Source organism: Hydrogenibacillus sp. N12 (genome assembly GCF_019645935.1).
GTDB classification, from domain to species: Bacteria; Bacillota; Bacilli; order Thermicanales; family DSM-22653; genus Hydrogenibacillus; species Hydrogenibacillus schlegelii.
Genome location: NZ_CP080953.1, coordinates 1 through 113,634, shown reverse-complemented (window position 1 = coordinate 113,634; position 113,634 = coordinate 1). Strand labels below are relative to the sequence as shown.

General features: G+C 66.4%; 108 protein-coding genes, 6 tRNA genes, 3 rRNA genes, 1 pseudogene and 1 other annotated feature (1 of these 119 only partly in view). Of the genes and pseudogenes, 9 read left to right on the top strand and 109 right to left on the bottom strand.

The genetic code is table 11. The annotated features are described in order from the left end of the window. The 28 genes from rpoB to K2M58_RS00445 all read right to left on the bottom strand — a co-directional run. Positions 1 to 1,578: the start of a DNA-directed RNA polymerase subunit beta gene (gene rpoB / locus K2M58_RS00580; protein WP_220677880.1), read on the bottom strand. 1,959 nt of this gene lie to the left of the window's left edge; only the first 1,578 of its 3,537 coding nucleotides appear in the window; the start codon lies at positions 1,576 to 1,578; the stop codon falls past the left edge of the window. 164 nt (positions 1,579 to 1,742) lie between these two features. Further along, entirely contained in the window at positions 1,743 to 2,342 is a 600-nt protein-coding gene (locus tag K2M58_RS00575; RefSeq protein WP_220677879.1) for a class I SAM-dependent methyltransferase, read from the bottom strand. Between the two features lie 113 nt (positions 2,343 to 2,455). Next, positions 2,456 to 2,839: a 50S ribosomal protein L7/L12 gene (rplL, locus tag K2M58_RS00570; RefSeq protein WP_066200412.1), complete on the bottom strand. Its 384-nt coding sequence runs from the start codon at positions 2,837 to 2,839 to the stop codon at positions 2,456 to 2,458. Between the two features lie 18 nt (positions 2,840 to 2,857). Beyond that, positions 2,858 to 3,382: a 50S ribosomal protein L10 gene (gene rplJ, locus K2M58_RS00565; protein WP_220678736.1), complete on the bottom strand. Its 525-nt coding sequence runs from the start codon at positions 3,380 to 3,382 to the stop codon at positions 2,858 to 2,860. A gap of 40 nt (positions 3,383 to 3,422) precedes the next feature. Beyond that, positions 3,423 to 3,559, bottom strand: a sequence feature (ribosomal protein L10 leader region). Between the two features lie 57 nt (positions 3,560 to 3,616). Further along, entirely contained in the window at positions 3,617 to 4,306 is a 690-nt protein-coding gene (gene rplA, locus K2M58_RS00560; protein ID WP_220677878.1) for a 50S ribosomal protein L1, read from the bottom strand. A gap of 51 nt (positions 4,307 to 4,357) precedes the next feature. Further along, positions 4,358 to 4,783, bottom strand: a complete 426-nt coding sequence (gene rplK, locus K2M58_RS00555) for a 50S ribosomal protein L11 (protein ID WP_066200407.1) — start codon at positions 4,781 to 4,783, stop codon at positions 4,358 to 4,360. A gap of 86 nt (positions 4,784 to 4,869) precedes the next feature. Further along, positions 4,870 to 5,412, bottom strand: a complete 543-nt coding sequence (gene nusG, locus K2M58_RS00550; protein ID WP_220677877.1) for a transcription termination/antitermination protein NusG — start codon at positions 5,410 to 5,412, stop codon at positions 4,870 to 4,872. 54 nt (positions 5,413 to 5,466) lie between these two features. Next, a complete protein-coding gene (gene secE / locus K2M58_RS00545) occupies positions 5,467 to 5,679 on the bottom strand; it encodes a preprotein translocase subunit SecE (protein ID WP_066200403.1) in 213 nt (70 codons plus the stop codon). Between the two features lie 12 nt (positions 5,680 to 5,691). Then, positions 5,692 to 5,841: a 50S ribosomal protein L33 gene (rpmG, locus tag K2M58_RS00540; RefSeq protein ID WP_082718353.1), complete on the bottom strand. Its 150-nt coding sequence runs from the start codon at positions 5,839 to 5,841 to the stop codon at positions 5,692 to 5,694. A gap of 110 nt (positions 5,842 to 5,951) precedes the next feature. Then, positions 5,952 to 6,605, bottom strand: coding sequence for an RNA polymerase sporulation sigma factor SigH (gene sigH, locus K2M58_RS00535; RefSeq protein WP_245637661.1), 654 nt, complete (start codon positions 6,603 to 6,605; stop codon positions 5,952 to 5,954). A 61-nt stretch (positions 6,606 to 6,666) separates the two neighbouring features. Further along, entirely contained in the window at positions 6,667 to 7,188 is a 522-nt protein-coding gene (locus K2M58_RS00530) for an NYN domain-containing protein (protein WP_220677876.1), read from the bottom strand. Continuing rightward, positions 7,176 to 7,925 carry a 23S rRNA (guanosine(2251)-2'-O)-methyltransferase RlmB gene (rlmB, locus tag K2M58_RS00525; protein ID WP_220677875.1) on the bottom strand — a complete coding sequence of 250 codons (750 nt, stop codon included), beginning with the start codon at positions 7,923 to 7,925 and terminating at the stop codon, positions 7,176 to 7,178. Before rlmB ends, K2M58_RS00530 begins: the two co-directional genes overlap by 13 nt. 16 nt (positions 7,926 to 7,941) lie before the next feature. Further along, a complete protein-coding gene (gene cysS, locus K2M58_RS00520) occupies positions 7,942 to 9,339 on the bottom strand; it encodes a cysteine--tRNA ligase (protein ID WP_220677874.1) in 1,398 nt (465 codons plus the stop codon). Continuing rightward, the gene (gene cysE, locus K2M58_RS00515) at positions 9,312 to 10,064 is read right to left on the bottom strand and encodes a serine O-acetyltransferase (protein WP_220677873.1); all 753 of its coding nucleotides are present in this window, start codon (positions 10,062 to 10,064) and stop codon (positions 9,312 to 9,314) included. The genes cysS and cysE overlap by 28 nt, the downstream gene beginning before the upstream one ends. A 111-nt stretch (positions 10,065 to 10,175) precedes the next feature. Continuing rightward, positions 10,176 to 11,687 (bottom strand): glutamate--tRNA ligase, encoded by a 1,512-nt coding sequence (gltX, locus tag K2M58_RS00510; protein ID WP_220677872.1) that lies wholly within the window; start codon positions 11,685 to 11,687, stop codon positions 10,176 to 10,178. 13 nt (positions 11,688 to 11,700) lie between these two features. Further along, complete coding sequence (gene ispF / locus K2M58_RS00505; RefSeq protein WP_289628273.1) at positions 11,701 to 12,222, bottom strand: 2-C-methyl-D-erythritol 2,4-cyclodiphosphate synthase; 522 nt, start codon at positions 12,220 to 12,222, stop codon at positions 11,701 to 11,703. Continuing rightward, positions 12,222 to 12,923, bottom strand: coding sequence for a 2-C-methyl-D-erythritol 4-phosphate cytidylyltransferase (gene ispD, locus K2M58_RS00500; RefSeq protein WP_220677870.1), 702 nt, complete (start codon positions 12,921 to 12,923; stop codon positions 12,222 to 12,224). The genes ispF and ispD overlap by 1 nt, the downstream gene beginning before the upstream one ends. Positions 12,924 to 13,211: 288 nt before the next feature. Beyond that, positions 13,212 to 14,312 (bottom strand): PIN/TRAM domain-containing protein, encoded by a 1,101-nt coding sequence (locus K2M58_RS00495; RefSeq protein WP_220677869.1) that lies wholly within the window; start codon positions 14,310 to 14,312, stop codon positions 13,212 to 13,214. A gap of 52 nt (positions 14,313 to 14,364) precedes the next feature. After that, positions 14,365 to 14,868, bottom strand: a complete 504-nt coding sequence (locus K2M58_RS00490) for a CarD family transcriptional regulator (RefSeq protein ID WP_220677868.1) — start codon at positions 14,866 to 14,868, stop codon at positions 14,365 to 14,367. Between the two features lie 116 nt (positions 14,869 to 14,984). Next, positions 14,985 to 16,058, bottom strand: a complete 1,074-nt coding sequence (disA, locus tag K2M58_RS00485; RefSeq protein ID WP_220677867.1) for a DNA integrity scanning diadenylate cyclase DisA — start codon at positions 16,056 to 16,058, stop codon at positions 14,985 to 14,987. 4 nt (positions 16,059 to 16,062) lie between these two features. Next, on the bottom strand, positions 16,063 to 17,415 hold the full coding sequence (gene radA / locus K2M58_RS00480; protein ID WP_220677866.1) for a DNA repair protein RadA: 1,353 nt from the start codon (positions 17,413 to 17,415) through the stop codon (positions 16,063 to 16,065). Positions 17,416 to 17,493: 78 nt separating this feature from the next. After that, positions 17,494 to 19,938: an ATP-dependent Clp protease ATP-binding subunit gene (locus K2M58_RS00475; RefSeq protein WP_220677865.1), complete on the bottom strand. Its 2,445-nt coding sequence runs from the start codon at positions 19,936 to 19,938 to the stop codon at positions 17,494 to 17,496. A 244-nt stretch (positions 19,939 to 20,182) separates the two neighbouring features. Then, on the bottom strand, positions 20,183 to 21,238 hold the full coding sequence (locus K2M58_RS00470; protein ID WP_220678735.1) for a protein arginine kinase: 1,056 nt from the start codon (positions 21,236 to 21,238) through the stop codon (positions 20,183 to 20,185). A 10-nt stretch (positions 21,239 to 21,248) separates the two neighbouring features. Continuing rightward, complete coding sequence (locus K2M58_RS00465; RefSeq protein ID WP_220677864.1) at positions 21,249 to 21,764, bottom strand: UvrB/UvrC motif-containing protein; 516 nt, start codon at positions 21,762 to 21,764, stop codon at positions 21,249 to 21,251. Next, positions 21,754 to 22,227 (bottom strand): CtsR family transcriptional regulator, encoded by a 474-nt coding sequence (locus K2M58_RS00460; RefSeq protein ID WP_252393493.1) that lies wholly within the window; start codon positions 22,225 to 22,227, stop codon positions 21,754 to 21,756. Before K2M58_RS00460 ends, K2M58_RS00465 begins: the two co-directional genes overlap by 11 nt. Before the next feature lie 118 nt (positions 22,228 to 22,345). Further along, the gene (locus K2M58_RS00455) at positions 22,346 to 23,014 is read right to left on the bottom strand and encodes an HAD family hydrolase (RefSeq protein WP_220677862.1); all 669 of its coding nucleotides are present in this window, start codon (positions 23,012 to 23,014) and stop codon (positions 22,346 to 22,348) included. 175 nt (positions 23,015 to 23,189) lie between these two features. Then, the gene (locus tag K2M58_RS00450) at positions 23,190 to 23,780 is read right to left on the bottom strand and encodes a rhomboid family intramembrane serine protease (RefSeq protein WP_220677861.1); all 591 of its coding nucleotides are present in this window, start codon (positions 23,778 to 23,780) and stop codon (positions 23,190 to 23,192) included. Next, on the bottom strand, positions 23,777 to 24,175 hold the full coding sequence (locus tag K2M58_RS00445) for a GNAT family N-acetyltransferase (RefSeq protein WP_252393492.1): 399 nt from the start codon (positions 24,173 to 24,175) through the stop codon (positions 23,777 to 23,779). Before K2M58_RS00445 ends, K2M58_RS00450 begins: the two co-directional genes overlap by 4 nt. 54 nt (positions 24,176 to 24,229) lie before the next feature. Between K2M58_RS00445 and istA (K2M58_RS00440) the strand changes: the two genes are divergently transcribed. Together istA (K2M58_RS00440) and istB (K2M58_RS00435) are read left to right on the top strand one after the other, a co-directional pair. Further along, the gene (gene istA / locus K2M58_RS00440; RefSeq protein WP_252393391.1) at positions 24,230 to 25,507 is read left to right on the top strand and encodes an IS21 family transposase; all 1,278 of its coding nucleotides are present in this window, start codon (positions 24,230 to 24,232) and stop codon (positions 25,505 to 25,507) included. Then, a complete protein-coding gene (gene istB, locus K2M58_RS00435; RefSeq protein WP_220676869.1) occupies positions 25,504 to 26,289 on the top strand; it encodes an IS21-like element helper ATPase IstB in 786 nt (261 codons plus the stop codon). The genes istA (K2M58_RS00440) and istB (K2M58_RS00435) overlap by 4 nt, the downstream gene beginning before the upstream one ends. A 451-nt stretch (positions 26,290 to 26,740) precedes the next feature. Here the strand turns inward: istB (K2M58_RS00435) and K2M58_RS00430 are convergent. From K2M58_RS00430 to K2M58_RS00410, 5 genes are all read right to left on the bottom strand, one after another. Then, a 23S ribosomal RNA gene (locus K2M58_RS00430) occupies positions 26,741 to 29,656 on the bottom strand. 51 nt (positions 29,657 to 29,707) lie between these two features. Beyond that, positions 29,708 to 29,783: transfer RNA gene (locus tag K2M58_RS00425), tRNA-Ala, on the bottom strand. A gap of 4 nt (positions 29,784 to 29,787) precedes the next feature. Beyond that, positions 29,788 to 29,863, bottom strand: a tRNA-Ile gene (locus tag K2M58_RS00420). An 8-nt stretch (positions 29,864 to 29,871) separates the two neighbouring features. After that, positions 29,872 to 29,988, bottom strand: a 5S ribosomal RNA gene (gene rrf, locus K2M58_RS00415). Positions 29,989 to 30,047: 59 nt separating this feature from the next. Beyond that, a 16S ribosomal RNA gene (locus K2M58_RS00410) occupies positions 30,048 to 31,570 on the bottom strand. The 16S, 23S and 5S rRNA genes sit together here with 2 tRNA genes alongside, the layout of an rRNA operon. A 563-nt stretch (positions 31,571 to 32,133) precedes the next feature. Here K2M58_RS00410 and K2M58_RS00405 point away from each other — a divergent pair. Continuing rightward, complete coding sequence (locus tag K2M58_RS00405; protein ID WP_220677858.1) at positions 32,134 to 33,639, top strand: L,D-transpeptidase family protein; 1,506 nt, start codon at positions 32,134 to 32,136, stop codon at positions 33,637 to 33,639. Positions 33,640 to 33,713: 74 nt separating this feature from the next. Here the strand turns inward: K2M58_RS00405 and lysS are convergent, their stop codons facing one another. The 41 genes from lysS to metG form a co-directional block, all read right to left on the bottom strand. Further along, on the bottom strand, positions 33,714 to 35,216 hold the full coding sequence (lysS, locus tag K2M58_RS00400; protein ID WP_220678734.1) for a lysine--tRNA ligase: 1,503 nt from the start codon (positions 35,214 to 35,216) through the stop codon (positions 33,714 to 33,716). 28 nt (positions 35,217 to 35,244) lie between these two features. Next, positions 35,245 to 35,727, bottom strand: a complete 483-nt coding sequence (gene greA / locus K2M58_RS00395) for a transcription elongation factor GreA (protein ID WP_066201657.1) — start codon at positions 35,725 to 35,727, stop codon at positions 35,245 to 35,247. Between the two features lie 130 nt (positions 35,728 to 35,857). Continuing rightward, complete coding sequence (gene dusB, locus K2M58_RS00390; protein WP_220677857.1) at positions 35,858 to 36,865, bottom strand: tRNA dihydrouridine synthase DusB; 1,008 nt, start codon at positions 36,863 to 36,865, stop codon at positions 35,858 to 35,860. Continuing rightward, positions 36,856 to 37,353, bottom strand: coding sequence for a 2-amino-4-hydroxy-6-hydroxymethyldihydropteridine diphosphokinase (gene folK, locus K2M58_RS00385; protein ID WP_220677856.1), 498 nt, complete (start codon positions 37,351 to 37,353; stop codon positions 36,856 to 36,858). Before folK ends, dusB begins: the two co-directional genes overlap by 10 nt. Then, a complete protein-coding gene (folP, locus tag K2M58_RS00380; RefSeq protein ID WP_220678733.1) occupies positions 37,350 to 38,240 on the bottom strand; it encodes a dihydropteroate synthase in 891 nt (296 codons plus the stop codon). The genes folK and folP overlap by 4 nt, the downstream gene beginning before the upstream one ends. Continuing rightward, positions 38,240 to 39,154 carry an Hsp33 family molecular chaperone HslO gene (locus K2M58_RS00375; protein ID WP_220677855.1) on the bottom strand — a complete coding sequence of 305 codons (915 nt, stop codon included), beginning with the start codon at positions 39,152 to 39,154 and terminating at the stop codon, positions 38,240 to 38,242. The genes folP and K2M58_RS00375 overlap by 1 nt, the downstream gene beginning before the upstream one ends. 11 nt (positions 39,155 to 39,165) lie before the next feature. Then, positions 39,166 to 39,957, bottom strand: a complete 792-nt coding sequence (locus K2M58_RS00370) for a type III pantothenate kinase (protein WP_220677854.1) — start codon at positions 39,955 to 39,957, stop codon at positions 39,166 to 39,168. Positions 39,958 to 40,002: 45 nt separating this feature from the next. Then, on the bottom strand, positions 40,003 to 41,916 hold the full coding sequence (gene ftsH / locus K2M58_RS00365) for an ATP-dependent zinc metalloprotease FtsH (RefSeq protein WP_220677853.1): 1,914 nt from the start codon (positions 41,914 to 41,916) through the stop codon (positions 40,003 to 40,005). 64 nt (positions 41,917 to 41,980) lie between these two features. Then, positions 41,981 to 42,532 carry a hypoxanthine phosphoribosyltransferase gene (hpt, locus tag K2M58_RS00360; RefSeq protein WP_066201203.1) on the bottom strand — a complete coding sequence of 184 codons (552 nt, stop codon included), beginning with the start codon at positions 42,530 to 42,532 and terminating at the stop codon, positions 41,981 to 41,983. Continuing rightward, complete coding sequence (gene tilS / locus K2M58_RS00355; RefSeq protein ID WP_220677852.1) at positions 42,520 to 43,956, bottom strand: tRNA lysidine(34) synthetase TilS; 1,437 nt, start codon at positions 43,954 to 43,956, stop codon at positions 42,520 to 42,522. Before tilS ends, hpt begins: the two co-directional genes overlap by 13 nt. 45 nt (positions 43,957 to 44,001) lie before the next feature. After that, positions 44,002 to 46,410 (bottom strand): stage II sporulation protein E, encoded by a 2,409-nt coding sequence (spoIIE, locus tag K2M58_RS00350; protein ID WP_220677851.1) that lies wholly within the window; start codon positions 46,408 to 46,410, stop codon positions 44,002 to 44,004. A gap of 83 nt (positions 46,411 to 46,493) precedes the next feature. Beyond that, positions 46,494 to 47,525, bottom strand: a complete 1,032-nt coding sequence (trpS, locus tag K2M58_RS00345) for a tryptophan--tRNA ligase (protein WP_220678732.1) — start codon at positions 47,523 to 47,525, stop codon at positions 46,494 to 46,496. Positions 47,526 to 47,660: 135 nt separating this feature from the next. Continuing rightward, positions 47,661 to 48,053, bottom strand: coding sequence for a S1 RNA-binding domain-containing protein (locus tag K2M58_RS00340; protein WP_220677850.1), 393 nt, complete (start codon positions 48,051 to 48,053; stop codon positions 47,661 to 47,663). Between the two features lie 167 nt (positions 48,054 to 48,220). Next, positions 48,221 to 48,553, bottom strand: a complete 333-nt coding sequence (locus K2M58_RS00335; protein WP_066201215.1) for an FtsB family cell division protein — start codon at positions 48,551 to 48,553, stop codon at positions 48,221 to 48,223. 12 nt (positions 48,554 to 48,565) lie between these two features. Further along, entirely contained in the window at positions 48,566 to 49,090 is a 525-nt protein-coding gene (gene yabQ / locus K2M58_RS00330; RefSeq protein ID WP_220677849.1) for a spore cortex biosynthesis protein YabQ, read from the bottom strand. Beyond that, on the bottom strand, positions 49,087 to 49,359 hold the full coding sequence (locus K2M58_RS00325) for a YabP/YqfC family sporulation protein (RefSeq protein ID WP_220677848.1): 273 nt from the start codon (positions 49,357 to 49,359) through the stop codon (positions 49,087 to 49,089). The genes yabQ and K2M58_RS00325 overlap by 4 nt, the downstream gene beginning before the upstream one ends. A 107-nt stretch (positions 49,360 to 49,466) precedes the next feature. Further along, entirely contained in the window at positions 49,467 to 49,715 is a 249-nt protein-coding gene (locus K2M58_RS00320) for a S4 domain-containing protein (RefSeq protein ID WP_220677847.1), read from the bottom strand. Positions 49,716 to 49,804: 89 nt separating this feature from the next. Beyond that, positions 49,805 to 50,479: an ABC transporter ATP-binding protein gene (locus tag K2M58_RS00315; protein ID WP_220677846.1), complete on the bottom strand. Its 675-nt coding sequence runs from the start codon at positions 50,477 to 50,479 to the stop codon at positions 49,805 to 49,807. Further along, positions 50,476 to 51,672, bottom strand: coding sequence for an FtsX-like permease family protein (locus K2M58_RS00310; protein WP_220677845.1), 1,197 nt, complete (start codon positions 51,670 to 51,672; stop codon positions 50,476 to 50,478). Before K2M58_RS00310 ends, K2M58_RS00315 begins: the two co-directional genes overlap by 4 nt. Positions 51,673 to 51,723: 51 nt before the next feature. After that, complete coding sequence (locus K2M58_RS00305; protein WP_220677844.1) at positions 51,724 to 52,371, bottom strand: FixH family protein; 648 nt, start codon at positions 52,369 to 52,371, stop codon at positions 51,724 to 51,726. Positions 52,372 to 52,546: 175 nt separating this feature from the next. Then, complete coding sequence (locus K2M58_RS00300) at positions 52,547 to 52,822, bottom strand: HU family DNA-binding protein (RefSeq protein ID WP_220677843.1); 276 nt, start codon at positions 52,820 to 52,822, stop codon at positions 52,547 to 52,549. Between the two features lie 165 nt (positions 52,823 to 52,987). Then, complete coding sequence (gene spoVT / locus K2M58_RS00295; RefSeq protein WP_220677842.1) at positions 52,988 to 53,530, bottom strand: stage V sporulation protein T; 543 nt, start codon at positions 53,528 to 53,530, stop codon at positions 52,988 to 52,990. 98 nt (positions 53,531 to 53,628) lie between these two features. Beyond that, positions 53,629 to 54,660: a peptidylprolyl isomerase gene (locus K2M58_RS00290; RefSeq protein WP_220677841.1), complete on the bottom strand. Its 1,032-nt coding sequence runs from the start codon at positions 54,658 to 54,660 to the stop codon at positions 53,629 to 53,631. Then, positions 54,641 to 58,177: a transcription-repair coupling factor gene (gene mfd, locus K2M58_RS00285; protein WP_289628256.1), complete on the bottom strand. Its 3,537-nt coding sequence runs from the start codon at positions 58,175 to 58,177 to the stop codon at positions 54,641 to 54,643. The genes K2M58_RS00290 and mfd overlap by 20 nt, the downstream gene beginning before the upstream one ends. A 54-nt stretch (positions 58,178 to 58,231) precedes the next feature. Beyond that, positions 58,232 to 58,456 carry an anti-sigma-F factor Fin gene (locus K2M58_RS00280; RefSeq protein ID WP_066201250.1) on the bottom strand — a complete coding sequence of 75 codons (225 nt, stop codon included), beginning with the start codon at positions 58,454 to 58,456 and terminating at the stop codon, positions 58,232 to 58,234. 113 nt (positions 58,457 to 58,569) lie between these two features. After that, a complete protein-coding gene (gene pth, locus K2M58_RS00275) occupies positions 58,570 to 59,151 on the bottom strand; it encodes an aminoacyl-tRNA hydrolase (RefSeq protein WP_252393491.1) in 582 nt (193 codons plus the stop codon). A 15-nt stretch (positions 59,152 to 59,166) separates the two neighbouring features. Then, positions 59,167 to 60,114, bottom strand: a complete 948-nt coding sequence (locus K2M58_RS00270; protein ID WP_220677840.1) for a ribose-phosphate diphosphokinase — start codon at positions 60,112 to 60,114, stop codon at positions 59,167 to 59,169. Beyond that, on the bottom strand, positions 60,111 to 61,547 hold the full coding sequence (gene glmU, locus K2M58_RS00265; RefSeq protein WP_220677839.1) for a bifunctional UDP-N-acetylglucosamine diphosphorylase/glucosamine-1-phosphate N-acetyltransferase GlmU: 1,437 nt from the start codon (positions 61,545 to 61,547) through the stop codon (positions 60,111 to 60,113). Before glmU ends, K2M58_RS00270 begins: the two co-directional genes overlap by 4 nt. Positions 61,548 to 61,661: 114 nt before the next feature. Then, positions 61,662 to 61,988: a septation regulator SpoVG gene (gene spoVG, locus K2M58_RS00260; RefSeq protein ID WP_220677838.1), complete on the bottom strand. Its 327-nt coding sequence runs from the start codon at positions 61,986 to 61,988 to the stop codon at positions 61,662 to 61,664. A 106-nt stretch (positions 61,989 to 62,094) separates the two neighbouring features. Then, positions 62,095 to 62,472 (bottom strand): RidA family protein, encoded by a 378-nt coding sequence (locus tag K2M58_RS00255; protein WP_220677837.1) that lies wholly within the window; start codon positions 62,470 to 62,472, stop codon positions 62,095 to 62,097. Next, positions 62,459 to 63,406, bottom strand: coding sequence for a pur operon repressor (gene purR, locus K2M58_RS00250; protein WP_220678729.1), 948 nt, complete (start codon positions 63,404 to 63,406; stop codon positions 62,459 to 62,461). The genes K2M58_RS00255 and purR overlap by 14 nt, the downstream gene beginning before the upstream one ends. 13 nt (positions 63,407 to 63,419) lie before the next feature. After that, positions 63,420 to 64,319: a 4-(cytidine 5'-diphospho)-2-C-methyl-D-erythritol kinase gene (ispE, locus tag K2M58_RS00245; RefSeq protein ID WP_220677836.1), complete on the bottom strand. Its 900-nt coding sequence runs from the start codon at positions 64,317 to 64,319 to the stop codon at positions 63,420 to 63,422. Between the two features lie 126 nt (positions 64,320 to 64,445). Next, positions 64,446 to 64,640 carry a small, acid-soluble spore protein, alpha/beta type gene (locus K2M58_RS00240; RefSeq protein WP_220677835.1) on the bottom strand — a complete coding sequence of 65 codons (195 nt, stop codon included), beginning with the start codon at positions 64,638 to 64,640 and terminating at the stop codon, positions 64,446 to 64,448. A gap of 78 nt (positions 64,641 to 64,718) precedes the next feature. After that, the gene (locus tag K2M58_RS00235) at positions 64,719 to 64,997 is read right to left on the bottom strand and encodes a Veg family protein (RefSeq protein ID WP_220677834.1); all 279 of its coding nucleotides are present in this window, start codon (positions 64,995 to 64,997) and stop codon (positions 64,719 to 64,721) included. A gap of 90 nt (positions 64,998 to 65,087) precedes the next feature. Continuing rightward, on the bottom strand, positions 65,088 to 65,888 hold the full coding sequence (locus tag K2M58_RS00230; RefSeq protein WP_220677833.1) for a sporulation peptidase YabG: 801 nt from the start codon (positions 65,886 to 65,888) through the stop codon (positions 65,088 to 65,090). Between the two features lie 57 nt (positions 65,889 to 65,945). Further along, positions 65,946 to 66,419: a ribonuclease H-like YkuK family protein gene (locus tag K2M58_RS00225; RefSeq protein ID WP_220677832.1), complete on the bottom strand. Its 474-nt coding sequence runs from the start codon at positions 66,417 to 66,419 to the stop codon at positions 65,946 to 65,948. 4 nt (positions 66,420 to 66,423) lie between these two features. Next, the gene (gene rsmA / locus K2M58_RS00220) at positions 66,424 to 67,293 is read right to left on the bottom strand and encodes a 16S rRNA (adenine(1518)-N(6)/adenine(1519)-N(6))-dimethyltransferase RsmA (RefSeq protein ID WP_220677831.1); all 870 of its coding nucleotides are present in this window, start codon (positions 67,291 to 67,293) and stop codon (positions 66,424 to 66,426) included. Beyond that, entirely contained in the window at positions 67,290 to 67,904 is a 615-nt protein-coding gene (gene rnmV, locus K2M58_RS00215; RefSeq protein WP_220677830.1) for a ribonuclease M5, read from the bottom strand. Before rnmV ends, rsmA begins: the two co-directional genes overlap by 4 nt. A 92-nt stretch (positions 67,905 to 67,996) precedes the next feature. Continuing rightward, positions 67,997 to 69,097 (bottom strand): resuscitation-promoting factor, encoded by a 1,101-nt coding sequence (locus K2M58_RS00210; protein ID WP_220677829.1) that lies wholly within the window; start codon positions 69,095 to 69,097, stop codon positions 67,997 to 67,999. A gap of 9 nt (positions 69,098 to 69,106) precedes the next feature. Continuing rightward, positions 69,107 to 69,916 carry a TatD family hydrolase gene (locus tag K2M58_RS00205; RefSeq protein WP_220677828.1) on the bottom strand — a complete coding sequence of 270 codons (810 nt, stop codon included), beginning with the start codon at positions 69,914 to 69,916 and terminating at the stop codon, positions 69,107 to 69,109. Next, a complete protein-coding gene (gene metG / locus K2M58_RS00200) occupies positions 69,913 to 71,991 on the bottom strand; it encodes a methionine--tRNA ligase (protein ID WP_220677827.1) in 2,079 nt (692 codons plus the stop codon). Before metG ends, K2M58_RS00205 begins: the two co-directional genes overlap by 4 nt. 148 nt (positions 71,992 to 72,139) lie before the next feature. Between metG and K2M58_RS00195 the strand changes: the two genes are divergently transcribed. Continuing rightward, positions 72,140 to 72,421 carry an AbrB/MazE/SpoVT family DNA-binding domain-containing protein gene (locus K2M58_RS00195; protein ID WP_220677826.1) on the top strand — a complete coding sequence of 94 codons (282 nt, stop codon included), beginning with the start codon at positions 72,140 to 72,142 and terminating at the stop codon, positions 72,419 to 72,421. A gap of 211 nt (positions 72,422 to 72,632) precedes the next feature. On the opposite strand, the gene rsmI is transcribed toward K2M58_RS00195, so the two are convergent. From rsmI to K2M58_RS00130, 13 genes are all read right to left on the bottom strand, one after another. Next, positions 72,633 to 73,571 carry a 16S rRNA (cytidine(1402)-2'-O)-methyltransferase gene (rsmI, locus tag K2M58_RS00190; protein ID WP_220677825.1) on the bottom strand — a complete coding sequence of 313 codons (939 nt, stop codon included), beginning with the start codon at positions 73,569 to 73,571 and terminating at the stop codon, positions 72,633 to 72,635. After that, a complete protein-coding gene (locus K2M58_RS00185) occupies positions 73,564 to 74,340 on the bottom strand; it encodes a tRNA1(Val) (adenine(37)-N6)-methyltransferase (RefSeq protein WP_220677824.1) in 777 nt (258 codons plus the stop codon). The genes rsmI and K2M58_RS00185 overlap by 8 nt, the downstream gene beginning before the upstream one ends. Next, entirely contained in the window at positions 74,297 to 74,701 is a 405-nt protein-coding gene (locus tag K2M58_RS00180) for an initiation-control protein YabA (RefSeq protein ID WP_220677823.1), read from the bottom strand. The genes K2M58_RS00185 and K2M58_RS00180 overlap by 44 nt, the downstream gene beginning before the upstream one ends. 34 nt (positions 74,702 to 74,735) lie before the next feature. After that, the gene (locus tag K2M58_RS00175) at positions 74,736 to 75,551 is read right to left on the bottom strand and encodes a PSP1 domain-containing protein (protein WP_066201308.1); all 816 of its coding nucleotides are present in this window, start codon (positions 75,549 to 75,551) and stop codon (positions 74,736 to 74,738) included. 1 nt (position 75,552) lies between these two features. After that, entirely contained in the window at positions 75,553 to 76,479 is a 927-nt protein-coding gene (locus tag K2M58_RS00170) for a DNA polymerase III subunit (protein ID WP_220677822.1), read from the bottom strand. Beyond that, positions 76,454 to 76,783, bottom strand: coding sequence for a cyclic-di-AMP receptor (locus K2M58_RS00165; RefSeq protein ID WP_220677821.1), 330 nt, complete (start codon positions 76,781 to 76,783; stop codon positions 76,454 to 76,456). Before K2M58_RS00165 ends, K2M58_RS00170 begins: the two co-directional genes overlap by 26 nt. Positions 76,784 to 76,855: 72 nt before the next feature. After that, positions 76,856 to 78,328: an aminotransferase class I/II-fold pyridoxal phosphate-dependent enzyme gene (locus K2M58_RS00160; protein ID WP_220677820.1), complete on the bottom strand. Its 1,473-nt coding sequence runs from the start codon at positions 78,326 to 78,328 to the stop codon at positions 76,856 to 76,858. Beyond that, positions 78,321 to 78,917, bottom strand: a complete 597-nt coding sequence (gene recR, locus K2M58_RS00155) for a recombination mediator RecR (RefSeq protein ID WP_066201321.1) — start codon at positions 78,915 to 78,917, stop codon at positions 78,321 to 78,323. Before recR ends, K2M58_RS00160 begins: the two co-directional genes overlap by 8 nt. 13 nt (positions 78,918 to 78,930) lie before the next feature. Further along, complete coding sequence (locus K2M58_RS00150; RefSeq protein WP_220677819.1) at positions 78,931 to 79,239, bottom strand: YbaB/EbfC family nucleoid-associated protein; 309 nt, start codon at positions 79,237 to 79,239, stop codon at positions 78,931 to 78,933. A 50-nt stretch (positions 79,240 to 79,289) separates the two neighbouring features. After that, positions 79,290 to 81,008, bottom strand: a complete 1,719-nt coding sequence (dnaX, locus tag K2M58_RS00145; RefSeq protein ID WP_252393633.1) for a DNA polymerase III subunit gamma/tau — start codon at positions 81,006 to 81,008, stop codon at positions 79,290 to 79,292. A 74-nt stretch (positions 81,009 to 81,082) separates the two neighbouring features. Further along, positions 81,083 to 82,486: an ATP-binding protein gene (locus K2M58_RS00140; RefSeq protein ID WP_220677818.1), complete on the bottom strand. Its 1,404-nt coding sequence runs from the start codon at positions 82,484 to 82,486 to the stop codon at positions 81,083 to 81,085. Between the two features lie 191 nt (positions 82,487 to 82,677). Next, positions 82,678 to 82,768: transfer RNA gene (locus K2M58_RS00135), tRNA-Ser, on the bottom strand. Between the two features lie 652 nt (positions 82,769 to 83,420). Next, positions 83,421 to 84,017: a hypothetical protein gene (locus K2M58_RS00130; RefSeq protein ID WP_354667539.1), complete on the bottom strand. Its 597-nt coding sequence runs from the start codon at positions 84,015 to 84,017 to the stop codon at positions 83,421 to 83,423. Here K2M58_RS00130 and K2M58_RS12455 point away from each other — a divergent pair. Next, positions 83,916 to 84,125, top strand: a complete 210-nt coding sequence (locus K2M58_RS12455) for a hypothetical protein (RefSeq protein WP_252393489.1) — start codon at positions 83,916 to 83,918, stop codon at positions 84,123 to 84,125. The genes K2M58_RS00130 and K2M58_RS12455 overlap by 102 nt on opposite strands. A gap of 199 nt (positions 84,126 to 84,324) precedes the next feature. On the opposite strand, the gene K2M58_RS12910 is transcribed toward K2M58_RS12455, so the two are convergent. The 7 genes from K2M58_RS12910 to K2M58_RS00095 all read right to left on the bottom strand — a co-directional run bounded on the left by K2M58_RS12910 (position 84,325) and on the right by K2M58_RS00095 (position 90,771). Then, positions 84,325 to 84,669, bottom strand: a complete 345-nt coding sequence (locus K2M58_RS12910; RefSeq protein ID WP_354667523.1) for a GH25 family lysozyme — start codon at positions 84,667 to 84,669, stop codon at positions 84,325 to 84,327. 27 nt (positions 84,670 to 84,696) lie between these two features. Beyond that, complete coding sequence (locus K2M58_RS00120; protein WP_220677697.1) at positions 84,697 to 86,175, bottom strand: transposase; 1,479 nt, start codon at positions 86,173 to 86,175, stop codon at positions 84,697 to 84,699. A 342-nt stretch (positions 86,176 to 86,517) separates the two neighbouring features. Beyond that, complete coding sequence (locus K2M58_RS00115; protein ID WP_252393562.1) at positions 86,518 to 87,366, bottom strand: IS3 family transposase; 849 nt, start codon at positions 87,364 to 87,366, stop codon at positions 86,518 to 86,520. A 71-nt stretch (positions 87,367 to 87,437) separates the two neighbouring features. Continuing rightward, positions 87,438 to 89,129, bottom strand: coding sequence for a transposase (locus K2M58_RS00110; RefSeq protein WP_220677816.1), 1,692 nt, complete (start codon positions 89,127 to 89,129; stop codon positions 87,438 to 87,440). Positions 89,130 to 89,223: 94 nt separating this feature from the next. Next, positions 89,224 to 89,637, bottom strand: a complete 414-nt coding sequence (locus tag K2M58_RS00105; RefSeq protein ID WP_220677815.1) for a glycoside hydrolase family 25 protein — start codon at positions 89,635 to 89,637, stop codon at positions 89,224 to 89,226. A gap of 238 nt (positions 89,638 to 89,875) precedes the next feature. Continuing rightward, positions 89,876 to 90,364: a tRNA adenosine(34) deaminase TadA gene (gene tadA, locus K2M58_RS00100; RefSeq protein WP_289628286.1), complete on the bottom strand. Its 489-nt coding sequence runs from the start codon at positions 90,362 to 90,364 to the stop codon at positions 89,876 to 89,878. Between the two features lie 332 nt (positions 90,365 to 90,696). After that, positions 90,697 to 90,771: transfer RNA gene (locus K2M58_RS00095), tRNA-Gly, on the bottom strand. 450 nt (positions 90,772 to 91,221) lie between these two features. On the opposite strand from K2M58_RS00095, the gene K2M58_RS00090 reads away from it, so the two are divergent. Beyond that, positions 91,222 to 92,307: a hypothetical protein gene (locus tag K2M58_RS00090; protein WP_220677814.1), complete on the top strand. Its 1,086-nt coding sequence runs from the start codon at positions 91,222 to 91,224 to the stop codon at positions 92,305 to 92,307. A 100-nt stretch (positions 92,308 to 92,407) separates the two neighbouring features. Here the strand turns inward: K2M58_RS00090 and istB (K2M58_RS00085) are convergent, their stop codons facing one another. Both istB (K2M58_RS00085) and istA (K2M58_RS00080) read right to left on the bottom strand, forming a co-directional pair. Then, complete coding sequence (gene istB / locus K2M58_RS00085) at positions 92,408 to 93,193, bottom strand: IS21-like element helper ATPase IstB (RefSeq protein WP_220676869.1); 786 nt, start codon at positions 93,191 to 93,193, stop codon at positions 92,408 to 92,410. After that, positions 93,190 to 94,467 (bottom strand): IS21 family transposase, encoded by a 1,278-nt coding sequence (gene istA, locus K2M58_RS00080; RefSeq protein ID WP_252393391.1) that lies wholly within the window; start codon positions 94,465 to 94,467, stop codon positions 93,190 to 93,192. The genes istB (K2M58_RS00085) and istA (K2M58_RS00080) overlap by 4 nt, the downstream gene beginning before the upstream one ends. Positions 94,468 to 94,813: 346 nt before the next feature. Between istA (K2M58_RS00080) and K2M58_RS00075 the strand changes: the two genes are divergently transcribed. After that, positions 94,814 to 95,119: a hypothetical protein gene (locus K2M58_RS00075; RefSeq protein ID WP_220677813.1), complete on the top strand. Its 306-nt coding sequence runs from the start codon at positions 94,814 to 94,816 to the stop codon at positions 95,117 to 95,119. Between the two features lie 274 nt (positions 95,120 to 95,393). Here the strand turns inward: K2M58_RS00075 and K2M58_RS00070 are convergent. Then, a tRNA-Lys gene (locus K2M58_RS00070) sits at positions 95,394 to 95,469 on the bottom strand. Positions 95,470 to 95,699: 230 nt separating this feature from the next. Between K2M58_RS00070 and K2M58_RS00065 the strand changes: the two are divergent. After that, a pseudogene (locus tag K2M58_RS00065) lies at positions 95,700 to 96,590 on the top strand (phosphate ABC transporter substrate-binding protein); the annotation flags it as partial. Continuing rightward, positions 96,582 to 96,962 carry a copper amine oxidase N-terminal domain-containing protein gene (locus tag K2M58_RS12450; protein WP_252393632.1) on the top strand — a complete coding sequence of 127 codons (381 nt, stop codon included), beginning with the start codon at positions 96,582 to 96,584 and terminating at the stop codon, positions 96,960 to 96,962. The pseudogene K2M58_RS00065 and the gene K2M58_RS12450, both read left to right, overlap by 9 nt. 336 nt (positions 96,963 to 97,298) lie before the next feature. On the opposite strand, the gene K2M58_RS00060 is transcribed toward K2M58_RS12450, so the two are convergent. From K2M58_RS00060 to dnaA, 12 genes are all read right to left on the bottom strand, one after another. Continuing rightward, positions 97,299 to 97,375 (bottom strand) — tRNA-Arg (locus K2M58_RS00060). 128 nt (positions 97,376 to 97,503) lie between these two features. After that, on the bottom strand, positions 97,504 to 98,772 hold the full coding sequence (gene serS, locus K2M58_RS00055; protein ID WP_220677811.1) for a serine--tRNA ligase: 1,269 nt from the start codon (positions 98,770 to 98,772) through the stop codon (positions 97,504 to 97,506). A 143-nt stretch (positions 98,773 to 98,915) separates the two neighbouring features. Next, positions 98,916 to 99,662 carry a type 1 glutamine amidotransferase family protein gene (locus K2M58_RS00050; RefSeq protein ID WP_220677810.1) on the bottom strand — a complete coding sequence of 249 codons (747 nt, stop codon included), beginning with the start codon at positions 99,660 to 99,662 and terminating at the stop codon, positions 98,916 to 98,918. Positions 99,663 to 99,691: 29 nt separating this feature from the next. Then, positions 99,692 to 101,023 carry a D-alanyl-D-alanine carboxypeptidase family protein gene (locus K2M58_RS00045; RefSeq protein WP_220677809.1) on the bottom strand — a complete coding sequence of 444 codons (1,332 nt, stop codon included), beginning with the start codon at positions 101,021 to 101,023 and terminating at the stop codon, positions 99,692 to 99,694. Between the two features lie 102 nt (positions 101,024 to 101,125). Then, positions 101,126 to 102,583: an IMP dehydrogenase gene (gene guaB, locus K2M58_RS00040; RefSeq protein ID WP_220677808.1), complete on the bottom strand. Its 1,458-nt coding sequence runs from the start codon at positions 102,581 to 102,583 to the stop codon at positions 101,126 to 101,128. Between the two features lie 258 nt (positions 102,584 to 102,841). Continuing rightward, the gene (locus tag K2M58_RS00035; RefSeq protein ID WP_220677807.1) at positions 102,842 to 104,167 is read right to left on the bottom strand and encodes a putative glycoside hydrolase; all 1,326 of its coding nucleotides are present in this window, start codon (positions 104,165 to 104,167) and stop codon (positions 102,842 to 102,844) included. A 116-nt stretch (positions 104,168 to 104,283) separates the two neighbouring features. Next, entirely contained in the window at positions 104,284 to 105,411 is a 1,128-nt protein-coding gene (locus K2M58_RS00030) for an HD-GYP domain-containing protein (protein WP_220677806.1), read from the bottom strand. 21 nt (positions 105,412 to 105,432) lie between these two features. After that, positions 105,433 to 107,913, bottom strand: coding sequence for a DNA gyrase subunit A (gene gyrA, locus K2M58_RS00025; protein WP_220677805.1), 2,481 nt, complete (start codon positions 107,911 to 107,913; stop codon positions 105,433 to 105,435). Positions 107,914 to 107,934: 21 nt separating this feature from the next. After that, the gene (gene gyrB / locus K2M58_RS00020) at positions 107,935 to 109,854 is read right to left on the bottom strand and encodes a DNA topoisomerase (ATP-hydrolyzing) subunit B (RefSeq protein ID WP_220677804.1); all 1,920 of its coding nucleotides are present in this window, start codon (positions 109,852 to 109,854) and stop codon (positions 107,935 to 107,937) included. Next, a complete protein-coding gene (gene recF, locus K2M58_RS00015; RefSeq protein ID WP_220677803.1) occupies positions 109,851 to 111,014 on the bottom strand; it encodes a DNA replication/repair protein RecF in 1,164 nt (387 codons plus the stop codon). Before recF ends, gyrB begins: the two co-directional genes overlap by 4 nt. 13 nt (positions 111,015 to 111,027) lie before the next feature. After that, on the bottom strand, positions 111,028 to 112,152 hold the full coding sequence (gene dnaN, locus K2M58_RS00010; protein ID WP_220677802.1) for a DNA polymerase III subunit beta: 1,125 nt from the start codon (positions 112,150 to 112,152) through the stop codon (positions 111,028 to 111,030). 120 nt (positions 112,153 to 112,272) lie between these two features. Further along, positions 112,273 to 113,634, bottom strand: coding sequence for a chromosomal replication initiator protein DnaA (gene dnaA / locus K2M58_RS00005; protein WP_220677801.1), 1,362 nt, complete (start codon positions 113,632 to 113,634; stop codon positions 112,273 to 112,275).

The following is a 113,634-nucleotide window of genomic DNA, read 5'->3' as shown; positions in this document are numbered from 1 at the left end:
GATGAGGCCGATGTTCGGCCCTTCCGGCGTCTCGATCGGGCACATGCGGCCGTAGTGGGACGGATGGACGTCCCGCACCTCAAAGCCGGCCCGCTCCCGGGTGAGGCCGCCGGGGCCGAGGGCGGACAGGCGCCGCTTGTTGGTGAGCTCCGCCAGCGGGTTCGTCTGGTCCATGAACTGGCTGAGCTGGCTGGAGCCGAAAAATTCTTTGACCGCCGCGATCACCGGCCGGATGTTGATGAGGGACGACGGCGTGAGCCCCTCGGCCTCCTGGATGCTCATCCGTTCCCGGACGACCCGCTCCATCCGGGCGAGGCCGATGCGGAACTGGTTCTGAAGGAGCTCGCCGACGGAGCGGAGCCGTCGGTTGCCGAGGTGGTCGATGTCGTCGACGCTGCCGATGCCGTGGAAGAGGTTGAAGAAGTAGTTGATCGCCGCGATGATGTCCGCCGGGGTGATGACCTTGACGTCCCGATCGATCGGACCGTTGCCGATGACCTTGACGATCTTCCCTTCTTCGGTGTTCGAATACAGGTGAAGCACCTGAAGCGGCACCTCACCGGCTTCGGTGAGGCCGTAGCTCAGGTGGTACACCTTCATGCCGAGCCCCCGGTCGAGGTGCGGGATGAGCCGGTCGAGAGTGCGCCGGTCGATCACCTGGCCGGCCTCGACGAGCACCTCGCCGGTGTCCGGGTCGACGAGCGTCTCGGCGATCCGGTTGCCGAGGAGGCGGTTTTTGATCGTGAGCTTTTTGTTGATCTTGTAGCGGCCGACGGCGGCGAGGTTGTACCGCTTCGGGTCAAAGAAGCGGGAGTAGAGGAGGTTCCGGGCGTTTTCGAACGTCGGCGGCTCACCGGGGCGAAGCCGCTCGTAGATCTCCAGAAGGGCCTTTTCGGTCGAGTCGGTGTTGTCCTTTTCCAGCGTGCCGAGGATGTAGGCATCCTCGCCGAGGAGGTCCAGGATCGCCTGGTTCGTGCTGAAGCCGAGCGCCCGGAGGAGCACCGTCACCGGAAGCTTCCGCGTCCGGTCGATCCGGGCGTAGACGGCGTCCCGGGGGTCGGACTCAAACTCGAGCCAGGCGCCGCGGTTCGGGATGACCGTCGCCTGGTAGGTCGTCTTGCCGTTTTTGTCGACCCGCTGGCTGTAGTAGACGCTCGGCGAGCGGACGAGCTGGTTGACGATGACCCGCTCGGCGCCGTTGATGATGAAGGTTCCGGTCTCAGTCATGAGCGGAAGATCGCCCATAAACACTTCCTGTTCCTTGACTTCGCCCGTCTGACGATTGATGAGGCGCGCCTTGACGCGAAGCGGCGCCGCGTACGTCGCATCCCGCTCCTTGCACTCATCGACGGAATATTTCGGCTCGCCGAGGGTATAGTCGATGAACTCGAGGTGGAAATTACCTGAAAAATCTTGAATCGGAGAAATCTCCTCGAATAGCTCCCGCAGGCCTTCGGCCAAAAACCAGCGGTACGAGGCGAGCTGAATCTCGATGAGGTGCGGCAGGTCGAGCACTTCGCGGGTCCGGGAGTACGTGCGCCGCGTGCGGCGGCCGAACTGGACGAGCTTCCCAGCCAAGAACCTTCACCTCTTCGCAGGGTGTTGGAAGCGCCGCGCATCGGGTTCATGAAAAACAGTGTATCCAAGGCGCCGCAGCGTTAACCAGAAAAAGGCAAAAAAAGAGCCCGCGTCAAACTTCGCATCTTGGAACGATAGCATTTGACAGCGAAAAAGTCAAGGGATTATGCGCGTTTTATGGCCTGCAAAATATGATAGCCCCGTTCGCGGCGGACGACGGCGGCCTCGCCGAAGAGGGCCTGAAGCGCCGTCCGATGGGAAGGGGCGCCATGCTTTTTGTGGACGACGGCCCAGAGGGCGCCGCCGGGGACGAGGGCGTCGTGCGCCTCCCGGTACAACCGAAAGACGACCGCCTTCCCGGCCCGGATCGGCGGGTTGATGACGACGGCGTCAAACCGTTCTCCGGCGACCGGCGCGATCCCGTCGCCCACGAACACTCGGACGTCGGAAAAGCCGTTTTGGGCAGCGTTGTGTTCCGCCAGGGCGGCGGCCCGGGGGTTGATGTCGATCATCGTCACGCGAGCGTCGGGAAAACGGGCTTTCAAGGCGAGGCCGACGGCGCCGTAGCCGGCGCCGAGATCGAGAAGGCGCGCCCCCGGATCGAGGGTGACCGTTTCGATGAGAAGCCGGCTCCCGGCGTCGAGGCCACCCCGGGAAAAGACGCCCCGGTCCGTTCGGAAGCGGAGCGTCCGACCGGCGACGGTGACGGTAAACGCCGTCGGCCGGCTTTCCAGGTCCGGCCGCGGCCGGAAGTAGTGATCCACCGCGCCATCCGCCCCTTTGCGTCAACCTAAGACGGAAAAGCGTGAGACGGAAAAGCGTTTCGGCCTCAGACGGAAAAAGGGGAGCCTGGGGCTCCCCTCCGGCCGGAGGCCGCTTACTTGAGCTCGACGGTCGCTCCGGCTTCTTCCAGCTTCTTTTTGATCTCTTCCGCTTCGGCCTTGGAGACGCCCTCCTTGACCGGCTTCGGCGCGCCGTCGACGAGTTCCTTCGCTTCCTTGAGGCCGAGGCCGGTGATCTCCCGGACGACCTTGATGACGTTGATCTTCGAGGCGCCGGCGTTCGCGAGCACGACGGTAAACTCCGTCTTCTCCTCCGCCTGAGGCGCCTCGGCCGCCGCTCCGGCCGCCGCCGGCGCCGCCGCGACCGCGACCGGCGCCACCGCGGAGACGCCGAACTCCTCTTCGAGGGCTTTGACGAGCTCGTTGAGCTCGAGGACGGTCATGTTTTTGATCGCTTCGATGATCTGTGTCTTGTCCATGGCGATACCTCCCTTGGGTTAAGCCTGTTTTTGCTCGGCAACGGCCTTCAGGCCGTGCATGAAGTTTCTTAGCGGCGTGTGGACGATGCTCCCGAGGACGCCGACAATGCGGTAAAGCGGCGCCTGGATGCCGCCGACGACTTTGGCCATGAGCTCCTCCCGGGACGGAAGCTTGGCCAGCGCCGCGGTCTCCTCCGCCGACAGCACCTTGCCTTCCAAGACGCCGGCCTTGATCTTGAGCGGTTCCATCGACTTCTGGACTTCGGTGATCACTTTCGCCGCCGCCACCGGATCGGCGCTGAACGCCGCCGCCGTCGGCCCTTCAAGGTACGGGGCAAGGGCCTGAAGCCCGACTTCTTCCGCCGCCCGCCGGAGGAGCGTGTTTTTGTACACCTTGAAGTGAACCCCCGCCGCTTTCAGCTTGTTCCGAAGCTCGGTCATCTGCGCGACGTTGAGCCCCCGATATTCGACGAGGACGCACGCGGCGCTTTCCTGAAAGCGGGCGACGAGCTCCCGGACGGTCTCGACCTTCTCCGCCGGAATCGGTTTTTCCCGGACGTATGCGGCCACCTGAACCCCCCCTTCTTTTAAGCAAAAAGCCTTCCGCAGACAGACGGAAGGCACGCGAGCGCCGGTCGACCCCAGCGGTCGACGATCTGCCTCGGAAGGATGTTTAAGCCTTGCGGCCCCTTCTGTCTGCGGCGTTTCGTGATTCGGTTGTCCGCGCGATCGACTCGCGCCCTCGCACCTTCTCCGGGAAAGGTCGCGCCGCCGGAATCAGAGTCCCGCGACGTCGACCCGGATCCCCGGCCCCATCGTCGAGGTGACGGTGACGTTCCGGAAGTAGACGCCTTTTGCCGCCGCCGGCTTCGACCGCCGCAGGGCGTCAATCACCGCGGTGAAGTTATCGACGAGCGCTTCCGTCGAAAACGACACCTTCCCGATCGGGACGTGAACGTTCCCCTGCTTGTCGGTCCGGTACTCCACCTTCCCAGCCTTCGCCTCCTGGACGGCCTTGGCCACGTCGAAGGTGACCGTCCCCGTCTTCGGGTTCGGCATGAGCCCCCGCGGGCCGAGGATTTTCCCGAGCCGCCCGACCGCCGCCATCATGTCCGGCGTGGCGATGGCGACGTCAAACTCGAGCCAGCCACCCTGGATCTTGGCGATGAGGTCGTCGTCGCCGACGACGTCGGCGCCGGCCGCCTCGGCTTCCTTCGCCTTCTCGCCCTTGGCGAAGACGAGCACCCGGACCGACTTGCCGGTCCCGTGGGGCAGGACGACGGCGCCCCGGACCTGCTGATCCGCCTTCCGGACGTCGACGCCGAGCCGCACGGCGAGCTCCACCGTCGCGTCAAACCGCGTCGTCGACGTCTCCTTGACGAGGGCCAGCGCTTCCGCCGGCGCGTAGGCTTTCTCCGGATCGACCTTCTTCAGCGCTTCGAGATACTTTTTGCCGCGCTTCGGCATGGTCCTTCCTCCCTCGTGGTCATCGCGGGCCTGAGCCCTCCCACCGGGCCGTCAATCTTCGACGACGATGCCCATGCTCCGGGCGGTGCCCTCAATGATCCGCATCGCCGCCTCCAGATCCGTCGTGTTGAGATCGCTCATCTTCTGCTCGGCGATCTCCCGGATCTTCGCCCGCTTGAGCGTGGCCACCTTCTTTTTGTTCGGCTCGCCGGAGCCGCTTTCGATGCCGGCGGCCTTTTTCAAGAGATCGCTCGCCGGCGGCTTTTTGGTGATGAACGTAAACGAGCGATCCTCGTAGACCGTAATCTCGACCGGGATGATCATCCCCGTCTGGTCGGCGGTCCGGGCGTTAAACTCCTTGACGAAGGCCATGATGTTGACCCCGGCCTGGCCGAGCGCCGGACCGACCGGCGGCGCCGGGGACGCCTTCCCCGCCGGGATCTGAAGCTTGATAACGCGGGCGACCTTCTTCGCCACCTTCTCACCTCCCGCGCGAAGACGCCAAACGAGCTGTATTATACCACGCAGAGGCGCCTTCCACAAGGGCCCGATGCCCGACGGCCTTACACACGCTCCACCTGCGTCGCCTCGCATTCGATCGGCGTCTCGCGACCGAAAAGGAGCGCGGAGACGACCACTTTCCCCCGTTCGACGTCCACCGCCTCGATCCGGCCGGTGACGTCGGCAAACGGCCCCTCCCGAATGCGGACCCGCTCGCCGACGGCAAGATCGACCCGCGGCCGGCGCTCCTCCGCCATGCCCATCGCCCGGAGGATTCGCTCCGCCTCTTCCGGCTCGAGCGGGATGGGTTTCGTGCCGGGGCCCATCGAGCCGACAAAGCCGGTGACGCCCGGGGTGTTCCGGACGACGGACCACGACTCGTCGGTCATGATCATCTCGACGAGGACGTAGCCCGGAAAGATCTTCCGCTGCACCGTCTTCGCCCGACCGTCTTTGATCTCCTCCGTCTCCTCGACCGGGACGACGATGCGAAAGATCTGATCTTCCATGCCCATCGACTCGATGCGCTTTTTCAGGTTGGCTTCGACTTTTTTTTCATACCCCGAGTACGTGTGGACGACGTACCAGCGCTTTTCCGGGCTCACGGCGGGCTCCCTCCTCGCGCTTCGGCTCCGGCGAAGCGTCCGACGTCGGGCGGATCAGCGCATGAGGAACATGACGAGGGCGCCGAGGATGACGTCGATCAGATAAAAAAAGACGGCCAAAGCGGCGACCGTGCCGAGGACGACGCCGGTGTAGGTGACGAGCTCCCGGCGGGTCGGCCACTTCACCTTCTTCAATTCTTGCCAGCTTTCGGCAAAATAACTCCCCGCCCGCCGAACGCCGGTGCCGATCCGGGCCAGCACGCTCATCGGCGCCCCTCCTCAGCGGACTTCCCGGTGGACCGTATGAGCATTGCAGTACCTGCAGTACTTTCGCAGCTCCAGCCGGTCCGGGTGCTTCCGCTTATTTTTTGTCGTCGCGTAATTACGCTGCTTGCACTCCGAGCAAGCGAGGATAATCTGAACGCGCATGGGCACACCTCCCGCAAGACCGCCGCTTAACCTAAGAGAAGATAGCACACTTCCCGGTCAAAGTCAAAAGGAAAAAGCCGCCCGCGGTGCCGCCATCGGCGACCGGAGCGCTAGGCATTCACTTGATCGGGAAACCGCTCGGCGCGAAACAGCCGCTCGAGTTTGCGCTTCACCCGCTGGAGCGCGTTGTCGATCGACTTGATGTGCCGCCCGAGGTCGGCAGCGATCTCCTCGTAGCTCCGACCGTCCAAGTAGAGCATGAGCACCCGCTTTTCGAGATCGCTCAAAATTTCGCTCATCTTTTCTTCCAGCGCCGCCACGTCTTCCCGCCGGATGAGAAGCCGGGCCGGGTCGAGATGGCCGCCGTCGCCGAGGACGTCGAGGAGCGTCCGTTCCGCCTCCTCGTCCCGGACCGGCCGGTCGAGGGAGATCGACGAATTGAGCGGGATGTGCTTCTGGCGGGTCGCCATCTTCACCGCCGATAGCATCTGCCGGGTGATGCACAGATCGGCAAACGAGCGGAACGACGTCGCCCGATCCGGCCGGTAGTCCCGGATCGCCTTGTAGAGGCCGATCATCCCTTCCTGGACGATGTCGTCCCGGTCGGCGCCGACGAGAAAGTACGGCCGGGCTTTTGCCCGAACGAAACCGCGATACCGCTCGATGAGCCGATCCGTCGCCTTCCGGTCGCCTGCGTGGATGCGCGCGACGAGCTCTTCGTCGCTGAGCGCCTCGTAGTCCGTCCGCCCTTCGTCGCGTTCCACGGCAAAATCCTCCAATCCTCTCTCGTACCGCCATTATAGCGGTCGGCGGACGGGCCGTCAATCAAGGGTCTTTTTTTCGGCGGTACTTTTCAAAAAAGAGGCGCACCTCCTTCGGCAGCCGGGCGCCCAGGCCGGGTCGCTCCGCCTCCAGCTGCCGGCGGCGGATGAAGCGGCCGACCTCCCGCCGGACGCGCTCGACGTCGGCCCAGAGTTCGCGGGCACCGACGACGCTGGCGCCGACCGCCCGGGCGGCGACGGCGATCAGCCGGTCGTCGGTGGCGACGACGAGCTCTCCCCGCACCCGCCCCCGAAGCCGCCGCACCTCCGCTTCGATCCACGCGTCGGCCGTCCGGCCGTAGGCGGTGTAGACGACGTCGATCCGCCCGGCCCGCTCCCGGATTTCCCCCGCCGGCGACCGGTCGGCATCGAAGACGACGACGATCGTGTGACCGGTCGCCCCGGCGTAATCGTCCAGCGCCGCGATGAGGGACGCCCGGGCGGCGTCGAGGTCCGCCGTCCGAAAGGGGCCGAGGTCCGGCCGGCGGCCGATCAGATTGTACCCGTCGACGATCACGGTGGCCACGGCGCGCCCTCCCGCTGGCGGTACGCTTCGTAGAGCAGGAGGGCCGCCGCCACCGAGGCGTTCAAAGACGCCACCCCGCCTTTCATCGGCAGCCGGACGACGACGTCCAGCCGGCGGCGAAGAAGGGGGCGAAGGCCCCGCCCCTCGCCGCCGATGACGAGGGCGACCTTGCCCCGGTAGTCCGCCGCCCGCCAGTCCGTGCCGCCGTCGGGGCTCGCCCCGATGAGCCAGAACCCGGCCGCCTTCATCCGCTCGGCGAAGCGGACGAGATTGGTCGCCCGGGCGACCGGCAGATAAAACACCGCGCCGGCGGACGCCTTCACCGCCGCCGGCGTAAGCCCCGCGCTCTGGTGCTTCGGAAGGATCACCGCCTCGGCGCCGGCCGCCGCCGCCGTCCGGATGATCGCCCCGACGTTGTGGGGATCTTCCAGGCCGTCGAGGACGACCCAGAGCGCCGCCGCCTTGCCTTCGGCCCCGGCGAGGAGCGCCTCGGCGTCGGCGTACGGAATGGGCGAAAGAAACGCGACAACCCCCTGATGCCGGAACGCCCCGAACGGCTGAAAGCGGGCCCGCGGGACGACGCTCACCGGCACGCCCCGGGCCCGGGCCTTCGCCTTCAGCACCTCGAGAAACGCCGGCGACGTCCCTTCCTGAACCCAGATCTTGTGCACCGCCGCGCCGGCATCCAGCGCCTCGAGCACGGCCCGGCGGCCGACGACGGTGGTCCCCTCCTCCATCGCGGCTCCTCCTTACTTACGGCCGGCTGACGCGCTTGAGGCGCGGCCCTTCCGGCGTATCTTCGACGGCATACCCCCGCGCCCGGATCTCCGCCCGCAAGGCGTCGGCCCGGGCGAAATCCCGCGCCCGCCGGGCCGCCTCCCGCTCGGCGACAAGGGCCAGGACATCCGCCGGCGCCTCGTCCTCCGCCGAAAGCAGGCCGAGCACCGCGTCCAGGCGGCGGAACCGCGCCAAAACCGCCTCCACCGCCCCTCGGGTCCGTCCCGGATCCTGGGCGACCGCATGGGCCGTCCGGACGAGGGCGAACATCGCGGTGAGGGCCTCCGGCGTGTTGAAATCGTCGTCCATCGCCGCGGCAAAGTCGGCTTCGATCGCCCGAAGCGCCTCGAGGAGCGCCGCCGGCGCCTCCCCGGGCGCGCTGCCGGGAAGCGCGTGGTTCAGCGCCGCGACCGCCCCGTCGAGCCGTTCGACGGCCGAGCGGGCCGAGGCGATCGCCTCCCGATGAAAGCGGAGCGGCTGGCGGTAGTGGGTGTTCAGGTAAAAAAAGCGAAGCGCCCGACCGCCGTATTCCCGGACGACATCCCGGACGAGGACGACGTTGCCGAGCGACTTCGACATCTTCTCCTCGTCGACCGTCACGTGGCCGTTGTGGAGCCAGTAGCGGGCAAAGGTCACCCCCGTCGCCGCTTCCGACTGGGCGATCTCGTTTTCGTGATGGGGGAAGATGAGATCTTGCCCGCCGCCGTGAATGTCGAGCGTCGCGCCGAGGTAGTGCATCGACATCGCCGAGCACTCGATGTGCCAGCCCGGACGGCCGGCACCCCACGGGCTGTCCCAGGCGACGTCCCCCTCCGACCGCTTCCAGAGGGCAAAGTCGAGGGGGTGCTCCTTCGCCGCGTCGATCTCCACCCGGGCGCCGGCGAGCAGCCGGTCGATCGGCTGCTTGCTGAGCTTCCCGTACTCCGGAAACTTTTGCACCCGAAAATAGACGTCGCCGTTCCGGACGTAGGCGTAACCCCGGTCGATCAGCCGGCGGATGAGGTCGACGATCGGGCCGATGTGCTCCGTCACCCGCGGCCGGTGCGTCGGCTTAAGGACGCCCAGCGCCGCCAGATCTTCCTCATAGGCGGCAATGAACCCCTCGGCGATCGCCCGGACCGTCTCTCCCGTCTCCCGGGCGACCCGGATGATCTTGTCGTCGATGTCCGTGTAGTTGTGGACGTAGATGACCTCAAAGCCCCGAAACTGAAGCCACCGCCGGATGACGTCGAAGGCGACCGCCGCCCGGCCGTTCCCGATGTGAATGTAGTTGTACACCGTCGGGCCGCAGACGTACATCCGGACGACCCCCGGCGCCCGGGGTTCGAACGGCTCTTTCCGGCCGGTCATCGTGTTGAAGAGAACAAGCGCCACCGCGACCGCTCCTTTGCCTTTGTCTCACCGGGCGCCGACTCCGTCCGGCCCGCCCCCGCCGACCGGCCGAGAGCGGCGAGCTCCGCTTCCAGGCGGGCGACCGCCGCCTTCAGCCGCTCGAGCTCCCCCCGCAGGGCGACGCAATCTTCAAACGCCGACTCCGGCAAGCTCGTATGGTCGAGGTCGTCCTTCACCCGGCGCCCTTCCAGGACGACGACCCGGCCGGGCACGCCGACGACCGTCGACCGCGGCGGCACGTCCCGGAGGACGACCGAGCCGGCGCCGATCTTGGCGAAATCGCCGACGGTGATGTTGCCGAGGACCTTGGCCCCGCTGGCGACGAGGACGCAGTTCCCGAGCGTAGGATGGCGCTTCCCCGTCTCCTTCCCCGTCCCGCCGAGGGTCACGCCCTGATACAAGATGCAGTCGTCGCCGATCTCCGCCGTCTCGCCGATGACGACCCCCATCCCGTGGTCGATGAAAAGCCGCCGGCCGATCTTCGCCGCCGGATGGATCTCGATCCCGGTCCAAAACCGCGCCCAGTGGGAAAGAAGCCGCGCCAGCAGCCGTAAACCCCGGTTCCACAGCCAGTGGCTGACGCGGTACGTCCAGACGGCGTGCAGCCCGGGATAGGTGAGAACGATCTCGAGGGCGCTTCGCGCCGCCGGATCGAGGCGCCGGACCGTCTCGATGTCTTCCCGAATCATGCGGAGAACGCCGAACATCGCCGACCCTCCTTTCCGCCGCTTTCTGGCCGCTGCCTCCGGACGCCTTCGGAGCCCCGACGCGCCCGTCCGGAGCCCCGCCTTCCGGCGCCCGATGGAAAAAAAACCGTCTCATCCCCGAGACGGTTTGCCTTCGCCTGCACGTTCGGCTCCATTGTAGGACATTTGCGCCGCCAGCGCAAGGGCCCGCTCGAGCCGCCGCCGGAGCCGCACCGGCCCGAGCCACGCCAGCACGTCCGGAAGGGCCGGCCCGTGCTCCCGGCCGGTCGCCGCCAGCCGGAGGGGAAGAAAGAGCGCCCGACCCCCAAGCCCCGTCGTCGCTTTGACCGCGGCGAGAAGCGCCTCCGCCGCCTCGGGCGTCCAGGGGGCCGCCGGGTCCCGCGCCGCCAGCGCCTGAAGCGCCGCCGCCACCGCCCGGCGACCCTCCGGGCCGAAAAGCGCCGCGCGGGCCGCCGGGGAAAGGGCTTCCGCATCGAGGACCGCCTCATCCGGTCGGTACAAAAAGGCCGCCGCCGGCACGACGTCGCCGAGAAAAGCAAGCTCCTCCCGGACGAGGCGGACCGCCGCGACGAACCGGGCCCACCCGTCGCTCCCCTCCCCTTCGTCCGGCGCCAGCCAGCCGGCCGCTTCGGCGTACGGCCGCAAACGGCGCGCCAGTTCTCCGTCGGACAGCCGCTTCAGGTGCGCCTGATTCAGCCAGCGTAGCCGCCCCGGGTCGAACACCGCCGGGCTTTTTCCGATGCTGGACGGCGAAAACTGACGCACGAGCACATCCGGCGTGAACACTTCCTCCGTCCCCTTCGGCGACCAGCCGAGGAGCGCCAGGACGTTCACCACCGCTTCCGGCAGGGCGCCGAGGTCCCGGTAGCGGGCGATCGTCTCCGCGGCGGCGTCCCGCTTCGACATCTTTTTTCGCTCGGCGTTTAGGATGAGGGGAAGATGCCCGAACTGCGGCGGCGACCACCCGAAGGCGGCGTAAATCGCCAGCTGCTTCGGCGTGTTCGGCAGGTGCTCCTCGCCCCGGAGGACGTGGGTGATCCGCATGTGATGGTCATCGACGACGACCGCAAACTGATAGGTCGGCGTCCCGTCCCGCTTCAGGAGGACGACGTCGCCGACCGCCTCCCCCCGGAAGCGAAGCGGCCCCCGGACGAGGTCGTGGAAGACAAACTCCGCTGCCTCCGGCACCCGAAGCCGGATCGCATGGGGCGTCTCCGCCATCCGTGCCCGGGCCTCCGCCGGGGAAAGCGTTCGGCAGCCGCCGGCGCACGCCTCCCCTTCCGGGCAGAAGCACGGGTATGCTGCCCCGGCGTCGACGAGCGCTTCCGCCGCCGAACGGTACAGCGAAAGTCGCTCCGACGACCGGTACGGCCCGTACGGCCCGCCGACGTCGGGACCTTCGTCCCAGGCAAGACCGAGCCAGCGAAGCCCCGCGAGCTGCTCCGCTTCGGCCCCCGGCACGTTCCGGCGCCGGTCGGTATCTTCGATGCGGACGACGAACGCCCCGCCGTAATGCCGGGCGAACAAAAAATTAAAGAGCGCCGTCCGGGCGCCGCCGATGTGCAAAGGTCCCGTCGGTGACGGCGCATACCGGACGCGGACGGGTTCCGCCGGTTCTCGCATGGCCGACCTCTCCTTACGCCTTGCCCGCCGGCGCCGCCGCGTCTCCCCCGGGCGGACGGCCGTCCGCCGCCACGAGGAGGACGACGGCGAAGGCAGCGATCCCCTCGCCCCGGCCGATCGCCCCGAGCCCTTCGTTCGTCGTCGCCTTCACGCTCACCGCCTCGGTCAGGGTCCCGAGCGCCTCGGCGATCGCCCGGCGCATCGCCGGGACATGAGGACCGAGTTTCGGCGCTTCGGCGACGACCGTCACATCGCAGTTCGCCACCCGGTACCCTCGCGCCGCCGCCCGGCGGGCCGCCGCCCGGACGATCTCCCGGCTCGGCAGATCTTTCGTCCACGCCGCGTCCGGCGGAAAGTGAACGCCGATATCCCCCTCCCCGAGGGCGCCGTAGACGGCATCCGCCAGCGCGTGCAGCACGACATCGGCGTCCGAGTGGCCGTCCAGCCCCCGCTCATACGGGATCGTCACGCCCCCCAAGACGAGAGGCCGCCCCGGCGCGAGGCGGTGGACGTCGTAGCCGAAGCCGATCCGCATCACGACCGCCCCCCCTGCCGGAGGATCGTCTCGGCGAGGATGAGGTCGAGCGGCGTCGTCACCTTCAGGTTGATCTCCTCCCCCGGGACCGCGACGGCCGAACGGCCGCCGCCTTCGAACAGCGTCGCCTCGTCGGTCACCTCGCGACCCTCCGCCGCCGCCGCCTCGAGGGCGGCGATGAGGGCCCGGCGGTCGAACCCTTGCGGCGTTTGGGCCGCCGCGAGTGCCGACCGGGGCGGCGTCTCGGCGACCGGCCGGAGGGCCCCGTCGGCCGGGTGAAGCCGCTTGATCGTCTCCTTCACCGGCACGACCGGCACGACCGCCCGCCCCGGCCCGAGGGCCGCCTCGACCCGGGCGATGAGCTCCGGCGAAACGAACGGCCGGGCCGCGTCGTGGACGAGGACGAACTCGACCGCCTCCGTAAGGGCCCGGGCGCCGGCCAGAACGCTGTCCTGGCGCCGCGGCCCGCCGAAGGCGATCTTAAGGCCCGCATACCCTTCCGCCGCAAGGAGCGCCGCCGTCCGCTCCCCTTCTTCCGGATGGACGACGAGAACGATCCGCTCCGGCGGATAGCGGCGGGCAAACACCGCCAGCGACCACAAGAGAAGCGGCCGGCCGCCCAGCGGGACGTAGGCCTTCTTGAGCGCCGCGCCGAGGCGCGTCCCCCGGCCGGCGGCGACGATGACCGCCCCGACGGCCAAGCCATCCCCTCCTCTTCTCGGCCTCCATTGTAGGCGAGCCGTCGGCGATTGACAAGCGCCCCGCCCGAAGGCGAATGAATTCCGAGGCTTTTGCCGGCCGGTTCTGTAAGCCGCTCACAAAAACGCAAAAAAGAACCGCCGGGGAAGACATCTCCTCCCCGGCGGAGACATCCGGTCGGCGGCAGCGCGAACGGGACGGCGGCGTCCGCGGCGATTTCCCGGACCGGGACGATGGCGCCGGGCCGGTGGGGAGCGCCCGACGCGGCGAGGAGTCCCGGACCGACGGCGCTACAGGGCCTTTTCCAAGAGCTTCGGCTTGGCGAACACCATCCGGCCGGCCGAGGTCTGGAGCACCGAGGTGACCAGCACGCCGATGTGCTCGCCGATAAATTCCTTCCCCCCCTCGACGACGATCATCGTCCCGTCGTCGAGATAGGCGACGCCCTGGCCGTGCTCCTTGCCGTCTTTGATCACGTGAACGACCAGCTCCTCCCCGGGGAGGACGATCGGCTTTAAGGCGTTGGCGAGATCGTTGACGTTTAAGACCGGGATCCCCTGAAGCTCGCACACCTTGTTCAGGTTGAAGTCGGTCGTCACGATCTTGGCCCCGAGCTCCTTCGCCAGCCGGATGAGCTTCGCGTCGACGTCGTGGACGTCCTCGACGTCCCGCTCGAGGATGACGACCTTCGCGTGCTTATTTTTTTGCATTCGTTTTAAAATATCCAGCCCGCGCCGACCGCGGTTTCGCTTGAGCATGTCCGAGGAGTCGGCGATGTGCTGCAGCTCCGCCAGGACAAATTCCGGCACGAGGAGCGTCCCTTCGAGAAAGCCCGTCTCGACGATATCGGCGATCCGGCCGTCGATGATGACGCTCGTGTCGAGGAGCTTAAGTCCCGCCTTCTTGTCGAGCCTCTCCCCTCGCTCCCGCTCCCTGTCTCCCCGCTCCCGCATCCGTCCGAGGGAAAAAAACTGGATGAGTTCGTCTTTTTTCTTATGGCCGACGGTAAAGCCGAGATATGCCAACAGGATCGAGATGAAGATCGGGGCAAACTCCCCGGCGATCGGAAGCTGCTTCAAGGGCAGGTAGATGAAAAAGGCGACGAGGAGGCCGACGAGCATCCCCAGCGTCCCGAACAAAAGATCGCTGACATGCCGCCGGACGAGCTCTTCTTCAGCTCGCTTAAACGCCCGCTCCATCGCATCGCTCGTCCAGATGACCACCGCAAGAAAAAGGAGCGCCCCGAGCGCGGCGCCGACGTACTCCTGGTACGACAGGCGGCCGAGGGCGAGCCACGGGTCGAGCGCCTGAAAGAGGAGCGGGATGAAATGATAGCCGAGGGCGCCGCCCAAAACGAGAAAAAACGCCTGGATCCATCGTCGGATGAGCACGCGATTCACCTCCCGCTCGATTCGTTTTTAGGATGGCCAACCGAACGAAAGCTCAAACGCCCGATTCCTCCGCCTCCGGGCCGAACACCGCTCGCTCGAGCCACGCCTGAGCCGCCGCCTCGTCGATATTTTGCGACAGAACAAGCTCGCTCACGAGCATCATCCGGGCGTTCTCCAGCATCCGCCGCTCGCCGCCGGACAGCGCCCGGCGCCGCTCCCGCCGCATGAGCGTCCGGACGACGTCGGCGACGGCGAACACGTCCCCCGTCTTCAACTGGTCGAGATGTTTTCGGTAGCGCTGGTTCCAACTTTTATCCGGCTCCGCATCATTGCGCCTCAAGACCGCCTCCAGATCGACGAGCGCTTCCTTCGGCAGCACGGGCCGAACGCCGAGGTCTTCCGCCTGATCGAGGGGGATCATCGCCCGGAGGGCGCCGAGCGGCATGTGCAAAATGTAATAGCGCCGCCGGCGGCCCAAAAATTCCCGCTCCTCGATCGCCTCGATCACCCCGGCGCCGTGCATCGGGTAGACGATCCTGTCGCCGACCTGAAACACGCCTTCGCCCCCTTTGACCGTCCTCTTCTGAGTATACCACGGGGGCAAAAGAGCGTCAAAGAAAAAAATATCTATCCTACCCGATCAGACAATTTTCGTCAAGATGATCGATCGCGTCAATCATTGCGCTCGAGCAGCACCTGCTGCTCGATCCGCCGCAGGCCCTCGTGGATCGCCCGGGCCCGGGCCTCGCCGATCCCCTCCACTTCGTCGAGGGCCTCCAGGCTCGCCCGGACGATCCGGCTGAGCCGCCCGAACCGGGTGACGAGGTTGTGGACGACCGCCATCGGGAGGCGCGGGATGCGCATGAGCAAGCGATAGCCCCGCGGGTGGAGTTCCTCGTCGGCGCCTGTGCCGCCGTATCCGAGGAGCCGCGCCGCTTGATGGCGGTCGAACAAGTCTTCGCCGGCGAGCTGCCGAAGCCCGGCGAGAACCTCTTCAACCGACCGCTTCTCCTCGTCGGCGAGATAATCGCGGACGAGCATCTCCGCTTCCTGCTCGAAGCCGGCCAGAAGCTCGTCCAGCTGCATGCGCACAAGCCGCCCTTCCTCGCCGAGTTCCCGGACGTAGCGGAGGATCTCCGCCTCCATCCGCATCACCAGGCCGACCCGGTTGAGCACGAGCGTGACGTCCTGGAGCGTGACGAGATCCTCGAATTCGAGCGCCGAGAGGTTGACGAGCGCCTGGTCCAGGACCGCCTTGTATTTCTCCAGCGTCGAAAGCGCCTGGTGGGCCTTCGCCAGGATGACGCCCGTCTCCTGGAGCGTGTACCGGTGCCGCCCCTTGTAGACGGTGATGACCCCCCGGCGCTGAGAGATGGAGATGACCAGCTTGTTCGTCTGCTTGGCCGTCCGCTCCGCCGTCCGGTGCCGCGTTCCGGTCTCGATCGACGGGATCGACGGATCCGGGATGAGCTGCGTGTTGGCGTAGATGATCTTTTTCGCGTCCTCGCTTAAGACGATCGCCCCGTCCATCTTGGCGAGCTCGTAGAGGGCGTACGGCGTGTAGTCGCAGTTTAAGGCAAAGCCTCCGTCGCAAAGTTTCAGCACCTCCGGCGCATCGGAGACGACGATGAGCGCCCCCGTCTTCGCCCGGAGAATGTTTTCCAGCCCCTCCCGAAGCGGCTTGCCCGGGGCGATGAGCTGCATCACCTGGGTGAGAAATTCTTCGCGCCCGTCTCTGTCGTCCATCGCGCTACCTCCCGAACGCCGCTTCCAGCGCCTCCCGGACCGTCCGCACCTCGACCGGCACCAGCCCCTCCGGCAGGCCGCCGGCCGCCGGCGGCACGAAAGCCCGGCGAAACCCGAGGCGGGCCGCCTCGGCGAGCCGGGCCGAAAGCCGCGGCACCGGCCGCACCTCGCCGCTTAAGCCGATTTCCCCGATGAACACGTCGCCGGCGGCCACGGGCGCTTCCCGAAAACTCGACGCGATGGCGAGGGCGACGGCCAGGTCCGCCGCCGGCTCCGAGATCCGAAGCCCGCCGACGACGTTGACGTACGCATCGTGGCCGATGAGATGAAGCCCGGCCCGCTTTTCCAGCACCGCCAGGAGCATGTTAAGCCGCCCGAGGTCGAAGCCCGTCGCGCTCCGCCGCGGGACCGGAAAGAGCGTCGGCACGAGAAGCGCCTGCACTTCCAGAAGCATCGGGCGGCTCCCTTCCATCGTCGCCGTCACCGCCGCCCCGATCGCCGCCTCCGTCCGCTCCCGAAGAAAGAGCTTCGTCGGCGCCTCCGCCGGCACGAGGCCGGATTCGGTCATCTCAAACAGGCCAAGCTCGTTCGTCGGGCCGAAGCGGTTTTTCACCGCCCGGAGCACCCGGTACTGCTGATAGCGCTCCCCCTCGAAATAGAGGACGGCGTCGACGAGGTGCTCCAGCACCCGGGGGCCGGCGATCGTCCCCTCTTTCGTCACGTGGCCGATGAGGAGGGCGGCGACCTTTCGGGGTTTGAGCACCTCCAGCAAAAACGCCGTCCCTTCCCGCACCTGCGCCACCGACCCCGGCGCCGAGGCGAGATCCGGGTGCCGCATCGTCTGCACCGAGTCGACGATGACGGCCGCCGGCCGCAGGGTCTCCACCGCCTCCTGGAGGGCGTCAAGCCGGCCGTCGGCGAGGAGATACAGATCCGCCCCTTTGACGCCGAGGCGGGCGAGGCGGAGGCGGATCTGTTCTTCCGACTCTTCGCCTCCGGCGTAGAGCACCCGCCGCCCCGCCCCGGCCAGCCGGGCGGCGGCGATCGAGGCGAGGGTCGACTTGCCGATCCCCGGCTCGCCGCCGAGGAGGACAAGAGAGCCCGGCACCAGGCCGCCGCCGAGGACGCGGTCGAACTCCTCCAGGCCGGTCCGGAGCCGTTCCGCCGGCGGCCGGGCGGCGGCGGCGAGGGGAACGGGGCGGGCGATCGCCGGCGACGCCGGCCGCTCTTTTTCCGGCCGGGCGCTCCGGCGCTCCTCGACGAGGGTGTTCCAGGCACCGCAGCCGGGGCAGCGGCCGAGCCACTTCGGCGCCTCATAGCCGCAGGTCTGACAGACGTAGACCGTTTTTTCCCGCATGTCGATCCCCTCGTCCAGCATAGCACACCGGACAAAAAAAGCGGAGCGCCTCGGCGCTCCGCGCATGGTCGTCTGATTTCACTCGCCGGCGACCGGCGCCGCCTCCGGCCGGATGACGAGTTCGCCGTCCTTGAAGTCGATCGTCACCCGGTCGCCCTTCTGAATCGTCCCTTTGAGAAGCTCTTCCGACAGGCGGTCTTCGATGAGGCGGGTGAGCTTCCGGCGGATCGGACGGGCGCCGAACTGAGGATCGAAGCCCTCCTTGGCGACGTGGTCGATGACGGCGTCGGTGAGGGTAAAGTCGATCCCCTGCTCCTTGACCCGCTTCCGGATGTCCTCCGCCATGCGGACGACGATCTCCCGGATGTGCGCCTCTTCGAGCGGGTGGAACACGATGATCTCGTCGACGCGGTTCAAAAACTCCGGCCGGAACGTCCGCCTGAGTTCCTCCATCACCTTCTCCTTCATCGCCTCGTACGACGACTCCGGCGTCCGGGCGGTAAAGCCGAGGGTGGTGTTCCGCCGGATCGTCTCCTGGCCGACGTTCGACGTCATGATGATGACGGTGTTTTTAAAGTCGACCGTCCGGCCCTTCCCGTCGGTGAGGCGGCCGTCTTCCAGCACCTGCAGGAGGACGTTGAACACCTCCGGATGGGCCTTTTCGATCTCGTCGAAGAGGACGACGGAATAGGGCTTCCGGCGGACCTGCTCCGTGAGCTGACCGCCTTCCTCATAGCCGACGTATCCCGGCGGCGCGCCGATGAGGCGGGACGTCGTGTGCCGCTCCATGTACTCGCTCATGTCGATCCGGATGAGGGCGTTTTCGTCGCCGAAGAGCGCCTCGGCGAGCGCCCGGGCAAGCTCTGTCTTGCCGACGCCGGTCGGCCCGAGGAAGATAAACGAGCCGATCGGCCGCTTCGGATCCTTAAGCCCCGCCCGGGCCCGCCGGATCGCCCGGGCCACGCTTTCGACCGCCTCATCCTGCCCGACGACCCGCTCGTGCAAAATATTCTCCAAGTTTAAAAGCCGCTCCGTCTCTTCTTCCTTGAGCTGCGTCACCGGAATGCCCGTCCAGCTCGAGACGATCTGGGCGATGTCCTCCGGCGTCACCTCGGCGTCGGTCTGGCCCTGCCGCTCCTTCCACGCCTGCCGCTCCCGCTCAAGGGCTTCTTTGAGCTTCTGCTCCTTGTCCCGGAGCGCCGCCGCCTTTTCAAATTCCTGGCTCTGGACGGCCGCGTCCTTTTCCTTCCGGACTTCCTCCAGCTCCTTTTCGAGCTGCTTGAGATTCGGCGGGATCGTGTAGGCGTTGAGCCGCACCCGGGAGGCCGCCTCGTCGATGAGGTCGATCGCCTTATCCGGCAGGAAGCGATCGGTGATGTAGCGATGCGACAGATGGACCGCCGCCTCGATCGCCTCGTCGGTGATCTTCACCCGGTGGTGCGCCTCGTACCGGTCCCGGAGCCCCTTTAAGATCTGGATCGCATCCTCGGGCGTCGGCTCGTCGACAAGGATCGGCTGGAAGCGCCGCTCGAGGGCGGCGTCTTTTTCGATGTACTTCCGGTACTCGTCGATCGTCGTCGCCCCGATCGTCTGCAGCTCGCCGCGGGCGAGAGCGGGCTTTAAGATGTTCGAGGCGTCGATCGCCCCTTCGGCGCCGCCGGCGCCGATGAGGGTGTGCAGCTCGTCGATGAAGAGGATGATGTTCCCCGCCTGGCGGATCTCGTCCATGATTTTCTTCAGCCGGTCCTCAAACTCGCCCCGGTACTTCGTCCCGGCGACGACGCTTCCCATGTCGAGGGACATCACCCGCTTGTCCCGGAGCGTCTCCGGCACCTCGTTGTTGACGATCCGCTGGGCGAGCCCTTCGACGATCGCCGTCTTTCCGACGCCCGGCTCGCCGATGAGGACCGGGTTGTTCTTCGTCCGCCGGGAGAGGACCTGGATGACCCGCTCGATCTCCTTTTCCCGGCCGATGACCGGATCGAGGGCCCCCTCCTTGGCCAGCGCCGTCAGATCCCGGGCCAGGCTGTCCAGAGTCGGCGTCGCGGCCCCTTTGCCGCCGCCCTGGGGCGTGGCGGCGAGCATCTCGCTCGAGCCGAGGAGCTGAAGCACCTGCTGCCGGGCTTTGTTGAGGCTCACGCCGAGGTTGTTGAGCACCCGGGCGGCGACGCCCTCCCCTTCCCGGATGAGGCCGAGGAGGATGTGCTCGGTGCCGACGTACGTGTGGCCGAGCTTCCGGGCTTCGTCGAACGAAAGTTCGATGACCTTCTTGGCCCGGGGCGTGTACGGCGTGTTGAGGGGCTTTTCGTGGCCCCGGCCGATGAGCGCCTCGACCTCCTCCCGGATCTTCTCCAGCGACAGGCCGAGGTTCATGAGCGCCTTGGCGGCGATCCCTTCCCCTTCCCGGATGAGCCCGAGCAGGATGTGTTCGGTGCCGATGCTGTTGTGGCCGAGGCGGACGGCCTCATCCTGGGCATACGAGAGGACCTTTTGCGCCCGCTCAGTAAACCGGCCGAACATCATTCCGGATCCCCTCCGTTTCTGCATGGACGATTTGCACGGACGATGCGTTTTGCCCGAACGGCGGCGGACGGTCTTTGGCGCCTTGCGAGCGGAGCCCGGGCCTCGACGAACGATCCGGCGCCGGTCGCGCCGGCCGACCGCATCCGGCGATCGCTCGGTCGGTAAAACTTATCCGCGGAAGCCCGAACCCGTCGTCCCGGGCGCGGCGAAGCGGTACCGCCGGCCCGGAGACGGAAGCCCCGGCTTAAGGCGCCCCGCCGAGATGGCGGCGGATCACGTCGGCCCGCCGGGCGTCCCGGCGCTCCGGAGAGAGGTTTTCTCGGGCCGAATATTGCAGATACGCCGGGCGGATCATCACCCAGAGGGCGTCGACCGTCCGGAGGTCGACATCCCGGATGAGGCCGAGGGCGATGCCCAGACGGACGTCGGAAAGGCGCTCCATCGCCTCCCGGCCGTCGATCGACCGGGCGTAGCGGAGGATGCCGAGGCTCCGCATCACCCGGTCTTCCAGGGCTCGGCCCATCGACTCGGCGAGGAGTTTGCGAGCCTTGCCTTCGTGGGCGATGATCGTCTCGACGACGCCCTGCAGGTTTTCCAGGATCTCTTCTTCCGACGGCCCGAGGGTGATCTGGTTCGACACCTGAAAGAGATGCCCTTCGGCGTCGCTTCCTTCGCCGTAGACCCCCCGGACGGCGAGGCCGACCTTTTGGATCGCCGGGAGCAGATTCCCGATCTGCCGGGTGAGGACGAGGCCCGGGAGGTGGAGCATCACCGACGCTCGGAGCCCGGTTCCGACGTTCGTCGGGCAGCTCGTCTGATACCCGAAGCGATCGTCGAACGCGAGCTCAAAGTGGGCGTCCAGCCAGTCGTCCAGCCGGTCGGCGATCCGGTACGCCTCCTGAAGGCGCAGGCCTGGGGCAAAAACCTGCAGCCGGAAATGATCCTCCTCGCCGACCATGAGGCTCACCCTCTCATCCGCCGAAAGGAGGACCGCCGCCGCCGGCGCCTCGGCGAGCTCCCGGCTGATGAGGTGTTTTTCCACCAGCACCTGCCGGGCGAGCGGCGGAAGGGCGTCCAGCTCAAACAGGGCGAGCGCCGGCTCCGCCGGCGGCGGCGCCGCCAGGGCGGCCCGCACCCGATCGATCAGGCGGCGGGCCGCCTCTTCGTTCATTCGCGCCTGGAAGGGGAGGTCCCGGACGTTCCGGGCCAGGCGGATCCGCGTCGAGAGGGCCACCTCCTCCGGCGGCGCCGAGGCGAACACCGGACCGAGGGGCCGCTCCAAAATCGTGCCGATCTGCATCGCCTTCACCTCACTCCGCCCGCGCTTCGCCGATTTCCCGCTCCAGCCGGCGGATCTCGTCCCGGAGCCGGGCCGCCTCTTCGTACGCCTCGGCGGCGACCTTTTCCTGAAGCTCCGCCCGGAGCCGCTCCAGCCGGTGCCGGAGCGCCCGCCGCGGCTTATGGCGCTTCGGCGCCTTGCCGTGGTGTTCGGCGGCGCCGCCGTGGATGCGCCGAAGGAGCGGGACGAGCGGCTCCCGAAAGGCGGTGTAGCAGTCGCTGCAGCCGAAGCGGCTTTTTTTGACGAACTCGTCGTAGCTCATGCCGCACGTCGGGCAGACGCGCCCCCGCTCCATCGGGCGGGACGGCATCGCCGGCATGATGCCGCTCAACAGGTGATGGATCGAAAACGCATCCCCCGGCACCGAGAACGCCACGCCTTCCTCGCGGGCGCAGACGTCGCACAGGTGGAGCTCCGTCTTCTCCCCGTTGACGATTTTCGTAAAGTGAAACGTCGCCGGCCGCTTGCCGCACCGTTCACACATCATGCGCCTCGCCCCCTTCCGCCATGAGCGCCAGCATCGCCGCCTTCAGGAGCCGAGCCCGGAGCCGGTCCCGAAGCTCGACCGGCAGGGCGAGCACCTCCCGGGAGACGAGCCGCCGGAGCATCGCTGCCTCCCGGCTCGTCAGCTCCTCCCCCTCCTGAAGCCGGTCGACGAAATCGAGCGCCCGGCGCTCATCGATCGCCTCGCCGACGGCGTCGTACGCCTCTTTGAGGAGGGACGCCGCCGCCGGCCGGATCTTTTGGATGCGGATATACCCGCCGCCGCCCCGCTTCGACTCGACGAGGTAACCCCGCTCGACCGTAAAGCGCGTCTGGATGACGTAGTTGATCTGAGAGGGAACGCAGCGAAACGCCTCGGCGAGCTCGACCCGTTTGATCTCGACGGCGCCGCTCGCCTCGATGAGCTCCTTCAGGTGTTTTTCGATGACGTCGCTGATGCTCTTCAAGAACCTCACCCGAACCGGAGCTTGATTTTGACTATCTTTGACTAATGACATTATACGCCAACGGGCGCCCGTTGACAAGGGGGGGACCGTTCGTCGTCCTGACCTCCGTTAGTCTTTCCTACCCTTGCCCGGCCAAAACGGGAAGCGCCAGGAGTTCCGGCGGCGCTTCGATCGTGACGTCCGCCTCCCGAAGCTCGGCCGCATCGCCGTAGCCGTACAGACAGCCGACGGTGAGAAAACCGTTCTCCCGGCCGGCGTCGACGTCGCTCTTTCGGTCGCCGACCATGAGGCCGGAGGCCAGGCCGTACGTCGTCCGGAGTTTGGCCACGAGGGCGCTTTTCGTCGCCGTCCGGAACCGGCCGGCGCTGTAAAGGTCGACGAAGTGCCGGCGGAGGTCGAAGTGATCGATGACGGCCGCCACGTACTCCTCCCGACCGTTGGAAGCGATGAACAGGGGCAGTCCCCGCTCGGTCAGGGCCTGAAGGACCTCCGGCACGCCGGGATACAGCCGGCCCTTTCCTTGGCGGATGAGCGCAAGTTCGGCCTCGAACATCCACGCATCGGCCAGGGCGTAAAGGGCAAGCTCCCGGCCGGGAAGAAGCGCCGCCCACATCTCGGCATACGTTTTCCCGAGCTGCGCCCGAAGCACCGCCTCCGACGGCAGGTCGACGCCTATGCCGGCCTCCGACCGAAGGCGCCGGAAAGCCGCCGCAAACGCTTCCCGGGCCACCGACCACGCGTCAAAAAGCGTCCCGTCGAGATCGAACACGACGGCCGGTCGTCTCACGTCATCCGCCTCCCCGATGCGCCGCCCGACCGCTCGGCCAAAGCCGGCTTTCCCGTTCGCCCAAGCCGGTTTTTCCGTCCCGACCCGGCGGCCGGTTCCGCGCCCTTGACCGGTCGGGCGGCGTTCCTTCCGTTCCCGAGACGCTTCTTCCGGCACGGGGCATGCGTCCCCGCCGCTACCGCCCGCGCCGGTTCCAAAGCGCCGCATAGCCGAACCCGCCGAGAAAACCGCCGGCATGACCGGCGATCGAGATCCCCGGCACGAGGAGCGTCATCACCGCCCCGAGGACCGCCACCGCGACGAGGATCGAGCGGGCCTGAGCGTCGAGCCAGTACGGCTTTCGCCAGAGCAAAAAGATGTAGTACCCGAGCAGGGCGAAGTCGAGCCCGGAAGCGCCGACGGCCGCCTCCGATGTGGACAGAAGAAAAAACGCCGTTCCGGCGACGCCGGCGGCGAGGAGCCCCAAAAACGCCCCTTTCCCGAGGTAGCGTTCGAGCGGCGGCGCAAAGACGTAAATCCAGAACAGGTTAAACAAAATATGCATCCACCCCTGATGGACGAACGTCGCGGTGAAGATCCGCCACCACTCTCCGGCCGCGACCGCCGACGGGATGAAGGCATAGCGCTCGTACAAAAGAAAGGGACGAAACTGAGAGCCGTCGACGACGGTCCAGAGAAACATCGCGATGGCGACGGCAAGGAACGCCGACGTCACCGGATAATAGCGAAGGTATTGCCTCAAGGATTCGTGGCGTAGAAAAATCATCGCGTTCGCTCCTTCTCTGCGTACGCCTTCCACTCCCGGGCGAGAAGGCCGTAGACGGCGTGATCGACAAACCGATCGCCGAGCCACTCCGCCTCCCGGATGATCCCCTCGAGCGTAAACCCGAGGCGCTCCGCCACGCGGCGGCTCCTCGTGTTCTCCGTCGCCGCCCGGATCTCGAGGCGGTTTAAGCCGAGATGAAAGAAAGCGTGATCGACCATCGTCCGGGCCGCCCGGGTCATGATGCCCCGCCCCTGGACGGTCGGGTCCAGCCAGTAGCCGAGGCTCGTCTTTTTATTTTCCCAATCGATCCGGTGGTAGCCGATCACGCCGACGAGCGTTCCGCGATACGGATGTAAAATCCCCAATAGCAGCGGATAAAGATTCCCCAAAATCACCGGCATGATTTCCTCAAAATCATCGGGATGAATTCCCCACCCCTGTGTCGAACTATGGCACCTGCCATCACTTTTGGGGAGGTGCCGGTGATGAGGGAGAGTGAGAAGATGGAGATCAGGAAGCTGTATGAGGAGGGCGTCAGCATCTCGGAACTGGCCAGAAGATACGGCCATGACCGCAAAACCATCCGCAAGGCTGTGAGTGAGCCGAGGCAGCAGGAGGAGGGGAGGGTGAAGTCGCGCAGCCGTAGGGTGAAAGGCCACAAGCTGGAGCCGTACAAGGCCTATGTGGAGCAGCGCATGCGTATCGGCGTCCTCAATGCGGAGCGAATCTTTCGCGAGATCCGGGAGCAGGGATATACCGGCGGAATTACCGTACTGCGCGAGTTCATGCACCCTCTCCGCCCGGTTGTCTCTGCCAAGGCAACCGTGCGGTTTGAGACGGCTCCGGGGGAACAAGCGCAAATCGACCTGGGCGCATTCCCCTACCTGGATCCGCAGGGCCATCGGCGCAAGGTATGGTGCTTTGCCATGGTCCTCGCCTACTCCCGCATGCTCTACCTGGAGTTTATCAGAGCGGCGGACCAACGGCATATCCTCCAGGCGCTCCGGAACGCGCTGGAGTTCTTCGGCGGGGTTCCAAAGGTCATGCTCAGCGACAACTGCTCCCCGCTGGTCGTGGCCAACGACGGTCATGGACACGTCGACTGGCAGCCGGCGTACATGGACTTCGCCAAGTACTACGGATTCGTGCCCAAGGCCTGTAAGCCCTACCGAAGTCGCACCAAAGGGAAGATTGAACGGCCCATCGGGTATATCCGGTCCAGCTTCTGGCCGGTTTCGTTCGTGGACCATGACGACCTGAACCGGCAAGGTGCCATCTGGCGGGATACGGTGGCTAATGTGCGCATCCACGGCACGACGCGGGAGCAGCCGGTGGTGCGGTTTCAGGCCGAGACGCTTAAGCCCCTGCCTAAGAGCCGGTACACGCTGGCGTACGCCGATATGCGCAAGGTCATGAGCGATTGTCGCATCTCCTGGAACACGAACATGTACACCGTTCCATGGCGGTATGTGGGGCACACCGTGCTGGTCCGGGAGTTTGAGTCAGGCCGCCTGCAGATCGAGTACGGCGGGCAGGTCATTGCCGAACACCGCGTGCTCACAGGCAGGCACCAGGTCTCAACCGACCCTGAGCACTTCAAGGGCATCCCGGCTGGGACGCCTCATCCGGATCGAGGCAAGGTGCCAGGGTTGCAAATCGGGCCGGACGTGGAGCAGCGGGAGCTGTCCGTCTATGAGCAGATCGCGATGGGAGGTCAGGGGCAATGAGTGAGGCGTTGGTTTTGGCCAAGGCCGAGGAGCAGCTGCTGGAGCTGGGATTGAAGCGCGCCGCGGCGGTGCTGCCGGCGTGCGTGGAGTGGGCAGCGGGGCACCAGGCGACCTATGCGGAGTTCCTGCACAGACTGCTGGATGCTGAGCAGGAGGAGCGATACAGCCGTTACATGCACGCCAGACTCCGCATGGCCAACTTCCCGTATCACAAGACCCTTGCAGATTTCGATTTCTCGTTCCAGCCGTCCGTCGATGAGCGACAAATACGCGAACTGGCCGGCTTGACGTTCATCCGGGAGGGCAGCAACGTCATCTTCCTGGGACCGCCGGGGGTGGGCAAGACCCACCTTGCGGTGGCCCTGGGGATGGAGGCGATTCGACAGCGCATGAGCGTCTACTTCGTGACCATGCAGAAGCTGGTCGCTGACTTGCGACGGGCGTACCAAGAGGGACGGCTGGACAAGCGCCTGCGCATCTACACCCAGCCGAAGCTGCTGATCTGCGACGAAGTCGGCTACTTGCCGCTTGACGCCTTGGACGCCGCGAACTTCTTCCGGCTCGTGTCGGAGCGCTACGAGCATGGCTCCCTGATCATCACGTCCAACACCAGCTTCACCAACTGGGGGACACTCTTCGGTGACCAGGTGCTGGCCTCTGCCTTGCTCGACCGGCTCCTGCACCACGCCACCACCATCAACATCCGCGGCAACAGCTACCGGATGAAGGACAAGCTGCGCGCCGGGGTGACCCATGCGCTGAAGGAGGAGGTGACCGCGTAGATCGAACATACGTCTGGGGAATGATGCGCGATGATTTTGGGGAACTGAATCCGCTGTTTGTGGGGAATCGAACGCGATTTTTTTGGGGAGTTTTAATCCGCTAAAGATGCCGGCCTGAAAGCCTTCGTTCCGGCGGAGTTGCGCCATCGACTGATCGACGAAGGCATACGTGTCGGGGAGCGTGTGGCGCCGCACCCACGGGAGCCAGACGGAAAGCCGGTCCCGATGCCGGTCGGTGAGGGCATAGAGCGCCGGGACCTCCCGGTAGGAAAGGGGCCTTAAGGCCACCTCCTCATCGGCGATGAGCTCGAACACCGAGGCCCCCCCATCCCTCTATTTTCATTTGCCATTATACCAGGAACCGGAAGTGGCGGTAAAAACAAAAAAACCGCCTTTTGGCGGTTCGTTTTTTGCTGCGGCAAAACCCGATTCCCTCAAAACCGGATCGTGGGGAGGCAAAGCCTCGACCGATTCGGATCCGTCAGCTTCACGCGTTACCGCGCTTCCACCTCGGACCGATCGACCTCGTCGTCTACGAGGGGTCTTACCCGGTCAAGCCGGTGGGAAATCTCATCTTGGGGTGGGCTTCGCGCTTAGATGCTTTCAGCGCTTATCCCGTCCGCACTTGGCTACCCAGCGGTGCGCCTGGCGGCACAACTGGTACACCAGCGGTGCGTCCGTCCCGGTCCTCTCGTACTAGGGACGACTCCCCTCAAATTTCCTCCGCCCGCGACAGATAGGGACCGAACTGTCTCACGACGTTCTGAACCCAGCTCACGTACCGCTTTAATGGGCGAACAGCCCAACCCTTGGGACCGGCTCCAGCCCCAGGATGCGATGAGCCGACATCGAGGTGCCAAACCTCCCCGTCGATGTGGACTCTTGGGGGAGATCAGCCTGTTATCCCCGGGGTAGCTTTTATCCGTTGAGCGATGGCCCTTCCACTCGGCACCACCGGATCACTAAGCCCGACTTTCGTCCCTGCTCGACCCGTCGGTCTCGCAGTCAAGCCCCCTTCTCGCCTTTGCACGCTCCGCGCGATTTCCATCCGCGCTGAGGGGACCTTTGGGCGCCTCCGTTACCCTTTAGGAGGCGACCGCCCCAGTCAAACTGCCCACCTGACACGGTCCCCCGACCGGCTCACGGCCGCGGGTGAGTCGTCCGCCGCCTCCAGGGTGGTATCCCACCGCCGCCTCCACGCCCCCTGACGAGGGCGCTTCCCAGGCTCCCACCTATCCTGTACAGAAGGCGGCAAACAACAATATCAGGCTGCAGTAAAGCTCCACGGGGTCTTACCGTCTAGTCGCGGGTACCCTGCATCTTCACAGGGACTACGATTTCACCGAGCCTCCTGCCGAGACAGCGCCCAGGTCGTTACGCCTTTCGTGCGGGTCGGAACTTACCCGACAAGGAATTTCGCTACCTTAGGACCGTTATAGTTACGGCCGCCGTTTACTGGGGCTTCGGTTCAGAGCTTCGCCTAACGGCTCACCCTTCCCCTTAACCTTCCAGCACCGGGCAGGCGTCAGCCCCTATACGTCGCCTTACGGCTTCGCAGAGACCTGTGTTTTTGCTAAACAGTCGCCTGGGCCACTTCTCTGCGGCCTGCCCTCAGGACAGGCGCCCCTTCTCCCGAAGTTACGGGGCCATTTTGCCGAGTTCCTTAGCAGGAGTTCGCTCGCGCGCCTGAGGATCCTCTCCTCGCCCACCTGTGTCGGTTTCCGGTACGGGCACTCCCAGGCCTCGCTAGAGGCTTTTCTCGGCAGTGCGATCCGGAAGGCCTTCGGTACTCGTCTTCCCTCCCCGTCACGGCTCAGGCTTAAGGCGCGCGGATTTGCCTGCACGCCACCCTCGCCGCTTGGACGCGCTCCTCCATCCAGCGCGCGCCTTCGGACCCCCTGCGTCCCCCCGTCGCTCAATCGGCCGGGAGCGGTACGGGATTCTCCACCCGTTTCCCATCAGCTACGCCTCGCGGCCTCGCCTTAGGTCCCGACTTACCCTGAGCGGACGAGCCTTCCTCAGGAACCCTTGGGCTTTCGGCGGGTCGGATTCTCACCGACCTTCTCGCTACTCACGCCGGCATTCTCGCTTCCCTGCGCTCCACGCGCCCTCCCGGTCGCGCTTCCCAGCCCAGGGAACGCTCCCCTACCGCACGCTCCGTGCCCGGCGCTTCGGTGTCGCGCTTAGCCCCGTTACATTTTCCGCGCAGCGCCACTCGACCAGTGAGCTATTACGCACTCTTTGAATGATGGCTGCTTCTAAGCCAACATCCTGGTTGTCTTCGCAGCGCCACATCGTTTCCCACTAAGCGCAAACTCCGGGACCTTAGCGGCCGGTCTGGGCTCTTTCCCTCTCGACGACGAAGCTTATCCCCCGCCGTCTGACTCCCAAGGACCACGCCCGGGCATTCGCAGTTTGACAGGGCTTGGTAGCCCTCGCGGGCCCCGCACCCAATCAGTGCTCTACCTCCCAGGCGCTCCCCTTGAGGCTCGCCCTCAAGCGATTTCGGGGAGAACCAGCTATCTCCGGGTTCGGTTGGCTTTTCACCCCTACCCACACCTCATCCCCTGGTTTTGCAACACCAGTGGGTTCGGGCCTCCAGTCGGATTTCGCCGACCTTCACCCTGGACATGGGTAGATCACCCGGTTTCGGGTCGACGCCTGCATACTCACGCCCTCTTCAGACTCGCTTTCGCTCCGGCTCCAGCCCTGAAGGCCTTAACCTCGCATGCAAGCGTCACTCGCCGGCTCATTCTGCAAAAGGCACGCCGTCACCCTTCGACGGGCTCCGACTGCTTGTAGGCACACGGTTTCAGGTCCTCTTTCACTCCCCTCCCGGGGTGCTTTTCACCGTTCCCTCACGGTACTCCTCCACTATCGGTCGCCAGGGAGTATTTAGCCTTGGGAGGTGGTCCTCCCCGCTTCCCGCGGAATTCCTCGTGCCCCGCGGTACTCAGGAGCCGGGCCAGGAGGAAAGAGCGTTTCGGCTACAGGGCTCTCACCTTCTCCGGCCGACCGTTCCAGGTCCGTTCGCCTACGCCCTCTCTTTGTCACTCCCATGCGGCCCGGTCCTACAACCCCGGACTTCCGTCCGGTTTGGGCTCCTCCCCGTTCGCTCGCCGCTACTCGGGGAATCGCGGTTGCTTTCTTCTCCTCGGGGTACTGAGATGTTTCAGTTCCCCCGGTTGCCCTCCCGCGCCTATGCATTCAGCGCAGGATGCCAGGGCTCCACCCTGGCGGGTTCCCCCATTCGGGCACCCCCGGATCTACGCCCGCTTGCGGCTCCCCGGGGCATTTCGCCGCTTGCCGCGCCCTTCGTCGGCTCCTGGCGCCGAGGCATCCACCGTGCGCCCTTCCACCTTTGCCTCGCCCACGATCCAGTTTTCAAGGAACCTGGCCTTCCGGCCCTCGTCTTCCCTGGTGGAGCTAAGCGGGATCGAACCGCTGACCTCCTGCGTGCAAAGCAGGCGCTCTCCCAGCTGAGCTATAGCCCCACAGTGGTGGGCCTAAATGGATTTGAACCATTGACCTCACGCTTATCAGGCGTGCGCTCTAACCCCTGAGCTATAGGCCCACACCGGTGCCCGGCAGCGTCCTATTCTCCCAAGGGGTCGCCCCCTCAGTACCTTCGGCGCTGGAGTGCTTAACTTCCGAGTTCGGAATGGGATCGGGTGTGGCCACTCCGCCATCGCCACCGGACACCCGGGAATGCTCCCGCATTCCCTCAAAACTAAACAGCACCCAGCCCCAGCTCCTAGAAAGGAGGTGATCCATCCGCACCTTCCGGTACGGATACCTTGTTACGACTTCACCCCAGTCGCCAGGTTCGCCTTCAGCGCTGCCCGCGCCTTCGGGCGCCCCCGACTCCCATGGTGTGACGGGCGGTGTGTACAAGGCCCGGGAACGGATTCACCGCGGCATGCTGATCCGCGATTACTAGCGATTCCGCCTTCATGCAGGCGAGTTGCAGCCTGCAATCCGAACTGAGACCGGCTTTCAGGGATCCGCTCCGCCTCGCGGCTTCGCTTCCCGCTGTACCGGCCATTGTAGCACGTGTGTAGCCCAGGGCATAAGGGGCATGATGATTTGACGTCATCCCCACCTTCCTCCGCCTCGTCGGCGGCAGTCCCCTTAGAGTGCCCGGCTCCACCCGCTGGCAACTAAGGGCAGGGGTTGCGCTCGTTGCGGGACTTAACCCAACATCTCACGACACGAGCTGACGACAACCATGCACCACCTGTCTCCGCCGTCCCTCGCGGGAAAGGCCCATCTCTGAACCCGTCAGCGGGATGTCAAGCCCTGGTAAGGTTCTTCGCGTTGCTTCGAATTAAACCACATGCTCCACCGCTTGTGCGGGCCCCCGTCAATTCCTTTGAGTTTCAGCCTTGCGGCCGTACTCCCCAGGCGGGGTGCTTAATGTGTGAACTCCGGCACGGATGGGTCGCCCCACCCACACCTAGCACCCATCGTTTACAGCGTGGACTACCAGGGTATCTAATCCTGTTCGCTCCCCACGCTTTCGCGCCTCAGCGTCAGTTACAGGCCAGTGCGCTGCCTTCGCCATCGGTGTTCCTCCCGATCTCTACGCATTTCACCGCTACACCGGGAATTCCGCGCACCTCTCCTGCACTCAAGCCCGCCAGTTTCCGCTGCACCCCCACGGTTGAGCCGTGGCCTTTCACAGCAGACTTAACAGGCCGCCTACGCGCCCTTTACGCCCAGTCATTCCGGACAACGCTCGCCCCCTACGTATTACCGCGGCTGCTGGCACGTAGTTAGCCGGGGCTTCCTCGTCGGGTACCGTCAATGCCGCTCACGCAGCCCTTCTTCCCCGACAACAGGGGTTTACAACCCGAAGGCCTTCCTCCCCCACGCGGCGTCGCTCCGTCAGGCTTCCGCCCATTGCGGAAGATTCCCTACTGCTGCCTCCCGTAGGAGTCTGGGCCGTGTCTCAGTCCCAGTGTGGCCGGTCACCCTCTCAGGCCGGCTACGCATCATCGCCTTGGTAGGCCGTTACCCCACCAACAAGCTAATGCGCCGCAGGCCCCTCCTAAAGCGGGTCTCCCCTTTCCTTGCCCCAGCATGCGCCAGGACAATCTATCCGGTATTAGCACCGGTTTCCCGGTGTTATCCCGGTCTTTAGGGCAGGTTGCCTACGTGTTACTCACCCGTCCGCCGCTAAGCTCTCAGAGGGTTAACCCCCCCTCAAGCTCCGCCCGACTTGCATGTATTAGGCGCGCCGCCAGCGTTCGTCCTGAGCCAGGATCAAACTCTCCGTAAATCCCCAGCTCCATCGCCAGGACCTTCCATACCCCCCAGTCCCAACAGACGACCAAGGCCGCCGGCTCCACCCCGGCTCCTTAAGCCGCCCGCCGGTCCCGGAAAGGCCTTCCTCACAGGGCGGGTGCTGTTTAGTTTTCAAGGAACGCGGTGTCGCTCGGATTGGCTGCCTTGCGACGGCAAACGATAATATATCACGCCCAGACCGCTTCGTCAAGGGGCACCGTCTATGTATTTTTTTCATATTTCACTTGGCGTCTCGGCGAAATGGGCGAAGGCCACGCTAAACGGGCGAAGGCCTCCGCCGAACGGCCTAGCGCCGTCGGCGTTCGATCAGGACGGCGAGCCGGACGATCCCGGCCGAAGGGCCGGAATTCCGGGCGGCGGATGCGCCGTACGGATCGTTCAATCTAGGCCAAATAGATCATTTTTGAATATAAGGTATCTTTTTCTTGAATTATTACTTATAATGTCGACGACGACGTTCATCACCATCCGGCGTCCGGCGACCGGATGCTTCCCCGGCGCCAGCGGCGTCGGACCAGACTCCGAAGGGGGATCGTGATGGCGGCACCGAATTTTGGCCGCGCCGGAAAAGATCGATGGGGAACGTTCCTTTTTGTCTCGGCCTTTGTATTGGCCGCCCTCCTCTTCGCCTTGGCGATCGACGGCCTGAAGCAGTCGCTCTTTTCCCGCCCGACGGCCGGTCACGAATGGTCGACGGAGAATCGTCCGACCGAAACGCCGTCGACGGCGGTCAAAAACGGTCGGACCGCCGACGTCGACGAAGACGACGCAAGAAAGGAGGCTTTGCCCCAATCCGAGGCCGCCCGGCTCAATCCGAGCGAAGGGAACGCCGGTCCGGAACCGGCCGCACGACCGGCCGCTTCGGCCGGCCTGGGCGAAGGCGCATCGCGCGCCCCGGTCAAAGAAAACGGGGCGAACTCGGCGCCAAGCGGCGGCCCGTCGGCTTCCGGCGCCGGCCGGCCGTCCCAAAGCGGCACGCCGAGCGAAGTGCATCGAGCCTCGGCCTCCGGGGAATCGACCGCGCCCCGCCGAACGGAAGACGCCGCGAAAGGCCGAGCCGCCGATGCGGCCGCCGGAAAGGGAGCGGCCTATCCGGCGTGGCTTTCCGGCGATCGCTTCCGCCTCTCCCACCGGGTGCAACCGGGGGAGACGTGGTTTTCCCTCACCCGGACCTATTACGGATCCGACCGGTTTGGCCGTTATCTGATGGAGCGGAACGGCCGGGCGGACGGCCCCGCCCTTCGCGCCGGCGAGACGGTGCAGATCCCGAACCCGGCGATGTTCTGGCACACGGTCGCCGCCGGTGAGACCCTCGCGGCGATCTCGAAGCGCTACTTTGGGACCGTAGCGTATGCGCCGGACATCGCCCGGGCCAACGGCCTGGCGAACCCCGGCGCCCTTTCTGCCGGAGCGACGCTTCTCCTCCGGCCGCCGAAACTCCTCGTCCACGTCGTCCGGCCGGGAGAGACGTATTCCGGCTTGAGCCGGCGATACTTCGGCAGCGAGCGGTACGCCGGAGCGCTTCAGGCGGCCCAGAGGGCGGGTGACGAAGCGCTCCGGGCCGGCGATGTGCTCATGGTGCCGCTCGAAGGGGAGCTCCTTACGGCGTTCGATCGGACGAGCCGGCCGGACGTCTTCCTCGGGGAGATCGGCGTTCCGCTCCCCCTCCGCCTCGTCGTCAAGCGCGAGGAGAAAGTGCTCTTCGTCTACGAAGGGGACCGGCTCGTCAAAACGTTTCCCATCGCCGTCGGCCGCCTCGGCGATGAGACGCCGGCGGGGGCGTACCGGATCGTCACCAAGCTGGAAAACCCGTATTACCGGGCGAAAAACATCCCCGGCGGCGATCCGCGCAATCCCCTCGGCAGCCACTGGCTCGGCCTCAACGTCCCCGGAACGGACGGGTCGATTTACGGCCTGCACGGAACGAACGACCCGAGTTCGATCGGCAAAAACGCTTCAAGCGGCTGCATCCGGCTGTACAACGACGACATCCGCTGGCTCTACGAGCGGGTGCCGATCGGGACGGAAGTGACGGTCGAATGATCGACGGCCGGCGAAGCGAATGAGCGTTCCGCGAACGACGCCTTTCACGGTGCGAACAAAACCGCGCCCAAGGCTCAATCGGCCTTGGGCGCGTGGCGCATATGCGGGAACAAGAGGACGTCGCGGATCGACGGCTGATCGGCAAGGAGCATCACCAGCCGGTCGACGCCGATGCCGAGACCGCCGGTCGGCGGCATGCCGACTTCGAGCGCCTCGAGAAAGTCTTCGTCCATCCGATGGGCTTCTTCGTTGCCGAGCTCCCGCTCCTTGAGCTGGGCCAAAAAACGCTCCCGCTGATCCATGGGGTCGTTGAGCTCGGAAAAGGCGTTGGCGTGCTCGCGGCCGGCGATGTAGAGCTCGAACCGGTCGGCAAACCGCGGATCGGCGGCGTTTTTTTTCGCCAGCGGCGAGATCTCCACCGGATGGCCGTAGACGAAGGTCGGCTGGATGAGGGAGGCCTCCACCTTCTGTTCAAAAAATTCGTTGATGATGTGGCCGACCGTCATGTGCGGCGCGACCTCGACGCCATGGGCCCGGGCGAGGGCCCGGGCTTCGTCGACGCTCATCGGCCGGAAGAAGTCGACGCCGGTCGCCTCCCGGATGAGGTCGACCATGTGCGCCCGGCGATAGGGCGGCGTGAGGTCGATCGGCTGGCCTTGATAGACGATGCGGGTTGAGCCGACGGCCTCCTCGGCGACGCGGGCGATGAGCGATTCGGTGAGCGCCATGATGTCCGTAAAGTCGGCGTACGCCTGGTAAAGTTCCAACATCGTGAATTCCGGGTTGTGCTTGGTCGAGACGCCCTCGTTCCGGTAGACGCGGCCGATCTCGTAAACCTTTTCGATGCCGCCGACGATGAGCCGCTTTAAGTGGAGCTCGATGGCGATGCGAAGGTACATCTCCATGTCGAGGGCGTTGTGGTAGGTGACGAAGGGCCGGGCGGCGGCACCGCCGGGAATCGGCTGCAAGGTCGGCGTTTCGACCTCGACAAACCCCTCGGCGTCGAGGATCGACCGGAGCGACCGGACGATCTTGCTCCTTAAGAGAAACGTCTTTAAGACGTCGGGATTCATGATGAGGTCGAGATACCGCTTTCGGTAGCGGAGCTCGACGTCCTTGAGGCCGTGGAATTTCTCCGGAAGCGGCCGGAGCGACTTCGCCAGAAGGACAAACTGCCGGACGAGGACGGTGAGCTCGCCGGTCTTCGTCCGGAACACCGTCCCCTCAACGCCGAAGATGTCGCCGATGTCGGCGAGTTTGTAGACCTCGTAGGCGGTTTCGCCGAGGACGTCTTGCCGGAGGTAGATCTGAAACCGGCCGGTCATATCCTGCAGGTGGGCGAAGCCCGCCTTCCCCTGCCGGCGCTTCTGCATCATCCGCCCGGCCATCCGCACGGCGATCGGCCGGGCCTCGAGCGCCTCGGCGCTCATCCCGCCGAATTGTTCGTGAAACCGGGCCGCGGTGTGCGTCCGTTCGAAGCGGCCGCCGTATGGCTCGACGCCGAGGGCCCGGAGCGCCTCAAGTTTTTCACGGCGGACGCGTTCCTGATCGCTCAACGCCGCCGTCCGACCGGCCATCGATTCGTCCACCCGTGTCACCTCGTCGTCATTCGCCTTTTTGGATGTCGATGATCTGATACCGGATGACGCCGGCCGGCGCGTTCACCTCGACGATGGCGCCGCGCTTTTTGCCGAGGAGGGCCATGCCGACCGGCGATTCGTTCGAGATTTTGTTGCCCTCGGGATCGGATTCGACCGAACCGACAATCGTAAACGTCATTTCTTCGTCGAATTCGAGGTCTTTCACCACGACGGTCGAGCCGACGGTGACGACGTCGGTGCCGACCTCCTCGTCGTTGATCACCTTGGCGTTCCGGAGCATTTTCTCGATCGTCGCGATCCGCCCTTCGATGAACGCCTGCTCGTTTTTGGCGTCCTCATACTCCGAGTTTTCGCTGAGGTCGCCGTAGCCGATGGCGATCTTGATCCGCTCGGCGACTTCCTTCCGCTTGACCGTCTTTAAGTATTCCAGTTCTTCCTCCAGCTTTTTCAGGCCGGAGCGGGTGAGAATGACCTCTTTGTCGCTCATGCCCATCCCCCTCACCGATCGACGGCGCGCCGGGACGAAAAAAAGAAGCGCACGGAGCGGTCGGCCCGCGGCGCGCCGGGCATTCCTTTGTCCGGAATTATCGGTATTATATTGGAGGCCTCCGAGGATGTCAACGGAGGCTCGCCGCCACCGCTTCGGCCGGCGCCGCGTCCCGGATCCGCTCCAGGATCGCCCGGAGCGCCGCCGCCGACTCGGCGCGGTTCACCTCGGCCCGAAGGGCCGCGCCGCCCCGGATCCCCCGCAGATACCAGGCAGCGTGTTTGCGCATCTCCCGCACCGCGACCGCTTCCCCCCTGAGCTCGACAAGCGCCCGGAAGTGCTCGAGGGCCATCGCCGCCTTTTCTCCCGGCGTCGGCTCCGGGATCAGCTCGCCGGTCTCGAGATAGCGGACGGTCCGGTAGATGAGCCACGGATTGCCGAGGGCCGCCCGGCCGATCATCACCGCGTCGACGCCGGTCGTCCGGAGCATTTCGGCGGCCTTTTCCGGCGTGTCGACATCGCCGTTTCCGATGACCGGAATGCCGTACGGCCTAAGCACGTCTTTGACTTCGGCGATCGCCTCCCAGTCGGCCCGCCCTTCGTACATCTGGGCCCGGGTGCGGCCGTGGACGGCGACCGCCTTTCCGCCGCCTTCGGCGATGGCGAGGGCGACCTCCCGGTAGGTGAGGTGATCGGCATCCCAGCCGAGGCGGATTTTCGCCGTCACCGGGCGCCGGACGGCGGACGTGACGGTCCGGTAAAGGTCGTAGACCCGATCCGGCGAAAGGAGCCACTTGGCGCCGGCGTCGAGGCGGTTGATCTTCGGCGCCGGGCAGCCAAGGTTGATGTCGATGAAGTCGGCGTCGGTCTCCGCCTCGACGATCCGGGCCGCCTCAGCGAGCGTGCGGGCGTCGCCGCCGAAGAGCTGGATCGCCACCGGATGTTCTTCCGGGTCGAGGGTGAGCATCGCCCGCGTCTGGGCGTTCCCGTGAATTAGCCCCACGTCACTCACCATCTCCGTGTAAATAAGACCGGCGCCGAACCGTTTCACGATGCGGCGGAAGGCGAGATTCGTCACGCCGGCCATCGGCGCGAGGACGACGCGATTCGGGATGGTGACGTCGCCGATCATCCACATGAGGTTTCCCCTCCCTGCACGCGGCGGATCCGCTGCGTCCGGACGCCGAAAAGCGCCTCCCGAAGCGGCCGGCCCGTCTTCGGGTGGACCAGGTCCGGCGCCAGCTCGACGAGCGGCACGAGGGCGAACGCCCGTTCTAAAAGCCGCGGATGCGGCACCGTAAGCGACGCCGTCTCGATGACGGCGTCGCCCCAGAGTAGAAGATCGAGATCGATCGTCCGGGGACCGTTCGGCCGCGTCCGCACACGGCCGAGCCCGGCCTCGATGCGAAGGAGCCGCTCGAGCATCGCCGGCGGCGCCTCCGCCGCCGGCACGGCGACGACCTGGTTCCAAAACGGCGGCTGATCGACGTCGTAAAGCGGCGCCGTCTCGTAGATCGACGAACAGCGGATGCGGCCGTACGCCGCCCGGAGCGCCGCCCGGGCCCGATCGAGGGCCGCTTTCCGGTCGCCGACGTTGGCGCCGAGGCCGATGTACGCCCACCTCATCGACCGATCCCCAAATCCGGCGCTCCGACGCCGGGATTCGGCCCTTCCCCGGCGCCGGTTGCCGCCGCATCGGCCGCTTCGATCGCCGCGACCATCTTGAGCGCCTGGACGGTTTCACAGACGTCATGCGCCCGGACGATCGCGACGCCCCGAAGAACGCCGTAGACGGCGACGGCGAGCGAGCCGGCGAGCCGCCGGTCGACCGGCAGGTCGAGGGTAAGCCCGATGACGGACTTCCGGGAGGCGCCGAGGAGGACGGGGTAGCCGAGGTCGACGATCGTCGGAAGGCGCTTGAGGACGGCGAGGTTTTGCGCATACGTCTTCCCGAAACCGATCCCCGGGTCGAGGATGACCTGTTCGTCCCGCCCACCGGCCTGAAGGAGCCGCTCGACGCCCAAAAGCAGGTCGGCGCGGATCTCCCCCAGGAGATCGGAATACTCCGGCTCCCGGCGGTTGTGCATGATGACGACCGGCACCTTCGCCTCCGCGGCGAGGCGGGCCATCGCCGGATCCTGAAGGCCCCAGATGTCGTTGAGGATGTCCGCCCCGGCGGCGAGGGCCGCTTCGGCGACGACGGGCTTGGACGTGTCGATCGAGATCGGGACGTCGAGCGCTGCCCGGAGCGCCCGAAGGACCGGAAGCACCCGCCGGAGCTCTTCCTCCGCCGGCACCGGGGTATGCCCCGGTCGGGTCGACTCGCCGCCGACGTCGATGATCGCGGCGCCGCAGGCGACCATCGCCCGAGCGTGCTCGAGCGCCTGCTCGACGGTCGTGTACCGGCCGCCGTCGGAAAACGAGTCGGGCGTCACGTTTAAAATCCCCATCACGATCGGGCGGTCGAGCAAAAGGCGCCGACCGCCGGGGAGCGAAAGCGCCTTCGAGCGCATCACGTTCCATCCCTTCCTTCCTCGGCGCCCGACCGAACCGCTTCAGCCAGGCGGCGGAGCGCCGCCGGCGGAAAGGTGTAACGCCGCCGGCAAAAGCCGCAGCGCACCTCGAGGGGCCGGCCGCGGGCGGCTTCCTCCTCCAGGGCCTTCGGGCCGAGGAGGCGAAGCGTCCGGGCAGCCTTCTCTTCCGAGCAGGTGCAGTAAAACCGCACCGGCTCGACCGTCTCCCAGCGCCCCGGCTCGCCGACGAGCGCCTGGGCGGCCGCCTCAGGAAACGGCGTCCGCTGAAGAAGCGTCGTCACCGGCGGCGCCTTCCGAAGCCGCGCTTCGAGGACCTCCAGGACCTCCCCTTCCGTCCCGGGGAGCGGATGCAGCCAGAAGCCGCCGGCCGCCTCGACGGTGTGGTCGCCGGCGACGAGCACGCCGAGGCCGACCGCCGACGGGATCTGCTCTGACGTCAGGAGATAGAAAGCGAAGTCTTCCCCGATCTCGCCGCTCACAAGCGGCGCCGTCCCCCGGTACGGCGGTCCGCCGGCGAGCTCCCGGGCGACGACGAGCGTCCCCCGGCGGCCGACGGCGCCGCCGACGTCGAGCTTGCCGTCAGACCGGGGCGGGAGGTCGACCTCCGGCCGCTCGACGAGTCCCCGGGCGCCGAGGGCGCCGTCCGGCAGGCGAAAGGCATCGGCGACGACCCGTCCGAGGGGGCCGTCGCCGGCGATGAGGAGGTGGATCGCGTCGGCCGTTTTCGTCCCGGCGGCGTAGAGCACCGCCGCCGCCATCGCCCGGCCGAGGGCGGCCGACGCCGTCGGCCGGGTCTCGACGTGCCGCGCTGCCTCCCGCACCGTCTCCGTCAGGCGGAGAAAGAAGAGGCGCACCCGGCCGTCCAGGGCAAGTCCGCGGTAGAGGGCATCCATCGTCCGTCCCCTTACGCCGAACCTTCCGGCGGCGACGACGCCGCATTGAGGTCGTAAATGCGTTTGAGTCCTTTGAGGGTCAGCTGCGGATCGTAGACGTCGATCCGCTTCGTCGAACGGGCAAACGGCTCCGCCAGCCCGCCGGTGGCGACGACGGTCGGCGGCACCGAAAAGCGCCGCTTCAGCCGTTCGATCATCCCTTCGACGAGGGAGAGGTAGCCGTAGAAGAGCCCCGACTGAAGCGCCTCGACGGTGTTTTTTCCGACGACGTCCGGCGGCGGCACCAGCTCGACCTTCGGCAGCTTAGCGGCGTTCTGGACGAGGGCCTCCATCGCCACCATCACCCCCGGCGCGATGACGCCGCCGCGGTACGTGCCGGTTTCGTCGATAAAACAAAAGGTCGTCGCCGTGCCGAAGTCGACGACGATGAGCGGAGGACCGTAGTGGTGCACCGCCGCGACGGCGTTCGTCACCCGGTCGGCGCCGAGCTCCCTAGGGTTGTCGATCTGGATTTTCAGCCCCGTCCGGATGCCCGGGCCGACGATGAGGGGAGCGACGCCGAAGGCGCGGACGATGAACCGCTCGATCTCCGGCATGACCGGCGGCACGACGCTCGAGACGATGACGCCGGTGACGTCCTCCGAGCGAAGCCCCGCTTCGGCAAAAAGCTGGCGAAAGAGGAGGCCCCATTCGTCGGCCGTCCGGCGCCGGTCCGTCTGAAGGCGCCACTGGTGTCGAAGGGCTTCGCCGTCGAAGACGCCGGCGACGACGTTCGTGTTGCCGATGTCGAGGGCAAGGAGCATCCGCGTTCCACCTCCGGCAAGCTTGGGCGCATCCGCCACCCGGCGTCACGCCGGCGACGGCGCCTCGGCGACGCGGATGCGGACTTCCGTCGGCGAGATCGGCTCGGCGACGATCCGGTCGCCTTCCGTCCGGCCCTTTTCGATGAGGTCCCGAATCTCCTGGCTGGTGAGCGTCTCGACCCGAAGGAGCGCCTGGGCGATCGTCTCGAGCTTCTCCCGCTTGTCCGTAAGAAGCTGCCGGCAGCGCTCGTACTGCTCCCGGATGATCCGCTGGATTTCGAGGTCGATCTCGTAGGCGATGGCGTCGGAGTAGTTCTGCTCGTGGCCGAGGTCCCGGCCGAGGAAGACTTCTCCCTGCCGGCGGCCGAACTGCATCGGCCCGAGCTTTTCGCTCATGCCGTACTCCATGACCATTCGGCGGGCGATGTCCGTCGCCTGCTTAAAGTCGCTGTAGGCGCCGGTGGACACGTCGCCGAAGACGATCTCCTCCGCCACCCGTCCGGCGAGGAGAATGAGGATCCGATCGAGGAGGTAGCTTTTCGTCGGCAGGTTTGTGTCGTCCTTCGGCAGCGTCACGGCGTAGCCGCCGGCCTGGCCGCGGGGGATGATCGTCACCTTGTGCACTTCGTCGCCGTTCGTCGCGTAATACCCGGCGATGACGTGCCCCGATTCGTGGTAGGCGACGATCTGCTTTTCCCGCTCGCTGATCACCCGGCTCGTCTTCGCCGGGCCGGCGATCACCCGGTCGATCGCCTCGTCGATCTCGGCGAGGCCGATCGCCTTTTTGTTCCGCCGGGCGGCGAGAAGCGCCGCCTCGTTCAGCAGGTTTTCCAGGTCGGCGCCGGTAAAGCCGGGCGTCCGGCGGGCGATCACCTTCAGGTCGACCTCCGGTTCGAGGGGCTTGTTCCGGGCGTGCACCTTGAGGATCTCCTCCCGGCCCTTCACGTCCGGCCGGTCGACGGTGATCTGCCGGTCGAACCGGCCGGGGCGAAGGAGCGCCGGGTCGAGGATGTCCGGCCGGTTCGTCGCCGCCATGACAATGATCCCTTCATTGGGCTGAAACCCGTCCATCTCGACGAGAAGCTGGTTCAAGGTCTGTTCCCGCTCGTCGTGGCCGCCGCCGAGGCCGGCGCCCCGCATGCGGCCGACGGCGTCGATCTCGTCGATGAAGACGATGCAGGGGGCGTTTTTCTTCGCCGTCTCAAACAGGTCCCGCACGCGGGAGGCACCGACGCCGACGAACATCTCAACGAAGTCGGAGCCGCTGATGCTGAAAAAGGGCACGCCCGCTTCGCCGGCGACGGCCCGGGCGAGAAGGGTCTTCCCCGTTCCCGGGGGCCCGACGAGGAGCACGCCTTTCGGAATCCGGGCGCCCAGCGCGGCGTACTTCCGGGGGTCCTTCAAAAAATCGACGATTTCGACCAGCTCCGCTTTCTCCTCGTCGGCGCCGGCGACGTCCTTAAACGTCACCTTGCGCTTGTCGTCGGTGAACTGGCGGATGCGGGCCTTGCCGAAATTCATCACCCGATTGCCGCCGCCCTGGGCCTGGTTGATGAGGAAGAAGAAAAGGATAAAGATGAGCACGAACGGGACGACCGAGATGAGAAAATTCACCCACGACGTATCCCGGACCCGTTCCTGGACGACGGTGAGCTTCGACTGGTCGATCTTCTCGTCGATCAGCCGCATGAGCTCACCGGTGAGGGGCGCCCGGGTGATGAAGTGCTCCTGCCCGGCCGGCGCCGCCTTGAGCGTCGCCTCGATGACGACGGTCTGCCCCGTCGGTCCCTCTTCCCGGAGGCTGAGCGACTTGATCTGATCCGCGAGGAGCATCTCGCGGAAATAGCTGTACGGCTTCTCGTTCGGCGCCCGTCCCTGGGTGGCCAGCATGTTGATGAGCCCCACCAGGACGACGACGACGAGCATATAAAAAAGGATATTGCGGACGAACTTGGGCATGCCCGACCTCCTCCCATCCCCGGGGCACTTCTTCTATTTTACCACAGCCAACATCGGCCGCCAATCAGGCGCGCCCCGCGTACACCCGGGATTTGAGAATGCCGATGAACGGCAGGTTGCGGTATTTTTCCGCGTAGTCGAGGCCGTACCCGACGACGAATTCATCGGGAGCGACGAAGCCGACGATGTCGGGCCGGATGTCCACCCGCCGGTTGTGCGGTTTGTCCAGCAAGGTGACGATCCGAAGCGACCGCGGGTTCCGCCGGAGGAGGAGGTCGGCGAGATAGCGGAGCGTAAGCCCCGTGTCGATGATGTCCTCGACGATGATCACGTCCCGGCCTTCGATCTCAAAGTCGAGGTCCTTGATGATCTTCACCACGCCGGACGTCTTCGTCGCCTGGCCGTAGCTGGAGACGACCATGTAGTCGAGCTCGAGGGGAAGGTCCATGCGCCGGACGAGGTCGGCCATAAACGGCGCCGCCCCTTTGAGGACGCCGACGACGAGCGGCGCCTTTCCGGCATACGCTTCCGTCAGTTCCGCTCCGATCTCCCGCACCCGGCGCTGGATGTCTTCTTCCGGATAAAGGACGCTCTGGATGTCGTCTAAAAGGGACATGGCCAAACCCCCGCATCGATGGCTTCGGTACGCGCCTCAATCGCTGCCTCGCCCGGCCGGGGGAGAAGGGCTTCGGCCTGAACCCACCCCGGGACCCAGAGGACGTCCCGGCCGGCGGCCCACACCGGGACGATCCGGCGGAGCGGCCGAGGCACGCCGAGCTCGGCGAGAACGTCCTTGAGCTTCGGGCCCCGGCCGTCCGGCCGATAGAGCCGGTCTCCCGGCCGGCGCCGGCGGTAGACGAGCGGGGTCCCGGCGGCGAGACGGAAGACGGCCGTCGCGCCGAATCGCGCCGCGGCGGTCGGCGCAGGGACGGCCGGCGGCGCCGCGCCGGGGCCGACGGCCGGCCGGAGGAAAAAACTCACCCGTTCGCGGGCTTCGGGCCAGAAGATCGCCGCCGGCGGCCGGACGGTCCAATGCGGCCCGGGATCTTTCGGTAAAAAATAAAGATCCGCCCCGTCCAGGACGGCGCGAAACGGCCCCTTCAGCTCCACCGCCGCCGGAGCGCCGCGGCCGATCGCCTGGAGGACGCCGTCCAGCCCCTCGAGGCCGAGAGCCGCGTCCGGCCGGTCCCGGAGCTTAAGAAGGCACTTCCATATTAGATGAATCGCCCGCCGTTGTAAAGGCGGCGGCGCGCTGGCGAGGGCGGACACCGGCACGATCACGGCGCCGTAACGCCACCGCACCGACCGGAGGACGGGGCGGACGGCGGCGTCCCAGTGGGCCGCCTCTTCGGCGGCAAGGCGGCTTAAGCGGTCGAGGTGCCGTCCGACCGCCGGCGACAGCTCCCGGAGCGCCGGATAGAGCTCGTGCCGGATCCGATTGCGGAAAAAGCGCAGGTCTTCGTTCGACCGATCGTGGCGAAAAGAAAGCCCCCGCGCCCGGGCGTAGGCGGCAAGGGCCGCCCGCTCGACGAAAAGAAACGGCCGGACGAGGCGGACGCCGGCCGCAAGGGGCCGCTCCGCCGGCATGCCGGCGAGCCCCATCGGGCTCGTCCCCCGAAGGAGTTTGATGATGAGCGTCTCCCGCTGATCGTCCGCCGTATGGGCCACGGCGACCGCCTGGGCCCGGATGCGCCGGGCGACGGCGGCGAGGGCCCGGTAGCGGCGGGCCCGGAGCACCGCCTCGACGTTGGCCGCCGGGGCGTCTCCCGTGAGGCGGACGAGATAAAACGGCAATCCCCGGGCCCGCGCCTCGGCGGCAACGAACGCCGCGTCGGCGTCCGCCTCGGTGCCCCGAAGGCCGTGGTGCACGTGGGCGACGGCGAGGCGGAGCGAAAGCGCCGAGCGAAGGTCATCGAGCCAGGCGAGCAGCGCCATCGAATCGAGCCCCCCGGAGACGGCGGCGACGACCGTCTCCCCCGGCCGGAAAAGGTCCGCCGCCGGCCGAAACGGCGGCGCCTCCGGCCGCATCTTTCCGTCCATCGCAACCCTCCCCGGTCCGGGCGGCGGTGCCGGGCGGCGCCGGCATCAGGCGATGCGGGCGCCTTCGGCCGGCCGGGCGTTCGCCCAGGCTCCGCCTTCTTCTTCGAGCGTCATCACCGCCACCGTGATGTCATCCGAGAGGGAAAACTCCGTCTCGTGCACGATCGCATCGAGCAGAAGGTCGGCAAAGGCCTGCGGCTCGTCGGCGTCGATCTCCCGGATGAGGCGCCGGATCCACCGCTCCCGCTGCTCCGGGTGGCGCTTCGCTTCATAGGCGCCGTCGGTGAACATGACGACGACATCGCCCGGCCGAAGGGAAACTTCCACGGCGTCGAACTCCGCCTCCGGAAAGACGCCGGCCGGCGGGTTTTGCGCTTCGACGCGGATCACCGCATCGCCGCGGCGGATGTAGCTCGGCGCCGCGCCGACTTTGATGAATTTCGCCCGGCCGCTCATCCGGTCGACGAAGGCGAGGTCGACGGTGGCGAACCGTTCGTCAAGCCCCCGGAGCGAAAGGAGCGCGTTGACCGACCGGACCGCGACCGCCCCGTCGAAGCCGGCGGCGAGGATCGCCCGGAGCATCTCCACCGCCGCCCGCGACTCCCGCCGGGCGTGCTCGCCGCTTCCCATGCCGTCGCTCAAGACGAGGGCGAACGCCTGCCGACCGAGGTCGAGGCCGACGGCGGAATCGCCGGAGATGAGCCCGCCGCCCTTCGCCGCCTGGGCGTAGCCGAAGTGGACCCGGTAACGGGCCCCGGACACCAGCCGGATGAGGTGGCCTCCGGGCACCGGCTCCACCCGCTCGACGACGATCCGCTCCCCGAGGAGCGACTGAAAGAGCGCCTCCAGCTCCCGCACGGCCTGAAACCCGTCCGCCGCGACGACGAGCTCCACCGCGACCTCTCCCGGCACGAGGCTTTGGGCATCCATCGACTGCACCCAGAGGCCGGCCTGCTCGACCGCCCGGAGGAGATTGGCCTCTCGATGGCGGCTTAAGGGGCCGTCGCGGCGGATCTCCGCGGCCATCTCCTCCATCACCCGGGCGAGGCCGAGGAGCTGATCCCGGAGGAGACGCCGAGCCGCCCGGATCCGGGCTGCCGCCTGAAGCGCCTCCTTCTCCCGGGAGTATTCCCGCTCCATCGCCCGCTCCAGCTTGTCCGGCTTGATACACCGATCGGCCCAAGTCCGACCGAGCCGCCACGCCGGCGCCTTATCCCCGTCCAGCCGCTCGAGGAAGGCACGAAGGCCGCTCGCCGTCTCTTCGCCGTATTTGCCCCAGCAGACGTCCTTTTTCCAGCACTTCCCGCAGATCGCCTCCGCCACCCGCCGCACCGCAGCTTCTCGGGGATCGGCCGTCGACTCCTCCCCCGCCGGGTCGAACGGCTGCGCGAGGGTGGCGAACATTTCGGCAAAACCGCCGAAACGGGTCTCCAGCGCCCGGCGCACGTTCGCCCATCGGGCCTCCTGATCCCGAAGGTATGCCCGCGTCCCCGGAACCATCCGCCGGAGCGCCTCGAGCGACCCTTCCGGGACGGCAAGGAAGAGACCAGCTCCGAGGAGCGCCTCGAGCAAAACGAAGCCGAGCTCCTTCGTCCCCGGCGCGTAGACGGCGATGAGGGCGAGGCCCAGAAGCCCGCCGAAGGCGGCGGCGAAGCGGCCGGCGGGCCGGAAGAGGCCGGCGATCAGCCCGGCCAGGCCGAGGGCGCTCATCTCGACCAGTTCCCGGCTTTCGGCGAGGCCGAGGAGAAAGCCGCTCAGCACCCCCGCCGTCGCCCCGAACGCCCCGCCGCCGACGGTCGCCAGCGTGAACACGACGGCGCGGCTCAGGACGGCGTGGACGTCGAGCCCGAAGAGCGAGATCCCCATCGTGCCGGAAAGGAGCGTCGCGATGACGATGAAGAGCGCGATCAGCTCCTCCTGCCGAAGGCCGGACCACAGGCGGCGGTTGAAAAGCAGCGGAAACGACTGCACGAAAATGATGAAAAGGACGAAGGCCAAAAGCGCCTCCGCCGCGCTCATCGCCCAGGCGTACGGCGAAAGCGGGAAAAAGAGTTTCCGCCAGACGATCGCCGCCCCGCCCTGGGCCACCGCGACGACGAGCGGGGTGTACGCCGCCGGCAGGCCCACCCGGCGGCTGAATCGATACAGAAGGCCGTGCAGCCCGGCCGCCACCGCCGCCGCCGGAACGTGCGGCACCGGCGACAGGGCCGCCCCCAGCATCCAACCGGCGAAGGCCACGTGGGCCCACTCCGGCCAGAGGATGAGGGACGCCGCCCAGAAGGCGAGCCCGAACGGAGAAAGTTCCCCCAAGACGAGCGCCCGGCCCAAGAGGACGGCAAAGAGGAAGACGGCGAGCGGCCGGCTCGGCGCGACCCGTCGCCGAAACGCATCGAGCGTCCACAGCACCCGACCGAGCGGCCGCCCGGCCGCCGGGCCCCAGTCAAGCGTCTTCACGGGCTCCACCCCTTCCGCGCATCGAAGACTCGTCCCCTCGAGGACTTGTCCCCTAGTATATCCGGAAGGAGAAGAGCAACTTGTCAAAACCCGCTCTCGGTCGGCCGGGTTTTTCCGGCGCCTTTTGTCGCTTTTGTCGAAGGGAGGTAACCGAAACGCGCCTTCACTTCCGCGAGCGTCGCCTCCGCCACCGCTCGGGCCCGCTCGGCCCCGTCGGCGAGCACCCGCTCGATCGCGTCGTCGGAAAGGGCCGCATAAGCCGCCTGAATCGGCCGGAGCGCCTCGACGACCGCCTGGGCGACGTCCTTTTTAAACGCCCCGTAGCCGACGCCGGCGTAGCGCCGCTCGAGTTCGGCGATCGGGATGCCGGTCGAAAGGCTCAGGATCGCGAGCAGGTTGGAGATGCCGGGCTTTTCCTCCGGCGCGTAACGGACGGTCCCTTCGCTGTCCGTCACCGCCCGCATGATCTTCCGTTCGATGAGCTCCGGCGGGTCCAGGAGGCCGATCCGGCTGTTCGGGTTCGGGTTTGACTTCGACATTTTTTTCGTCGGATCGTCGAGGGCCATAATCCGGGCGCCGACGTCCGGGATGAGCGGCTCCGGCAGGACGAACGTTTCTCCGTACGTCCGGTTAAACCGCTCGGCAAGGTCCCGGGTGAGCTCCAAATGCTGCTTCTGGTCCTCCCCGACCGGCACGTGAGTCGTCCGGTAGAGCAGGATGTCGGCGGCCATGAGGACCGGATAGGTGTACAGGCCGACGGCGACCGACTCCGACCCCCGGCCCTTTTCCTTAAACTGCGTCATCCGGTTCAGTTCCCCGGTCCGGGCGAGGCACATGAGAATCCACGCCAGCTCGCTGTGGGCCGGCACGTGCGACTGGACAAAGATCACCGATCGCTCCGGGTCGATGCCGCTGGCGACGTACAGCTTGGCGACCATCCGGGTGTACTCCGCCAGCCGCCGGGGATCGTGCTCAACGGTCGTGGCGTGCAGGTCGACGACGCTGTAATAGGCGGCGGCGCCCCGGTTCTGCAGGTCGACGAACTGCCGGATGGCGCCGAGATAATTCCCGAGGGTGAGTTCGCCGGATGGCTGCACGCCGGAAAAGATGATCACGGTCGTCACCTCACTCTCCCCGCCCGACAGGCCGGCCGCTTCGCGGCCAAAGAAAAAGGCCCATCCGCGTCGGGAAGGGCTTCGATCCCGTCGGCCGATCGTTCGGCTCAGCCGATCCGAGGTTAAAGGCCGGGCTTAAGGCCGGCGCGAACCGCGGCCTCCGCGCTTCGGATCGAGGGAGCGCCGAAGCGATCTCAACCGCTCTTCGCTGTCCTTCAAAAACCGGTTCAGCTTATCCTCAAAGCCGAGCTGGCGGTCGCCTTTTCGCCCCCGCGGGCGCTGGGGCGAGGCTCCGGGCTTTGCCTGCCGGATCGAAAGCGCGATCTTGCCGCCGGGTTCGACTCTGAGCACCTTCACCTTGACGACATCGCCGACCTTCAGAAAATCGTGGATGTCCACGACGTACGCGTCATCCACCTCGGAAATATGCACCAGGCCGGTGACGCCTTCCGCCAGCTCCACAAAGGCGCCGAAGCGGGTGATCCCGGTCACCCGGCCTTCCAGCAGGCTGCCCACTTCGATGGCCATCGGCCGCTCGCATCCTGGTTCGCCGGACCGGCCAAAGTGGACCGAAGTCCCATTCGGCGATCAAGCGCCGAACCAGGGCGCACCTCCCTTCCCCTCGGGTCCTCTAACCGGAGTATAGCGCCCCGCCCGAACGCTGTAAAGGGGGAAGGCGGCCTTCGCGCTTCGCTTCAGCGGCCGCCCTCCGCCGGCCGGCCGGGCTCCGGCTCCTTCGCCAGCCGGATGATGATCTCGCCGTCCTTCGACCAGAACCACGCCGTCCGGGCGAGATCGGCGACGTACGCCGGATCGTTCAGGCGGGCCTTTTCCAACCGAAGCCGGTCCGCCTCCGCCTGAAGCGCCCGAAGCCGCTCGGTCTGGTCGGCGTAAGACCGCTCGACGAGGCGGACCTTCGCCTCCGTCCGCAGCCAGAGCCCGAGCGCCAAGGCCAAAAAGGCGGCGAACAGCATCGTCGCCAGCCGGCGCCGGCGGACGGCGCCGACCGAACCGCTCCCCCGCGCCACGGTTTTGCCTCCTCACCGGAGATGCCGCCGGAACAGGCGGCGGATCGCTCTTCCCATTGTAGCAAGGGGCCGGAGGGTAAACAAGCCCCCCGCCGTCCGAAGCCCGCGCCAAATCCACCGGGCGAACGGCCGAAACGGCGCGCCGACGAAAAACGCCGCCGCCCCAAGCCCCCACCGCCCGACGGCGACGAGCGCCCGGAGGACGCGCCCGATGAGGGTCGCCGCCGGACGGAGGAGGCGCCGCCTCCCCCACCCGGCGGCCCGGTGAACCGGCCGGGCGAGGATCGCCTCATAGCCGACCGCCCCGAGGAGGGCAAACGGCAGAAGCGCCACCCGCACCTTCGGCACCTCGCTCAGGGCGACGGCGGCAAAGACGAGGATCGCCCCCGCGGCCCAGGCGAGCGCCTCCATGAGGGCCCGGACCGGCGCCGGCCGCATCCGCCGGAAGAGGGCCTCGGCGCCGTCGTAGAAGAGGCCGAAGGCGACGCCGGCGAGAAGCGCCCGGGCGACGAGCTCCGCTTCCGCCTGCACGCTCATCGAAACAGCTTCCCCAGCCAGCCCCTCGTCCGGCCGTCCGGCGTCTCGACGTACTGAAGGCCGTCGATGCGGCCTTCGATCGCCACCTCACCGGCCTCGACATCAAAATTTTTCAGCTCCAGCTGGGCGCCGGTGATGACGAGCGGACCGCCGTCCGTCTCGAGGACGAACCGCTCCCGATCGAACCGCTCGATGCGGACGACGCCGGAGATGGCGAGCGCCTTCCGGTCGACGAGGCCGATCTCATGCCGAGGCTTTGTTTCTGCCATCGTCACTCCCCCTCGGCCAGCGGCGTTTGTCTCATCGTACGCCGGAGGGGGTCCGGTTTAGAACGCCGAGGACCAAGGACCGCCGCCGGGCGGCCGCATCGGACGCCTTACCGTTCGTCGTCGAGGCGCTCGACGAGCTCCGCGGGGTCGGCCGCCTTCGACGCCGGGACCGCCTTCACCCGCACCCGGAGGGTCCGCTCGCCGAAACGAACGGCGATCGTCTGCCCCGGCTGAACGACGGCGCCGGCCTTCGCCGGCCGGCCGTCGATGAACACCCGCCCCTCATCGCAGAGGGCCTTCGCCACCGCCCGACGGCGGACGAGGCGGGCCGTTTTCAGAAACAGATCGAGCCGCACGGATCCTCCCCCTTTCCGACCGCGCCCTCCCTCGCGACGCCGGGCCCGCCGGCCCGATCCGCACCGGCCGACGCCGGCCGCTTTTCGCTTTATTCTACCACAGGATGCAGGCGACCGCCTTCGAGCCGAAGCGCCCGATCTCCCTCCCGGGCCGTCGCCTCGTCGTGGCTCACGACGAGAAGCGCCGTCCCGGCGGCGCGAAGCGCTCGAAACAGGTCGAGGACGATCGCCCGGTTCTCCCGGTCGAGGTCGTTGGTCGGCTCGTCGGCCAGAACGATCGGCGGGTTCAAAAAGAGCGCCCGGGCGACCGCGAGGCGGCGCCGCCCGCCGTGGGAAAGGGTGTGGGGGAGGGCATTCCGCGCCTCATACAGCCCCACCCGCCGGAGGAACGCCTCCGCCCGGGCTTCTTCTTCCGGACCGGGGCGCCGTCCGCCGGCGGCGAGCATCGCCGGCAGGAGGACGTTTTCTCGCACCGTCAGGCTGTGGACAGTGTAAAGCCCCTGAAAGACGAGCCCCATCCGCCGGAGGCGATAGGCGGCGAGGGCCGCTCCGTGAAGGGGCCTCCCCTCATACCGGATCGTCCCCCCGACCCGAGGAAGAAGACCGGCGACGGCAAAAAGGAGCGTCGTCTTCCCGGCGCCGCTCTCTCCGACGAGGCTCACCCACTCGCCGGGCGAAAGGGAAAACGAAACGTCCCGGAGGACCTCCCGGCCCGGCCGGCCGACCCGGACCGAAAGCCCTTCGACCTCAAGGACCGCCGTCACAATCCTCCCTCCTCTTTCAGCACCTCGCCAACCGGCCGCCGGACAGCGTCGCCGACCGCCCACAGGGCGACCAAAAGCTGAACCGCCCAGGCGAGCGCGACGAGGACGGCGGCGCCGAGGACCACCGCCGCCGGAGGCGGCGCCACAAACGGCTGTCCCTGCCCGACCAAGAACGCGTCCCGGAGGAAAGGCCAGGCGAGGGCGCCGGCGACCGCCGCCAGCAAGGTGGCGCCGAAGGCCGTGTACATCGTCTCCCAGAAGAGCCAGGCGTAAACCCGCCGCCGCGGCGCCCCGAGGGCGACGATCAGGGCGAAGTCGTTTTGCCGCCGCCGGACGTCCGCCGCCACGCGGCCGAACACCGCCAGCGCGCCGAAACCAAAGGCAAATCCGCCGAACACCCCGAGGAGCCGCCCCATCCAGCTGAGCGTCTCCCGGGCGCCGGTGATGACGTCGCTCGTCCGGATGACCGTGACCTCCGGCAGCCGGCTGAGCTGGTAGGCGAGGAGATCCGGATTGTAGCGCGCTTCGGCCCGGATGAAAATCGCCGAGAGGCTCTTGGCCGGGTCGTGCCGGCCCCAGAGCTCGACGACGGTGTCCGACGCGGCGACGAGCGCCCGGGCGACGTCGAGCGGGACGAAAATCGTCTGATCCATCGCCGTCCCCGTCGGCCGGAGGCGGGCGACGACGTGAAACGGCGCGCCGAGGATCTCGATCTCGTCCTCATAGCTTGGCACGCCGCCGCCGAGGATGGCCACATTCCCGTCAAAACGCTCCGGCGGCACCCCCCGCACCCACGGTTTGACGAGAAAATCGCTCGCCCAGTCGATGCCGACGAGGCGGTTTTCCCCTTCCACCGAACAGCAGTCGGCGTTCAGCGTTTGGGCAAAAAATTGCGGCGTCCAGGCGGCGACGCCAGGCATCGACCGGAGCGCCGCCTCGACCGGCGCCGCCTCGAAGTACGCGTTGATCGGCTGCGGCGAAAAGAGGACGGCGCTTCCGTCGACCGGCGCTTCCTTGGCAAACAGGACGACGTCTGCCCCGAGGCGGGCTTCCGACAGAGAAAGCCCGCCGGCGTAGCCGACGAGCGTGTAGGCGAACAACATCGCCAGGAGGAGCACCAGGGCGAGGAGCGCCACCGTTAGGCCCGACTCTTTCTTGCGGCGCCAAAAGGCGCGCCAGGCGATCCCCCGCATCCCGCTCCCTCCTCGCAGCCTGCGTTCTTAGGGTGGGTCCGCATCGCCCGCTCACGGCTTCCCGCCGCCCTCCCCGTGGCCGGATCCCGCTTCCGTCCCGGCGCCCCCCTGCGAGGCGCCGCTTTCGTCGCTCCCGTGGCCCATCACGCCCGACCCCGACGCGTGGTCCCGATCGCCGGGGCCATCGGCCGCCCCCGGCTTCCAGCCTTCCGGAAGCTCGCCCTGTTCGTCGGCGTTGTACCCTTTCATGAACGCATGGACCATCTTGCCTTCGGCGCGCACCGTATAGCCGGTAAAGGTCTTCGTCTTCCCGCCGGCGGTCACCGTCACCTCCGCATACCACTCGCCGGCCATCGCGAGCGGCAGGCGGAGTTCATACGTCCCCGGCCCGACGTGGCGCATCGTCCCCTCCGTCGGGTGATGCATGCCTTCCATATTGGTGAAAAAATACACCTTCTCGACGTCGACCGGCTGCCCCTGTTCGTCTTCCACCCGGACGCGAAACGGCGTCGCCGCCCCCGTCTCGACGACGTCCGTCGGCGCCTCGAGCTTCACGGTGAGCGCTTCGACGTCCGGCGCTGGCTTCTCGCCCGTCCCTTCCGGGGCCTTGTCACCGAAGCCGCAGGCCTGAAGGGCGAAGAGAAGGCCTAAGCCGAGGAAAAGCGCCCACGCCCGCTTGCTCCGCACCTCCGATCGCATGCCGTTCCCCCTTCCGCACGGTTTTTCCCTTGGCGATCCGGCCGGTGTGAAGGCGTTTCCACCGCTCCCGTTACATTTTAATACAATATAACAACCGTTCACAGATCGTCATCCTGTGAATTCCTGAACATTGTGTGTCCGAACCGGGCAAAAAAAAAGCGCCGATCGGCGCTTTTTACGCTTTGACCGCTTCTTTGAGCTTGTTTCCCGCCTTGAACACCGGCACGACCGACGCGGCGATCTGGATCTCTTCGCCCGTCTGGGGATTCCGGCCGGTGCGGGCTTCCCGCTTCCGCGTTTCGAACGTGCCGAAGCCGACGAACTGCACCCGTTCGCCCCGCTTCAGCGCTTCGGTGATCTCGTCAAGCACGGCGTTCAAAACGGCCTCGACGTCCTTCTTCGTCATCTGCGTCCGCTCGGCGACGGCCGCGATGAATTCCTGCTTGTTCATCGGAAGACCTCCTTTTGGGCATCGATCGATCCGTATCGACGTATTCGACTGAAGCCGCTAAATTCCTGCCGGCTCCGGCAAATTTCTTTCCGCGCCGGCGATCGTCTTTCGTTTTAGCCAAAAAAGGGCCCGGCCAAACGCCGTCGCGCCGTGGCCGGGCCGCGGTCAGTCTTCCATCTGCTTGGCCAAAAATCCGGCCGTCGTCTCCAGCACCTTGAGGTCCAGTTCGCCGATCTTCGCCAGCTCGCCCCGGGCGATCGCGACGACGGCGCCGATCGGGTCGCCGGCGGCGACGATCGGGACGACGACGAACTGCGCCGCCGGCTCCCGCTCCCCGGCGACGAACTCGTATTCCCCGGCGTTCGTCTCCCGGATCATCCGGCGCTCGTCCATGCTCTGCTCCACCAAGGGACCGATCGGCTTTTCCAAAAAGGCCTTTTTGCCGCTCCCGGCGGCGGCGACGTACCGGTCCCGGTCGCTGATGAGGATGAGGTGCCCGAGGCTTTCATGGAGCGCCTCCGCGTATTCCCGGACGGCGCCGCTCAGTTCGCCGATAGGCGAATACTTCTTCAGGATGATCTCGCCGTCCTGATCGACGTAAATCTCCAGCGGGTCGCCCTCGCGGATGCGGAGCGTGCGGCGGATCTCTTTCGGGATGACGACGCGCCCCAGATCGTCGATCCGGCGGACGATGCCCGTAGCCTTCATGGTGCGCCCTCGCTTTCCTCGCAGGTTGGGTCGCGCGGCCTGGGCATAGTATACATCCGCCGTTTTTTTCTATGCGGCGCGGTCTCGACGGCGCGGCCTTACGACGCCTTCGGGGTCGGGACGTGCCGCTCTTTGAGCACCTGCTTGAGCTCCACGTCCATGAAGTGCCGGTATGCCTCCTGAGCCGCCTGGGCGGCCAGCTCTTCCTTGACCGCCTCGAACGGCTGAGGCGTCCGCTTTTCGACCCGGATGACGTGGTAGCCGTAGTCGGTCTTGACCGGATCTCCGACGGCGCCGATCGGCTGAGAGAGCACCGCCCGTTTGAACGGCTCGACCCACTGGCCGGCCGGAACGTCCGCGTACAGACCGCCGTTTTTGCTGCCGTCGGGGTTGGTGTTGCCCGGATCTTCCGAATACCGGTCGGCGAGCCCGGCAAAGTCCTCCCCCTTCCGGGCCCGCTCGGCGAGCTCGGCGGCAAGCTTTTTTGCCTCCGCGTCGCTCCGCCCCTCCCCGACCCGAATGAGGATGTGCCGCACGGTGGTGAGGGTATAATCGTCCTTTTGCGCCTCGTAGCGCGCCTTGAGATCCGTCCGGCCGGCCTCACGGGCGAGGTAGGCGTCGGCCTTGGCGAACAGGCCGATATAGCGCTCGATGGCCGCCTCGGTCAGGCCGAGGGCCTTAAGCTCGTCGGCGTAGCCTTTTTCCCCGAGGTGATCCTTGAGGGACCGGATGAACGACTGCGCCGCCTCCTTCGGCGCCTCCGGACCCGACGCCGGGACGACGCCGCCGGCGTCCGCCCGCTCGGCGAGGAGGGTGAGCCCGACGTACTCGTCGAGGAGCGTTCCCCAGAACGTCTGATCGGCGCTCAGCGGATCGAACAGCTGGCGGAAGTTGAGGTATTCCTGAAAATCCCCGGCGGTGACGACGCCCCCGTCGTAGCGGGCGACGACGGCATCCGGCGCCTCGGCCAATTCGATCCGCTTGACGCCCGGGGCGGCCTCTTCCTGGGCCGGCCCCTCGGACTTGGGCGCGGATCCTTTGCCGCCGCACGCCCCGAGGGCGACGACCAAAAACAACGCGACGATCCCCGCCCCAAAGCGGCGCACGCGGTCAGCGGACGTGTTCTTCATCGCGCAGGACTCCCTTCCCTTCGCTTGACGAAAGCGCCTCGGCGAGGCGGACGAAAAGCGCTTCCAGCCGACGGAGCGCCGCTTCGGCGCTTTCGGCCTTGAAAAAGAAACCGAGGGCCGATCCGACCGAAAGGCCCAGGCGTTCGCCGGCGCTGGCGAGCCGGAGAAGATCGTCGGCCTTCACCCGGGCTTCCGGCCGAAAGCGGACCGAAAGTCGCCCCCCCTCCCAGTCGATCCGCTCCACCTGAAGCGCCGTCCCGAGCGCCCGCACCCGGGCGACGAGGAGGAGGCGTTCCGCCGGCGCCGGGAGCGGACCGAACCGGTCCCGAAGCTCCGCCCGCACGTCCTCCACGTCGCCGGGGTCCCGGACGGCGGCGAGGCGCTTGTAATACCCGATCTTCTGGGGCGGAAGCGGGATGTAGTCTTCCGGCAGGTACGCATCGATCTGGACGTTCAGCTCCGGCGCCTTCGGCGCCTCCTCGACCGGCTCACCTTTGAGCTTCTGCACCGCTTCCCGGAGCATCTCGTTGTAAAGATCGAAGCCGACGGCGGCGATGAAGCCGTGCTGCTCCGGCCCGAGGAGGTTTCCGGCGCCCCGGATGGCGAGGTCCCGCATGGCGATCTTGAAGCCGGAACCGAGCTCAGTGAACTCCTTGATCGCCTCGAGCCGCCGTTCGGCCTCCTCGGAAAAGACCTTCCCCTTTTGATACGTCAAATACGCGTACGCGATGCGGCCGGAACGGCCGACGCGGCCACGCAATTGGTACAGCTGCGCCAGCCCGAATCGGTCGGCGTCGTAGACGATGAGCGTGTTGGCGTTCGGAATGTCAACGCCCGTCTCGATGATCGTCGTCGTCACGAGGACGTCGATCTCGCCGTGCATGAAGTCGAGCATCGTCCGCTCGAGCTCGTCCTCCGGCATCTTGCCGTGGGCGACCGCGACCGTCGCCTCGGGGACGAGGGCGCGAATCTCCTCCGCCATGCGGTAGATCGATTCCACGTAATTATACAGGAAAAAGACCTGTCCGCCCCGGGCGAGCTCCCGTTCGATCGCCTCCCGGACCAGGGTCGGCGAGTATTCGGCGACGATCGTCTGGACCGGATAGCGGTTTTCCGGCGGCGTCTCGATGAGGCTGAGGTCGCGGAGGCCGATGAGCGCCATGTTGAGCGTCCGGGGGATCGGCGTCGCGGTCAGGGTGAGGACGTCGACGTTGGCCTTGAGCTCCTTGAGCCGCTCTTTGTGACGGACGCCGAAGCGCTGCTCCTCGTCGACGATGAGGAGGCCGAGGTCGTGAAAGACGACGTCCTTGGAAAGCAGCCGGTGGGTGCCGACGATGATGTCGATCTCGCCGCGCTTTAAGCGGGCGAGAATGTCTTTTTGCTCCGCCCGGGTGCGAAAGCGGCTTAAGACCTCGACGGTGACGGGAAAATCCGCCATCCGCTCCTTGATCGTCTGGTAGTGCTGCTCGGCGAGGATCGTCGTCGGCACGAGGAAGGCGACCTGCTTCCCGGCCATGACCGCCTTGAAGGCCGCCCGAAGGGCGACTTCCGTCTTGCCGTAGCCGACGTCGCCGCAAAGGAGCCGGTCCATCGGCCGGGGCGACTCCATGTCCCGCTTGATCTCCTCGATCGCCCGGAGCTGATCCGGTGTCGGTTCGTACGGAAAGAGCGCCTCGAACTCCTTCTGCAGCGCATCGTCCGGCGGAAAGGCAAACCCCGGCGACGCCGCCCGGCGGGCGTACAGCTCGAGGAGCTTTCGCGCCATCTCCTCGACCGCCTGCCGGACCTTCTGCTTCGTCTTTTTCCACTCGCCGGAGCCGAGCTTGGAGAGTTTTGGCTCCCGGTCGTCGGCGGCGGCGTACTTTTGGATGAGGCCGAGTTGATCGACGGGCACGTACAGCTGGTCGCCGCCGGCGTACTGGATGCGGAGATAATCCCGGTGCACGCCGTCCACTTCCAGCGTCTCCAGCCCGACGAACCGGCCGATGCCGTGGTGGACGTGGACGACGTAGTCGCCCGGCTTGAGATCCTGATAACGGGCGATCCGCTCGGTCCCTTCGACCTCGATCGCGGGCCGGGCCCGCCGTTTCCGCTGGGTAAAAAGCTCCCCTTCGGTGACGACGACGAGGCGGGCGCTCGGCCACTCGAAGCCGGCCTCCAGGTGGCCGATCGCGATCGCCGGCGTTTCCGGCAGCGCCACGAGCTCCGGCCGGACGTCCACCGCCATGCCGGCATCTTCAAGCATTTTTTGCAGCCGATCTGCCCGGTCTCGGTCGCCGGCGAGAAACAGGACCCGGTAGCCGAGACGGCGCCAGCGGTCAAACTCGGTTTTGAGGACGCCGAACTGGCCGTGGAACGCCTGGCCGCTCCGGGAGACAAAGCCCGTCGTATGGCTCACCTTCATCCCTTTGAGCGTCCGGGCAAAAAACGAAAAGTAGACGATCGGCGCCCGGGCGGGGGAGAGAGCCGCCTCCCGGGAAAAGAAGCGCTCGCCGCTCCCGACGAGGCGTCCCCGGGCCTTCGCTTCGATGATCCACTCCGCCTCCTCCCGGGCGTACTGGGCCGCGGCGTCCCAGACCCGGGACGGTTCGTCGACGGCAAGGACCGGCGCCTCGAGAAAGTCGAGAAGCGTCGCCGGCTCCGGATAGGCGCGCCGCAGATAGAGGGCCGCTTCCGGCGGGAGCCCCCCCGCTTTAAGTTCGGCGATGAGCCGGTCGAGGTGCGCCTCCGCTTCGGCCCGCCGCTCCGGATCGCCGATCTTGAGCGTCTCCTCGGTCCGGAGCGCCCCGAGCGCCTGAAGCAGCCGATCCCGGGCTTCCGACGCAAGGAGGAATGTCGAGGCCGGGAGGAGGCGCACCGCCGGCAGCGCTTCCCGGGAGCGACCATCCTCAGGATCGTAGGCCCGGATCGACTCCAGGGCATCAAACCCCCATTCGAGGCGAACCGGCGCCCCCCCGGCGATCGGATAGACGTCGACGATGCCGCCCCGGACGGCCACCGTCCCCGGCACAAACGCCTCCGCTTCCCGGCGGTACCCGGCTCGGACGAGGACGCGGACGACGTCTTCCGGCGTCCGTTCGTCCCCCGGCTGAAGCTCAAGCGTATGGGCCCGAAACACCGCCGGCGGCGGCAGGGGCCGCATGAGACCGGCGTATCCGGTGACGAGAAACCGCGGCCGGCGAAAGAGGAGGGCGTAAAGCGCCTCCAGGCGCGCCGCGAGCTCCGCCGACGGGCGCTCCTCGACGAAGGCGACGAGCTCCTCGCCGGGGTAGAAGACGACGCCGTCTTCCCCGACAATTTCGACAATATCCTCGTAATTTTTCTGTGCTTGATAATTATTAGACGATAAAATCACGAGCGGCCGCCCGAGGGCTTCTTGCAAGGCCGACCAGACGATGGCGCGGGTCGAACCGGCCAGGCCGGTGACCAGCTGTTCCCGCACACCGCTTCGGATCCGATCGGCGATCGCCAAAAGATCCGGATGGCCGCGAATGGCGCCAAGAAGCGCACCGAGCACCTTCGACCCCCTCTTCTCCCGCCGGCCGCCTTTGCCCGACGTCTTGGCCCACCGTCACTGAAGCGGGCTGTCCAGCTCATAAAGCTCCGGATGGGCGTCGTACGCCGCCTGGCAGTGCTCGCACACGACCCAGACGCGCGTCGCCTCGCCCGTCTCTTCGACCAGGGCGGCCCGGTCCTCCGGCGCGAGCCGCTCGAGCGTGAGCAAAAGGCGCGGCTCGTCGTGATAAAAGACCCCCAGGACGCTCCGGCAGATGCGGCACTGGTAGACGAGGGCCATGTCGATCCCCGCTTTCGGTCCGTCATCGCTAAGAGCTTGACCGAAACGGAGCGGCCGTATACTTGCCGGCCAAAGCCTTGCGGCCGGATCCTTGCCGGCGCCGCCCGAGATCCCTACCGTCCGGCCTCCGGTCCGTCGACGTTGAACCGGTTCATCGCCGCGAGAAAGTCCCGCTCGATCGCCAGGCGAAGCGCCTCCCGCGCCCGCTCGACCGCCGCCTCCAGCGCCGCCCGCTCCTCCGGCCGGGGCGGGGCGAGGACGTAGTCGGCGACCGACCCCGCAGGCGGCCGGCCGATGCCGATTCGAAGCCGCGGCACCTTTTCCGTCCCCAAGGCGGCGAGGACCGAGCGCATGCCGTTGTGGCCGCCGTGGCCCCCCTGCAGACGAAGGCGGATCTTCCCAACCGGAAGGTCGAGATCGTCGTAGACGACGACGATCGCCTCGGGCGCGATGCCGAAGTACCGGGCCACCGCGCCGACGGCGTCGCCGGAGCGATTCATGTAGGTGAGGGGCTTCAAAAGCCACACCCGCTGCCCCCCGAAACGGACGTCCCGGAGCTCGCCGCCCCATTTTTCGTCCCGGCGGACGACGACCCCGTCGGCGGCGAGGGCGTCAACGACCCAAAAGCCGGCGTTGTGCCGCGTCCGGGCATACTCGGGCCCCGGATTGCCGAGGCCGACGACGAGACGGATCATCCCGATTCCCCGCCTTCAGTCGAACAGCCGGCTGACGGACAGCTGTTCGTGGACGCGGACGATCGCCTCGGCGATGAGCGGCGCCACCGAAAGGATGACGAGGTTGGAAAGCCGCTTTTCCTCCGGCACGTGGATCGTGTTCGTGACGACGATCTCGCGGATCGGCGATGAGCGGAGCCGCTCGATCGCCGGCCCCGAGAGGACGGCGTGGGTGCCGCTCGCGTAAACCGCCTTCGCCCCGGCTTTGAGGAGCGCCTCGGCGCCCAGGGTGATCGTTCCGGCGGTGTCGATGATGTCGTCGATGAGGATCGCCGTCCGGCCCTCGACCTGGCCGACGATATTCATCACCTGGGCGACGTTCGGCTCCGGGCGCCGTTTGTCGATGATGGCGATCGGCGCCCCGAGGCGGTCGGCGAGGCGCCGGGCCCGGGTCACGCCGCCGTGGTCCGGCGAGACGACGACGACATCGTCGAGCCCCTTTTCCCGAAAATACGCCGCCAGGATCGGGATGCCGAGCAGGTGATCGACCGGGATGTCGAAAAAGCCCTGGATCTGCATCGCGTGCAAGTCCATGGCGATGACCCGATCGGCGCCGGCGGTTTCGATCAGGTTGGCGACCAGTTTGGCCGTGATCGGGTCCCGGGCCCGGGCCTTCCGGTCCTGCCGGGCGTACCCGTAGTACGGCATGACGACGTTGATCCGGCCGGCGGACGCCCGCTTCAAGGCGTCGATCATGACGAGCATCTCCATCAGGTGGTCGTTCACCGGATAACTCGTCGACTGGATGACAAAAACGTCCGCGCCGCGGACGCTTTCGTTCAGCCGGACCTGGATTTCGCCGTCGCTGAAGGTGGAGATCTCCGCATCGCCCAAAGGCACGCCGATATGCCGGGCGATCTCTTCGGCGAGCGCCCGGTTCGAGTTGCCGCTGAAGACCTTCAGTTTCGAGTCGCGATAGCTCATCCCTCGTTCCCTTCTCCGCCGTGATGGGAGACGGCTTCCCCGGCCGACCGGCCGGAGCGATCCCGGAACTTGGCCCGAAGCCGCTCGGCATAACCGGGTTTGTTCGCCTGCCTCGCCCGGGCGATCGCCAGCGCTCCGTCCGGGACGTCGTCGGTGATCGTCGATCCGGCGGCGACGTAGGCGCCGGCGCCGACGCGGACCGGCGCGATCAGGTTCGTGTTGCAGCCGATGAAGGCGCCGTCCTCGATCACCGTCCGGTGCTTGGCCACGCCGTCGTAGTTGACCGTGATCGTTCCGCAGCCGACGTTCACGCCGGAACCGACCGTCGCATCGCCGATGTACGTCAGATGCGGAAGCTTCGTCCCGTCTCCGACGGTGCTGTTTTTCACTTCCACGAAGTTCCCGACGCGCACCGTCCGGCCGAGGCGGGTGCCGGGCCGGAGATGGGCATAGGGCCCGACGTCGGATCCGGCGCCGATCGCCGCCCCTTCGGCGACGGTGTACCGGACGCGGGCGCCGGCGCCGACCTCGGTGTCCGTCAGGTCGGCATACGGCCCCACGTCCGCCCCCTCGCCGACGCGCGTCCGGCCCATCAAGCGGCTTCCGGCCCGGATGATCGCATCGGCGGCGATCTCGACGTCGGGCCCGATCCACGTCGACGCCGGATCCTCGACCGTCACCCCGGCGAGGAGATGCCGCTCGATGATCCGCCGCCGGAGGATCGCCTCCGCCTCGACGAGTTCCCGGCGATCGTTCACCCCCCGGGCCTCCGTCGGATCGGAGAGGGGAAAGACCTCGACCGCCGCTCCGCGGGCGAGGAGATGCCCGACGGCGTCCGTGAGATAGTATTCCTGCTGCGCGTTGTCCGGCCGGAGGGCGGAAAGCGCCTCAGCGAGCGCCGGGCCAAAAAAGGCGTACAGCCCGGCGTTCACTTCCCGGATGGCCCGGACGGCCGGCGTGGCGTCCTTTTCTTCGACGATGCCGACAAGGCGGCCGTCGTCGTCCCGGACGAGGCGCCCGTACCCCGTCGGATCGTCCAGGCGGGCCGCGGCGACGGTCGCCGCGGCGGAAGCGGCCTCATGCGCCTCGACGAGGCGGCGGATCGTCTCGGCCCGAAGGAGGGGCGCATCGCCGTTTAAGACGACGAGGGTCTCCGGCGGCGCCCCCGCCTGCTTGAGGGCAATTTTTACCGCGTCGCCGGTCCCGAGCGGCGGGTCCTGGACGACGAAGGACGCGGCGCCGGCAAACGCCGCTTCCACCCATTCCCGCCGATGGCCGACGACGACGAAGACGCCGTCCCACCGGACGGCGCCGAGCGCTTCCAGGACGTACCCCAGCATCGGCTTTCCGAGGAGCGGATGGAGCACCTTCGGCCGTTCCGAGCGCATTCGGGTCCCCTTGCCGGCCGCCAGCACGACGGCAACCCGTTTCATCCGGATCCTTCCTCTCCCCACCGGCGTTCCCCGCCCGGCAAATCATCCCCATGATACAGAAAGGCCGGCGCCGGCGCAAGGGGCACCGGCGGACAAAAAAGCGGCGAAAGCGCCTTACGCGCCTTCGCCGACGAGGTCGCCGTCGGCCGGTTCGGCCGCTTCGGCCGCCTCCCGGGCGGCGTTTTGGGCCACGTGCCGGCGGTAGACGTCGAGGACGGCCCGCTGGATCTTTTCGCGCGTCGCCGAAGAGATCGGGTGGGCGATGTCCCGAAACGCCCCGTCGGGCATCCGTTTGCTCGGCATGGCGACGAAGAGGCCGTTCGTCCCGTCGATGATGCGGATGTCGTGGACGACGAACTCGCCGTCAAAGGTGACGGACGCCACGGCCTTCATCTTGCCCTCGCCCTGCACCGTCCGGATGCGGACATCGGTCACTTCCATCGGGTTCACCACCTTGCGCCGAAGTGTCGGACTAGTCTACGCTTTCGACGCAGGGCGGCCGATTCCTTCCGCGGATCAAAGTTATTTTTGCATGAATCGGCGGTCCTCACCGCGGCCGGACGGCGATCGCTTCGATCTCGACCGCCGCGCCCCGGGGGAGCGCCGCCACCTGGACCGTCGAACGGGCCGGCCGGTGATCGCCGAAAAAGCGGCCGTACACTTCGTTCACCGCCTGAAAATGCGAAAGATCGGTGAGAAAGATCGTCGTCTTGACGACGTCCCGTTTCGAAAGACCGGCCGCCTCGAGCACGGCCTCCAGATTTTTGAGCACCTGTTCCGCCTGCTCCGCCGGCGGTCCGTCGACGAGCGTCCCGTCCGGCCTAAGCGGAATTTGGCCGGAGAGAAAGACCCAGCCCCCGGTTTCGACCGCCTGGGAATACGGACCGATGGCCGCCGGCGCCCGGTCGGCGTTAATCGACTGCATCGCGCCGCTCCCTCCTTTTTGCGTCTGCGGCGCCGTCGTCCGGCCGACCCTCCGGGTCGACGAGCGCCGCGCCCTCTGCTTTCAGCTCCCCTTCGATCTTTTCCAGCGCCGCCCGGTAGTCGTCCATCAGGCCCCCCGGCTCGGCCACGAGAACCCCCGCCTCGGCGTCGAGCCGCGTCAGCCGGACGGCGGCCCGTACCCCGTCGACGAGGCGGGGCGCTCCGGGCGGCGTCTCGACGAGGACGACGCTCGCCGCTGCCGTCGCCTGGAACTCGTCGAGAAGCGACCAAAGCCCCCGGATCGTCCCTCCGCCCCGCAAAAAATCGTCCACGATGAGCACCCGCGCTCCCGACGGGATCGCCCGGCGGGAGAGGGACATCGTCTGAATCCGCCGGGACGTCCCGGAGACGTAACTCACCGTGACGACCGACCCTTCGGTGATCTGGCTCGCCTTGCGGGCGACGGCGACCGGCCGGTTGAGCCAGAACCCGACGGCGGTCGCCAGGGGGATGCCCTTCGTCTCAACGGTGAGGATCCAGTCGATCTCCTCGCCCCCGTAGGCGGTCGCCACCAGCCGGCCGAACCGGGAGAGGACGTCCGGCCGGCCGAGAAGATCGGTGATGTAGACGAAGCCCCCCGCAAGAAGCCGTTCCGTCCGCTCCATCTCCGCCTGGAGCGCTTCGCCGAACGCCTCGGCCTCCGGCCGGGGAAGCCAAGGCTCGTACCGGACGCCGCCGGCGGCGCCGGGGAAGGTCCGGAGCGTTCCCCGGCCGGAGGCCTCCAGCACGCGCTTGATGAGGGCCAGGTCTTCGCTGATGGACGATTTGGCGGCGCCGTACGCCTCGGCAAAGGCGGTCAGCGAAAAATGCCCGTACGGCGCCGCCACCAGGCGCGCGGCGAGGTCGACGAGCCGTCCGGCGCGTTTCGGCTTCATGGCCACTCCGGTTTCACCCTTTCGAGACCGCCGTCATGCCCCGGGGAGAAGACCGGGCGCCGAGGGTCTGCACGAGATAGACGTCCCGGAGAAACCCCCGCAGGCTGTGGACGACCCGGCGGGCGCGGCGGCCGTCGGGAAAGACGCCGTAGACGACCGGGCCGCTGCCGGACATGAGCGCGTATTCGGCGCCGAAAGCGTAAAATTTCTCCTTCAGGCGGCGCACCTCCGGGTACAGCCGGAACGTCACCGCTTCGAGATCGTTCCGGAGGTGCCGGAGCACCGCCTCCCGCCGGCCGGACTGAAGGGCCGCCACCGCCGCCGCCGTCTCCCCCGGCGGCGGCAGCCGATCGACCGCGAGCGCCCGAAACACATCCGCCGTCGACACATAAAGCGGCGGCCGGGCGATGACGACCGTCCAGGGACCGACGTCGGGAAGCGGCTCCACCCGCTCTCCTCGGCCCTGAACCCGGGCGGTCCCGCCGTAGAAAAAAAATGGCACGTCGGAGCCGATCTCGGCGCCGAGCGCCTGAAGCCGCTCCCGGTCGTAACCGAGCCCCCAGAGATCGTTGAGCCCCATGAGGACCGCCGCGGCGTTCGACGAACCGCCGCCGAGGCCGGCGGAGATCGGGATCCGCTTCTCGATCTCAATGTGCACGCCGGCCCGGACGCCGCTTGCGGCCTGAAGCTTCCGGGCGGCGGCCACCGCCAGGTTCTTCTCGCCGAGGGGGAGCGTCCCGTTCGACGACGACAGGGTGATGGCTCCGTCGTCCCGGAGCACAAGGCGCAGCCGGTCGGCCAGATCGACGGCGACGACGAGCATGTCGAGCTCGTGATATCCGTCCGGCCGCCGGCCGAGCACTTCCAGCGTCAGGTTGATCTTGGCCGGCGAGGTGATCCACAGTTCACGCATTTTCGTCTCCATCCCGTCCGCCTGCCGCTGCCCACCGACGCCCGCTTTCCGTCCCATTGTAACACGGGAAGCACGGCAAAAAAAGGCAGGCAAAAGAGGCCGGTCGCCCCGCCTCTTTTGCCCCCGTCACCGCCGGTCAGACGGCGCTTCGCCCGCCCGAAGGAGCGCCTCCGCCTTGGCGATCGCCTGGCGGACCAAAAGCCCCGCCTCCCGGGCGGTGATGTCGCCCCAGTCTCCGGCACGGACCTTGTCGTAAAAGCCGAGTTCCTTCGCCAGTTCCGCCTTCAGCGCCTCCGACATGACCCGTCGCCGTCGGGCCACCGCCATCCCTCCCGGCGCCTCGGCCGCCCCCTTCGTAATCTGTGCCGTCCATCCGAGGCTATGCGGCGCAAAGCGGCGTCACGGCGCCGGCGACACGGTGATCTTTTGCGGTCCCTTTTCGTCGAGAACCGTAAGCTCTACCGTCTCCGTCAAGATGTCGGCGTAACTGTAGGACACCCGCCGGACCGGTCGAGCCGTTTCGTCCAATTTGACGATGAACACGAGCGGATACGTCTCCTCTAAGATGCCGACATGTTCGACCGTTTTTTTGCGACCGCCGTTCGCCTTCAGTCGAATCCGCTGTCCGACATACCCGTCGAGAAGCGTTTTGATCTCCGCCAGGGCATTTTTCGCCACGTGTTCATCACCTCGCCGGCCCTAGTATAACATTTTTCGTATAGCGAGTCAAACGGAAGCAACCATTATAGCAGGGCCGGCAAAAGGCTGTCAACGGGCGTTTTCCGGAAAACCGAGGCGAAGCGTCCCGCGGGTTTCGATGCCGCCGAACCCCCGGGCGCCGCCGGTCACGTCGGCGATCGCCGCATCGGGCGCGACGATGTCCCGGACCGAGGCGGTCGCGAGCCGGGAGACGACCCGGACCGGATCAAGGGCGTGGATGTTCATCCGGGCCGGAGAACTGGCAAAGTTCGCTCCGGCGGCCATCAGCCCGTCGTAATCCGACTGACAAGCACCGGCGACGATGATGAGGGCGTCCTTGTGCCGCTCGACTTCCCGGGCGTGGCGCACGGCGTCGATAAAGTACCGCGAGTGCCGGTAGATGTCCCGGCCCCGCTGGTAGGCGTCGTGCCCCGTGAGGACGAGGATGTCGGGCTGCGTCCGACGGAGGAGGGTCGAGACCTTCTTCGGCATCTCCCGCTCCGGAAGGTTCAGCCCGACGGCCGGAAGCCCGAGGCGCTCGTACTCCGCCATCGACAGGGCGAGGTACCGGGCGTCGCCGTCGAGATGGAGCACCTTCCCCGGGTACGGCACCGCCCGCGTCCCGAGGGTTCTCCCGCGGGGCGCCGGCGGAGGCGGCGCCGGCCGGGACGTTTTGCCCGAAGCGCCGTCGTCCGCCTCCCCCTCCGCGTCGTCCACCGGCTCCAGATCGTCCAGCGGCGCATCGGCCAGGAGGCGGACGTCCTTCCCCTGCAAAAGCGCCACTCGGGCGGCGTGATCGATCTGGATGACGCGAAAGACGATGTCCCGGCCGTACGATTTTCGGCCGACGAGCATGCCGACGGTGATCATCGCCGCGCCCCCTTCCGCCATAGCCTATGGCCGGCGGCGTCCGGGAGTGAGGCGGCCTTACTTGGTGTAACGATCGGCGACGGCGCTCGCTCCGTACGATTGGGGCTTGATTTTGACCGTGTAGCCGACCGACGTCACCCAGCCGACGATTTCCTGGATCATCGACCGCGTGGCGCCGGTCGTCCCGATGTCGACGTGGATCTCGATCGGGAGATCGATGATCCGTTGAAAGGCCGGATCGCGCTGCATCCGCTGAACCGTCTCGAGGGAAGCCGCCGTCTCGAGATACACCCGCTGCCGGAGATCCTGGACCGGCGGCCGGCTCTGGCGATGGAAAAAAAAGCGGGCGCCCTTCCCGATCCGGTGCACGATGACGGCGGTGACGAACATCGTCTCACCGTGATGCGTCTGGGAATCGGTGCCGATGATGAGCTTGTAGCGGCCTGCCTCGTCGACGGCGATGAACCGTTCGATCGCGGCCAGCATCTCGGCGATCGTGAGCCGGCCGTCCGTCGGGCTGGTGAAGATCATCGCGTCACCCCGTTCGGGCCTGAAGGAGCGCCCAGAGCGCCGCGCCGAGGCGGCAAAAATCGTCGGGCGCGAGCATTTCGCCGCGGATTTTCGCGTCATAGCCGTGGGCCTCGAGCCAGGCGCCCCAGTCGATCGGAAGCGCCGGATGGGCCTGGCGCAGATTGTTGACGAGCGTCTTCCGGCGGCTTTTGAAGGCGACGGCGACGAGGTGGACGTAGCCTTCGCGGCAGCCGGCGTACGGCGAAGGGCGGTGCGGCACGAGGCGGACGACGCGGGACGCCACCGCCGGCGGCGGGAAGAACGCTCCCGCGGGGACGTCGAGGCACTTTTCGACGCGGGCGAAGCGAGCCACCGACGCCGTCAAGGCGCCGTACGCCTTCGTTCCCGGCGTCGCGGCGAGGCGATCGGCCACCTCTTTTTGCACCATGATCGTGATCGCCCGGAAGCGATCGCCGTGCTCGAGCAGGCGAAAGAGGATCGGCGACGTGATGTAATACGGGAGGTTTGCCACGACGTGGACCGGCGTCTCCGGCGCAAAGTGACGGTTCAGAAGCTCCGGAAGGTCCACCGCCAGCACATCCCCTTCCACGATGTGGACCGAGGGCCGATCGGCGAAGAGCTCATTCAGGGCGGCGACGAGCCGCCGGTCGATCTCCACCGCCACGACGCGGCGCACCCGCTCGGCGAGGGCCGCCGTGAGGGCGCCGAGCCCGGGGCCGATTTCCAGCACGCCGTCTTCCGGCCCGACGCCGGCGCAGGTGACGATCCCGTCGACGATGTGCGGGGCGGTGAGGAAATGCTGCCCGCGGGATTTGACCGGCCGAAGATCCAGCGCCCGGGCAAGGGCCTTCGTGCGCCGGGGATCGACGTTCACCGGCGGTCCGCCTCCTTCCCCTCGGGACCGCCGGCGCCGGAGGGCGGGCCGCCTTCCCGGGCGTCCGACCCGAGGGCCGCCCGAACGGCGGCCTCCGGGATGCAAAAGAGGTTCAGGCGTTCGTAAAACGCCTTGGCGCCAGCGGTGCCGATGCCGAGGCGGGCGGCGACGCGGGCCCGCCGGAAGGACGCCTCCGGATGAAAGGCAAGGCCGAGGTCGACGTACGCCTGCCACGACAACGCCGGTGGCCCCTTCCGCTCGGCCTTGCGGAGGTGGCCGAGGGCCGCCCGGATCGCCTCCGGTCGAGCGTGCTCGACGCCGTAGCGGCCGTTTTTTTTCGCCGCCTCCGGAGGAAGGTAGGCGTGCAGAAGCCCCGGAACCATACGATCGAGGGCCCGGCGCAGTTTTTCTCCGACCCGGTCGGGATCGGTCAGGACGACGACGTCCCGCACGCGGGCAAGGCGCCGGAGGGCGGCGATCTTCTCCGGGGTAAGGGCGTCGCCGCCGAGGACGAAGACGTCGACCTCGGCCGCCTCCCGAACGCGGGCGGCATCCCGCCGCCCTTCGACGACGACGACCGCCTCGAGGTGCGGCTTCGCTACGGTCAACACGGCATCACCTCGCTTATTATACACCCTTCACCCACCGGGACTTTTCTTCGTCGAGGACCATCTCCCCACAGCCGACAAAAAAACCGGAAGGGTCACAGCCCTTCCGGTCGATTGGGTCCGATCACGTAGACGGTGTTTCCCCGCCGGTAGCCGAAAGCGTCGGCCTTCCGGTCGTCCTCGAAAAAGAGGTCGATCATCCGACCGCGGACGCCGCCGCCTGTGTCTTCCGCCCGGTAAAGGCCGTAGCCTTCGATGTACACCCAGCTCCCGAGGGGGATGACCGTCGGGTCGACGGCGATCGTCCGGCCTTCTTTGGCCCGAACGCCGGTGGCCGTCATCCCGTAGCCGGGATCGCCCGGCCGCTTGCCGGTGTGGGCCGGGCCCGGGCCGTAGGCGGTCAGCACGACGCCGGTCAGGACCTTTTGCACGGGGATGCGCTGCCCGTTGATCGCAAGGACCGCCGGTTCCGACGAGGCGGCTCGGGTCCCGGAGCCGGCCTCCGGGACCGGTGCGACCTCCGACGGCGGCACCCGGGCGCCCACGCGAACGATCTTCGGCATCGGCGCTTCGACGATGCGGCTTACGAGCGGCCGGACGTCGGTGAGGACGCCGTTGACGTAGACGGCGCGGTAAAAGTCGAGGGCCCGCCCGTCCCGGCCGGAGGAGGCGGTCTTTTCCACCCCCCGCGGCAGGGCGAAGTCCGCCTTTTTGACCGTTTCGGCCTTGATCGTCCGGCTCTCGGCGACGACGGCCGATTCGATCCGCTCGATCCGCACCGTCTCCCCGCTCCGAAGCGGTGTCTCCGGCGCCGGCGTGACGAGGTACGCCGGCCGGAGGCCGAAGCCCAACTCGGCGATGAGGCCGCCGACGGTCTCCGCTGTCGTCCGGACGAGGGCTGGCTGGCTGCGGCCGACGATCAGGCGGACCGCCTTTGCCCGCCGGACGACGACGGCATCTCCGTCCCGAAGGGTCGCGTCCGGGAGCGGAAACACCCGGTCGCCGTCCTCGAGCCGGAGGCCGAGGCGGACGAGGAGCGCCCCGACCGACCGGTCGGGGACGCTGAGCGTCCGGACCGCGGTTCCGTCGTCGACGGTGACCGTCTTGGAACCGAACCCGATGGCGGCCGCAAGGAGCGCGCCCCAGACGAACGTCCAGGCGAGCGCTCCGGCGAGCCGCCGGCGACTTGACGGCATCGCTTCACCTCAACCCATCCCGTGGTCCGGTGGGGCGTCCGGCGATGGAAGGCGAAACAGCCGTTTCGCGTTGTCGGTCGTCAGGTGCGCGATCTCTTCCACCGAACGCCCGGCAAGGCGCGCCACCGCCTCGGCGACGAGGCGCACGTGGGCGCTTTCGTTCCGCCTCCCCCGATAAGGGTGGGGCGCCAGATACGGCGCGTCGGTTTCGATGACGAGGCGATCCAGCGGGATGCGGGGCACGAGCGCCTGAAGCGCCCGGGCATTTTTAAACGTCACCGGACCACCCAGGGAAAGATAAAAACCGAGGGCGACGGCGGCCTCGACGTGAGCCTCCGAGCCGGAAAAGGCATGCATCACGCCCCCGATCGCCCCGGCGTCGGCCTCCCGGAGGAGGGCATACACGTCATCGTGGGCGTCCCGGTTGTGGATGATGACCGGAAGGCCGAGCTCCCGGGCGAGGTCGAGCTGCGCCCGAAACGCCCGGACCTGCGCCTCCCGGGACGCCGTCTGATGGTGGTAGTCCAGGCCGATCTCGCCGATGGCGACGACCTTCGGGTGCCGGGCCGCCTCCCGGATCGCCGCCAAAACGTCCGGGCTTAAGCGCTCCGCTTCCGTCGGATGAAGCCCAACGGCGGCGTAGACGATCGGCTCCGCCTCGGCGAGCGCGAGCGTCGTCCGGATGCGCTCCGGGTTGTAGCCGACGTTGACGATCGCCCGGACGCCGGCGGCCTTCGCCCGCGCCAGCACCTCCGCCCGATCGGCATCAAACGCCGGATCGTCGAGGTGGGCATGGGTGTCGACCAGCGGGGCGCTCATCGGATCCGGGTGCCGTTCGGCACCTCGGCCGGCACCTCGATCACCCTGAGGTCGCCGTCGTACGACGCCGCGAGGATCATGCCGTACGAGTCGACCCCCCGGAAGCGGGCCGGCTTTAAGTTCGTGACGCAAATGAGTTTCTTCCCGACGAGCGCCTCCGGCGCGTAGTGCTCGGCGATGCCGGAGACGACCTGCCGCCGCTCATCGCCGAGGTCGAGGATGAGCCGAAGGAGCCGGTCGGCGCCCGGCACCCGCTCTGCCGCGACGACTTCCGCCGCCCGAAGCTCGACCTTGCCGAACGTCTCGATGTCGATCGGGGTGACGCCTTCCGGCGCTTTCGGCGGGCTTTCGGCCTCGCGGCTTTCTCCTCCTTCGGACGGGATGCGGTTTGCCGTTTTCGGCCCGGCGCCGGCCGGAGCGCTTCCCTCGCCGGCCGGCCCGTTCGCCCTGCCGGCCGAACGGGACCGGAGGTTGGCCTCCGCCTGCGCCCGGGCGGCGGCGGTGTGAGCGTCGATCGCCGCGATCTCCGCCTCGAGGTCGAGCCGCGGGAACAGCGGTGGCCCTTTTTCCACCCGCCGGCCCGGCGCAAGCACCCCCCACGTCTCCAGCCGGCCGTAGTCCCGGGCCGGGTCATCCGGTCCAACGGAAAACATCGCGAAGATGCGCTCCGGCGTCCGGGGCATGAAGGGACCGAGGAGGACGGCGAGGATGCGGATCCCTTCGGCGAGCTGATACAGCACGGTGCCGAGGCGGGAGCGGGCCGTCGGATCCTTGGCCAGCGCCCACGGCGCCGTCTCGTCGATGTACTGGTTCGCCCGATGGACGAAGGCGAAGATTTCCCCGAGGGCAACGTTCAGGTGGAAGCGGTCCATCGCCGCCTTCACCTTGGCCCGAAGCCCGAGCGCCTCCGCCCGAAACGCCTCGTCGGCCGGCGCCTCCTCCCCCGGCGCCGGGAGCCGCCCGTCGAAGTACCGCTCGATCATCGCCGCCGTCCGGTGGACGAGGTTGCCGAGGTCGTTGGCGAGGTCGCTGTTTGTCCGGCGGATGAACGCCTCCGGCGTAAAGACGCCGTCCTGACCGAACGGGACCTCCCGGAGGAGGAAGTAGCGGACGGCGTCGGAGCCGTACCGGTCGATGAGGAACTTCGGATCGATCGCGTTCCCCTTCGACTTCGACATCTTCCCGTCCGGCATGAGCAGCCAGCCGTGGCCGAAGACCGTCTTCGGGAGCGGGAGACCGAGCGCCATGAGGATGGCCGGCCAGATGATCGTGTGGAAGCGAAGGATGTCTTTGCCGACGAGGTGGACGTCCGCCGGCCAGTAGCGCTCGAACTTCGACGGGTCGTCGGATCCGTAGCCGAGGGCGGTGATGTAGTTCGACAGGGCGTCGATCCAGACGTAGAGGACGTGCTCCGGATCGTGGGGAAGCGGGATCCCCCAGTCGAAGTTCGTCCGGGAGATGGAAAGATCCTCAAGCCCTGGCCGGATGAAGTTGTTCAGCATCTCATGCTTCCGGGACTCCGGCAGGATGAACTCCGGATGGCGTTCGATGTGCTCTTCGAGCCGATCGGCGTACTTGGACAGGCGGAAGAAATAGCTTTTTTCCTTGACGCGACTGATGGGTCGGCCGCAGTCGGGGCAGTAGTAGCCGTCGTCCCGCTTCGCCTGAAACTCCGTCCAGTAGGCCTCGCACTCGACGCAGTAGTAGCCTTCGTATTCGCCGAGGTAGATGTCGCCGGAGGCGAGGAGGCGCTCGACGATCTTCTGCACCGCCACCTTGTGCCGCGGCTCCGTCGTCCGGATGAAGTCGTCGTACGAGATGTCGAGGCGCGCCCAGAGATCCTTGATCCACGCGACGATCGGCTCGATGTACTCGAGCGGCGCCTTGCCGTGCCGGGCGGCCGTCTTGGCGAGCTTCTGGCCGTGTTCGTCGGTGCCGGTGAGGAAGAAGACGTCGTCCCCTTCGAGCCGCCGGAAGCGGGCGATCGCGTCGGCGGCCACGGTCGTGTAGGCGTTCCCGATGTGGAGCGTCGCGCTCGGATAGTAGATCGGCGTCGTAATGTAAAACTTTCCCATGCCCGGTCCCTCAGTCGCGCTGGATGATTTTTGTCCATCTTAGCGCCGATTCCCGGCTCTGTCAAGAAAGTTGACGCTCCCTGGCAGGAGCTGGTATGCTAAAGAGGGAGCCTGGCGTCACGAGCGGCGCCGTCGGGGGGGAAGAGCCGTGAAAGCGACCGGCATCGTCCGCAAAGTCGACGAACTCGGCCGCGTCGTCATCCCGATCGAGCTCCGGCGGACCCTCGGCATCGGCGAGCGGGACGCCCTGGAGATCTACGTCGACGGTGATCGGATCGTGCTGAGAAAACTCGAAGCGCGATGCGTCTTTTGTGGATCGTCATCGGATTTGATCGAATTTAGGGACAAAAAGGTCTGCCGGCGGTGCGCCGCCGAGCTCGGCGACGCCGTGCGTCCGGCCGGCGCGCCGGAACCGGGCGACGGGCGCTGATCCCCGCGTCTGTTGGCGCCCCCGGCGGCCATCGTCGAAAAGGGAAACGGCCCAAAAAGGCTTCGATCATTCGCTATGGAGCGGCGGTGCGCCAGACGGTTCGACGGGTCCGGAACGGCCGGACCCGTTTTTGGTGCCGACCGCCTTGGGGGCCGGGTGACCGCCTCTTTTCCCCGCCCCAGGAAGCCGGCCCGGCGATGAACCGGTGCCGCTAGTCTTCGTCTTCCCGGATCAAGGCGCCGGCCCGGTCCAGGTCGGCAAGGAGGCGGTAGACCGTCCGGCGGGAGAGGCCGAAGCGCTCCGCCACCGCCCGGGCCGCGTCGCGGCCGCTGAAACCGGCGGCCAGAAGCGCCCGGAGCGCCCCGGCGGGCGTCTCCTCGCCGGGGCTTTCCTCGCCGGCCGGCGCCCCGCCCGCCGGCGCGGCCCTCCGGCCGTCGACCGCCTCCGCGCCTTCGACGACGAGGGTGATCTCCCCGCGGGGCGGTTCTTTTTCCGCGAGCGCCCAAAGGTCCGGAAGCTTGCCCCGCCAGAACGTCTCGTGCCGCTTGGTCATCTCCCGGGCAACGACCGCCGACCGCGGGCCGAAGACGTCCACAAGATCCCGGAGCGTCGCCGAAAGCCGGTGCGGCGCCTCGTAAAAGACGAGCGTAAAAGGAAGCGGCTTTAATGCGGCCAGGCGCTCCCGGCGCTCCGCCGGCCGCCGCGGGAGGAAGCCGACGAACAAAAAGGGCGTCGCCGGAAGCCCGGAGACCGAAAGGGCCGCGATCACCGCCGATGGGCCGGGGATCGGCACGACGGGGATGCCGGCGTGGATCGCCGCCCGGACGAGGGCTTCGCCGGGATCGGAGATGGCCGGCATGCCGGCGTCGGTGACCAGGGCCACCGAGGCGCCGGAGACGAGCCGCTCAACGAGCGCCTGAAGGCGGCCGGGGCCGCTGTGGGCGTGGAAGCTGACGAGCGGCGTCCGAATGCCGTACGCCTGCAGCAATTTCCGCGTCACCCGCGTGTCTTCGGCGGCGATCAGGTCGACCGAGGCCAGGACGCTCTGGGCCCGCCGGGTGAAATCGTCGAGGTGGCCGATCGGCGTCCCGACGACGTACAGCACGCCGCCGGTCGTCGCAAAGCTTTTTTGCACGTGGACGTCAGCCATCGGCGCCTCCGCTCATCCGGTAGATGGCCATCATGGCCTCGGAATAGCCGTCGCCTTCGGCGACGAAAAGCGGCGGCTCCACCGCAAGGGGAGCCGCCGGCCCTTTGACCGCTTCCACGAGGACGAGAACGGCGCGGGCCTCGGGCCGGGGATGGACCCAGCGCAGCCGCACGGGGTGAAGCCGGGCCTTTTGCAGGGCGGAAAACAGGTCCGCCAGCCGCTCCGGCCGGTACACCCAGGCGGTGCGGCCCCGCGGCTTGAGGAGCCGGGCGGCGGCCCGGGCAAAATCGTCGATCGTCGCCGTCGTCTCGTGGCGGGCGATGTGCCGGATCGCGTTCGGGCTCGGGGTGCCGCCACCGCGACGCAAATAGGGCGGATTCGACGTCGCGTAGTCGAACCGATCGGCGCCGAGGACGTCGGCGGCTTCCCGAACGTCCGAGAGCACGAACCGAAACCGGTCCTGAAGGCCGTTCAGTTCGGCGCTCCGGCGGGCCATGTCGAGGAGCTCCGGCTGGATGTCGACCAGCGTGAACCGGGCGCCGGTTCGGTCGGCCAAAAGGAGCGGCACCGCCCCATTTCCGGCGCCGAGGTCGACGATCTCCCCCTCGGACGGGACCCGGGCAAAGGCGGCGAGCAGGACCGCGTCGATGCCGAAGCGGAAGGCATCGTCCCGCTGGATGATCACCCGACGCCCGAGGCCCAGACGATCGAGCCGCTCCCCCGGCTTAAGGGGCGCCGCGGACGGAGGAAGTTCGCCTGGACTCCGCATCGCCGCCCTCCTCCCGGCCCTTTCGGGTCGCTTTGTGCAACAGATCGAGGCAGAAGAGGCAGTCGCCGCCGGCCCGGAGCGTGCCGAACGCGTGATGGCAGACGTGAAAGCCTTCGTAATACAACCGGGCGAGGTTTTCCACCCCTTCGCCGACGCCGACTTCCGCTGCGGCCCCCGTCCCGGCAGGCGCCCGGCCGGAGCCGGCCAGCGACCGCCGAAGCCGTTCGTTTTCCAGCGCCAGGCGAAGCTCCGACTCGACCAGCGCCTGCAAGTCCCGCTTCAGTTCTCCGAGGGCTTCGTACAGTTCCCCGAGTTTGGCCTCCATCGCCTCCAGGCGATGAAAGAGCGCCTTTTTTTCCACGGCCGGCCCACCCCCTCGCCTCGCCGTCCGCCCGTCATTGCCAGCGCTCTTGCCAGTAGGCAACCAATGACTCCCACGGGAGCTCCACCGTCTGGCCGCCGGAGAGGGCGATCTGGACGATCCGGTCGAGGAGATTGAGGCCGACGACCCGCCCCGACCCGTACGGCGTCTCGATCTCCTCGCCGAGATCCGGGAGCATCTCCCGGGCCGATTCGTACTGATCGTTTTCGTAGGTCAGACAGCACATCAGCCGGCCACAGAGTCCCGAGATTTTCGTCGGATTCAAGACCAGGTTTTGATCTTTGGCCATCTTGATCGTGACCGGCTCAAATTCACCGAGAAACGACGAGCAGCAAAGCACCCGCCCGCACGGGCCGATGCCGCCGATGAGCTTCGCCTGATCCCGCACGCCGATCTGCCGGAGCTCGATCCGGGTGCGGAAGACCGCCGCAAGATCCCGAACGAGGGCCCGGAAATCGACGCGGCCGTCCGCGGCGAAATAAAAAATGAGCTTCGCCCGGTCAAACGTATATTCCGCATCGATGAGCCGCATCGGCAGCCCGTGGGCGGCGATGAGTTCCCGGGCGACGGGGATCGCCCGATTGGCGTCCTCGCGGTTTTGCGCGACGACCGCCTCGTCCGCCGCGTCGGCCCGCCGGATCAGCGGGCGGAGCGGAAGCACGACGTCTTCCTCCGGCACCAGACGCCGGCCGATGACGACGCGACCGTACTCGATGCCGCGGATCGTCTCCACGATGACGCCGTCGCCGACGGACACTTCCGCCTCCCCGGGGTCAAAATAATAGATCCGCCCGGCCTTTTTGAAGCGGACGCCGATGATCTCGACCATGTCAAACCCCTTCCAGCTCCATCACCAGCGCTTCCGCCCAAGCCGGCGATCGGTGCTCCCGCACGGCCGCCAGCGCCTCCATCAGGCGCACGACAACCCGCGCAGCGCCGGCCGGACCGAGGCGGGCGGCAAGGCGCTCCAGGCACGGCCGCGCCGACGCCAGGACGAGGGACGCCTCGCCGCCGGTCGCGAGCACCAGGACGTCCCGGTACGCGACGAGAAGCCGGCCGAGGACCACCGTCGGATCGGCGCCGGCCTTGCGGACGAGGGCGGCGTACGCCTGAAGCCGCCGGCCGGGCGTCGCCGGGAGGTGACATAAAAAGTGTAGCACGTCGTCCCATCCCTCGCCAGACGCCGCCCCGGTCGCCGTCTTTTCGCCGGCGCCGGCCGATCCGTCCCTGCCTTCGCCGGCAACGGAAAGACCGCCTTCGGCCAGCGCCGAAAGCAAGCGGGTGCCGGAGTCCGCGGCGGAAAACGGCACCGGGTAGAGCCGGGAGCGCACCGTCGGTAAAAGCCGCCCCGGCCGAGCCGTCAGCAGCACGAAGTGGGCGGTCGCCGGCGGCTCCTCCAGCACCTTGAGCAGCGCATTTTGCGCCTCTCGGGTCAGCCGCTCCGCCTGCTCGACGACGACGACCCGGCGGGCCCCCGCAAGGGGCGCCCGGTGCACCCACTCGATCCACGCCCGCACGTCATCGATGCCGACCAGAGGCCCGTCCGCTTCGACCCAGCGGACGTCGGTCGCCGCCTCGGCGAGGGGGCGGCCGAGGAGCAGGGCGGCGAGGCGGCGGGCCGCCTCCCGCTTGCCGCTCCCCGGCGGCCCGTAAAACAAATAGGCGTGGGCGGCCCGCCCGCTCGCCGCGATGCGCTCCATGAGCCGTCCCGCCCGGGGCTCCCGCGCCGGATCAAAAGTGGACGAACCGTTCCACATGGAGGACGAACACCGTCGCGCCGCCGACCTGAACTTCGACCGGGTACGGGACGTAATTCGTCGCCGTCCCGCCCAGGGGCGCCACCGGAGCGATCATCTGCTCGCGGGACTGGCAGCTGTCCCGGATGATGTCGAGCACCCGATCGACGTCGTCGTCCTCGACGCCGATGAGAAATGTCGTGTTCCCGGCCCGGAGGAAGCCGCCGGTGCTGGCGAGCTTGGTCGCGCGAAAGTTGGCCTGGATGAGGGCCTGGGAGAGCTTTTGGCTGTCCTGGTCCTGAACGACCGCGATGATCATCTTCATCGGCGACTCTCCTCCGACGTCCGTTTTCTTCATTCTACCATAAATCGCACATTATCCGGTCAACCGCCGCCTTCATCCTTCCGCTTCCTCAAACACCGACACCGTCCCGTCCGGAAAGACGCCGTGGATGGAGGCGCCCGCCGCGAGGGCAGCCGCGAGCGCGGCCGCGTCCTCGGCCGAAAGCCGGTCACCGGGAAACCGCCACGGAATCCCCGGCGGATAGGGGACGAGGGCGTCGGCCAGCGGCCGGCCGACGGCTTCGGCGAGGCTTTGCCGACGGCGCCGGCCGGCGCCCAGGGCAAAGCGCCGGCGCTCTTCGGCCGCCGGAACAAAAAGGGGCACCGCCGGTCGGCGCCCGACCGCTTCCCGGGCAGGATGCGCCTTCGGCCGCACCGCCCAAAACGACCGCCACGCCGCCTCGAGCCGGTCGCCGTCTTCCGGCCGGACGCCGAGCGGCACGATCGCCAGGGCGAGGTCGCCGAAGGCGAGCTCCAGGTCGATCCCCGCCGTCGCAAAGTGCGAAAGGAGCGCCGGCCCTTCGCCGGGAGGGGCGAGGAGCGAAAAACGAAGCGGGTCGTCTGACGGGAGGACCGCGTCCGGCCGCACCGCCTGAAGCCGCCTCATCAGGGGTCGGGCGACGTCGATCGCCCGGCGAAGGCGGTTCGGAAGCGCCCCCGAGCGGACGGACTGCTGCACGAGGTCGAGGGAGGCCAGAAGCAGGTAGGAGGGGCTGGACGACTGGAGCTTCACCAGCGCCCCGTCGACGGCGTCGTCGAGAGCGGCGTCCCCGACGAGGTGAAGCATCGCCGCCATCGTCAGCGCCCCGAGCGATTTGTGCGACGAATGGACGACGAGGTCGGCCCCTTCGGCGACCGCCGACGGCGGGAGGCGCGGATCGAGGCCGAAATGCCCGCCGTGGGCCTGATCGACGACGAGCGGGATCCCTCGCCGGCGCAGGCACCGGACGAGCGCCTCGAGGGGGCGGTGCCGACCGAAGTACGTCGGCGTCGTCACGAACGCCCCCTGCACCGGGATCCGCTCGACCCAGGCGCAAAATCGTGCCCAATCGTATCCGTCCGGCCGACCGTAGGCGTCCACCTCCGGCGCGATGAGGATCGCCTCGGCGCCGGCCAGCATGAGAGCGTGGTAAAACGACCGGTGCGCGTCGCGCCCCGCCAGCCACACTCCGTTCGGGCGGCTTTCCCGGACGGCCAGCACCGCGGCCATCACGCCGGCGGACGCCCCGCCGACGAGAAACCGCGTCCGGCGAGCGCCGAACGCCCGGGCGGCGAGGGCTTCCGCCTCCCGGATGACGCCCGTCGCCCGGTGCAGATCGTCGAGCGCCCCGACTTCCGTCTGGTCGAACCGAAGCGCCGGGCCGAGCAGGGCGGCGACCTCCGGCCCGAAGGGGCGTCCGCCGTGGGCCGGAACGTGAAAGCGGACGCGATCGGCGTAGGTCTTAAGGGCTTCCACGATCGGCGCCTCGGCGCCCCGCCCGGCTTCCCGTTCCTCGCCGCAGGTTTCGGGCTTTCTCCCGTCAGACATCCCGTCGCCCCTCCAACGCCCGCGCCAGCGTCACCTCGTCGGCGTACTCGAGATCGCCGCCGACGGGGAGCCCGGAGGCGATGCGCGTCACCCGAATGCCCGACGGCTTGATCAGCCGGGCGAGGTAGACCGCCGTCGCCTCGCCTTCGACGGACGGATTGGTGGCGATGATCACCTCTTCCACCGTCTCATCCTGAAGCCGTTCGAGGAGCGACTTGATCTTCAGCTCTTCCGGGCCGATGCCGTCGAGGGGAGAGAGAACGCCGCCGAGCACGTGATAAAGGCCCCGGTACCCTTTCATCTTTTCCATCGCCGCGACGTCTTTCGGCTCCTCGACGACGCAGATCGTCCGCCGATCCCGGGTCGGATCGCTGCAGATCGCGCAGGGATCCCGGTCGGTGACGTTGTGGCAGATCGAACACGTCTTCAGATCCCTTTTGACCGCCTGAAGGGCCTCGGCGAGCGCCCGAACGTCCTCATCGGGCAGTTTGAGCACGTAAAAGGCAAGCCGCGTCGCCGTCTTCGGCCCGATCCCCGGCAGCTTCTGAAACGCTTCGATCAGTCGGGCCAGCGGTTCCGGATAGTGCATCGGGACGCCCCCGTCAGAACAGACCCGGAATCCGGAGGCCGCCGGTGATCCGGCCGAGATCTTCCTGCGCCAGCGCCTCCGCCGCCCGGAGGGCCTCGGCCACCGCCGCCTGCACGAGGTCTTCCAGCAGGCCGACGTCGTCCGGGTCGACGACGCTCGGGTCGATCTTGACGCCGAGGATCTCTTTGTGCCCGTTCATCGTGACGACGACGGCGCCCCCGCCGGCGCGGCCTTCCACCGTCTTCGCTTTGAGCGCCGCCTGCGCCTTTTCCATCTGTTCTTGCATTTTTTTGAGCTGCTTCATCATCTGCTGCATGTTCATCCCGTTCGCCTCCTGCCGCCGGCGGGCCGGCTCTTTTCCGCCGCGCCGGCTTACGCTTCCGCGTCGTCTTCCTCGCCGTAGCGAACCTCGACCCGCTCGGGCCCGACGAGCTCTACGGCCGCCCGGACGATCGGCGGGTCGCCGGCGGCGCCTCGGGCCCGATCCCACGCGTCGGCCATCGCCGTTCGAAACGACCGGATCTCCCCGCCGGTCGCCTCGGCCAGCGCCGCCTCGACGTGCCGCCGGTTGTCGCTCTGTTCGGTCATCTGCCGGTGAAGGGGGACGGTAAAGACGAGGAGCGCGACCTCCCCCCGGACCGCCGCCGGCCGGCCGCGCTTCAGCCACGCTTCGGCGCGAATGTCCCGGCCCTTGACCGCGGCAAGCACCTTGGCCCACCGTTCTTCGAGCGCCTTAAGGCGCGCCGGATCGTTCTCCCGTGCGAAGTCCGAAAGCTCCGCCGCGCTCGACCCCGGCCGGTCCGCCGCGCCGGCGGGAGCAGCCGCCAGTGCGCCTGCGGACGGGAAAAGCGATGCGCCGGGCGCCGCGGCGCCCGCCGCCGGCGTCGGTCGCCGGTTTTCCTCCGAGGTCGGGGGCGGCGCCTTCGCATCGTCCGCGCCGGCGGCCGACCGTTCCGACCGCCGCATGCGGTCCTCCAGCGCCCGAAGGCGCGCCTCGAGCTCGGCGATCCGCCCGAGGAGCGCCTCGGAAGCCCGTTCCCCGGCCTTCTCGACGCCCCCTTCGGCGAGGAGGCCGATGAGCTCTGCCTCCAGCCTGAGGTGAGGATCGACGCTCAGACGAAGGGCCGCCTCCACCTCCATGAGCGCCCTCAGCCGCCGGGCGAGCGCCGCCTCGCCTTCCGCCGGACCGCCCGCTTCTTTCCGCCGCCGGTAAAACCGCTCTCGAAGCGCCCGGGCGAGGCTCCTGGCGAGCCGCTCCGGCTCCCGTCCGGCCCCGTACGCCGCTTCGAGCGCCCGATGGAGCCCGGCGGCGTCCCCTTCCTCGAGAGCGGCGAGGATCGCCTCGATCTCCTCCGCCTCCGGGAGCCCCGCCACGTTCCGAACGTCCGCGGCGGCGATGCGGTCGCCGGCATACGCCCGAACCTGATCGAGGAGCGCCAGGGCGTCCCGGAGTCCGCCGTCGGCGAACTCGACGATGAGCCGGAGGGCTTCCGGCTCCAGGGCGATCCCTTCCCGGCCGGCGATCTCCTCGACCCTGGCCCGGAGCGCCTCCGGCGCAAGGCGGCGAAAGTCGAACCGCTGCGCCCGGGAACGGATCGTCGCCGGCATCTTGTCCGGGTCGGTCGTCGCGAGGATGAAGACGACGTGCTCCGGCGGCTCTTCGAGCGTCTTTAAAAGGGCATTGGCCGCCTCGTGGGTCAGCATGTGCGCTTCGTCGATGATGTACACCTTGGTCTGAAGGGCGGCCGGCTTCAGCCACGTCGCGTCACGGATCGACCGCATTTCGTCGATGCCGCGGTTGGACGCCGCGTCGAGTTCGACGACGTCCAGCGCCTCGCCGGCGTCGATCGCGCGGCAGTGGGTGCACCGGCCGCACGGTTCTCCGTCTTCCGGCGCCAGGCAGTTGATCGCCTTGGCGAGGATCTTGGCCGCGCTCGTCTTTCCCGTCCCCCGAGGGCCGGCAAACAGATACGCGTGAGCCACCCGCCCACTTTTGACCGCCTGGCGAAGCGTCGTCGTTACGTGTTCCTGACCGACGAGCTCTTGAAATCGCTTCGGACGATAGGCCCGGTAGAGCGCCTGATAGCCGATCGTGATCCCCTCCTGCGCCGCAGGCGATCATCCCGATTGTACCACATCGGCGCTCCCGGGGAGCCGGCCGGCGCCTATCGAATCGAATCCGGTGCCGGGCCGTTCGGATCTTCGGTGTCCCGCTTCCGGCCGCGCGCCTCCGCCGCACCGCTTTCCGCTTCGTCGACGTAAGGCAGGACGATCTGCATCGTCGTCCCGAAGCCTTTGCTGATGACGCGGATCTGCCCGCCGAGATCTTGGATGATCCGCTGGCAGACGGCCAGTCCGAGGCCGGTTCCGTCTTTTTTGGTCGTAAAAAAAGGGTCGAAAATGCGGTCGACAAGGTACGGCGGAATGCCGGGCCCGGTGTCATGCACATTCAGATGGACCGTCCGCATCTCCGGGTCGACATCGACCGTCAGGGTGATCGTCCCCTGCCGTTCGACGGCTTCGATGGCGTTTTTGACGATGTTGAGGAGCACCTGTTTGATGAGCTCGGGATCGCCGATGATCGGCGGAAGCGGCTCCTGGACGTGATTTTCAAGAACGATATCGTGGAGCATCGCCTCCCCGGCGAGCACCGGGACGATCTCCGCCACCACCGCTGGCAGGCGAAGCTTTCGGTAACGGACCGCCTGCGGCTTGCCGAGAAGCAAAAATTGGTCGACCAGGGCGTTGATCCGGAGAATTTCTTTCAGCATGAGGTGGACGTATTCCCGTTCCTTCTCCAATCCGTGCTCCGCCAGCGAAGTCTCGAGCAGCTGCAAAAAACCCCTGAGCGACGTCAGCGGGTTCCGGATCTCGTGGGCGGTCCCGGCGGCCATCTGCCCGATCGTCGCCAGCCGGTCGGCCCGCAAGATCTTGTCGTCGATGTTCGCGTAACGCCCGATCTCTTTGAACGCGAGGAGGACGGCGCCGATGTCTCCGAGGGCGTAGCTGTCCCGGACGAGATGGAGCGGTTTTCCGTTTCTCATCCACGTAAACGGCTCTTCCCGAACTTCTCCCCCGGCGATCAGCCGCTTAGGCGCCGGCGTCTGTTCCTCCGGAAGGTGACGAAACACGTCTGCGATCGGCCGCCCGACGGCCGCCGCCGGGACGAAAAACCAGCGGCGGAACAGCGCGTTCATCCATAAGATGCGGCCTTTGCGATCGAGGACGAGAAAAGCCGCATGATATCGCTCAAACGCCTCCTCCAGCGCCCGCCGGCGCACATCTTTTTCGCCCTCGCCGGAGGCGGCCGCCGGGCGGATGGCGAGGTATGTACGGAAGCGGTCGGCCGCCTCCAGCGGGAGCCAAAACATCTGATCCTCGCGTGGCTGCGGAGCCGGCCATGAAGCCGGCGGCTCCCGGACGAAGTCGGCAGAAGAAGCGGCGGCCGCCTCGGTCCAAGCCGTATTTTTCACCAGCAGCCGGCCGGTTTCATCGATGACCGCCGCCGGCAAGGGGAGGTGGTCGACAAACCGCTGCAGCGCCGAATTGAACACACCCCGTTCGCTCATTTTGGCGCTCCCTTCACCGGGTGTCTTTCTCACTTCCTTAGTAAAGATGTATTCGACCCGCTCAGACATATTCCTTCAACGGGCCTTGCCCGGAGGCGGTTTTCGAGCGGTCGAGCGAACCGGAGAAGCGAAGAGATCGAAAAACGAAGACTATATTTAATAAATATTCAGTCATAATAGGCTCCAAAAAATGGTGGAGGCGAGAGGATTCGAACCTCCGCGACGGTTGCCCGTCCTAGCTGATTTCGAGTCAGCCCCCTTCGTCCACTTGGGTACGCCTCCACGCGCACCGTTTATCATAACACGTCATGCTCTCCGGAGCAAGGCCCCACTTTTTTCAACGCCGCGACGAGTGTCCGCATCGCCCAAGCGGGCCGGGCGACGAGGCGGGCCAACCCCCGGCTTTGGCCGGAGGCCCCTTTTGCCTTCGCCGGATGGCCCGATGGGACGGCCGGGGGCGAAGCGGGTTCCGCCTTCGGCCGCGGCCGTTCCGGAGCGGCGGCCGGCGCGAAGCCAGCGGTCGGAGTCGGCGAACCGGCGGCGTCCGAACCGGGGCCGGCCGCCGCCGGACCGATCGCCTCCTTCGTCGCGCCGTCCGGCCCCTTCGAAACGACCGAAACGACCGGCAAGCCGGACGGGCCGGCGGAAGGCGGAGCTGCGACCTCGAGCGAAGGCCGGCGGACCCACACGTCGGAAAGTTCCGCGCCCCGGTACCGGTCCAGATCGATCGGCCCCGCAATGCCCGGGGAACCACGCCCCTTAAGTTAGACGATTTGATCGGCATCCCGATGTGATGCAGGCCTTGCCTGCGCTCAGGGCTTCTTTGCGCGTTTCTTGGGGCGTTTTGTACCGCAGGCTTGAATGCTCTCGGCGCTCGTGATAGGTCCGGAGCCGTTCGGCCAAAAGCACATCGAGGGCTTCGACGCGCTTTGCTTCAAGAGAAGCTCTTGATGCTCTGCTTTGAAACGCGAGAAGAAGGATGCGACGATCGTTTCTCCTTCGGACCCCGAAGGCTGTACGACCGTCGCTGTCCTTCTTGAAGCAAAAGATGCCCCACCCACGCGTGGCTTAAAAAGGCGCCGCCCGGATCGTGACGCACGATGGCTTTCGGGCGCTCTCCCTTTTGGGTCAGAATGAACGCTTTGGCCCGTTCCCACGCCTGAAGCGCCGTCTGAACCTCCGGAGTGAAAGAGAAGGCGTATCCAAGCACCAGCCGGCTTCGTGCGTCCAGAATCGGCAAAAACCAAACCTTCCCGCCGCCATAGACGAGCGGGGTGAAATCGGTGGTGAGCCCCTCAAAGGCGTCCGGTTCCCGTTCGGAAAGAAGGCCGGCGACGAGATTCGCCCGTTCCTTGGCCAGGACGACCGTCTCGAGCAGCGGATTCGGCTTTGGTTTTCTCACCTTTCGCGTGAGGGAAAGCTCAAACGGATGAAGAAGACGCCGGACCCGCTTCCCATGGACGACGATTCCCCGCCGCCGAAGCTCGGCCTCGAGGCGGCGATCGCCGGACTCCGGATGTTCCTGAAGGATGGCTTCGATCTGCGCTTTGAGCGCTTCGCCCGACAGAGCCCGTCTCTTTTCGGCTTCCTTTCGCTTTTCTGGTCATACCCGGTTGCCCGCGGAAATCAGGCGTCCTGAGGAGAACCGGCAGAGGAGCCCGTCGCCTGGCCAGCGCCTCTTGAGCCAGGCGGATGCGTTCCTGAAGGGAAAGTTGATCTCGCTCCCCTGCCCGAGGAAGTTTTTGAGGCGCGCGATTTCGACCTCCTTTTGGCCGAGGAGCTCAACCAAATCACGGATGCGCTTCGGGGATCCTCTCTCTGTTCGGGGAAGGGAGCGCTCAGCGCCTTTTTCCAGGAGGGTAAGCTTTCCCTTCCAGAGGGGGTTCGGATGAACGCCGGATTCCCGGGAGCGTTCGACGAGCGTTTTTTCGCCTTTGATCCGTTCCAAAGCCGCTTTGAACTTTGAATGGGATGGAGCCGGGATGGATTTGGTTCGTTTCACGAGCCTTTTGCCTTTGACAGAAGGAGACAACATCGCTTTCGTATCTGTCCAGTCTGAAGGACGTATGACACGGCACCGTCTCCCGATCGTCATACTGCCAGAAGGTCCACGGCGGCCAACCGGCGACCGCTGGCGGTTCTGAGCGGCGGTAGGCGGCCATCCAGAGCGGATAGTGGCCCAAAAGCGCAGGGTCTAGAAGGCTGGTGAATTAAGTCCACTGGATCGACCATCTTCGCCTGACGAGGTGTGACGTCATAACGAATAGAACCGTCAAAAATGCGGCCGCTCCCCTTGTGAGCCTTTCGTATGCCGGTTTGAGGCACACGAAACTCCCGGTCTGTGGGCGCTTCCGCACATACCGGCTTAATCGTTTGAGATTCTGCACTACAGCCGTCAGGATGGCTTGCTCTTGCATCGCTTCCAAGCCACGGCTTCGAGCACGGCTTAAGCCGTGCTGCTCTTTGCCTTCGGCAAAAAGACGTTCAATGACAACGCGTCGTTTCCGAATGGCTCGGTAATGCGTTTGACCATTCAGGCGACGAACTTTGTTCCGCACGAGCACCGCCTTGATCTTGCTCCATCTTTGGCGCGCTTTCTCCGGATCCCGGACGGCTCGGCGCCACCCGGGGAGCGCTTCTTTTTGAAGCGATCGCACGGGAATAAGGGGAACGACGTCCATCTTCAAAAGCCGATCGAGCGTTTCCGTATCGGCATATCCACCGTCTCCGGAGACGCTTTGAATGCGAAGAGAGGGGTGCTCACGCCGGATGTGCAGCAGAGCTTCGATGGCGGCCTCTCGTTCCGCAGTGCCCGTGATGATCTTGGCCTGGGTCCGCAAGATGACGGAGGAGCGGGTGTCCACCGTATGATGAATGAGATAACGCAAATGGGCTTCTTGACCGGAGCTCTTTCGATAAAGGCGGGCATCCGGATCGGTCATGCTCCGGTGGGTCCGGTTGGAAAACCGCTCCCCCCGAAAATCGCCCGGCTTCTTGGGTGGCCTTCCCGACGAAGCCGAAGGGGAGCCGGGGGATGAAAGGTTCGGGCCCGGATCGGGAGGATGGGGGTCAGACGGAGAGGAGTCGTCTTCGTCTCCGCCGTCGGAAAACGAGCGATCTTCTTCCTCCAGCCGGGCCAGATAAGCGTCAAGCGACTCCACGGGGACCGGCGCGATGGGCTTTAAACTGTGGATGGAAGCATTGGCTCGGACAAGCGTACCGTCCACCGCGACATGCACTTCCGGCTGAACGAGCCCTGCGGCGATGCACTGATCCACCACATGGCGCATGGCTTTCTCAAAAATGCCATGCCTGCGCCAAAGTTTCCGTGTTTTGACCACGGTCGTACGATCCGGAAGCCGCGGACCCCCGGCCTCCGGGTGAAGTACGGACTCAAAATCGAGCCCTAAGAACCACAAATAACCGGCGTGCATGGGGAGCGTTTGAAAGAGTTCCCGCTCAGAGTGATTGAAGAGGTAAGAAAGTAAGATGATCCGCATGACGAGTTCCGGATCGACGGCCGGGCGTCCGGCGCGTTCCGAATAAAGCGGGGCGACCCACTCATGGATCGCGGAGAAGTCCAAGACGCGATCGATTTGGCGAAGGATGTGATTTTGTGGCACGAGGGCTTCCATATCAATATGCTGAAACAATTTGGGTTGATGGGAAGTCAATCGTCGAGGCCGCATGTTTGAATCTCCTTTTTGGGAAAGGAATGCTTGCTTGCTTTGATGGAATGAATTCGATCCATGAGTCCAGTTTTCCTTCAAAACGATGGGGTTTTTCACCGGCCTTCTAGGCAGAGTTTGATGTTGCCTAGAAGGCTGGTGAATTAAGTCCACTGGATCGACCATCTTCGCCTGACGAGGTGTGACGTCATAACGAATAGAACCGTCAAAAACGCCGCCACTCCCCTTGTAAGCCCTTCGTATGCCGGTTTGAGGCACACGAAACTCCCGGTCTGTGGGCGCTTCCGGGAGCCGCGCCCCTTAAATTAGACAATTTGATCGGTATCCCTATGTGATTCAGACCTAGCTTGTGCTCAGGGCTTCTTTGAGCGTTTCTTGGGGCGTTTTGTACCGCAGGCTTGAATGCAGCCGATGCTCGTTGTAGTACCGGATCCGTTCGGCCAAAAGCGCATCGAGGGCTTCGATGCTCCTTGCTTCAAGCAGAAGGTCTTGATGCTCTGCTTTGAAACGCGAGAAGAAGGATTCGACAATGGGATTTTCCTTCGGTCCCCGCAGGCTGTACGACAGTCGCTGTCCTTCTTCAAGCAGGAGATGACCGACCCACGCGTGACTCAAGAAGGCGCCGCCCTGATCGTGATGGAGGATGGCTTTCGGGCGCTCCCTCTTTTGGGTCAGGATGAACGCTTTGGCCCGTTCCCAAGCCTGAAGCGCGGTCCGAACATCCGGCGAGAAAGAGATGGCATATCCGATCACCATGCGGGTCCGATGGTCCAGAATCGGCAAAAACCAAACCTTCCCGCCGCCATAGACGAGCTGGGTGAAATCGGTGTAGAGCACCTCAAAGGCGTCTGGTTCCCGTTCGGAAAGAAGGCCGGCGACGAGATTCGCCCGTTCCTTGGCCAGGACGACCGTCTCGAGCAGCGGATTGGGCTTCGGTTTTCTCACCTTTCGTTTGAGGGAAAGCTCAAACGTGTGGAGAAGACGACGGACCCGCTTTCCATTGACGACCATTCCCCGCCGCCGAAGCTCGGCCTCGAGGCGGCGATAGCCGTACTCCGGATGTTCCTGAAGGATGGCTTCGATCTCAGCTTTGAGCGCTGCATCAGACTCCCTTCGTTTCTTCTCGGTTTCCCGGCGCTTTTTCTGGTAATACCACGTCGCTCGTGGAATGCGAAGTGTCTTGAGGAGAATCGGCAGGGGAGCCAGCCGCCTGGCCAGCGCCTCTTGCGCCAGACGGATGCGCTCCTGAAGCGGAAGTTGATCTAGCTCCCCTGCCCGAGGAAGTTTTTTAGGAGCGCGATTTCGACCTCCTTTTTGCCGAGGAGCTGTTCCAAATCACGAATGCGCTTCTGGTATTCCTGCTCTTTGTTCGGGGGTTCAAAGAGCTCAGCGCCTTTTTCCAGGAGGGTTTGCTTCCACTTCAAGAGGGTATTCGGATGAACGCCGTATTCCCGGGAAAGTTCGACGAGCGTTTTTTCGCCTTTGATCAGTTCCAAAGCCGCTTTGAATTTGATGGAGCCGGGGATGGATTTTGTTCGTTTCACAGGTCGCCCCTCCTTTGACAGAAGGATACAACATAGTTTTAGCATTTGTCCAGTCTGAGGGGCGCATGACCTCCGCACATACCGGCTTAATCGTTTGAGATTCTGCACTACAGCCGTCAGGATGGCTTGCTCTTGCATCGCTTCCAAGCCACGGCTTCGAGCACGGCTTAAGCCGTGCTGCTCTTTGCCTTCGGCAAAAAGACGTTCAATGACAACGCGTCGTTTCCGAATGGCTCGGTAATGCGTTTGACCATTCAGGCGACGAACTTTGTTCCGCACGAGCACCGCCTTGATCTTGCTCCATCTTTGGCGCGCTTTCTCCGGATCCCGGACGGCTCGGCGCCACCCGGGGAGCGCTTCTTTTTGAAGCGATCGCACGGGAATAAGGGGAACGACGTCCATCTTCAAAAGCCGATCGAGCGTTTCCGTATCGGCATATCCACCGTCTCCGGAGACGCTTTGAATGCGAAGAGAGGGGTGCTCACGCCGGATGTGCAGCAGAGCTTCGATGGCGGCCTCTCGTTCCGCAGTGCCCGTGATGATCTTGGCCTGGGTCCGCAAGATGACGGAGGAGCGGGTGTCCACCGTATGATGAATGAGATAACGCAAATGGGCTTCTTGACCGGAGCTCTTTCGATAAAGGCGGGCATCCGGATCGGTCATGCTCCGGTGGGTCCGGTTGGAAAACCGCTCCCCCCGAAAATCGCCCGGCTTCTTGGGTGGCCTTCCCGACGAAGCCGAAGGGGAGCCGGGGGATGAAAGGTTCGGGCCCGGATCGGGAGGATGGGGGTCAGACGGAGAGGAGTCGTCTTCGTCTCCGCCGTCGGAAAACGAGCGATCTTCTTCCTCCAGCCGGGCCAGATAAGCGTCAAGCGACTCCACGGGGGCCGGCGCGATGGGCTTTAAACTGTGGATGGAAGCATTGGCTCGGACAAGCGTACCGTCCACTGCGACATGCACTTCCGGCTGAACGAGCCCTGCGGCGATGCACTGATCCACCACATGGCGCATGGCTTTCTCAAAAATGCCATGCCTGCGCCAAAGTTTCCGTGTTTTGACCACGGTCGTACGATCCGGAAGCCGCGGACCCCCGGCCTCCGGGTGAAGTACGGACTCAAAATCGAGCCCTAAGAACCACAAATAACCGGCGTGCATGGGGAGCGTTTGAAAGAGTTCCCGCTCAGAGTGATTGAAGAGGTAAGAAAGTAAGATGATCCGCATGACGAGTTCCGGATCGACGGCCGGGCGTCCGGCGCGTTCCGAATAAAGCGGGGCGACCCACTCATGGATCGCGGAGAAGTCCAAGACGCGATCGATTTGGCGAAGGATGTGATTTTGTGGCACGAGGGCTTCCATATCAATATGCTGAAACAATTTGGGTTGATGGGAAGTCAATCGTCGAGGCCGCATGTTTGAATCTCCTTTTTGAGAAGGGATGCTTGCTTGCTTTGATTGAATGAATTCGATCCATGGGTCCGGTTTTCCTTCAAAATGAAGGGGTTTTTCACCGGCCTTCTAGACGATTTTGCAAAAAGTAGAGGGAGCTGTAAAGAAGCGGGCGAGCCTCGATGCGCGGCTCGATCGCCTGGAGCCCTGCGAGCACCGCCCGGCTCAAGGCCTGCGGCGATGTGCCCGAAGGGACGACCTCGAGGTCGAGGGCCGGCGGAAGGACGAACGGAAGCCCGCGGATGGCGCGCCAAAAGGCTTCGGCTTCCTCGAGCGCCGTTTTCGGATCGGCGGCTCGAAAAAAATGATAGTATCCGACGGCCAGCCCGGCCCGATCGGCGCCGCGGCCGTTGGCCGAAAGCCGCGGGTCGACCCAGGTCGTTCCTTCCGTCGCCTTGATGAAGGCAAACCGCCGGCCGCTCTTTCGCACCGCCTCCCAATCGATCTGCCCCTGATAACGAAGAAACGTCAAGGCCGGGCACGAACGTCGTCGCCATCGTCTTTTTGGCCTTTCTCCCCGGCGCCGGTCGTCGGCGGTCCTTTCCCGTTCGATATGCGGACGCCGACAAGACGGCCGCGGCGCCTATCCCGGGAAGGAAGCGAAGAATTAGCCCGTTTCCGTGCGCCGTCACGGAGACGCGCGTGCGGAGGCGTCCTGAAAGCGGCGTTCCCGATTTTCTTCTTCGCGGGTGCCGCCTCGGCGTTCGCGCCTACAGGTCGTCCGCCCGTTTTTTCCGCAGCCGAGCAAAAAACGCCTTTAAAAGCGCTGCCGCCTCCTCCTCGAGGACGCCGCCGCGCACTTCGGCCCGGTGGTTGAAACGGGGATCCCGGACGAGGTTGACGAGCGTTCCGGCGCTTCCGGCCTTCGGGTCGGCGGCGCCGAAGACAAGCCGGTCGATGCGGCTTTGCACGATCGCCCCGGCGCACATCGGGCACGGCTCCAATGTGACGTATAAGGTCGTGCCGCCTAGCCGCCACCCGCCGAGCGTCCGCGCCGCTTCCCGGATGGCGATCAGTTCGGCGTGGCCGAGGGGGTCCCGTTCCGTCTCCCGGACGTTGTGCCCGCGGCCGACGACCACGCCGTCTTTGACGACGACGGCGCCGACCGGAACTTCGCCCTTTTTCAAAGCCTTTTTCGCCTCTTCCAGGGCGAGCCGCATCCAGCGCACATCTTCGTCTTCGTCCTCGGACCCGGCGATATCTTCTTGTTCCTTAGGATCGACAGGAGCGATTTTCTCGGATTCTCCGCGGTCCAACGCGCCCACCTCCGCCCATCGGCATTCTTCACCGCGACGGCGGCCCGAGCGAAGCCGTTCGGCGGCGCCCCCGTTCGCGCTCCGGCGCAACGGTCATCGGAATGTGCGAAAAAGAAAAAGGGGCGACTGCCCCTTTTTCGCTCCCATGGCTTTCCCGCTTTTTCCAATGCGGCCAATGTGATACGATATATCGACCAATCGTCCGCCTTTCCAGTCGGGCATCCCACGTCCCGGGCGATCCCCGACCCGATCGGCGGCCCGTTCGGCTTCGATCCTGGAGCGGACGACGGGATTCGAACCCGCGACCTCAACCTTGGCAAGGTTGCGTTCTACCCCTGAACTACGTCCGCATCGTCTGTCGGGCGTCGGCCGCCCCATCACCGCATCCCCTACTCGGGGAAACGACAATGGCATGATAGCACGAATCGACGCGAATTGCAAGTCCCCATCAACCCGAAGGACGAAAATGGCGTAGGCCCCTGAGCAGGGGGATGCCGAGTGAGCAAGGCCGGGCGGGCCGTCGCGATCCGCCCGGCCCTTTCTCCTGGAGGTGACGACCGAATGAGAAGAGCGGGCTCGTTCCGTGTGATCGCCTGGCTGGCAACCGTCCTGGCGACTTTCTTGTTGACGGGAGGTTGTATGTCACAAAAATCCATGCCTGGCGCCAAAGTTCCTTCACAAAACCCGATCGCCGCTTCCGGTTTCCGCGTGGTCCAGGTGGACGTGCCCGGTCCGGCCTACGGCTTCATCTGGCCTGAGGCCCCCCTTTTTCCGTCCGCTATATCCCCCGGCCGGCTTTCGTGCTGACCTTCGACCGCCCCCTGGCCGAAGAGCAGGAGGTCCGGCCCTTTTACCTTCAATACGGTGGTTACCTTCCTATTCACCCTGCGGGCACCTCTGATCCCTACTATGGGGGCCCGGCGGCCGACGTCTTCGAGATTGAGGGCGAGAGGCTAATCATCTGGGCCAACACGGGCGGTCTCCACATGGGGGTGGTCATGGTGGTGATTCCCAAGAGGTGGAAGGCAGCAGATGGGTCGGTTCTCAAGGAGGATGTTTCCTTCCTGGTCAGCCAGGCAGCCCTGACCCCTCACAAGCGGCTTTCCGCGCTGATCGATCCGGATGATTCAAGCGAAACGCCGCTCCTTTGGATCCTCCAGGAGCCCGGCGGGCCGCCGGTGGGCTACGCGCTCAAAGATGGCGTCCCCGTGGCCAGCGAGCCTGGAGGAGCGGTGATCCGGGAACTTAAAGCGGGCAACGGCTTCAGGCTGGAGCCCGAGAAGCGGGACGGGTGGCGCAGGATCACCTACTACACTCCTATGCCCGACGCCGTAAACCAAGCGATTCCCGCGACAGCAAACGTCTATGAGGACGAACGCCTCACCACCGCCCACTCGGGCTGGGTCCCGGCCCAGCAGATCCCCGGTCAACCCGGCCTCGTTGGTGGTGGTCGGTCGCTCCGGCATCTTCAACATCGACAACGTGCCCGTCCCCTTCGCCAACGTCTTCGTCCCCCCTGCCGGCTGGGAATCCTGGCCTTTGAAACCGCCGGATATGCGCCTGACTCCCGAGCAGGTGGCCCTTCTGGAGTTCTTCTCGTCCGCTACTGGGATGATCTGCCAGGGCATTGGCACTCGGCTGGCGAGGTGCTGGTGAACGATAAAATGGTTTCGACATTGGATCCCCGAGCGCATCCCGTGTTGCTGGGCATGAGCGACGAAGCGTTCGAGACCTTTCGCCGCGCTCGCCGGCATTATCTGTCAGTTCTGGAGGAAATCCTACGGTCTACGCCGCTGGCGCCCATATATATGGCCTACCGGGATCTCATCATCGAAACGGCGTTCCTCAACGGGGCCCGCCTGGAGGATGCCTGGCTGTGTCAATAGCGGATTAAAACTCCCCAAAAAAATCGCGTTCGATTCCCCACAAACAGCGGATTCAGTTCCCCAAAATCATCGCGCATCATTCCCCAGACGTATGTTCGATCTACGCGGTCACCTCCTCCTTCAGCGCATGGGTCACCCCGGCGCGCAGCTTGTCCTTCATCCGGTAGCTGTTGCCGCGGATGTTGATGGTGGTGGCGTGGTGCAGGAGCCGGTCGAGCAAGGCAGAGGCCAGCACCTGGTCACCGAAGAGTGTCCCCCAGTTGGTGAAGCTGGTGTTGGACGTGATGATCAGGGAGCCATGCTCGTAGCGCTCCGACACGAGCCGGAAGAAGTTCGCGGCGTCCAAGGCGTCAAGCGGCAAGTAGCCGACTTCGTCGCAGATCAGCAGCTTCGGCTGGGTGTAGATGCGCAGGCGCTTGTCCAGCCGTCCCTCTTGGTACGCCCGTCGCAAGTCAGCGACCAGCTTCTGCATGGTCACGAAGTAGACGCTCATGCGCTGTCGAATCGCCTCCATCCCCAGGGCCACCGCAAGGTGGGTCTTGCCCACCCCCGGCGGTCCCAGGAAGATGACGTTGCTGCCCTCCCGGATGAACGTCAAGCCGGCCAGTTCGCGTATTTGTCGCTCATCGACGGACGGCTGGAACGAGAAATCGAAATCTGCAAGGGTCTTGTGATACGGGAAGTTGGCCATGCGGAGTCTGGCGTGCATGTAACGGCTGTATCGCTCCTCCTGCTCAGCATCCAGCAGTCTGTGCAGGAACTCCGCATAGGTCGCCTGGTGCCCCGCTGCCCACTCCACGCACGCCGGCAGCACCGCCGCGGCGCGCTTCAATCCCAGCTCCAGCAGCTGCTCCTCGGCCTTGGCCAAAACCAACGCCTCACTCATTGCCCCTGACCTCCCATCGCGATCTGCTCATAGACGGACAGCTCCCGCTGCTCCACGTCCGGCCCGATTTGCAACCCTGGCACCTTGCCTCGATCCGGATGAGGCGTCCCAGCCGGGATGCCCTTGAAGTGCTCAGGGTCGGTTGAGACCTGGTGCCTGCCTGTGAGCACGCGGTGTTCGGCAATGACCTGCCCGCCGTACTCGATCTGCAGGCGGCCTGACTCAAACTCCCGGACCAGCACGGTGTGCCCCACATACCGCCATGGAACGGTGTACATGTTCGTGTTCCAGGAGATGCGACAATCGCTCATGACCTTGCGCATATCGGCGTACGCCAGCGTGTACCGGCTCTTAGGCAGGGGCTTAAGCGTCTCGGCCTGAAACCGCACCACCGGCTGCTCCCGCGTCGTGCCGTGGATGCGCACATTAGCCACCGTATCCCGCCAGATGGCACCTTGCCGGTTCAGGTCGTCATGGTCCACGAACGAAACCGGCCAGAAGCTGGACCGGATATACCCGATGGGCCGTTCAATCTTCCCTTTGGTGCGACTTCGGTAGGGCTTACAGGCCTTGGGCACGAATCCGTAGTACTTGGCGAAGTCCATGTACGCCGGCTGCCAGTCGACGTGTCCATGACCGTCGTTGGCCACGACCAGCGGGGAGCAGTTGTCGCTGAGCATGACCTTTGGAACCCCGCCGAAGAACTCCAGCGCGTTCCGGAGCGCCTGGAGGATATGCCGTTGGTCCGCCGCTCTGATAAACTCCAGGTAGAGCATGCGGGAGTAGGCGAGGACCATGGCAAAGCACCATACCTTGCGCCGATGGCCCTGCGGATCCAGGTAGGGGAATGCGCCCAGGTCGATTTGCGCTTGTTCCCCCGGAGCCGTCTCAAACCGCACGGTTGCCTTGGCAGAGACAACCGGGCGGAGAGGGTGCATGAACTCGCGCAGTACGGTAATTCCGCCGGTATATCCCTGCTCCCGGATCTCGCGAAAGATTCGCTCCGCATTGAGGACGCCGATACGCATGCGCTGCTCCACATAGGCCTTGTACGGCTCCAGCTTGTGGCCTTTCACCCTACGGCTGCGCGACTTCACCCTCCCCTCCTCCTGCTGCCTCGGCTCACTCACAGCCTTGCGGATGGTTTTGCGGTCATGGCCGTATCTTCTGGCCAGTTCCGAGATGCTGACGCCCTCCTCATACAGCTTCCTGATCTCCATCTTCTCACTCTCCCTCATCACCGGCACCTCCCCAAAAGTGATGGCAGGTGCCATAGTTCGACACAGGGGTGGGGAATTCATCCCGATGATTTTGAGGAAATCATGCCGGTGATTTTGGGGAATCTTTATCCGCTGCTATTGGGGATTTTACATCCGATGTTGACAGCTGGACTGGATCCGAGAGGACCATCTCGGCAGCATAGAACAGCTTTTGCAGCGCATCCTGCGGGCAGGGCTCAAGCCATCGCTCAGCCTCCCCAAATTGGAAAGCTGGTTCCAGGACACCCGAAGGGAAGCCTCGCAGAGGGAAGATTGGCGCGCCGACCCAAGCGGGGCTTTCCATGAGGCAAGGAGCCGCTTCTCCCAGCGGTATAAGAGTTACAACACAGATCATATGCTCTTGGTCTTCTATCTCCTTTGGGAAACGGATTCGCTGGTTTTCGAGGCGCCCGTGCGCGTCACGCAGCGGCGCGGCGACGGCCAGTACGTGGCCGAGCTGCTGGTAGAGGAGGGTTCGGTCGCGCGCACCGGCAGCACCCTCTGGCTCATCGAAGCCGGGGAACTGGAGGTTGGGCGCCCGTACCTCATCACGGGCCAGCCCGTCCTCGACCACCGCGCCCGCGACCTGGTCCCGGCGTTCCAGGACGACTGGACCCAGGGGTCCCGGCCGATCATCGAGGTAAAGGAGGTCGAGGAAGGAAAGTAAAATCATTTCCAATTCCGCGACCTCCGGCACGCGTCCACGACGCCGCCCCTCACCCGGCCAGTCATCCGAAGGTGGTTCAGGAACGGCTCGGCCTCTCGAGCATCCAGATTACCCTCGACACGTACTCGCACGTTCTACCAAGCCTGCAGGACAGTCTGATAGATGCAACGTTAAACACTCATCTCTATGACGTCAAAATGGCGGCAGAAGAGCCGGTAAAAAAGAATACCTCCGGAGTGTAACCCCCGGAGGCCTTGATCTTCGCGGTATGTAGTGGTGGGCCATGAGGGACTCGAACCCCCGACACCCTGATTAAGAGTCAGGTGCTCTACCAACTGAGCTAATGGCCCTCGATCGCTCCGCTTGAACGTATCCCATTTTATCACCGACAAGCGGAATATGCAAGATGTATAAATTGCATTATCTGAAGCGGCCTTTGCTTTTACCAAAACTTAACATAAATGTTACGTTTTCTTAATCCGACCTTCAAGCCCCTTTTACACAGGGCTTGTACAATGGCAGCGGATAGGGCATTGAAGCCTGTGAAGGGGAGGGTGGGCGAATGACGTTCAACTCGATCATGCGCCTCTTCATCGCCGGGGCCGTGCTCCTCGCCCCGATGGCCGGAAGCGCGAGCGTCGGGGCCGCTGAAAAAGCGGAGACGGTCCGTGCCGCCGCCGAATTGAGCGGCAAAATCACTGTGGCGGGATCGACCGCCATGCAGCCCCTGGTCGAAGAAGCGGCGAAGCGGTTTATGGCCAAGCACCCGAAGGTTCAGATCACCGTTCAGGGGGGAGGCAGCGGTACCGGCCTGTCCCAGGTCGCCCAAGGAAACATCGACATCGGCAATTCTGACCTGTACGCCGAAGAAAAGCTCAAGCCCGAACAGGCGAAAGATCTCGTCGACCACCAGGTGGCGGTCGTCGCCATGGCGGCCGTCGCGCACCCGGACGTCGGCGTCGATAACCTGACGAAAAAGCAGCTCATCGACATCTTCACCGGCAAGATCACGAACTGGAAGGACGTCGGCGGCAAGAACCAGAAGATTGTCCTCGTCAACCGGCCGGCGAGCTCCGGCACCCGGGCGACGTTCAAGAAATACGCCCTAGACGGCGCTGAGGAGGCCTCCGGCATCGAAGAGGATTCTTCCGGCACGGTGCGGAAGATCGTCGCCGAAACGCCCGGCGCGATCGGCTACCTCGCCCTGTCTTACCTCGACGGAAGCGTCAAGGCCCTGAAGATCGACGGCGTCGCTCCGACAAAGGAAAACGTCGTGACGAACCGCTACAAGGTCTGGGCCTACCAGCACATGTACACCAAAGGCAAACCGACCGGCGTCGTCGCCGCGTTCCTCGATTTCATGCTGAACGATCCGGAGGTCCAAGGTCCAGGCGGCCTGGTGGTCAAATCCGGCTACATCCCGACGACCGACATGCACGTCATGCGCGACCATGCCGGAAACGTGAAAAAGATCGTCGTCTTCCAGGTGGGCAGCCAGGCGTACACGGTCGGCGGCGAGCGGTACTCGATGGAAGCGGCACCGTTCATCGATAAAGACCGCACGTTCGTGCCCATCAGCTTCGCTGCGACGGCCCTCGGCGTGCCGAAGAACAACATCGTTTGGGAACCGAAGGCAAAGACCGTGACGATCACCAAAGGAAATCAGAAGGTGGTCATCAAAATCGACGCCACGACGATGTCGGTCAACGGGGTCAACCGCCCGCTCGACGCGCCAGCGAAAATCGTAAACGGTCGGACGATGGTTCCCATTGCCCAGGTCGCCGAAGCGCTCGGCGTCGAATACAAGTGGGTTCCGGAAACGAAGTCGGTCCGGTTTTGGTGAGCGATCCGAAAAAAGCAGCGATCTAAAAAGCGGGCTCTCGGAAGCCCGCTTTTTTTTCGTTTTGACGGCGGTCCCGATCGGACCCGAATCTCCGATTTCATAACCGGGATGCCCACCGAGCCCGGGCTTGAGCGAAAGATCGACGGAAGCGGCGAGCGCCGGGAGGAGCGCGGAGGCGTGCGCCGCACAAGACCAAGCGGTCCGCACCGGCGAAGCGAACCGAAAATGCGATGCGCTGCGATGATTTTATGTCGGCAAAATGGCGGCAAACGACCAAAAAAAGGACCATACCCCTTAGGGGCATGGCCCGCAATCCCTTTATTGACGCGGTATGTATGGCGGTCCCGAGAGGACTCGAACCTCCGACCCACAGCTTAGGAGGCTGCGGCTCTATCCACCTGAGCTACGGGACCGCGTGAACATCCCCGGCGGACCGCCAGAATCGGATCGGCGGCCGCCGGCTTTTGCCGCTGTGGAGCGCCTTTTGATTATAACACAAACCAAAGCGGCTTGCCAAAAGGAAAACGCCGGATTGGGCGCTCTAACGCCCGATGAAGGACCGCCCCCCCATGTATGGGCGAAGCGCCTCGGGGATGCGAATCGAGCCGTCCTCTTGCTGGTGATTTTCCACGAGGGCGATCAAAATCCGCGGCGAGGCAATCGCCGTATTGTTGAGGGTATGGCAGTATGCCAAAGATCCGTCCGCTTTGCGATACCGAAGTTTGAGACGCCGGGCCTGGAAATCGTGAAACGTCGAACAGGAGTGGGTCTCGCCATAGCCGCCTCGAGACGGCATCCACGTTTCGATGTCGTGCTTCCGCACCTGCCCCTGCCCCATCTCCCCGGTGCACACCTGCACGACGCGATACGGAAGCTCCAGGCGCTGCAAGATGAGCTCGGCGTTTTCCAGGAGTTCGTCGTGCAGGCGTCGGGACATCGCTTCATCGTTCGGACCGATGATCACCTGCTCCACCTTGGAAAACTGGTGCACCCGGTAAAGCCCAAACGTGTCCCGTCCGGCGGATCCGACCTCCCGGCGAAAGCATTCAGAAACGCCGACGTACCGCTTCGGAAGCTCCTCTTCCCGAAGGATCTCGTCGTAGTGAAAGGCGGCCAGGGAGACTTCCGCCGTCCCGATGAGGTACTTGTCATCGGTTTCACAGTGGTACGCCTGTTCTTCGCCGAGGGGGAAATACCCCGTCCCTTCCAGGGCGAAGCCGTTGACGAGGACTGGCACGGCCATCGGCGTAAAGCCCCGCTCGGCCAGGAGATCCAGCGCCAGCCGCTGCACGGCCAGATGCAGGCGCAGTCCATCGCCCATGAGGTAGTACGACCGGCTGCCGGCCACTTTGACGCCCCGCTCGACGTCGACCATGCCGTGCAGCGTCATGAGCTCGATGTGGTTCTTCGGCGGAAAGGAAAAGGCGGGCGGCGTTCCGACGCGGCGGATTTCGACGTTGTCTTCCTCCGACGTCCCGATCGGCGTATCCGGCGACGGAACGTTGGGCACCCGGAGCATGAGCGCCCGCCACTCCGCCAAAACCGCATCGAGCCGGGCCTCAAGCGTCTTGATCTCTTCCCCGATCGCCCGCGTCCGTTCGATCAGCGTTGTCTTTTCTTCGCCGGTCAAGGATTTGACCCGCTTCGAATTTTCGTTGCGCTCGTGTTTCAGTCGTTCGACGGCCTGGATGAGGGACCGCCGCTCGTTGTCGACGTGAATCAGCCGATCGATGTCGACGTCGATCCCCTTCATCCGCGCCGCTTCTTTGACCGCATCGACGTTTTCCCGGATAAACTGAATATCCAGCAATCGCCTTCCGCCCCTTGACCGCTATGGTCTTTCTCGCGCCCCGCTCGCCCCCATAAGGCCTTCCCGGGGCAAAACCGCCCACCGATCCGAAAACGCCGGCGCCTGTGCCCGCCGGACGGCACACGGCTTCGGCCCGGCCCGCTTTAGCCGATCCGAGCGCCGGCCTCGAGCTCCCGCACGAAGGCCAAAAACGGCGCCGGATCGTCGGCCCACTCCGGGGAAAACGCCGTCAGCCAAAAGCCATCCCAGTCGAGAAAGACGATGTGCTCGCCCCACTTGCCGATGCGGCGAAGCTTTCCGGCGTCGTCGCGATAGGCCTCCGCCGGAAAGGCCGGTGCCCGCAAAAACGGCGCCAGATAGTCCTCCGCCACCCCCGGCAGGCTCAGGCGGACGAGGAAACAGGCCGAGCGGTCTGCCGGCGATCGAAGCGGCTCCGGCCGGGCCGCAAGGGGAAAATGGCGCCAGAGCGGCGGGACGGTCCCGCCGCCGGACGCCCCGATCGGTGCGTGCCCGGAGGATCCGCCTGCGGCAGCGCCGATGCTGTCGCTGGAAGCCGCTTTGCCGCCGGAAACGAAAAGGAGCGTCGACGGCCCCATCGCCCAAAGCCGCCCGCCCGAAGCCCAATACCGCTCGAGCATCGCTGGCCATTCTCTTTCCAGCATGACCCGGAGCAGGTGCGGCTCGGCGCTCGGGATCACGAGGGCACCGACGTCCGAAAGCGCCTCCGGTCGGCGGATGAGCCGCACCGACGCGCCGGCGGCCAAAAGCCGCGCCGCCGCCGTTCCGAACGCGCCCGCCAGTGCCAGAACGCCGACGGCGACCATGTCGATCCCCCCAGCGTCGCCGGTCTTCCGGGCGGAAAGCCTGTCCCGCTCCCGCCTGCCTGCCATGGGCTTCCTTCCCGTGATGCGCTTCGCGGTTATTGTAGCAGATGGGGAAGCAGGGCGGCAAGGGACGGCTCGGCGCCGGAGGCCCCCAGCCCGCCGGTGATGCGGCCGAAGAGGCGGCCGATCCAGTCGAAGATCGCCCGGAAGAAAAGCTGGAACGCGCCGGCCCGGGGCACGTCCGCTTCGGCGACGAGCGAGACGGCCGCCGCTTCGGCGTAGGCGGCGGCGAGGTACGGGAGATCCGGCTGCTCAAGGCGGACGATCCCGACCCGATCGCCGGCCTTGACCGGCGCTTCCGGCGGCGGGCCGAGCTCAGCGCTGAGCTTCGGCCCATCGCCGCCGTCGGCGACGACGTCGACGGCGTCCTCGCCGAGGACGAGCGGCACCGAAGGGATTTTGCCTTTTTGCACTTCGATGGCCGGCGCCTCCGGAAGCCGATCGCCCTTTCGGGCCACCGTCTCGTATCGAAAATGGGAAAAGCCGTAATCAAACAGCTTCCGGGCGGCTTCAAAGCGGCCCTTTTCCGATTCGGCGCCGATGACGACGGCGACGAGGCGCATGTCCCCTCGTTTGGCCGTCGCGGTGATGGAAAATTTGGCCGCCTCGGTGTGGCCGGTCTTGAGCCCGTCGGTGCCCTCGTAAGCGTACGGGAGCCCCGGCAGCAGCCAGTTCCAGTTGATCATCTCCAGGGGATTGGCTTCCCCTTCGCGAAACGTCTTTTTCGGAATGGAGGTAAACTGAAGCACTTCCGGATGGTCCCGAAGGAGCGCCATCCCCAGGAGGGCGGCGTCCCGCGCCGACATCGTCTGTTCGCCCGGGACGTTCGGCCGATACGGGCCGAGCTCATCTTCCGGGTAGCCGGTGGCGGTGACGAAGTGGGTGTGGGTAAGGCCCAGGGCCCGCGCTTTTTCGTTCATCCGCTCGACGAACGCCGTCTCCGTTCCGGCGACCGCCTCCGCCAGGGCGACCGTCGCGTCGTTGGCCGAATAGATGGCCATCGCCTCAAACAGTTCTCGGACCGTCCGCTTCTCGCCGGCGTTCAAAAATACGCGGCTCCCGGCATGTTTTCCCAGGAAATAAACGGTGTCGCTGGCGGTGATGACGTCGTCCCAGCGGAGCTTCCCCGCCTGGATCGCCTCGAGGACGAGGTACTCGGTCATCATCTTGGTCATGCTGGCCGGCGGATAGGGCGTGTCGATGTTCGCGTCGGCGTACAGCACCCGCCCCGTCTTCGCGTCGACGAGGAGGGCCGAGCGAACGTCGAGCTTCAGGTCGTCCTGACGGGCCTGGGCGGGCACGCCCATCTGGACCCAGAGAACGAGGCCGATGAGAACGGCAAGGGCCAACCGTCGGGCCGTGCGCACTGCTCTCCCCCGCTTTCCAAGTCGATCTCTTCGATGCATCCCCGGCGGCTTCGAGACCGACAAAACCGCCGCGGCACCAGCCGCGGCGGTCCGTCGCCGCCGTTAGCGCAGACTGTAGTTCGGCGCTTCTTTCGTGATGACGATGTCGTGGGGATGGCTTTCGATCAGGCCGGCGTGCGTGATCTGGACGAACTGGGTCTCTTCTTTGAGCGTCCGGAGATCCGGCGCGCCGGCATAGCCCATGCCGGACCTAAGCCCGCCGACGAGCTGGTAGAGGATGTCCGCCACCGGCCCTTTGTACGGCACCCGTCCTTCGACGCCTTCCGGGACGTACTTCGACATGCCGCCCTGGAAATACCGCTCCGCGCCGCCGGCCTTCATCGCGCCGAGCGACCCCATGCCCCGGTACGTCTTAAAGCGCCGGCCCTGGTAGATCTCTTCCTCACCGGGGCTTTCGGCGGCTCCGGCGAGAAGCGAACCGAGCATGACGGCGTCGGCGCCGGCGGCGATGGCTTTGACGATGTCGCCGGAATATTTGATGCCGCCGTCGGCGATGATCTGCTTGCCGAGGCGCCGGGCGACGGTCGCCGCCTGGTAGACGGCGGTGATCTGCGGCACGCCGACGCCGGCAACGACCCGGGTCGTGCAGATGGAGCCCGGGCCGACGCCGACCTTGACGACGTCGGCGCCGGCCCGAAAGAGCGCTTCGGCGCCCTCGGCGGTGGCGATGTTGCCGGCGATGAGCGTCACCTCCGGAAAGGCCTCCTTGAGCATCCGGACCGTCTCCAGCACCGCCTGGGCGTGGCCGTGCGCCGTGTCGACGACGAGGGCATCGGCGCCGCTTGCGACCAGGGCTTCCGCCCGTTCGAGGGCGGATTTCCCGACGCCGACGGCGGCGGCGACGAGGAGCCGACCGGCGGCGTCTTTAGCGGCGTTCGGGTACTGGATCGCTTTTTCGATGTCTTTGATCGTGATGAGCCCTTTGAGCCGCCCTTCGGCGTCGACGAGGGGCAGTTTTTCGATCTTATGCTGCCGGAGGATCCCCTCCGCCTCGGCGAGGGTCGTTCCGACCGGGGCGGTGATGAGGGGCTCCTTCGTCATCACCTCGGCGACGGGACGGTCCATGTTGCGCTCGAAGCGGAGGTCCCGGTTGGTGATGATGCCGACGAGCTTCCCCGATCGCTCGACGATCGGCACGCCGGAGATGCGATATTTGCTCATAATCGCCTCGGCGTCGGCGAGCGTCGCGTCCGGGTAGAGGTAAAACGGGTCCGTGATGACGCCGGCTTCCGAGCGCTTGACCCGATCGACTTCTTCCGCCTGCCGCTCGATTGACATGTTTTTGTGGATGACGCCAAGGCCCCCCTCCCGGGCCATGGCGATGGCCATCGCCGACTCCGTCACCGTGTCCATCGCCGCGCTCAGGATCGGGATCGAAAGCTTGAGCTTCCCGAGCTCGGTCGACGTGTCGACCTCGGACGGGAGGACGCTCGAGGCGCGGGGGACGACGAGGACGTCATCAAACGTGAGGGCGACGGGACCGAATTTGGCTTCCCACACGAAGTCGTCCTCCTTTTTGTTCGGGGCCTCGCTTTCGGGCGAACGGCGTTCGTTCGCCCTTCTTCCGTTCGCCCTTTCCTCTCCGCCGGAGGCGCTCAGAAATCCGTTCGCGCGGGTGGATCCTCCGGACGGACCTCGGATTTGGCGCCAGTGTATCACCGGCCCGTCCGAGCGTCAAGCCGAAGAAAAGCAGAAAAAAGGCGAAAAAGCTGGCGTTCCTGTGGCTCACCGGAACCGCGGGGCCGGGGCGCCGCGACCTTAGCGGAAGTACGCCGCCTCGTAGCGGTTGGCCGGGTCCCAGAGAAGGTACGAACGGATGCCGGCCGCCTCGCCGGCGGTGATCTGGGACTTGACCTCGGCGGGACCGTACGGCATCCAGTTCCCTTTTCCGAGCCATGGCGCGGAAAACGCTTGGTACCACGGCCGGACGGCGGCGGGACGGTAGCCAGCGGCGCGTAGGGCGGCATCTTTTCGGGCGGCATCTTGGAGCCCGGCGGCGATGATCGCCGCCGGGGCGAGATCCGGCTTCGGCACGCCGTACGAGCCCGGCGCATAATGCGACGGGTACATCATCGGCGAGATGACGTCGACCCGCGGCGAGATGAGCTCCCATTTTTGCCCGATGTCCATGTCGTCGGCGACCGTCGTCACGAGGCCGAAAACGTCGGCGGAAAGAAACACGGGATACGGTCGGAGCCGCTCCCGGACGGATGCGATATAGTCGGCGACCACCTCCGCCTTCGACCGGCCATCCGGGTTGGCGTAGCGGACGAGCCGATCGACGACGACTCCGTTTTCCGGAAAACGGACGTAGTCGAGCTGGATTTCCTGAACGCCTTTTTCGGCGAGTTCGACGGCGATGTCGGCATTGTACGCCCAGACCGGCTTCTGGTAGGCGTCGATCCAGGCGATGCCTTTGGCGTCGCGATAGAGGCCCCCTTCTTTCAGCCGAAGCGCCCACTCGGGCCGCGCCGTCGCCAGAAGCGGGTCCTTAAACGAGACGAGCCGGGCGATGACGTAAACGTTCCGCTCGTGAAGGGCGTCCAAAAGGCCGTCGAGGTCGGGAATCATCCGCTCTCGGTCGGCGCCGACCGTCCGGGCCAGGGGGACGTCGGTCCGGTACGTGATCCGGCCGCGATCTTCCTTGACGTCGATGACGACGGCATTCACGAGCCCCTGGTCGATCAGGGCGAGGATGTCGGCCATCTTCGGGCCGCCGGCGGTCCAGCCGGTGACGTAGACCCCCCGGACGGCGTACGGGATGCGAAGGCGCCGGATCGTCTCGAAATTTTCGCCGTTCCAGGCGCTGGCCGTAACCGGCGCCGGCGACGGGCCGGCGGTCGGCGGCCGATCGGGCGCAAGCGCCGGCAAACTCGGTTCGGGTGCAAGCGCCGGCAAACTCGGTTCGGGTGCAAGCGCCGGCAAACTCGGCGCCTCATGGGCCGATTTCGAATCGATTTCGGACGCCGCCCGCCCGCCCGAAACATTAAGGGCCGTCAGGGCGGCCGGGATGCCCGCGGCGGCGAAAACGAGGACGATGAGCCGGATGCGCCGGATGGCGCGACCAATCGAACCGCCCTCCATCGGAGCCCCTCCTCGTTTGACCTTCCCCATGCCGGCGCGAAGGGGATGGATCTTTCGCCGGCGAAACGCCCGACGCTCCGCCGCCCGCGGGGCCCGTTTCGGCCGGCGCCCTCGCCTCAACCGCCCGCCTCGTCCGGCGGATCGACCGCGACGACGTCCGGGAGCGCCGACAGGGGGAGGAGGGCCCCGTCCGCCTCCAGCTCCCAAAGGAGCGGACGAGCGGCGTCGACGCGCAAAAGCCGGGCCGACCGCCCGTCGGCGAACCGCACCGTGGTGCCGGCCGGAAGCCGGCGGATCGACTCGAGCATCGCCTGCCGGAGGGCGAGGTCGTAGGCGGCGCTGGCGGCGATCTCCGACACGATCGTCCACCACGATTTGGCCGGCCGGTACGGCCGGGCGCTCGCCCCGGCGGCGAGGCTGTCGGCGGCGGCGACGATCCGGACGAGGAGCGGAATGCGCTCGCCGGGCAGGCCGGACGGATAGCCGGAGCCGTTCATCCGCTCGTGATGGAGAAGCGCCGCAAGGGCCGCTTCCGGAGACAGGCCGAGGCGGCCCTTCAGCCGCTCGTAGCCGAGGGCGGTGTGCCGCTCCATGTCTCGGCGCTCCTCCGGCGCATAGACGCCCGGATGCCGGAGAAGGCGCGGCGGGAGGCGCCACATGCCGACATCGGCCAATAGCCCGGCGAGCGCCACCTGCATCACCTCGCCGTCGGCCAGGCCGAGGAGCCGGGCGAGCGCGGCGGCCAGCCGGCCGACCGAAAGGGCGTGGACGGCAAGCCGCTCCGCCGGGTCTTCCGCCGCTTCCGGGCGAACCCGAACGAGGCGAACCCAGGCCGTTGGCCGGGCGTCTTCCGCGAACCACGACCGGACGATCGCCCGGAGGTCGGCGATCGGCGGCGGCGCCCCGAGGGCCGTCCGCCGGAGGGCGCCTTCGACCGCCGCCCGCCACGCGCCTTCGTGCGCCGGCGCCGGGGGCCGCGGCGTCTCCGGCGGCCGGTCCGCCGGGGGACGGACGCCCTCCGCCGTTCGGACCGAGGCCGACGCCGGCCGGCCGGCGGCAGCCCGAGCTGGCGCCGCCCCGGGCTCTTCATCGACCTCGACGGCGGTGACGCCGAAAGCGCGGAGATAAGCAACGTCGCTTTCTTCAAGGCGTCGGCCGGCGGAAAGGAGCCGGCCGCCGTCCGGGAGCTCCACCGGCCGGGCGAGCACCCGGCCGACGATCTCCGGCCCGACGACAAGGCGCATCGTCTCCCCTCCCGTCTCCGATCACGTCTCGTCGGCGGCGTCGTCCGCGACCCGGGCAAACGCCGCCACCTTCCCGCCGCCGTCCAGGCGCATGAGGCGGACGCCTTGGGCGTCCCGGCCCATGACGGGGATCTCCGCCGCCGGCACCCGGATGACGACGCCTCCTTCGTCGACGACGAGGAGGTCGTCGTCGTCCCGGACGACGGCGACGCCGACGACCCGGCCCGTCTTCGGGCCCCGGCGGATCGTCCGCACGCCGCGGCCCCCCCGGGCCTGCAGGCGAAACTCCGAAAGCGGCGTCCGCTTGCCGTAGCCGTGCTCCGTGACGACGAGGAGCGTCCCTTCCTCCGCGCCGGCGGGGAGGACGGCGGCGCCGACGACGGCGTCGCCGTCCACAAGGTCGATCCCCTTGACGCCGGCGGCGGTTCGCCCCATCGGCCGGACGTCGGCGACGGAAAAGCGGATGCCGAGGCCGTTTTGCGTGCCGAGGATCACCTCGTCCCGGTCGTCGGCCGGCCGGACGGCGACGAGGGCGTCGTCCTCCCGGAGGGTGAGGGCGATGAGGCCGCCGCGGCGAATGGTCTGAAATTCCCGAAGCGGCGTCCGTTTGACGAGGCCGTCCCGGGTGACGAACAAAAGCGCCCGCTCTTCTTCCGCGTCGGTCCGAAGGCCGACGACGGCGGCGACTTTCTCCTCAGGGAGGAGCGGGAGCAGATTCACGAGGGCGGTCCCGCGGGCCGTCCGGCCGGCTTCGGGGACGTCGTACGCCCGCAGGCGGTAGACCCGGCCGCGGTCGGTGAAAAAGAGGACCGTGTCGTGCGCCCGGACGGTGACGACGTGTCGGACGACGTCGTCGGCCTTCATGCCCATGCCGATGACGCCCCGGCCGCCCCGGCGCTGGCTCCGGTACGTCGCCGCCGGCACCCGCTTGATGTAGCCGCCGTCGGTGAGGCTGATGACGACCGGCGCGTCGTCGACGAGATCTTCGTCGGAGATCCCGCCGTCTTCGTCGACGATTTTTGTCCGGCGCTCGTCGCCGTAGCGGGCCTTGATCTCAAGGAGTTCCTCCCGGATGACGCCGTCTAGGGCCTTCGGATCGGCGAGGATGTGCCGGTGGCGGGCGACGTCCGCCTCGAGCCTCTCCCGCTCCTCGGCGAGCCGCTCGATCGAAAGGCCCGTGAGCTGCTCGAGGCGCATGTCGAGGATCGCCTTGGCCTGGGCTTCGGTAAAGCCCATCGGCACGTCCCGGTCGCCCAGCCGGTAGGTCGGCGCCATGAGATTCCGAAGCGCCTCATCCCGGGTCCGGGCGGCACGGATCGGGCCGCGTCGGTCGACGAGATCGTCGACGATGTCGATCGCCTTCATCAGGCCGTGGACGACCTCCAGCCGGGCTTCGGCCTTGGCGAGGTCATGGGCCGTCCGGCGCCGAACGACGTCCCGCTGGTGAGCGAGGTAGTAGAGAAGCGCCTCCTTGAGCGTGAGCACCTCCGGCCGGCCATCGACGAGGGCGAGCATGAGGACGCCGAACGACGTCTGAAGGGCGGTGTGCTTAAAGAGGTGGTTCAGGACGACGTGGGGGTTTGCGTCCCGTCGAAGCTCGATGACGATCCGGACGCCTTCCCGGTCCGACTCGTCCCGGAGGTCGCTGATGCCCTCGAGCCGCTTGTCCCGGACGAGCTCGGCGATCCGTTCGATGAGGCGCGCCTTGTTGACGAGGTACGGGATCTCCTGGACGATGAGCCGCGTCCGGCCCCCCTCGACATCGATGGCGACCTTCGCCCGGACGACGATCGAGCCTTTGCCGGTAAGGTAGGCCTCTTCGATGCCCTTTCGGCCGAGGATGAGGCCGCCGGTCGGAAAGTCCGGCCCCTTCACGAAGCGAAGGAGCGCCCGGCCGTCGGCCTCCGGATGATCGAGGAGAAAGACGGCGGCGTCGATGAGCTCTCCCAGGTTGTGCGGCGGAATGTTCGTCGCCATGCCGACGGCGATGCCGCTCGCGCCGTTGGCGAGGAGATGCGGAAAACGGGCCGGGAGGACGACCGGCTCCCTGTGGCGACCGTCGTAGTTGTCCTGAAAGTCGACGGTGTCCTTTTGAATGTCCCGAAGGAGCTCCATCGCCAGCGGCGAGAGGCGCGCCTCGGTGTAGCGCATCGCCGCGGCGCCGTCGCCGTCGATCGAGCCGAAGTTCCCTTGGCCGTCGACGAGGGGGTAACGATAGGAAAAATCTTGCGCCATCCGCACCATCGCGTCGTAGACGGCGGCGTCGCCGTGGGGGTGATATTTTCCGAGGACGTCGCCGACGATGGCGGCGGACTTCCGGTACGGTTGGTCCGGCGTCATGCCGGCTTCAAGCATCGCGTAGAGGATCCGCCGGTGGACGGGCTTGAGCCCGTCCCGGACGTCGGGGAGCGCCCGGCTGACGATGACGCTCATCGCGTAATCGATGAAGGCGCTCTTCATCTCTTCGGTGATGTTCACTTCGCGGATGCGCTCCGGCAGCATCGGTGGCCTCCTCGGTGCCGTTTACACGTCCAGGTTCCGGACGAAGGCGGCGTGTTCCTGGATGAACTGCCTCCGGGGTTCGACCCGCTCGCCCATGAGGAGCTCAAACACCCGCTCCGCCTCCCGGGCGTCGGTGAGCTCGACCTTGAGGAGAATCCGCGCTTTCGGGTCCATCGTCGTCTCCCAGAGCTGTTCGGCGTTCATCTCGCCCAACCCTTTATAGCGCTGAATCGTGATCTCGCCCCGGCCTCCGAGCTCCCGCTTGATCCGCTCCATTTCGGCGTCGTCGTAGGCGTAGCGGACCGTCTTCCCCCGCTGCAGCCGGTAGAGCGGGGGCTGGGCGATGAAGATGTGCCCCCGCTCGATGAGGGGCCGCATGTGCCGGTAGAAAAACGTCAGGAGAAGCGTCCGGATGTGGCTTCCGTCGACGTCGGCGTCGGTCATGATGATGATCTTGTGGTAGCGGAGTTTGCCGAGGTCGAGGTGCTCGCCGATGCCGGTGCCGATCGCCGTGACGAGGGCGCGGATCTCTTCGTTGGCGAACACCTTCTCGTCCCGGGCTTTCTCGACGTTGATGATCTTTCCCCGGATGGGAAGGATCGCTTGGGTCCGGCGGTCCCGGCCGAGCTTCGCGGAGCCGCCGGCGGAGTCGCCCTCGACGATAAACAGTTCGCTTTCCTCCGGGTCGCGGCTCGCGCAGTCGGCGAGCTTTCCGGGGAGGCTCGTGATCTCGAGGGCGCCTTTCCGCCGGGTGAGCTCCCGGGCCCGGCGGGCCGCCTCCCGGGCCCGGGCGGCGAGGAGGGCTTTTTCCACGATCCGGCGGGCGACGGTCGGGTGTTCTTCCAGGTACGTGGCGAGCTTTTCGTAGATGAAGGCCTCGACTTGGGTCCGAGCCTCGCTGTTCCCGAGGCGGGTTTTCGTCTGGCCTTCGAACTGCGGCTCGATGAGGCGCAGGCTCAAGACCGCCACCAGCCCTTCCCGGACGTCTTCGCCGATGAAGTTCGCCTCGTTGTCCTTAAGAATCCCCCCGCGGCGGGCGTAATCGTTGATCGCCCGGGTGAGGGCGGCCTTGAGGCCGCTTTCGTGGGTGCCCCCTTCGGTCGTCGGGATGTTGTTTACGTACGATCGGAGGATCGTCTGGTCGCCATCGACGTACAGGAGGGCGGCTTCAATTTCCATTTTCTCCCTGGCGCCTTCGAAGTGGAGCGGCGGCGTAAGCGCCGTCTGGCCTTCCGCAAGGCGCTCGACGAAGGCCGCCAGGCCGCCGGCGTAGACGAACGTCTCGTCCCGACCGGTCCGCTCGTCGACGAGGCGGAACGTGACGCCGCGGTTCAAAAAGGCGAGTTCCTCGAGCCGTTCGGCGAGGACGTCGGCGTCGAAGGCGACCGTCTCTTTGAAAATCTCCGGGTCCGGGAGGATCGTCACCCGGGTGCCGGTCTCCCCCGGCGGGACGTCGCCGATCCGCTCGAGGGGCCCTTGAGGGACGCCGCGGCGGTAGCGCTGCCGGTAGCGGCCGCCGTCTTTTTTCACTTCGACCTCGAGCTCGAGCGAAAGCGCGTTGACGACGGAGATGCCGACGCCGTGCAGGCCGCCGGACACCTTGTAACCGCCGCTTCCGAATTTGCCGCCGGCGTGGAGGACGGTGAGCACCGTCTCGACGGTGGACTTTCCCGTCTGGGGATGGATGCCGACCGGGATGCCGCGGCCGTTGTCGACGACGGTGAGGCGGCCGTCCCGGTGGACGGTCACCTCGATCCGGTCGGCGTGGCCGTTCATCGCCTCGTCGACGGAGTTGTCGACGATCTCCCAGACGAGGTGGTGGAGCCCCCGGGCATTCGTCGAACCGATGTACATCCCGGGGCGCCGCCGGACGGCGTCCAGGCCTTCCAGCACTTGAATGTCCGCTTCGGTGTAACGAAGGCCGGCATCGTGGCTCGTCATCCGCGTTCCTCCTGCCCGTCTCCATCGGCCGCGCCGCCCGGCGGTGCCGTCCGGACGGCGCCGGCGGTGACGGAAAAAAGTTGCGCCCTCGGCCGGAGGGCTTCAAGCCCCCGGCGGTCGGCGACGGTGAGAAACGCCTGGCCCTGTTCACCGAGGAGGGAGAGAAACGCCCGCTGCCGCCGCTCGTCCAGCTCCGAAAGGACGTCGTCCAAGAGGACGACCGGGGCTTCGCCGGTCCACGCCTCGGCGACCCGGGCGGCGGCGAGCTTGAGGGCCAGGGCGATGCTCCGGCGCTGCCCCTGGGAGGCGTGGCCTTCCGCCGGGTGGCCGTCCAAGGCGATGGTGAGGTCGTCCCGGTGGGGGCCGGTGAGCGTCTGTCGGCGGCGGACGTCCGTCGCCCGCCCCGCTTCGAAGCGCTTGAGGAGGGCCGTCCGAAGGGCCGCCTCGTCGCCGGCGAGCGGAGCGCCGGCGAGGCCGCTTCCGCTGACATATTCCAGGCGAAGCGCTTCCCGGCCCCCGGCGAGGGCCCGATAGGCCGCCTCGGCGTAGGGCCGGAGGTGGTCGACGAAGCGGGCCCGCGCCCGGACGATCGGGGCGGCGCTTTCGGCGAGGAGCGGGTCGTACGCCTCGAGGAGGCGCCCAAGGGTCGCCGGATCGCCGTCGCTTTTCAGCAGCCGATTGCGCTGCAGCAATATTTTATGATAACGCGATAAATGATACAAATAACGCGGCCACCGTTGGCTGAGCTCGAGATCAAAAAACCGCCGGCGGACGGCCGGCGGGCCGCCGACGAGCTCGACGTCGTCGGGGACGAAGAGGACGATCCCCAGTCGGCCGACGAAGTCCGCGAGGCGCGGAACGGGCAGGCCGCCGGCCCGGGCGGTCTTTTCCTCGCCGACGAGGCGGAGCTCCAGCGTCTCCCGACCCCGGGCCGTCTCTACCTCCGCCCGGAGCAAGGTTTCCCGGGTGCCCCACATCCGCCACGCGGCGTCCCGGGCGGCGCGGAACGACTTGCCGAGGGCGAGGAGGGCGATCGCTTCGATGAGGTTCGTCTTGCCGGCGCCGTTTTCGCCGTAGAAGATGACCGTCCCCGGCCCGAAGGCGAGGTCGGCGCTCCGGATGTTGCGAAACTGTCGGAGGATGAGCCGCCGGACGATCACGCCGAACCCCCGCTCAGCCGGTTTTGACCGGCACGATGAGGTTCAAGGGATGCGATGCGCCGGCCGCCCGGACGACGAACGGCGACAGCGCTCCGTTGGCGCCGAATTCGACGGCGTCGGCCGGGAGGTGCTTGAGGGCGTCGAGGAGGAAGCGGGCGTTGAACCAGAGGGTGATCGGCTCGCCGCTTCGCTCTCGCACGGCGAGTCGTTCGCTGAAGCGGCCGAGCTCCGGGTGGACGGTAAACAGCTCCGCCTCCGGTCCGTCGCCCAGGGTCAGGCGGACCGTCTGGTTGCGGTTATACTGGGCGATGACGTACGCCCGGTCGAGGGCCTCCACGAGCGCCGTCCGGTCGAAGACGGCCCGCGTTTTCGTCGCGTCCGGGATGAGCATCCGCGTATCCGGGTAGGCGCCGGCAAGGAGCCGGAAGTAGACGGTGTAGCGGGAAGCCTCGACGATGAGGGTCCGCTCGCCGAGGGCGAGGCGGAGGGGGGCGTCTTCGTCTTCGTCTTCGAAGAGGCCGAGGACGTCCTGCACGCTTTTGCCTGGGACGACGAGGCGGCCTTCGGCGCCGGCCTCGGCGAGGGCCAGGCGGCTCTGTGCCAGCCGGTGGCTGTCTGTGGCGGTGGCGGTGATCACGCCGCCTTCGGCGACAAGCTCGACGCCCTTTAGGATCGGCCGCGTCTGGTCGGTGGCGACGGCGAAGAGGACCTGGCGGAAGAGGGCCGCCAGCCGCTCGCCGGTGAGGTGCCACTTCGTTTCCGCCGGCTCGTCGGGAAGCCGGGGGAATTCTTCGGGCGGAAAGCCGTGGACGGTGACCTCCAGGGCACCGGCGCGAAAGACGGCGCTCGCGCCCTCCGCCTCGACGTCGATCGGCCCAGACGGAAGCTTTCGGATGAGCTCGTGGGCGAGCTTCGCCGGGAGGACGACGGCACCGGGGGCGTAGACGGCGTTTTTTTCCGCCTCGAGGGGAAGGCGCTGGACGAGGGTGTAGTCGTCGTTCGTCGTGACGAGCTCCAGCGTTTCGTCGAGGCGGACGAGGACGCCGGAGAGGATCGGCATCGTCGTCCGCGTCTCGATGCTTCGGGCGGCCGTCTGCAGCCCGTCGAGGAGGGTTCGGTGGTCGATCGTGGCGCGCATCGCGATCCTCGCTTTCTCTTTCTTTAGGGTATCGGTGTCGTCGCCGCCGTCTTCATCAGGGCTGTGGATATGTGGAAAAGGGCCGTGGATAACCGATTCGCCCGGCGGCAGGCTGTGGATTCAGCCGTCGACCGGCTTGGGGCGGGCTGTGAATACGCTCAGGCGCTCGTGGATTTCCCGGAGCGCCCGGGCCAGTTCGGCGTCCGCTTCTTTTTGGGCGGCGATCTTTTCGCACGCATGGAGCACCGTCGTGTGGTCGCGGCCGCCGAACTCCTGGCCGATCTTCGGCAGCGACAGGGCGGTGAGCTCTCGGGTGAGGTACATCGCCACCTGTCGGGGCAGGACGACGTCCTTGCTGCGCTTTTTGCTTTTCAGCGCCTCCGGCGGGACGCCGTAATAGTCGGCGACGACCTTTTGGATGTCGAAGACGGTGAGCGGTTTGGTATTTTTTTGCGCGATCAGGTCCTTGAGCGCCTCTTCCGCCAGCGGCACGTCGATGTCCCGTCGGACGAGGGAGGCGTAGGCGATGACTCGGATGAGGGCGCCCTCAAGCTCCCGAATGTTGGTGCTCACCTGGGCGGCAATGTACGTGAGCACGTCGGGGTCAAGGGAAAGCCCCTCGGCCCGGGCCTTCCGGTGAAGAATGGCGATGCGGGTCTCGAGGTCCGGCGGCTGGATGTCGGTGATGAGCCCCCACTCGAAGCGGGAGCGGAGGCGGTCTTCGAGCGTCGGGATGCTTTTCGGCGGTCGGTCGCTCGTGATGACGATCTGCTTGTTCGCTTCGTGGAGCGTATTGAAGGTGTGAAAGAATTCTTCCTGCGTCTGTTCTTTGTTGGCGAGAAATTGAATGTCGTCGATGAGGAGGAGGTCGACGCTCCGGTATTTCTGGCGAAACGCTTCCGGGGAGTTGTCCCGGATGGCGTAGATGAACTCGTTGGTGAATTTTTCCGCCGAGAGGTAGACGACCTTGAGGTGGGGGTGGTGGCGCCGGACGTAGTGGCCGATGGCGTGCATGAGGTGGGTTTTGCCGAGGCCGACGCCGCCGTAGATGAAGAGCGGGTTGTAGGACCGGGCCGGCCGCTCGGCGACGGCGAGGGCGGCGGCATGGGCGAAGCGGTTGCCGTTGCCGACGACGAACGTCTCGAAGACGTACTTCGGATTGAGGGGATCGGAGGCGCCGGCGGAAGGGGCCGGCGGGGCGGCTGGCGGAGCGGTCCACTCGTCTTCGGTTACGATGGAGAGGCGGTACGGCCGGCCGGCGACGTCGGCGAGGAGGTCGGCGAGGTAGCCGGTGTAGTGGTCCTGGAGCCAGCCTTTGATGAACGCATTTGGCGTGATGATTATGAAATGATCGTCATCTTTGGCCGCGGCGCGCGTCTCGCCGAACCACGTGTCGAAACTCGGTTTGCTGATTCGGTTCTTCAGGCGCTCGAGGACGCGATTCCACAGTTCTTGCGCCCGGACCGACGTCTCTGGCGGCAT

Coding starts and splice junctions, on each gene's coding strand:
- rplL (WP_066200412.1), bottom strand. CDS start 2,839: ATGGACAAGACACAGATCATCGAAGCGATCAAAAACATGACCGTCCTC.
- rplA (WP_220677878.1), bottom strand. CDS start 4,306: ATGCCGAAGCGCGGCAAAAAGTATCTCGAAGCGCTGAAGAAGGTCGAT.
- secE (WP_066200403.1), bottom strand. CDS start 5,679: ATGAGCGTGCTGGCCCGGATCGGCACCGGCGTTCGGCGGGCGGGGAGT.
- rpmG (WP_082718353.1), bottom strand. CDS start 5,841: ATGCGCGTTCAGATTATCCTCGCTTGCTCGGAGTGCAAGCAGCGTAAT.
- rlmB (WP_220677875.1), bottom strand. CDS start 7,925: ATGGAGGAGGGGACCACCGTCGTCGGCCGCCGGGCCGTGCTCGAGGCG.
- cysE (WP_220677873.1), bottom strand. CDS start 10,064: ATGTTCGGCGTTCTCCGCATGATTCGGGAAGACATCGAGACGGTCCGG.
- gltX (WP_220677872.1), bottom strand. CDS start 11,687: ATGCGAGAACCGGCGGAACCCGTCCGCGTCCGGTATGCGCCGTCACCG.
- ispF (WP_289628273.1), bottom strand. CDS start 12,222: ATGCGGATCGGCTTCGGCTACGACGTCCACCGCCTCGCGCCGGGGCGG.
- disA (WP_220677867.1), bottom strand. CDS start 16,058: ATGGACGACAGAGACGGGCGCGAAGAATTTCTCACCCAGGTGATGCAG.
- radA (WP_220677866.1), bottom strand. CDS start 17,415: ATGCGGGAAAAAACGGTCTACGTCTGTCAGACCTGCGGCTATGAGGCG.
- K2M58_RS00475 (WP_220677865.1), bottom strand. CDS start 19,938: ATGATGTTCGGCCGGTTTACTGAGCGGGCGCAAAAGGTCCTCTCGTAT.
- K2M58_RS00470 (WP_220678735.1), bottom strand. CDS start 21,238: ATGCAGATCGGCACGATTTTGGAGCGGCCCCTCGGTCCGGTGTTCGCC.
- K2M58_RS00465 (WP_220677864.1), bottom strand. CDS start 21,764: ATGATGTGTGAACGGTGCGGCAAGCGGCCGGCGACGTTTCACTTTACG.
- K2M58_RS00450 (WP_220677861.1), bottom strand. CDS start 23,780: ATGATTTTTCTACGCCACGAATCCTTGAGGCAATACCTTCGCTATTAT.
- istA (WP_252393391.1), top strand. CDS start 24,230: ATGGCACCTGCCATCACTTTTGGGGAGGTGCCGGTGATGAGGGAGAGT.
- istB (WP_220676869.1), top strand. CDS start 25,504: ATGAGTGAGGCGTTGGTTTTGGCCAAGGCCGAGGAGCAGCTGCTGGAG.
- K2M58_RS00405 (WP_220677858.1), top strand. CDS start 32,134: ATGGCGGCACCGAATTTTGGCCGCGCCGGAAAAGATCGATGGGGAACG.
- lysS (WP_220678734.1), bottom strand. CDS start 35,216: ATGGCCGGTCGGACGGCGGCGTTGAGCGATCAGGAACGCGTCCGCCGT.
- greA (WP_066201657.1), bottom strand. CDS start 35,727: ATGAGCGACAAAGAGGTCATTCTCACCCGCTCCGGCCTGAAAAAGCTG.
- dusB (WP_220677857.1), bottom strand. CDS start 36,865: ATGTGGATGATCGGCGACGTCACCATCCCGAATCGCGTCGTCCTCGCG.
- folK (WP_220677856.1), bottom strand. CDS start 37,353: ATGAGGTGGGCGTACATCGGCCTCGGCGCCAACGTCGGCGACCGGAAA.
- folP (WP_220678733.1), bottom strand. CDS start 38,240: ATGCGCTCGAAGGCGCTTTCGCTCCCCGGCGGTCGGCGCCTTTTGCTC.
- K2M58_RS00375 (WP_220677855.1), bottom strand. CDS start 39,154: ATGGATGCCCTCTACCGCGGACTTGCCCTGGACGGCCGGGTGCGCCTC.
- K2M58_RS00370 (WP_220677854.1), bottom strand. CDS start 39,957: ATGCTCCTTGCCCTCGACATCGGCAACACGAACGTCGTCGCCGGCGTC.
- ftsH (WP_220677853.1), bottom strand. CDS start 41,916: ATGCCCAAGTTCGTCCGCAATATCCTTTTTTATATGCTCGTCGTCGTC.
- hpt (WP_066201203.1), bottom strand. CDS start 42,532: ATGTCCCTTTTAGACGACATCCAGAGCGTCCTTTATCCGGAAGAAGAC.
- tilS (WP_220677852.1), bottom strand. CDS start 43,956: ATGGACGGAAAGATGCGGCCGGAGGCGCCGCCGTTTCGGCCGGCGGCG.
- K2M58_RS00340 (WP_220677850.1), bottom strand. CDS start 48,053: ATGGCCATCGAAGTGGGCAGCCTGCTGGAAGGCCGGGTGACCGGGATC.
- yabQ (WP_220677849.1), bottom strand. CDS start 49,090: ATGAGCGTGCAGGCGGAAGCGGAGCTCGTCGCCCGGGCGCTTCTCGCC.
- K2M58_RS00325 (WP_220677848.1), bottom strand. CDS start 49,359: ATGGCAGAAACAAAGCCTCGGCATGAGATCGGCCTCGTCGACCGGAAG.
- K2M58_RS00310 (WP_220677845.1), bottom strand. CDS start 51,672: ATGCGGGGGATCGCCTGGCGCGCCTTTTGGCGCCGCAAGAAAGAGTCG.
- K2M58_RS00305 (WP_220677844.1), bottom strand. CDS start 52,371: ATGCGATCGGAGGTGCGGAGCAAGCGGGCGTGGGCGCTTTTCCTCGGC.
- K2M58_RS00300 (WP_220677843.1), bottom strand. CDS start 52,822: ATGAACAAGCAGGAATTCATCGCGGCCGTCGCCGAGCGGACGCAGATG.
- spoVT (WP_220677842.1), bottom strand. CDS start 53,530: ATGAAGGCTACGGGCATCGTCCGCCGGATCGACGATCTGGGGCGCGTC.
- K2M58_RS00290 (WP_220677841.1), bottom strand. CDS start 54,660: ATGAAGAACACGTCCGCTGACCGCGTGCGCCGCTTTGGGGCGGGGATC.
- K2M58_RS00280 (WP_066201250.1), bottom strand. CDS start 58,456: ATGGCCCTCGTCTACCAGTGCCGCATCTGCCGGAGCGTCCTGGGGGTC.
- pth (WP_252393491.1), bottom strand. CDS start 59,151: ATGATCCGTCTCGTCGTCGGCCTCGGCAATCCGGGGCCCGAGTATGCC.
- K2M58_RS00270 (WP_220677840.1), bottom strand. CDS start 60,114: ATGAGCTATCGCGACTCGAAACTGAAGGTCTTCAGCGGCAACTCGAAC.
- glmU (WP_220677839.1), bottom strand. CDS start 61,547: ATGAAACGGGTTGCCGTCGTGCTGGCGGCCGGCAAGGGGACCCGAATG.
- spoVG (WP_220677838.1), bottom strand. CDS start 61,988: ATGGAAGTGACCGATGTCCGCATCCGGACGGTGCAGGGCGAGGGCAAG.
- K2M58_RS00255 (WP_220677837.1), bottom strand. CDS start 62,472: ATGCAGTCGATTAACGCCGACCGGGCGCCGGCGGCCATCGGTCCGTAT.
- purR (WP_220678729.1), bottom strand. CDS start 63,406: ATGAAGCCGAAACGCGCCGGACGGCTCGTCGACCTCGCCGCGCGCCTG.
- ispE (WP_220677836.1), bottom strand. CDS start 64,319: ATGCGTGAACTGTGGATCACCTCGCCGGCCAAGATCAACCTGACGCTG.
- K2M58_RS00230 (WP_220677833.1), bottom strand. CDS start 65,888: ATGATCACCGTCGGCATGCTCGTCGGCCGAAAATCGTACGGCCGGGAC.
- K2M58_RS00225 (WP_220677832.1), bottom strand. CDS start 66,419: ATGATCTTCACCAGCCCGACGGACGGCCGGCTCACGATCGCCGAGATG.
- K2M58_RS00210 (WP_220677829.1), bottom strand. CDS start 69,097: ATGCCGTCAAGTCGCCGGCGGCTCGCCGGAGCGCTCGCCTGGACGTTC.
- K2M58_RS00205 (WP_220677828.1), bottom strand. CDS start 69,916: ATGAGCGCCCCGCTGGTCGACACCCATGCCCACCTCGACGATCCGGCG.
- metG (WP_220677827.1), bottom strand. CDS start 71,991: ATGGGAAAGTTTTACATTACGACGCCGATCTACTATCCGAGCGCGACG.
- rsmI (WP_220677825.1), bottom strand. CDS start 73,571: ATGGCTGACGTCCACGTGCAAAAAAGCTTTGCGACGACCGGCGGCGTG.
- K2M58_RS00185 (WP_220677824.1), bottom strand. CDS start 74,340: ATGCGGAGTCCAGGCGAACTTCCTCCGTCCGCGGCGCCCCTTAAGCCG.
- K2M58_RS00175 (WP_066201308.1), bottom strand. CDS start 75,551: ATGGTCGAGATCATCGGCGTCCGCTTCAAAAAGGCCGGGCGGATCTAT.
- K2M58_RS00170 (WP_220677822.1), bottom strand. CDS start 76,479: ATGTGGAACGGTTCGTCCACTTTTGATCCGGCGCGGGAGCCCCGGGCG.
- K2M58_RS00165 (WP_220677821.1), bottom strand. CDS start 76,783: ATGAAGATGATCATCGCGGTCGTTCAGGACCAGGACAGCCAAAAGCTC.
- K2M58_RS00160 (WP_220677820.1), bottom strand. CDS start 78,328: ATGTCTGACGGGAGAAAGCCCGAAACCTGCGGCGAGGAACGGGAAGCC.
- recR (WP_066201321.1), bottom strand. CDS start 78,917: ATGCACTATCCGGAACCGCTGGCCCGACTGATCGAAGCGTTTCAGAAG.
- K2M58_RS00150 (WP_220677819.1), bottom strand. CDS start 79,239: ATGAACATGCAGCAGATGATGAAGCAGCTCAAAAAAATGCAAGAACAG.
- K2M58_RS00140 (WP_220677818.1), bottom strand. CDS start 82,486: ATGAGCGAACGGGGTGTGTTCAATTCGGCGCTGCAGCGGTTTGTCGAC.
- K2M58_RS12455 (WP_252393489.1), top strand. CDS start 83,916: ATGAAGAAGACGCCGGACCCGCTTCCCATGGACGACGATTCCCCGCCG.
- K2M58_RS00120 (WP_220677697.1), bottom strand. CDS start 86,175: ATGCGGCCTCGACGATTGACTTCCCATCAACCCAAATTGTTTCAGCAT.
- K2M58_RS00110 (WP_220677816.1), bottom strand. CDS start 89,129: ATGCGGCCTCGACGATTGACTTCCCATCAACCCAAATTGTTTCAGCAT.
- istB (WP_220676869.1), bottom strand. CDS start 93,193: ATGAGTGAGGCGTTGGTTTTGGCCAAGGCCGAGGAGCAGCTGCTGGAG.
- istA (WP_252393391.1), bottom strand. CDS start 94,467: ATGGCACCTGCCATCACTTTTGGGGAGGTGCCGGTGATGAGGGAGAGT.
- K2M58_RS00050 (WP_220677810.1), bottom strand. CDS start 99,662: ATGGCAGGCAGGCGGGAGCGGGACAGGCTTTCCGCCCGGAAGACCGGC.
- K2M58_RS00035 (WP_220677807.1), bottom strand. CDS start 104,167: ATGGAGGGCGGTTCGATTGGTCGCGCCATCCGGCGCATCCGGCTCATC.
- K2M58_RS00030 (WP_220677806.1), bottom strand. CDS start 105,411: ATGCGCCTTGTCGTCGGGCCGGAGATCGTCGGCCGGGTGCTCGCCCGG.
- gyrA (WP_220677805.1), bottom strand. CDS start 107,913: ATGCTGCCGGAGCGCATCCGCGAAGTGAACATCACCGAAGAGATGAAG.
- gyrB (WP_220677804.1), bottom strand. CDS start 109,854: ATGACGAGCCACGATGCCGGCCTTCGTTACACCGAAGCGGACATTCAA.
- dnaN (WP_220677802.1), bottom strand. CDS start 112,152: ATGCGCGCCACGATCGACCACCGAACCCTCCTCGACGGGCTGCAGACG.
- dnaA (WP_220677801.1), bottom strand. CDS start 113,634: ATGCCGCCAGAGACGTCGGTCCGGGCGCAAGAACTGTGGAATCGCGTC.